This window comes from Amycolatopsis alba DSM 44262 (assembly GCF_000384215.1).
Lineage (GTDB): Bacteria > Actinomycetota > Actinomycetes > Mycobacteriales > Pseudonocardiaceae > Amycolatopsis > Amycolatopsis alba.
The window spans coordinates 3368927-3480739 of the sequence record NZ_KB913032.1 but is presented as its reverse complement, the minus strand read 5'-3'; the positions used below and the strand labels follow the sequence as shown (position 1 = coordinate 3480739).

Annotated in this window: 108 protein-coding genes and 1 pseudogene (2 of these 109 only partly in view); 58 read left to right on the top strand and 51 right to left on the bottom strand. The window is 68.4% G+C overall.

Translation table 11 applies throughout. The annotated features are described in order from the left end of the window. The 4 genes from AMYAL_RS0116465 to AMYAL_RS0116450 form a co-directional block, all read left to right on the top strand. On the top strand, positions 1-1462 hold the 3' portion of the coding sequence (locus AMYAL_RS0116465; protein WP_020632402.1) for an FtsX-like permease family protein. The gene continues 1073 nt to the left of window position 1, outside the view; the window shows 1462 of its 2535 coding nt (coding positions 1074-2535); its start codon lies off the left edge, out of view; its stop codon occupies positions 1460-1462. A 46-nt stretch (positions 1463-1508) separates the two neighbouring features. Then, entirely contained in the window at positions 1509-2072 is a 564-nt protein-coding gene (pyrE, locus tag AMYAL_RS0116460; protein ID WP_020632401.1) for an orotate phosphoribosyltransferase, read from the top strand. 120 nt (positions 2073-2192) lie between these two features. Further along, positions 2193-2585 (top strand): DUF2784 domain-containing protein, encoded by a 393-nt coding sequence (locus tag AMYAL_RS0116455; protein WP_020632400.1) that lies wholly within the window; start codon positions 2193-2195, stop codon positions 2583-2585. A gap of 14 nt (positions 2586-2599) precedes the next feature. Further along, positions 2600-3253 (top strand): TrmH family RNA methyltransferase, encoded by a 654-nt coding sequence (locus tag AMYAL_RS0116450; protein WP_020632399.1) that lies wholly within the window; start codon positions 2600-2602, stop codon positions 3251-3253. Here the strand turns inward: AMYAL_RS0116450 and AMYAL_RS0116445 are convergent, their stop codons facing one another. Next, positions 3254-5389: a molybdopterin oxidoreductase family protein gene (locus AMYAL_RS0116445; RefSeq protein WP_020632398.1), complete on the bottom strand. Its 2136-nt coding sequence runs from the start codon at positions 5387-5389 to the stop codon at positions 3254-3256. A gap of 73 nt (positions 5390-5462) precedes the next feature. On the opposite strand from AMYAL_RS0116445, the gene AMYAL_RS0116440 reads away from it, so the two are divergent. Next, a complete protein-coding gene (locus tag AMYAL_RS0116440; RefSeq protein ID WP_020632397.1) occupies positions 5463-6485 on the top strand; it encodes a glycoside hydrolase family 76 protein in 1023 nt (340 codons plus the stop codon). Between the two features lie 82 nt (positions 6486-6567). On the opposite strand, the gene AMYAL_RS0116435 is transcribed toward AMYAL_RS0116440, so the two are convergent. The 3 genes from AMYAL_RS0116435 to AMYAL_RS0116425 all read right to left on the bottom strand — a co-directional run bounded on the left by AMYAL_RS0116435 (position 6568) and on the right by AMYAL_RS0116425 (position 9141). Continuing rightward, on the bottom strand, positions 6568-7101 hold the full coding sequence (locus AMYAL_RS0116435) for a GNAT family N-acetyltransferase (protein WP_020632396.1): 534 nt from the start codon (positions 7099-7101) through the stop codon (positions 6568-6570). Between the two features lie 47 nt (positions 7102-7148). Continuing rightward, positions 7149-8018 (bottom strand): LacI family DNA-binding transcriptional regulator, encoded by an 870-nt coding sequence (locus AMYAL_RS0116430; RefSeq protein ID WP_026467143.1) that lies wholly within the window; start codon positions 8016-8018, stop codon positions 7149-7151. A gap of 88 nt (positions 8019-8106) precedes the next feature. Beyond that, on the bottom strand, positions 8107-9141 hold the full coding sequence (locus AMYAL_RS0116425; RefSeq protein WP_020632394.1) for a LacI family DNA-binding transcriptional regulator: 1035 nt from the start codon (positions 9139-9141) through the stop codon (positions 8107-8109). 114 nt (positions 9142-9255) lie between these two features. Here AMYAL_RS0116425 and AMYAL_RS0116420 point away from each other — a divergent pair, with 114 nt between their 5' ends. From AMYAL_RS0116420 to AMYAL_RS0116390, 7 genes are all read left to right on the top strand, one after another. Next, complete coding sequence (locus AMYAL_RS0116420; protein ID WP_020632393.1) at positions 9256-10272, top strand: substrate-binding domain-containing protein; 1017 nt, start codon at positions 9256-9258, stop codon at positions 10270-10272. Continuing rightward, a complete protein-coding gene (locus AMYAL_RS0116415) occupies positions 10272-11261 on the top strand; it encodes an ABC transporter permease (RefSeq protein WP_020632392.1) in 990 nt (329 codons plus the stop codon). The genes AMYAL_RS0116420 and AMYAL_RS0116415 overlap by 1 nt, the downstream gene beginning before the upstream one ends. Then, entirely contained in the window at positions 11258-12064 is an 807-nt protein-coding gene (locus tag AMYAL_RS0116410; protein WP_020632391.1) for an ATP-binding cassette domain-containing protein, read from the top strand. Before AMYAL_RS0116415 ends, AMYAL_RS0116410 begins: the two co-directional genes overlap by 4 nt. Beyond that, the gene (locus AMYAL_RS0116405; RefSeq protein WP_020632390.1) at positions 12064-12939 is read left to right on the top strand and encodes a PfkB family carbohydrate kinase; all 876 of its coding nucleotides are present in this window, start codon (positions 12064-12066) and stop codon (positions 12937-12939) included. The genes AMYAL_RS0116410 and AMYAL_RS0116405 overlap by 1 nt, the downstream gene beginning before the upstream one ends. Further along, positions 12936-13583 carry a nucleoside/nucleotide kinase family protein gene (locus tag AMYAL_RS0116400; RefSeq protein WP_020632389.1) on the top strand — a complete coding sequence of 216 codons (648 nt, stop codon included), beginning with the start codon at positions 12936-12938 and terminating at the stop codon, positions 13581-13583. The genes AMYAL_RS0116405 and AMYAL_RS0116400 overlap by 4 nt, the downstream gene beginning before the upstream one ends. Then, positions 13580-14326 carry an SDR family oxidoreductase gene (locus AMYAL_RS0116395; RefSeq protein ID WP_020632388.1) on the top strand — a complete coding sequence of 249 codons (747 nt, stop codon included), beginning with the start codon at positions 13580-13582 and terminating at the stop codon, positions 14324-14326. The genes AMYAL_RS0116400 and AMYAL_RS0116395 overlap by 4 nt, the downstream gene beginning before the upstream one ends. A 185-nt stretch (positions 14327-14511) precedes the next feature. Continuing rightward, positions 14512-14925, top strand: a complete 414-nt coding sequence (locus tag AMYAL_RS0116390; RefSeq protein WP_020632387.1) for a VOC family protein — start codon at positions 14512-14514, stop codon at positions 14923-14925. Between the two features lie 161 nt (positions 14926-15086). Here AMYAL_RS0116390 and AMYAL_RS0116385 read toward each other — a convergent pair whose 3' ends face one another. The 3 genes from AMYAL_RS0116385 to AMYAL_RS0116375 all read right to left on the bottom strand — a co-directional run bounded on the left by AMYAL_RS0116385 (position 15087) and on the right by AMYAL_RS0116375 (position 18710). Continuing rightward, a complete protein-coding gene (locus AMYAL_RS0116385) occupies positions 15087-15758 on the bottom strand; it encodes a DedA family protein (RefSeq protein WP_020632386.1) in 672 nt (223 codons plus the stop codon). Positions 15759-15905: 147 nt separating this feature from the next. Further along, positions 15906-18188, bottom strand: a complete 2283-nt coding sequence (locus AMYAL_RS0116380; RefSeq protein ID WP_026467142.1) for an MFS transporter — start codon at positions 18186-18188, stop codon at positions 15906-15908. A 3-nt stretch (positions 18189-18191) separates the two neighbouring features. After that, positions 18192-18710 carry a MarR family winged helix-turn-helix transcriptional regulator gene (locus AMYAL_RS0116375; RefSeq protein WP_026467141.1) on the bottom strand — a complete coding sequence of 173 codons (519 nt, stop codon included), beginning with the start codon at positions 18708-18710 and terminating at the stop codon, positions 18192-18194. Between the two features lie 234 nt (positions 18711-18944). Here AMYAL_RS0116375 and AMYAL_RS0116370 point away from each other — a divergent pair, with 234 nt between their 5' ends. After that, positions 18945-19367 carry a PPOX class F420-dependent oxidoreductase gene (locus AMYAL_RS0116370; protein WP_020632383.1) on the top strand — a complete coding sequence of 141 codons (423 nt, stop codon included), beginning with the start codon at positions 18945-18947 and terminating at the stop codon, positions 19365-19367. Positions 19368-19371: 4 nt separating this feature from the next. On the opposite strand, the gene AMYAL_RS0116365 is transcribed toward AMYAL_RS0116370, so the two are convergent. Next, positions 19372-19899 carry a TetR/AcrR family transcriptional regulator gene (locus tag AMYAL_RS0116365; RefSeq protein WP_020632382.1) on the bottom strand — a complete coding sequence of 176 codons (528 nt, stop codon included), beginning with the start codon at positions 19897-19899 and terminating at the stop codon, positions 19372-19374. Between the two features lie 88 nt (positions 19900-19987). On the opposite strand from AMYAL_RS0116365, the gene AMYAL_RS0116360 reads away from it, so the two are divergent. Together AMYAL_RS0116360 and AMYAL_RS0116355 are read left to right on the top strand one after the other, a co-directional pair. Continuing rightward, positions 19988-21472 carry an MFS transporter gene (locus tag AMYAL_RS0116360; protein ID WP_020632381.1) on the top strand — a complete coding sequence of 495 codons (1485 nt, stop codon included), beginning with the start codon at positions 19988-19990 and terminating at the stop codon, positions 21470-21472. 20 nt (positions 21473-21492) lie between these two features. Continuing rightward, a complete protein-coding gene (locus AMYAL_RS0116355; RefSeq protein WP_020632380.1) occupies positions 21493-22881 on the top strand; it encodes an FAD-binding oxidoreductase in 1389 nt (462 codons plus the stop codon). Positions 22882-23205: 324 nt separating this feature from the next. Here the strand turns inward: AMYAL_RS0116355 and AMYAL_RS0116350 are convergent, their stop codons facing one another. The 4 genes from AMYAL_RS0116350 to AMYAL_RS0116335 form a co-directional block, all read right to left on the bottom strand. Beyond that, entirely contained in the window at positions 23206-23931 is a 726-nt protein-coding gene (locus AMYAL_RS0116350) for a DedA family protein (RefSeq protein ID WP_020632379.1), read from the bottom strand. 54 nt (positions 23932-23985) lie between these two features. Then, on the bottom strand, positions 23986-24396 hold the full coding sequence (locus tag AMYAL_RS0116345) for a hypothetical protein (protein ID WP_020632378.1): 411 nt from the start codon (positions 24394-24396) through the stop codon (positions 23986-23988). Positions 24397-24414: 18 nt separating this feature from the next. Further along, entirely contained in the window at positions 24415-25617 is a 1203-nt protein-coding gene (gene nagA / locus AMYAL_RS0116340) for an N-acetylglucosamine-6-phosphate deacetylase (RefSeq protein WP_020632377.1), read from the bottom strand. 91 nt (positions 25618-25708) lie between these two features. Then, positions 25709-26284, bottom strand: coding sequence for a SigE family RNA polymerase sigma factor (locus tag AMYAL_RS0116335; protein ID WP_005152416.1), 576 nt, complete (start codon positions 26282-26284; stop codon positions 25709-25711). Positions 26285-26448: 164 nt separating this feature from the next. On the opposite strand from AMYAL_RS0116335, the gene AMYAL_RS0116330 reads away from it, so the two are divergent. After that, positions 26449-26733: a YciI family protein gene (locus AMYAL_RS0116330; RefSeq protein WP_020632376.1), complete on the top strand. Its 285-nt coding sequence runs from the start codon at positions 26449-26451 to the stop codon at positions 26731-26733. 4 nt (positions 26734-26737) lie between these two features. Here AMYAL_RS0116330 and AMYAL_RS0116325 read toward each other — a convergent pair. The 6 genes and pseudogenes from AMYAL_RS0116325 to AMYAL_RS0116300 all read right to left on the bottom strand — a co-directional run bounded on the left by AMYAL_RS0116325 (position 26738) and on the right by AMYAL_RS0116300 (position 32507). After that, positions 26738-27732, bottom strand: a pseudogene (locus AMYAL_RS0116325) (PDR/VanB family oxidoreductase). Next, positions 27729-28595, bottom strand: a complete 867-nt coding sequence (locus tag AMYAL_RS0116320; RefSeq protein ID WP_020632374.1) for a metal-dependent hydrolase — start codon at positions 28593-28595, stop codon at positions 27729-27731. Before AMYAL_RS0116320 ends, AMYAL_RS0116325 begins: the two are co-directional and overlap by 4 nt. Then, positions 28595-30061 (bottom strand): flavin-containing monooxygenase, encoded by a 1467-nt coding sequence (locus tag AMYAL_RS0116315; protein WP_020632373.1) that lies wholly within the window; start codon positions 30059-30061, stop codon positions 28595-28597. Before AMYAL_RS0116315 ends, AMYAL_RS0116320 begins: the two co-directional genes overlap by 1 nt. An 83-nt stretch (positions 30062-30144) precedes the next feature. Beyond that, positions 30145-30618 carry a pyridoxamine 5'-phosphate oxidase family protein gene (locus AMYAL_RS0116310; protein WP_020632372.1) on the bottom strand — a complete coding sequence of 158 codons (474 nt, stop codon included), beginning with the start codon at positions 30616-30618 and terminating at the stop codon, positions 30145-30147. A gap of 4 nt (positions 30619-30622) precedes the next feature. Beyond that, entirely contained in the window at positions 30623-31513 is an 891-nt protein-coding gene (locus tag AMYAL_RS0116305) for an SDR family oxidoreductase (protein ID WP_020632371.1), read from the bottom strand. Positions 31514-31595: 82 nt separating this feature from the next. Beyond that, positions 31596-32507: an aldo/keto reductase gene (locus tag AMYAL_RS0116300; RefSeq protein WP_020632370.1), complete on the bottom strand. Its 912-nt coding sequence runs from the start codon at positions 32505-32507 to the stop codon at positions 31596-31598. A gap of 50 nt (positions 32508-32557) precedes the next feature. Here AMYAL_RS0116300 and AMYAL_RS0116295 point away from each other — a divergent pair, with 50 nt between their 5' ends. The 3 genes from AMYAL_RS0116295 to AMYAL_RS0116285 all read left to right on the top strand — a co-directional run bounded on the left by AMYAL_RS0116295 (position 32558) and on the right by AMYAL_RS0116285 (position 35978). Continuing rightward, positions 32558-33379, top strand: coding sequence for an LLM class F420-dependent oxidoreductase (locus AMYAL_RS0116295; protein ID WP_020632369.1), 822 nt, complete (start codon positions 32558-32560; stop codon positions 33377-33379). An 83-nt stretch (positions 33380-33462) separates the two neighbouring features. Beyond that, positions 33463-34494 (top strand): class II fructose-bisphosphate aldolase, encoded by a 1032-nt coding sequence (gene fbaA / locus AMYAL_RS0116290; protein WP_020632368.1) that lies wholly within the window; start codon positions 33463-33465, stop codon positions 34492-34494. Positions 34495-34772: 278 nt separating this feature from the next. Beyond that, positions 34773-35978, top strand: coding sequence for an ATP-binding protein (locus tag AMYAL_RS0116285; protein ID WP_020632367.1), 1206 nt, complete (start codon positions 34773-34775; stop codon positions 35976-35978). A gap of 3 nt (positions 35979-35981) precedes the next feature. Here AMYAL_RS0116285 and AMYAL_RS45940 read toward each other — a convergent pair whose 3' ends face one another. Further along, complete coding sequence (locus tag AMYAL_RS45940) at positions 35982-37199, bottom strand: hypothetical protein (protein ID WP_039794019.1); 1218 nt, start codon at positions 37197-37199, stop codon at positions 35982-35984. 231 nt (positions 37200-37430) lie between these two features. Between AMYAL_RS45940 and AMYAL_RS0116275 the strand changes: the two genes are divergently transcribed. Beyond that, positions 37431-37838: a DUF3151 domain-containing protein gene (locus AMYAL_RS0116275; protein WP_020632365.1), complete on the top strand. Its 408-nt coding sequence runs from the start codon at positions 37431-37433 to the stop codon at positions 37836-37838. 645 nt (positions 37839-38483) lie between these two features. On the opposite strand, the gene AMYAL_RS0116270 is transcribed toward AMYAL_RS0116275, so the two are convergent. Continuing rightward, complete coding sequence (locus AMYAL_RS0116270) at positions 38484-39710, bottom strand: lipase family protein (RefSeq protein WP_026467140.1); 1227 nt, start codon at positions 39708-39710, stop codon at positions 38484-38486. 134 nt (positions 39711-39844) lie between these two features. Between AMYAL_RS0116270 and AMYAL_RS0116265 the strand changes: the two genes are divergently transcribed. Next, positions 39845-40426: a TetR/AcrR family transcriptional regulator gene (locus AMYAL_RS0116265; protein WP_020632363.1), complete on the top strand. Its 582-nt coding sequence runs from the start codon at positions 39845-39847 to the stop codon at positions 40424-40426. Here AMYAL_RS0116265 and AMYAL_RS0116260 read toward each other — a convergent pair. The 3 genes from AMYAL_RS0116260 to AMYAL_RS0116250 all read right to left on the bottom strand — a co-directional run bounded on the left by AMYAL_RS0116260 (position 40423) and on the right by AMYAL_RS0116250 (position 44753). After that, positions 40423-41742 (bottom strand): sensor domain-containing diguanylate cyclase, encoded by a 1320-nt coding sequence (locus tag AMYAL_RS0116260; RefSeq protein ID WP_020632362.1) that lies wholly within the window; start codon positions 41740-41742, stop codon positions 40423-40425. The genes AMYAL_RS0116265 and AMYAL_RS0116260 overlap by 4 nt on opposite strands. Before the next feature lie 202 nt (positions 41743-41944). After that, positions 41945-43198: an MFS transporter gene (locus AMYAL_RS0116255; RefSeq protein WP_026467139.1), complete on the bottom strand. Its 1254-nt coding sequence runs from the start codon at positions 43196-43198 to the stop codon at positions 41945-41947. Positions 43199-43622: 424 nt separating this feature from the next. Continuing rightward, the gene (locus tag AMYAL_RS0116250; RefSeq protein WP_020632360.1) at positions 43623-44753 is read right to left on the bottom strand and encodes an LLM class flavin-dependent oxidoreductase; all 1131 of its coding nucleotides are present in this window, start codon (positions 44751-44753) and stop codon (positions 43623-43625) included. Positions 44754-44877: 124 nt separating this feature from the next. Here AMYAL_RS0116250 and AMYAL_RS0116245 point away from each other — a divergent pair, with 124 nt between their 5' ends. Beyond that, a complete protein-coding gene (locus AMYAL_RS0116245) occupies positions 44878-46782 on the top strand; it encodes an FAD/NAD(P)-binding protein (RefSeq protein ID WP_039794015.1) in 1905 nt (634 codons plus the stop codon). A gap of 25 nt (positions 46783-46807) precedes the next feature. Here AMYAL_RS0116245 and AMYAL_RS0116240 read toward each other — a convergent pair whose 3' ends face one another. From AMYAL_RS0116240 to AMYAL_RS0116205, 8 genes are all read right to left on the bottom strand, one after another. Then, positions 46808-47914 (bottom strand): glycosyltransferase, encoded by a 1107-nt coding sequence (locus AMYAL_RS0116240; protein WP_020632358.1) that lies wholly within the window; start codon positions 47912-47914, stop codon positions 46808-46810. A gap of 13 nt (positions 47915-47927) precedes the next feature. Beyond that, complete coding sequence (locus AMYAL_RS0116235) at positions 47928-48965, bottom strand: LLM class flavin-dependent oxidoreductase (RefSeq protein WP_020632357.1); 1038 nt, start codon at positions 48963-48965, stop codon at positions 47928-47930. Next, positions 48962-50539, bottom strand: coding sequence for a dipeptide ABC transporter ATP-binding protein (locus AMYAL_RS0116230; RefSeq protein WP_020632356.1), 1578 nt, complete (start codon positions 50537-50539; stop codon positions 48962-48964). Before AMYAL_RS0116230 ends, AMYAL_RS0116235 begins: the two co-directional genes overlap by 4 nt. Continuing rightward, entirely contained in the window at positions 50536-51351 is an 816-nt protein-coding gene (locus AMYAL_RS0116225; protein ID WP_020632355.1) for an ABC transporter permease, read from the bottom strand. The genes AMYAL_RS0116230 and AMYAL_RS0116225 overlap by 4 nt, the downstream gene beginning before the upstream one ends. Continuing rightward, on the bottom strand, positions 51344-52294 hold the full coding sequence (locus AMYAL_RS0116220; RefSeq protein WP_020632354.1) for an ABC transporter permease: 951 nt from the start codon (positions 52292-52294) through the stop codon (positions 51344-51346). The genes AMYAL_RS0116225 and AMYAL_RS0116220 overlap by 8 nt, the downstream gene beginning before the upstream one ends. Next, positions 52291-53898: an ABC transporter substrate-binding protein gene (locus AMYAL_RS0116215; RefSeq protein WP_020632353.1), complete on the bottom strand. Its 1608-nt coding sequence runs from the start codon at positions 53896-53898 to the stop codon at positions 52291-52293. Before AMYAL_RS0116215 ends, AMYAL_RS0116220 begins: the two co-directional genes overlap by 4 nt. A gap of 224 nt (positions 53899-54122) precedes the next feature. Further along, positions 54123-54761, bottom strand: a complete 639-nt coding sequence (locus AMYAL_RS0116210; protein WP_026467138.1) for an HNH endonuclease family protein — start codon at positions 54759-54761, stop codon at positions 54123-54125. A 185-nt stretch (positions 54762-54946) separates the two neighbouring features. Continuing rightward, positions 54947-55627: a hypothetical protein gene (locus AMYAL_RS0116205; protein WP_425332206.1), complete on the bottom strand. Its 681-nt coding sequence runs from the start codon at positions 55625-55627 to the stop codon at positions 54947-54949. A gap of 55 nt (positions 55628-55682) precedes the next feature. Here AMYAL_RS0116205 and AMYAL_RS0116200 point away from each other — a divergent pair, with 55 nt between their 5' ends. From AMYAL_RS0116200 to AMYAL_RS0116190, 3 genes are all read left to right on the top strand, one after another. Continuing rightward, on the top strand, positions 55683-56969 hold the full coding sequence (locus tag AMYAL_RS0116200; RefSeq protein WP_020632350.1) for an adenylosuccinate synthase: 1287 nt from the start codon (positions 55683-55685) through the stop codon (positions 56967-56969). 391 nt (positions 56970-57360) lie between these two features. After that, the gene (locus AMYAL_RS0116195; RefSeq protein ID WP_020632349.1) at positions 57361-58296 is read left to right on the top strand and encodes an LLM class F420-dependent oxidoreductase; all 936 of its coding nucleotides are present in this window, start codon (positions 57361-57363) and stop codon (positions 58294-58296) included. Positions 58297-58381: 85 nt separating this feature from the next. Further along, entirely contained in the window at positions 58382-59605 is a 1224-nt protein-coding gene (locus AMYAL_RS0116190) for an MFS transporter (RefSeq protein WP_026467137.1), read from the top strand. On the opposite strand, the gene AMYAL_RS0116185 is transcribed toward AMYAL_RS0116190, so the two are convergent. After that, complete coding sequence (locus tag AMYAL_RS0116185) at positions 59589-61127, bottom strand: amino acid permease (RefSeq protein ID WP_020632347.1); 1539 nt, start codon at positions 61125-61127, stop codon at positions 59589-59591. The genes AMYAL_RS0116190 and AMYAL_RS0116185 overlap by 17 nt on opposite strands. Positions 61128-61299: 172 nt before the next feature. Further along, entirely contained in the window at positions 61300-62418 is a 1119-nt protein-coding gene (locus AMYAL_RS0116180; RefSeq protein ID WP_026467136.1) for a glycerophosphodiester phosphodiesterase, read from the bottom strand. A 176-nt stretch (positions 62419-62594) separates the two neighbouring features. Between AMYAL_RS0116180 and purD the strand changes: the two genes are divergently transcribed. The 9 genes from purD (at position 62595) to AMYAL_RS0116135 (ending at position 70621) form a co-directional block, all read left to right on the top strand. Then, positions 62595-63857 carry a phosphoribosylamine--glycine ligase gene (gene purD, locus AMYAL_RS0116175; RefSeq protein WP_020632345.1) on the top strand — a complete coding sequence of 421 codons (1263 nt, stop codon included), beginning with the start codon at positions 62595-62597 and terminating at the stop codon, positions 63855-63857. Positions 63858-63992: 135 nt separating this feature from the next. After that, positions 63993-64379, top strand: coding sequence for a type VII secretion target (locus AMYAL_RS0116170; RefSeq protein ID WP_020632344.1), 387 nt, complete (start codon positions 63993-63995; stop codon positions 64377-64379). Beyond that, complete coding sequence (locus AMYAL_RS0116165; protein WP_425332205.1) at positions 64330-64971, top strand: DUF3558 domain-containing protein; 642 nt, start codon at positions 64330-64332, stop codon at positions 64969-64971. The genes AMYAL_RS0116170 and AMYAL_RS0116165 overlap by 50 nt, the downstream gene beginning before the upstream one ends. A 10-nt stretch (positions 64972-64981) precedes the next feature. Continuing rightward, positions 64982-66646 (top strand): hypothetical protein, encoded by a 1665-nt coding sequence (locus AMYAL_RS0116160; RefSeq protein ID WP_026467134.1) that lies wholly within the window; start codon positions 64982-64984, stop codon positions 66644-66646. Between the two features lie 4 nt (positions 66647-66650). Further along, on the top strand, positions 66651-67421 hold the full coding sequence (locus tag AMYAL_RS0116155; protein ID WP_020632342.1) for an ESX secretion-associated protein EspG: 771 nt from the start codon (positions 66651-66653) through the stop codon (positions 67419-67421). Between the two features lie 188 nt (positions 67422-67609). Beyond that, positions 67610-67921: a hypothetical protein gene (locus AMYAL_RS0116150; protein ID WP_026467133.1), complete on the top strand. Its 312-nt coding sequence runs from the start codon at positions 67610-67612 to the stop codon at positions 67919-67921. A gap of 44 nt (positions 67922-67965) precedes the next feature. Beyond that, positions 67966-69078 carry a transglycosylase SLT domain-containing protein gene (locus AMYAL_RS0116145; RefSeq protein ID WP_020632340.1) on the top strand — a complete coding sequence of 371 codons (1113 nt, stop codon included), beginning with the start codon at positions 67966-67968 and terminating at the stop codon, positions 69076-69078. A gap of 86 nt (positions 69079-69164) precedes the next feature. After that, the gene (locus AMYAL_RS0116140; RefSeq protein ID WP_020632339.1) at positions 69165-70346 is read left to right on the top strand and encodes a pyridoxal phosphate-dependent aminotransferase; all 1182 of its coding nucleotides are present in this window, start codon (positions 69165-69167) and stop codon (positions 70344-70346) included. A 92-nt stretch (positions 70347-70438) separates the two neighbouring features. Beyond that, positions 70439-70621: a hypothetical protein gene (locus tag AMYAL_RS0116135; RefSeq protein ID WP_005152523.1), complete on the top strand. Its 183-nt coding sequence runs from the start codon at positions 70439-70441 to the stop codon at positions 70619-70621. On the opposite strand, the gene AMYAL_RS0116130 is transcribed toward AMYAL_RS0116135, so the two are convergent. From AMYAL_RS0116130 to AMYAL_RS0116120, 3 genes are all read right to left on the bottom strand, one after another. Further along, on the bottom strand, positions 70618-71439 hold the full coding sequence (locus tag AMYAL_RS0116130) for an SAM-dependent methyltransferase (RefSeq protein ID WP_020632338.1): 822 nt from the start codon (positions 71437-71439) through the stop codon (positions 70618-70620). The genes AMYAL_RS0116135 and AMYAL_RS0116130 overlap by 4 nt on opposite strands. An 87-nt stretch (positions 71440-71526) precedes the next feature. Beyond that, positions 71527-72117: an HAD family hydrolase gene (locus AMYAL_RS0116125; RefSeq protein WP_020632337.1), complete on the bottom strand. Its 591-nt coding sequence runs from the start codon at positions 72115-72117 to the stop codon at positions 71527-71529. A gap of 2 nt (positions 72118-72119) precedes the next feature. Next, positions 72120-73136 (bottom strand): threonine aldolase family protein, encoded by a 1017-nt coding sequence (locus tag AMYAL_RS0116120; RefSeq protein ID WP_020632336.1) that lies wholly within the window; start codon positions 73134-73136, stop codon positions 72120-72122. 135 nt (positions 73137-73271) lie between these two features. On the opposite strand from AMYAL_RS0116120, the gene AMYAL_RS0116115 reads away from it, so the two are divergent. Together AMYAL_RS0116115 and AMYAL_RS0116110 are read left to right on the top strand one after the other, a co-directional pair. Then, positions 73272-73790, top strand: a complete 519-nt coding sequence (locus AMYAL_RS0116115; protein WP_020632335.1) for a SigE family RNA polymerase sigma factor — start codon at positions 73272-73274, stop codon at positions 73788-73790. Continuing rightward, a complete protein-coding gene (locus tag AMYAL_RS0116110; protein ID WP_020632334.1) occupies positions 73777-74481 on the top strand; it encodes a hypothetical protein in 705 nt (234 codons plus the stop codon). Before AMYAL_RS0116115 ends, AMYAL_RS0116110 begins: the two co-directional genes overlap by 14 nt. Here the strand turns inward: AMYAL_RS0116110 and AMYAL_RS48430 are convergent. Beyond that, the gene (locus tag AMYAL_RS48430; RefSeq protein ID WP_167336150.1) at positions 74475-74879 is read right to left on the bottom strand and encodes a nuclear transport factor 2 family protein; all 405 of its coding nucleotides are present in this window, start codon (positions 74877-74879) and stop codon (positions 74475-74477) included. The two genes, AMYAL_RS0116110 and AMYAL_RS48430, sit on opposite strands and share 7 nt — an antisense overlap. Before the next feature lie 123 nt (positions 74880-75002). Here AMYAL_RS48430 and AMYAL_RS0116100 point away from each other — a divergent pair, with 123 nt between their 5' ends. The 8 genes from AMYAL_RS0116100 (at position 75003) to AMYAL_RS0116065 (ending at position 82246) form a co-directional block, all read left to right on the top strand. Then, complete coding sequence (locus tag AMYAL_RS0116100; RefSeq protein WP_020632331.1) at positions 75003-75596, top strand: TetR/AcrR family transcriptional regulator; 594 nt, start codon at positions 75003-75005, stop codon at positions 75594-75596. A 20-nt stretch (positions 75597-75616) separates the two neighbouring features. Beyond that, a complete protein-coding gene (gene purB, locus AMYAL_RS0116095) occupies positions 75617-77047 on the top strand; it encodes an adenylosuccinate lyase (protein ID WP_020632330.1) in 1431 nt (476 codons plus the stop codon). 290 nt (positions 77048-77337) lie between these two features. Continuing rightward, entirely contained in the window at positions 77338-78165 is an 828-nt protein-coding gene (locus tag AMYAL_RS0116090; RefSeq protein ID WP_020632329.1) for a substrate-binding periplasmic protein, read from the top strand. 5 nt (positions 78166-78170) lie between these two features. Continuing rightward, on the top strand, positions 78171-78944 hold the full coding sequence (locus tag AMYAL_RS0116085) for an ABC transporter substrate-binding protein (protein ID WP_020632328.1): 774 nt from the start codon (positions 78171-78173) through the stop codon (positions 78942-78944). An 8-nt stretch (positions 78945-78952) separates the two neighbouring features. Further along, positions 78953-79735 carry an ABC transporter substrate-binding protein gene (locus AMYAL_RS0116080; protein ID WP_020632327.1) on the top strand — a complete coding sequence of 261 codons (783 nt, stop codon included), beginning with the start codon at positions 78953-78955 and terminating at the stop codon, positions 79733-79735. Beyond that, entirely contained in the window at positions 79736-80494 is a 759-nt protein-coding gene (locus tag AMYAL_RS0116075; RefSeq protein ID WP_020632326.1) for an amino acid ABC transporter permease, read from the top strand. Beyond that, entirely contained in the window at positions 80491-81231 is a 741-nt protein-coding gene (locus tag AMYAL_RS0116070) for an amino acid ABC transporter ATP-binding protein (RefSeq protein WP_020632325.1), read from the top strand. Before AMYAL_RS0116075 ends, AMYAL_RS0116070 begins: the two co-directional genes overlap by 4 nt. Before the next feature lie 127 nt (positions 81232-81358). Continuing rightward, positions 81359-82246, top strand: a complete 888-nt coding sequence (locus AMYAL_RS0116065) for an MOSC domain-containing protein (protein WP_020632324.1) — start codon at positions 81359-81361, stop codon at positions 82244-82246. Here AMYAL_RS0116065 and AMYAL_RS48425 read toward each other — a convergent pair. Then, positions 82129-82935 carry an SAM hydrolase/SAM-dependent halogenase family protein gene (locus AMYAL_RS48425; RefSeq protein ID WP_084702123.1) on the bottom strand — a complete coding sequence of 269 codons (807 nt, stop codon included), beginning with the start codon at positions 82933-82935 and terminating at the stop codon, positions 82129-82131. The two genes, AMYAL_RS0116065 and AMYAL_RS48425, sit on opposite strands and share 118 nt — an antisense overlap. Before the next feature lie 35 nt (positions 82936-82970). Between AMYAL_RS48425 and AMYAL_RS0116055 the strand changes: the two genes are divergently transcribed. The 4 genes from AMYAL_RS0116055 to AMYAL_RS0116040 all read left to right on the top strand — a co-directional run bounded on the left by AMYAL_RS0116055 (position 82971) and on the right by AMYAL_RS0116040 (position 86608). Further along, positions 82971-83852, top strand: a complete 882-nt coding sequence (locus AMYAL_RS0116055; RefSeq protein WP_020632322.1) for a phosphoribosylaminoimidazolesuccinocarboxamide synthase — start codon at positions 82971-82973, stop codon at positions 83850-83852. Positions 83853-83915: 63 nt separating this feature from the next. Beyond that, a complete protein-coding gene (locus AMYAL_RS0116050; protein WP_209447239.1) occupies positions 83916-84632 on the top strand; it encodes a DUF2334 domain-containing protein in 717 nt (238 codons plus the stop codon). A 4-nt stretch (positions 84633-84636) separates the two neighbouring features. Beyond that, entirely contained in the window at positions 84637-85380 is a 744-nt protein-coding gene (locus AMYAL_RS0116045) for a TetR/AcrR family transcriptional regulator (RefSeq protein ID WP_020632320.1), read from the top strand. A gap of 79 nt (positions 85381-85459) precedes the next feature. Then, positions 85460-86608 (top strand): DUF418 domain-containing protein, encoded by a 1149-nt coding sequence (locus tag AMYAL_RS0116040; protein WP_020632319.1) that lies wholly within the window; start codon positions 85460-85462, stop codon positions 86606-86608. Here AMYAL_RS0116040 and AMYAL_RS0116035 read toward each other — a convergent pair. Then, the gene (locus tag AMYAL_RS0116035) at positions 86605-87240 is read right to left on the bottom strand and encodes an MBL fold metallo-hydrolase (protein ID WP_020632318.1); all 636 of its coding nucleotides are present in this window, start codon (positions 87238-87240) and stop codon (positions 86605-86607) included. The genes AMYAL_RS0116040 and AMYAL_RS0116035 overlap by 4 nt on opposite strands. A 34-nt stretch (positions 87241-87274) precedes the next feature. Then, on the bottom strand, positions 87275-88219 hold the full coding sequence (locus tag AMYAL_RS0116030; RefSeq protein WP_020632317.1) for an ArsR/SmtB family transcription factor: 945 nt from the start codon (positions 88217-88219) through the stop codon (positions 87275-87277). A 62-nt stretch (positions 88220-88281) separates the two neighbouring features. On the opposite strand from AMYAL_RS0116030, the gene AMYAL_RS0116025 reads away from it, so the two are divergent. Together AMYAL_RS0116025 and AMYAL_RS0116020 are read left to right on the top strand one after the other, a co-directional pair. Continuing rightward, positions 88282-89436 (top strand): MFS transporter, encoded by a 1155-nt coding sequence (locus AMYAL_RS0116025; protein WP_051137532.1) that lies wholly within the window; start codon positions 88282-88284, stop codon positions 89434-89436. A gap of 408 nt (positions 89437-89844) precedes the next feature. Next, a complete protein-coding gene (locus AMYAL_RS0116020; protein WP_020632315.1) occupies positions 89845-91347 on the top strand; it encodes an aldehyde dehydrogenase family protein in 1503 nt (500 codons plus the stop codon). 113 nt (positions 91348-91460) lie between these two features. On the opposite strand, the gene AMYAL_RS0116015 is transcribed toward AMYAL_RS0116020, so the two are convergent. Both AMYAL_RS0116015 and AMYAL_RS0116010 read right to left on the bottom strand, forming a co-directional pair. Continuing rightward, entirely contained in the window at positions 91461-93044 is a 1584-nt protein-coding gene (locus AMYAL_RS0116015) for a GMC family oxidoreductase (protein WP_020632314.1), read from the bottom strand. A gap of 103 nt (positions 93045-93147) precedes the next feature. Further along, on the bottom strand, positions 93148-93921 hold the full coding sequence (locus AMYAL_RS0116010) for a hypothetical protein (RefSeq protein WP_020632313.1): 774 nt from the start codon (positions 93919-93921) through the stop codon (positions 93148-93150). Between the two features lie 66 nt (positions 93922-93987). Between AMYAL_RS0116010 and purS the strand changes: the two genes are divergently transcribed. Both purS and purQ read left to right on the top strand, forming a co-directional pair. After that, positions 93988-94227 carry a phosphoribosylformylglycinamidine synthase subunit PurS gene (gene purS, locus AMYAL_RS0116005; protein WP_020632312.1) on the top strand — a complete coding sequence of 80 codons (240 nt, stop codon included), beginning with the start codon at positions 93988-93990 and terminating at the stop codon, positions 94225-94227. After that, the gene (gene purQ / locus AMYAL_RS0116000) at positions 94224-94901 is read left to right on the top strand and encodes a phosphoribosylformylglycinamidine synthase subunit PurQ (protein WP_007032539.1); all 678 of its coding nucleotides are present in this window, start codon (positions 94224-94226) and stop codon (positions 94899-94901) included. The genes purS and purQ overlap by 4 nt, the downstream gene beginning before the upstream one ends. 62 nt (positions 94902-94963) lie before the next feature. Here purQ and AMYAL_RS0115995 read toward each other — a convergent pair whose 3' ends face one another. Together AMYAL_RS0115995 and AMYAL_RS0115990 are read right to left on the bottom strand one after the other, a co-directional pair. After that, on the bottom strand, positions 94964-96691 hold the full coding sequence (locus AMYAL_RS0115995) for an ABC transporter ATP-binding protein (protein ID WP_020632311.1): 1728 nt from the start codon (positions 96689-96691) through the stop codon (positions 94964-94966). A 111-nt stretch (positions 96692-96802) separates the two neighbouring features. After that, positions 96803-98428: an ABC transporter ATP-binding protein gene (locus AMYAL_RS0115990; protein ID WP_020632310.1), complete on the bottom strand. Its 1626-nt coding sequence runs from the start codon at positions 98426-98428 to the stop codon at positions 96803-96805. A gap of 119 nt (positions 98429-98547) precedes the next feature. Between AMYAL_RS0115990 and purL the strand changes: the two genes are divergently transcribed. Next, positions 98548-100833 (top strand): phosphoribosylformylglycinamidine synthase subunit PurL, encoded by a 2286-nt coding sequence (purL, locus tag AMYAL_RS45925; protein ID WP_093976481.1) that lies wholly within the window; start codon positions 98548-98550, stop codon positions 100831-100833. A gap of 509 nt (positions 100834-101342) precedes the next feature. Here purL and AMYAL_RS0115975 read toward each other — a convergent pair. The 6 genes from AMYAL_RS0115975 to AMYAL_RS0115950 form a co-directional block, all read right to left on the bottom strand. Continuing rightward, positions 101343-102197 carry a hypothetical protein gene (locus AMYAL_RS0115975; protein WP_026467131.1) on the bottom strand — a complete coding sequence of 285 codons (855 nt, stop codon included), beginning with the start codon at positions 102195-102197 and terminating at the stop codon, positions 101343-101345. Beyond that, positions 102194-103303: a pentapeptide repeat-containing protein gene (locus AMYAL_RS0115970; RefSeq protein WP_026467130.1), complete on the bottom strand. Its 1110-nt coding sequence runs from the start codon at positions 103301-103303 to the stop codon at positions 102194-102196. Before AMYAL_RS0115970 ends, AMYAL_RS0115975 begins: the two co-directional genes overlap by 4 nt. A 4-nt stretch (positions 103304-103307) precedes the next feature. Further along, positions 103308-104150: a flagellar basal body-associated FliL family protein gene (locus AMYAL_RS0115965; RefSeq protein ID WP_020632305.1), complete on the bottom strand. Its 843-nt coding sequence runs from the start codon at positions 104148-104150 to the stop codon at positions 103308-103310. A gap of 163 nt (positions 104151-104313) precedes the next feature. Then, positions 104314-105159: a lysozyme gene (locus AMYAL_RS0115960; RefSeq protein ID WP_020632304.1), complete on the bottom strand. Its 846-nt coding sequence runs from the start codon at positions 105157-105159 to the stop codon at positions 104314-104316. Positions 105160-105350: 191 nt separating this feature from the next. Next, positions 105351-106166, bottom strand: a complete 816-nt coding sequence (locus tag AMYAL_RS0115955; protein ID WP_039794006.1) for a lysozyme — start codon at positions 106164-106166, stop codon at positions 105351-105353. A 104-nt stretch (positions 106167-106270) separates the two neighbouring features. Next, on the bottom strand, positions 106271-106897 hold the full coding sequence (locus tag AMYAL_RS0115950) for a type VII secretion system-associated protein (RefSeq protein ID WP_026467129.1): 627 nt from the start codon (positions 106895-106897) through the stop codon (positions 106271-106273). 53 nt (positions 106898-106950) lie between these two features. Between AMYAL_RS0115950 and AMYAL_RS0115945 the strand changes: the two genes are divergently transcribed. After that, a complete protein-coding gene (locus tag AMYAL_RS0115945) occupies positions 106951-107331 on the top strand; it encodes a sterol carrier family protein (protein WP_020632301.1) in 381 nt (126 codons plus the stop codon). Positions 107332-107413: 82 nt separating this feature from the next. Here the strand turns inward: AMYAL_RS0115945 and AMYAL_RS0115940 are convergent, their stop codons facing one another. Beyond that, entirely contained in the window at positions 107414-108211 is a 798-nt protein-coding gene (locus AMYAL_RS0115940) for an SAM-dependent methyltransferase (RefSeq protein WP_020632300.1), read from the bottom strand. Between the two features lie 202 nt (positions 108212-108413). Between AMYAL_RS0115940 and AMYAL_RS0115935 the strand changes: the two genes are divergently transcribed. The 4 genes from AMYAL_RS0115935 to purF form a co-directional block, all read left to right on the top strand. Next, the gene (locus tag AMYAL_RS0115935; protein WP_020632299.1) at positions 108414-109292 is read left to right on the top strand and encodes a helix-turn-helix domain-containing protein; all 879 of its coding nucleotides are present in this window, start codon (positions 108414-108416) and stop codon (positions 109290-109292) included. A gap of 284 nt (positions 109293-109576) precedes the next feature. Then, positions 109577-109816, top strand: a complete 240-nt coding sequence (locus tag AMYAL_RS0115930; RefSeq protein WP_005152616.1) for a DUF397 domain-containing protein — start codon at positions 109577-109579, stop codon at positions 109814-109816. Next, complete coding sequence (locus AMYAL_RS0115925; protein ID WP_020632298.1) at positions 109800-110201, top strand: hypothetical protein; 402 nt, start codon at positions 109800-109802, stop codon at positions 110199-110201. The genes AMYAL_RS0115930 and AMYAL_RS0115925 overlap by 17 nt, the downstream gene beginning before the upstream one ends. 252 nt (positions 110202-110453) lie before the next feature. Further along, positions 110454-111813, top strand: the 5' portion of a protein-coding gene (purF, locus tag AMYAL_RS0115920; protein WP_020632297.1) for an amidophosphoribosyltransferase. The gene runs 179 nt beyond the window's last position; only the first 1360 of its 1539 coding nucleotides appear in the window; its start codon is at positions 110454-110456; the stop codon falls past the right edge of the window.

Sequence of the window (111813 nt, the reverse complement as noted above, 5' to 3'; positions counted from 1 at the left end):
CGCCGTCGTCGGCGCGGGCGCCGCGATGCTCGCGGTATTCATCGCCGCCTTCGTGGCGGGCCGCCGGGCCGGGAAGATCCGGCCGACCGAGGCGCTCGCCGAGGCAGCGGTCACCCGCCGCTGGCTGACTCCGACGCGGTTCGTGGTCGCGGCCCTCTGCTTCGGCGGCGGTACCGCGCTGGCCATCGTGACCGTCGCGGTGATGACCGGTCCGATCGCGGCCAGCACCGCCGGACCCGCGGTGATCCTCTGGGCGATCGGCGTCGCGATGATCACCCCCGGCGCCGCCAAGGTGATGGCCGCGATCCTCCAGTGGCCGATGCGCCTGCTCGGCGGCATCGACGGGCGCCTCGCCGTGCTCAACACCCGTGCCGGGATCGTCCGGGCGGCGGGCGCGGTCACCCCGATCATGCTCGCCGTCGGGATCGCGACCGCCAATATCTACTTGCAGACCACCCAGCAGGAGCTGGCGAACCAGGCCTTCACCGAGGACGTCCGCGCCGACGCGGTGATCGGTTCCGCGGCAGGCGGGCTGTCCCCGGACCTCGTCCAGCGGATCCAGGCCGTCCCCGGTGTCGCCGGAGCCTCCGAGTACGTCACCAGCAGCGTGTTCCTCGAAGCGCCGTACGACTCCTCCGACGACGGACGCCCGGCGATCGGCCTCACCGCCTCCGGCGCGAACGCGACGATCGACACCAAGGTGACCCAGGGCGACCTGAAGGCGCTGACCGGCAGGACCATCGCGCTCCCCGACGTCTACGCGAAGGACTACAACCGCGGCGTCGGTGACACGGTGAGCCTGCGGCTCGGTGACGGCACCCCGGTCGACGTCAAGGTCGTAGCGGTGACCAGCCAGCGCCGGGGGTTCGAGAGCCTGCTGCTCCCGGCCGATCTGCTGGCCCCGCACACCACCGCCGGACTCGCCCCGCAGATGCTGGTCCGCGCCGCGCCGGACGTCGATCCGGCGGCGTTCACCGAACGGCTTCGCGAGGCGACGGCCGGGCAGCCGGTGTCCGTCGGCGACCGGAGCGTGCTCATCGCGGCGCATGACAAGGACCAGGCCGTCGGCGCGTGGGTGAACTACCTGCTGGTCGGGATGATCATCGCCTACACGGTGATCGCGGTGGCCAACACGCTGGTGATGGCGACCGTGCGGCGGCGCCGCGAATTCGGCCTCCAGCGGCTCACCGGTTCGACCAGGGCACAGGTGCTGCGGATGGCCGGTTTCGAAGGCGGCCTCGTCGCACTGATCGGGATCGTGCTCGGCACCGTCGTCGCGGCGGGCTCGATCGTCCCGTTCTGCCTGGTGGCGGCCGATTCCCTGCTGCCGATGGGTTCGCCGCTGATCTACCTGTCGATCATCGGGCTCGCCGCGGCGCTCGCGCTGGTGGCGACCCTGGTCCCGGCCTGGGCGGCGACCCGCGGCCCGGCCGTCGACGCGGCGACGTCCGGCAATGACTAGAGCTACCGTCGACGGACCCGGCGGGCCGTGTGTAAGACTCTCGGCCGTGGCGTACCCCGGTTTGGATCAAGCGGCGAAACTCGAACTGGCGAGACTGGTCGGCGAGCTCGCCGTCGTACACGGCAAGGTGACGTTGTCTTCCGGCAAGGAAGCCGACTACTACATCGACCTCCGGCGGGCGACGCTGCATCACGCGGCCGCGCCGCTCATCGGGAAGCTGCTTCGCCAGCTCACCCACGACTGGAGCTACGTCGCCGCCGGTGGCCTGACCCTCGGCGCGGACCCGGTGGCCCTGGCCATGCTGCACTCCGCGGCGACCGACGGTGTCGTGCTTGACGCGTTCGTGGTCCGCAAGGGGGCCAAGGCGCACGGCATGCAGCGCCGGATCGAAGGTGTCGAGGTGCTCGGGCAGCGCGTGCTGGCCGTCGAGGACACCTCGACCACCGGCGGCAGCGTGCTCACCGCCGTCGAGGCGCTTCGCGAGGCCGGAGCGAACGTGGTCGGTGTCGCGACCGTCGTCGACAGGGACACCGGAGCGCGCGAGGCCATCGAGAAGGAAGGCCTCGAATACCGTTACATCCTGAACAAGGACGATCTCGGTCTGTCCTGATTACAACGTCCCGAAGGGGGCATCCTCCGTGTGCGAACGGAGGATGCCCCCTTTTTTCGTGAGCGTTTCTCAAGACGAAAGGGGTAACGTCGCTGGTAGGGGTGTGAGAGGGGGCTTGAGGTGGCAGGTTTCCTGGCGAACGTGACGGTCGCGGTGCATATTTTCGCGCTGCTGTTCATCGGATTCGGTGGTTTTCTCGCCTGGCGGTGGCCGAAGGTGATCTTCGTGCATGTGTTCTTCGCCGCATGGGGGGTTCTCGTCAACGTCTTCCCGTGGCCGTGCCCGCTGACGGCCGCCGAGAACTACTTCCGGCACCTGCAGGGCCTCGGCGACCTGCCCGGCGGCTTCAACGCCTACTACCTCTACGACACGGTGTTCTCACGCTCGTCGCTGCCGTTCGTCGTCGTGATCGCGATGGCGACGGTGATCATCTCCTACGTCGGCGCGTACCAGCGGTGGCGCCACCGCCACCAGGACGGGGACGCACCGGCGCACCGCGTCAGCATGGGCTGAGTGACAATCACCCGGTGACTGAGGAAGAGGCCGGCCCCACCGAATGGGTGGCACGGGAAGAGGTCGGCGTCGGTCCGTGGGAGGGCGAGTGGCCCGCGGACGAGCGCTACGACCCGGAACTCCTGGCCAATGGCGACCGCCGCAACGTCGTCGACCCGTACCGCTACTGGCGGCGCGAGGCCATCGTGTCCGATGTGGACGGCCGTCGGCACCCGTTCCACGTGGCGATCGAGAACTTCCAGCACGACCACAACATCGGCACCGTGGTCCGGACGGCGAACGCGTTCGCCGCGGCCGCCGTGCACATCGTCGGACGGCGGCGCTGGAACCGGCGCGGCGCCATGGTGACCGACCGCTACCAGCACCTTCTCCACCACGAGGACGTCAACGGCCTGCTGACCTTCGCCGCCACGGAAGGCCTCGCCGTGGTCGCCGTCGACAACACTCCTGGCTCGCAGCCCGTCGAGACCGCCGAGCTGCCGCGCGAGTGTGTCCTGCTGTTCGGCCAGGAAGGGCCGGGTCTGTCGGCCGAGGCGCAGAAGACCGCGTCGCTGGTGGTTTCGATCGCGCAGTTCGGCACGACCCGCTCGATCAACGCCGGTGTCGCCGCCGGGATCGTCATGCACGCCTGGGTCCGGCAGCACGCCGACCTCGCCACGGCCTGGTAGCTACACCGGGGCGACCTCGACCGGGATCCCGTTCAGCACGGCGTTCCCGGACGGGACGTCGAGCAGCGTCTCGTCGGCGACCAGGTTCGAGTTGACCCCGGCATGCGCCGTGGCGACCTTCGTGCGGGTGCCGTCGAGGTCGTGCCCCCAGCCGTGCGGCATGCTCACCACGCCGGGCCGGACGTCGGCCGTGACCTCCACCGGGGCTTCCAGCTTCCCGGCCCGCGACGTCACCGCCGCGAGCCCGCCGTCGGTCAGCCCGAGCCGGGACGCGTCGTCCGGGTGGACCTGGACGGTGCACCGGTTCCCGCCGCGCACCAGCGGCGTCAGGTTGTGCATCCACGAGTTGTTCGAGCTCAGATGCCGTCGCCCGATCAGCAGCAGGCCGCCGTCGGGCGCCTTGTCCAGTTCCGCGCGCAGCCGGGGGACGTCCTTCGTGATCGCGTCCGGGGCCAGTTCGACCTTGCCGCTCGCGGTGGTGAGCACCTCCGGCAGTCGTGGCTTCAGCGCGCCGAGGTCGATGCCGTGCGGGGCGGCTTCGAGGTCGGCCAGTTTCAGCCCGTACGGTCCGCCGCGCAGCATCAGGTCGATCATCCGCGCCGGTCCCGTGCGGCCTTCGGCGAGCGACAGGTCGACGCCGGTGCGCCGCGCCGTCTCGCCCGCGACCATCGTGTCGAAGGCGGCGACGTCGACGTCCGGGCCCTGGCCTGCGGCGATCCCGGCCAGCCGCAGCAGGGTGACCCACTCCTGAGGCAGGTCCGTCTCGAGCGTCTGCGGCGTCCAGTTCGCGACGTTGCGCACGGCGAGCGCGTACAACGCGACGTCGTAATGCGGCCGCTCCAGCGGTGACGGTCCGGGCAGGATGACGTCGGCGTGCCGGGTGGTCTCGTTGAGGTACACGTCGAGGGAGACCATGAAGTCCAGCTGCCGCAACGCTTCCGTGAGCCGCGCGGAGTTGGGCGTGCTCAGCGCCGGGTTGCCGCTGATGGTCACCAGCGCCCGGACCTGGCCTTCGCCGGGCGTCTCGATCTCGTCCGCGAGCGTGGCGACCGGCAGCTCGCCGAGCACCTCGGGATACCCGCGCACCCGGCTCGTCCAGCGGCCGCTGGTGAACGGCGAAGACCGCCTCGGCCGCCAGAGAGCGGGCAGCGGGAACATCACGCCGCCCTCGCGATCGAGGTTGCCGGTGAGCGTGTTGACGACGTCGACCAGCCAGCTCGCGATGGTCCCGTACGACTGCGTCGTGGTTCCCATCCGGCCGTAGACCGCGGCCTGTTCGGCGTCCGCGAGTTCGAGCGCGATACGGCGGATCTCGGCGGCGTCGATCCCGGTCGCGGGCGCGACCGCCTCCGGGGTGAACGGCTCCGCCAGCGCGCGGACCTCGTCGACACCGTTGACGTGCTCGCCGGGGCGGACCCGGTTCTCCGCGAACAGGACGTTGACCAGCGCGAACAGGAACAACGCGTCGGTACCGGGCCGGATCGCGTGGTGCTCGTCGGCGAGCTGCGCGGTCCGGGTGCGGCGCGGATCGAGGACGACGATCTTGCCGCCCCGCTTCTGGATTCCGCGCAGCCTGCCGCGGGTGTCGGCCGCGGTCATCAGGCTTCCGTTGGACACCACCGGGTTCGCGCCCAGGATCAGCAGGTGCCCGGTGCGGTCGAGGTCGGCGACCGGAACGGTCTGCGGGTCGCCGAAGAGGTAGCCGGAGGAGAAGTGCTTCGGCATCTGGTCGACGGTCGTCGCGGTGTAGAAGTTCTTGGTGCCCAAGGCTTTGAAGAACACGCGGCTGTAGAGGATCAGTGCCGCGTTGTGCACCGTCGGATTGCCGGAGTAGACGCCGACGGCGTCCTTGCCGTACTCGTCGATGACGGTCCGCAGGCGCCGGTCGATCTCGGCGAAGGCCTCGTCCCAGGTGACCTCGACGAACTCGCCGTCGCGTTTGACCAGCGGCGCGGTGAGCCTGTCCGGGTCATGGTGCAGCGCGCCGAGCGAAGCGCCCTTCGGGCAGATGTACCCCTGCGAGAAGACGTCTTCGCGGTCGCCCTGTACTCGGGTGACCAGACTCTTCTCGTCGATCGTCACCTCCAGTCCGCAGGTGGCTTCGCAGAGCGGGCAGGTCACGTGCGCCGTGGTCATGAAGCACCTCGCGGGATCGGGGATCGTCTCAACATACTGAGCGGTATGTCAGCAGGCAAGGGATGATGGCGCGATGACCGCACTCGCCGACCGGGCCGCGGCCGCCGAACGCGCGGTCCGGGACCGGCATCTGCGCGGCGTGTGGGGGCTGCCGGGGACCGTGCTCGGCCGCAGCGGCTGGCCGCCCTCGGCGAGTCAGCGCGTCCACTGGCATTGGAACTACTGGTGGCAGGCGCATCTGCTGGACACCCTCGTCGACGCGCAGCTGCGGGATCCCTCACCGGAACGACTGAAGCTGATCGACCGGTTCGTGGCGACTCTGCGGCTGCGCAACTTCGGCAAGTGGATCAACGACTACTACGACGACATCGCCTGGCTCGGCCTCGCGCTGCAGCGGGTGGGGCACCTCGGGCTGGACGTCCGCGGCGGGCTGGAAGCGATCAGTTCGCGGCTGCGCGAAGGCTGGACCGACGACGCGGGCGGCGGGATCTGGTGGCGTGTCGGCGACGACTTCAAGAACGCGCCCGCGAACGGCCCGGCGGCGATTTTCCACGCGCGCGAAGGGGCCGCGGAGCATGCCGCGGGCCTGACGCAGTGGATGACCGAGCGGCTCGTCGACCCGGAGTCCTGGCTGGTGTGGGACGGCCTGCGCGTCGGGTCCGGCGAGCTGGTCAAGCATATTTTCACGTACTGCCAAGGGGTTTATCTCGGCGCCTGCCTCGAACTGTCCGAAATGGACAGGGTGGAGCACGTGATCCACGCGGTCGCGGAGCATGTCGCGCCGAACGGCGTGATCCGGGGGCAGGGTGGCGGCGACGGCGGTCTGTTCGCCGGGATCCTGGCGCGGTACCTGGCCCTCGCGGCGCCGCTGCTGCCGAGCGGGGTGGCGCGCGACCTGGTCCTGCATTCGGCCGAAGCGTGCTGGACGGGGGCCGCCGAGACGCCGCACGGGCCGCTCTTCAGTGCCGACTGGGCGACTCCGGCGCCTTCGCTGCCTCTCGCCCCCGACGCTCCCGAACGCGACCTTTCGGTTCAGGTGAGCGCGTGGATGCTCCTCGAAGCCGCCGCCACCCTCGACCACCCCCAACGCAACTAGGTGGCCAGGCCGAAGGCGGAACTCGCGTGATCAGACACGGATCTCGCGTGCTTGAAGGCGGGACTCACTTACTGAATGCGGGTCACCAGACGTCGCCGGATCGCCAGTCGCAGGTGATCTCCCCGTCCAGATCCAGGGTGACCCCCACCGGCAGGACATGGATCGACCCGTCGTCCTCCTTCGTCGCCTCCACGCCCGAAGGCGTCATGACCGACGAAGTGCCACGCCACAGCAGCCAGCCGCGCGACGCGTAGAACTCCAGAGCCTCTTCGGACGCCGAGAGCGCCCCGAGGTCGTACGCCTTCCTCAGGACCCGCTCCAGCGCGTCCATCATCGCGGCGCCGTGCCCGCGCCGCCGGTGATCCGACCGGACGGCGACAGCCTCGACATAACCCGTCCGGAGGGCCCGCCCGTTGTGCACGAGCCGTCGCTGGACCAGTGAAGCGTGCCCGATCAGCTCGCCGCTCTCCCACACCAGCGTGTGCATGCCGCCGAGGGCGTTCTCCCAGTCATCGTCGCTGAAATCGCCGTCGAAAGCGTCGTCCAGCAGAGCGCGTGCCGCGGTGAGCACGCCTGCTTCGAGGTCGGCGGTGTGCACGGTCCACAGGTCGGTCATTCCGCCATCTTCACCCGGCGGCGGCGTTCTGACCAGCGGGTTGTGACTCAGCAGCCGCACGACCGACGGTGTATGAAGCGCGGTGCGAGCCGTACGGATTCGGGTCGTCGCTCAGGGTCGGTGATCCGGGCCAGCAGGAGTTCGACGGCCTTGCGCCCGATCTCCTCGATCGGCTGCGCCATCGTGGTCACCGCCGGGGTCACCTGTCCGGCCCACTCCATGTCGCCGTAGCCGACGATCGCGAGATCACGTCCGATCCGGATGCCGAGCCGGTGCGCCTCGTACTGGACGCCGATCATCATCGCCTCGCTCGCCACCACGAGCGCTGTCGGCGACGGCCAGCTGTCGAGCAGTTTCGCGGTCGCGGCGGCCGCCCCGCCGGGGGTCGACTGACCGCACGCGACCAGCTGCGACGTCCACCGGATACCGGAGCGGCCGAGGCCGAGCCGATATCCCAGCGCCCGTTCCTCGTAGGTCGCCATGTCCTCTTCGCCCGAGATGAAGCCGATCTTGCGGTGCCGCAGCCCGGCGAGGTGCCGCACGAGAGCGCACACGGCCTGGATGTTCTCGGAGCCGACCTGGTCGACGTCGTTGCGTCCGGCCATCCGGTCGACGAGCACGGTCGGCACGCCCATCCGGACCAGCCCGTTGATCACCGCTTCGTCGCCGGCCGCCGGGACGAGCAGGACACCGTCGACGCGGTCCGCCCGCAGCGCGCGGATGACCGCGGCTTCTTCGGAGACGCTGTCGCCGGTGTCGGCGAGGGTGATTTCGCAGCCGTGACGGCGCGCGGCCCGGCGGATGGCGCGGATGAGCTCACCCGAATACGGGTTCGCGTGCATCGCCATGGCCACCCCGAACCGGTGGGTGACAGGGGTGTCCTCCCACAGGGGTAACGCCGGGGACAATGCGGTCATCGCTCCACGCCTTCATCCGAGCTTGAATGAAGGTAACGGCTGACGGAGCGTCGCCCGGCGGCGAGACCGGAAAGTCTCCCAACAATCATCAATGTGAGTGAACGAGAGCGCATCCGCAGGACGCCCGATGCCGGAGAGTAGGCGGAATCCGCATCGTCTGGGCCTTGCGGGCGGGATCGTTGATCCGGGCGAGCAGCAGACGCACCGCCTGTGTACCGATCTCCTCGATCGGCTGCGCCATCGTGGTCAGCGGAGGATCCACGAGATCGGCCCATTCGACGTCGTCGTAGACCACCACCGGCAGGTCGATCCCGGCGCGCAGGCCGCGTTTCCGCAGTTCGTGCAGGACACCGACCATCATGGTGTCGTTGGCGACCACCAGCGCCGTCGGCGGTGACGGCAGCGCGAGCAGCGTGCTGAGTGCGAGGGCCCCGCCTGCCTGTGAGGACTGCCCGCACGCGACCAGGTCCTCTGACCAGGTCAGACCCGAGCGGCCGAGGCCGAGCCGGTAGCCGAGGATCCGCTCTTCGCTGGTGCTCAGTCCGGCGGTCCCGCTGATCATGCCGATCCGCTGATGCCCGAGCGACGCCAGATGCGCCGTCAGCGCGGACGTCGACTGGATGTTCTCCGCGCCGACCTGGTCGACGTCGGTGCGCGTGGAGAGCCTGTCGATGAGCACGGTCGGGACGTCGAGCGAGATGAGCTCCCCGATCACCGAACCGTCGCCCGGCGACGGCGTGATCAGCAGTCCGTCGACCCGGCGGGAACGCAGCGTCCGCACGGTCTCACGTTCGGTGTCGACGGCGTCGTGCGTGTCCGCCAGCAAGACCGTGTACCCGGCCAGCGCGGCTTCGCGTTCGATCGCCTGGATCAGCACGGCGAAGTACGGGTTCGCGATCAGGGAGATCGCGACGCCGATCGACCGCGTCCCGCCGGTGACCAGCGAACGGGCGATGGCGTCGCCGGTGTAGCCGGTCTGTTCGATCGCCCGGAGGACCGCCAGTTTGGTGTCCTCGGCCACCGCCCTCGTCCCGTTGACCACGTGTGAGACCGTGGTGATCGAGACTCCCGCCAGCTCGGCGATGTCGCGTTGGGTGGGGCGGGACGAGCGAGACGGCGGCATCAACGTTCCTCGGTGCAGGCAGCTGGCAAGCGTTTGCGCAAACGCTTGCGAGTGAGCATAACCCTGTCTACCTTCCGGTCCATCACGGACAGCCTTGATCGGAGGGCATCCCCCATGAGACAGCGCAGTCTCGCCGCGCTCGCCCTGGCCGCCGCACTGGCGGTGACCTCGGCCGGGTGCACCGTCGAACGCCACTGGGGTGGCGGGTCCAACGCCGGTGGCGGCGGCAAGGCCAAGGTCGGCCTGGTCACCAAGACCGACACCAATCCCTACTTCGTCGAACTGAGAGCGGCCGCCAAGGCCGCCGCCGAAGCCAACGGCGCGGACTTCAGCGCGCTCGCCGGCCAGTTCGACGGTGACAACGACGGCCAGGTCCGGGCCATCGAGAACCTCATGCAGCAGGGTGCGAACACCATCCTGATCACGCCGAGTTCCTCGACCGGTGTCCTCGACGCCATCGACCGCGCCCGCAAGGCCGGGGTGCTGGTCATCGCGCTCGACACGGCGACCGAACCGGACACCGCCGTCGACGCCACCTTCGCCACGGACAACTTCGAAGCCGGACGTCAGCAAGGCGCGTACGTGAAGGCCGTTCTGGCGGGCAAGGCGCCGAAGCTGTTCATGGTGGACGGCACCGCCGGGTCCACAGTGGACACCCAGCGGCACACCGGATTCCTCAAGGGCATCGGCTTGACTGACGCCTCGCCGGAGATCAAGGGCAAGACACCCGCGAACGGCGACCAGAGCCTGGCTCAGCAGGGCGTGGAGAACCTGTTGCAGCGCACCACCGACATCAACGCCGTCTACACGATGAACGAGCCGATGGGCCGCGGCACCTACGCCGCGCTCCAGGCCCGCGGCCTGGTGAACCAGCTGGTGATGGGCTCGATCGACGGCGGCTGCGAAGGCGTCAAGAACGTGCGCGACGGCCAGTACGCCGCCACGGTCATGCAGTTCCCGAAGAAGATGGCCGAGCAGGGCGTCCTCGCCGCCGTCGAATACGCGAAGACGGGGAAGAAGCCGAGCGGGTTCGTCAACACCGGATCCGCGGTGATCACGGACAAGCCGATCCCCGGTGTGGAGAGCCAGGACACCAAGTGGGGCCTCGAGAACTGCTGGGGGACGAAGTGATGACGACAGCGACCCTCAAAGGCAACGAGCGGCCGACGATCGGCGAGTTCTTCCTGCGCGCTCCCGCGGTCGGGCCGACGCTGGCCCTGCTCGTCGCGATCGTGGTGTTCTCGCTCTCGACGGACACCTTCCTCGATCTCGACAACCTTTCCCTTGTGGTGCAACAGTCCCTGGTGGTCGGCACGCTCGCCCTAGGGCAGACGCTGATCATCCTGACCGCGGGCATCGACCTGGCCAACGCGGCCGCGATGGTCCTTGCCACGCTGATCATGGCGAAACTCGTGGTCGGCGGTGTCTCCGGGATCTGGGCGCTGCTGCTGGGAATCGTGGCGACGGTGGTGATCGGCATGGTCACCGGTTCGCTGGTCACCCGGATCAAACTGCCGCCGTTCATCGTCACGCTCGGCCTGCTGACGGTGCTCACCGCGGCCGCGAAACTGTTCGCGAGCGGCCAGGCCCTCCCGGTCGCCGACTCACTGCTGAAGTGGCTCGGCACCCGTCGCTACCTGTTCGGCGGCATCCCGATCACCTACGGCATGACGCTCGCTTTGCTGATGTACCTGGGACTTTGGTACGCGCTCACGCGGACGCCGTGGGGCAAGCACGTCTACGCGGTCGGCAACGCGCCGGAATCCGCGCGGCTGTCCGGGATCAAGGTCAACCGGACGATCCTTTCGGTGTACATCGTCGCCGGCGTGATCGTCGGGATCGCCGCCTGGCAGGCGCTCGGCCGCGTGCCGAACGCCGACCCGAACGCCTTCCAGCTCGGCAACCTCGACTCCATCACCGCGGTGGTGCTCGGCGGCGCGAGCCTGTTCGGCGGCCGCGGTTCGGTGCTCGGCACGATGATGGGCGCGCTGGTCGTCGCGGTCCTGCGGTCCGGGCTGACCCAGCTCGGGGTGGACGCGCTCTACCAGGACGTCGCCACCGGCGCCCTGCTCATCGGCGCGGTCTGCGTCGACCGGTTCGCGAGGAGGCAGCAGTCATGACGACGCCCACGTTGTCCGCTCAGGGGCTGGTCAAACGCTACGGCCGGGTCACCGCCATCGACGGTGCCGACTTCGAGCTGTTCCCCGGCGAGGTGCTGGCCGTCGTCGGCGACAACGGCGCCGGGAAGTCGAGTCTCATCAAAGCCCTTTCAGGAGCGGTGATCCCCGACGCCGGTGAGATCAAAGTGGACGGTCAGACCGTCCACTTCAAGTCCCCTTTGGACGCTCGCCACTACGGGATCGAGACGGTGTACCAGGATCTCGCCGTCGCGCCCGCGCTCGACATCGCGTCGAACATGTTCCTGGGCCGGGAAAAGCGGCGTAAGGACCTCTTCGGGCAACTGTTCAGGAAACTGGACACCGCGAGCATGAGGGCCGACGCGCAGCGGATCCTGGACGAACTCGGCATCAACATCAAATCCATCACGCAGCCGGTGGAGACGCTCTCCGGCGGGCAACGCCAGGGGGTCGCGGTCGCGCGGGCGGCCGCGTTCGGCACCAAGGCGGTGATCATGGACGAGCCCACCGCCGCACTCGGTGTCGCTGAATCGGGCAAGGTCCTGGACCTGATCAACCGGATCCGCGAACGCGGCCTGCCGGTGGTGCTGATCAGCCACAACATGCCGCACGTGTTCGATATCGCCGACCGCATCCACGTACACCGTCTGGGCAAACGAGTCGCGGTCGTCTCGCCGAAGACGCACACTATGAACCAGGTCGTCGGCCTGCTCACAGGTGCGCTGAAGATCGGTGAGAACGGCGAAGTCGAAGAAGTCGCCTCAGCTGTCCACACTGGACTGTAGTGAAAGTACTGCTGGCGGGCCTGTGCACCGTCGACCAGGTTCAGCGCGTCGCCGAGATACCGGCGCCGGGCGAGAAGGTGCGTTCGCTGTCGATGGACGTCGCCGCCGGGGGGCCGGCGACGAACGCGGCGGTGACCGTGGCCGCGCTCGGCGCCGGGGCGACGTTGCTGACGGTCGCAGGCGCGCATCCGCTGGCGGCGCTGGCCCGCGCCGACCTCGAAGCGCACGGCGTCGACCTGGTCGACCTCGATCCCGACCGGCCCGATCCGCCCGCGATCAGCGCCATCACCGTCCGTGACTCCGACGGTGAACGCACCGTCGTCTCGCGCAACGCCCACGCCTCCTCGCATTTCGTCACCTCCTTGCGGTCCTTGCCCGCGCGACTACCGCAACCAGGTGACGAATTGCCGGGGTGTGTGCTCCTCGACGGGCACCATCCGGAGGTCGCCATGTACACGGCGCGCTGGGCGCGGGAGCGCGGGATACCGGTGGTGCTCGACGCCGGCAGCTGGAAGCCGGTCTTCCCCGAACTCCTGCCGCTGGTCGACATCGCCGCTTGCTCGTCGCTGTACCGCGGGGACGATCCGCGCGAGCACGGCGTGCCCGTGGTCATCACGACCGCGGGCCCCGAACCGGTGCGGTGGTCGACCGCGGACGGATCCGGTGCCGTCCCCGTGCCCGTCACCCAGGCGCGTGACACGCTGGGCGCGGGCGACGTCTGGCACGGAGCCTTCGCGTACGCGGTCGCCAGGGGCGAAGGGGACGTCCCCGGCTGGATCGCGTTCGCCAACGAGGTGGCCGCCGAACGGGTGCGGCATGAAGGACCGAGGTCGTGGACGGCCGCGGTCGCGAAGATGGGAGAAGGACAGTCATGACCGCCATGCCTCCGGTGTTCGAGGATCTGTTGAGCAGGGCACAGGCCCTGGCGAAGCCGGGACAGCGCAGCGTGCTCGGGATCGTCGGCGCCCCCGCGTCCGGCAAGACGACGCTGGCCTGGGGCCTGGCGAAGGCGCTGGGCACCAGGGCGGCCGTGGTCGGGATGGACGGCTTCCACCTGGCGCAGGTGGAGTTGCAGCGCCTCGGCCGGGCGGAGCGCAAAGGCGCGCCGGACACCTTCGACGCGGCCGGGTACGTGCACCTGCTGCGGCGCCTCGCCGAAGGCCGCGAGACGGTCTACGCGCCCGAGTTCCGCCGTGAGATCGAAGAGCCGATCGCCGGTGCCGTCGCGGTCACGCCGGACGTCCCGCTGGTCATCACCGAGGGGAACTACCTGCTCATGCAGGACGACCCGTGGAGCGGCGTGAAGCCGATCCTCGCCGAGTCGTGGTTCCTCGCGCCGGACGAACCCGAACGCATCGAGCGGCTCGTCTCGCGGCACCGCCGCTACGGCCGTTCGCTGGTCGAAGCGCGTCGCCGCGCCCTCGGTTCGGACCAGCGCAACGCCGATCTGATCGCGTCCACCAGCGGCCGGGCCGACCTCGTGCTCGAGAACCTCCCGCTGGTCAACTTCGCGATATGACCGGGGTTCTCATCGTCACGGGCGGCAGCAAGGGCATCGGCGCGGCGGTCTGCGAACTGGCCGCCGCCCGCGGTTACGACGTCGTCGTCAACTACGCGGGCGATGCCGAGGCCGCCGAAGACGTCGCTTCGCGTGCCCGCGAGCACGGCGTCCAGGCGATCACCCGGCGCGGGGACGTGGCGTCCGAAGACGACGTGGTGGCCCTGTTCGACGCCGCCGTCGCGCTCGGCCCGCTCGCCGGGGTGGTCGCGAACGCGGCCATCACCGGCAACACCCCCGGCCGCTTCGACGAATACGAGGTCGACGTCGTCCGCCGCGTGGTGGACGTCAACATCACGGGTGTCTTCCTGTGCGTCCGCGAGGGCATCCGCCGGATGTCCACCCGGTACGGCGGCGAGGGCGGCGCGATCGTGACCCTGTCCTCCACCGCCGCGCGGACCGGTTCACCCGGTGAATGGGTCCATTACGCGGGCACCAAGGCAGCCGTCGAAACGATGACCTACGGCGTGGCGCAGGAAGTCGCGAGAGAATCCGTCCGGGTCAACGCCGTCGCGCCGGGGATGATCCACACCGGACTGCACGCGGCGGCCGGAATGCCCGATCGCATGGACCGGATCGCCCCGACCATCCCGATGGGACGGGCGGGCGAACCGGACGAAGTGGCGGAAGCCGTGCTGTGGCTTCTTTCCCCGGCCGCCTCGTACACCACCGGGACGGTGCTGACCGTCGGCGGCGGGCGTTGACACCCGTGGCCACGAGGCGGTCACGAGGCGATATCGGGTCCGCGTGCGGTTCAGCCACTTTTTAACACTCTTTCCCGGCGGATATCACGATTCATGTGGGAAGTCGGCGGATCGCCTCGGGGCCCCAGGCGCCTGTGTCACGCTGGTGGCGCCCCCAAGCTTCTTGATCAGGACGGTCATCCCCGATGTCCAAGCTCATGTCTGTGCACCACCTGGCACTCACCGTGACCGATGTGGACCGGAGCGTGCCCTGGTATGCCCGCGTGCTCGAACTCGAGGAGTTCACGCGTCGCGAAGACCCGGAGACGGGGCTGCGGAAGGTCGTGCTGAGGTCGCCGAGCGAAGGTTTCGCGGTGGTTCTCGTCGAGCACCAGGACACCGAGCGGCCGCGGTTCGACGAACGGCGGACCGGTCTGGACCACGTGGCGTTCAAGGTCTCTTCGCGGTCGGAACTGGCGGAGTGGGAAGCGCGGCTCTCGGAGTACGGCGTCGTCTACTCGCCGTCGAAGGGATCGCGGACCCTGGAAGGCTCGTCCGTCATCGTTTTCCGTGACCCGGACGGGATCCAGCTGGAGATCTGGGCCGATCCCGAGGCTTAGGTCGTGTTCGCCACCCGATCACGCGTGTCGTCCGTCTGAGCACGAGAGGTGGCCGGCGAATCGCTGGTGGTGCCGGGGGCTGCCGGCCGGTGATGGTCGCCGATGGACGACACGCGTGATCAGACGGACGACACGCGTGTGTGAACAGACGACACGAAGGTCTAGGTCGCCGCGTTCTCTTCGACGTCGTCGGCGGGGCGCCGCATCTCCTGGCGGTAGCGGTGCACGCCGTAGGCCGTGCCCACCACGAAGAACGCGATACTGATCCACAAAGCCGCCGTCTTGACCCACGGCAGCTGGTCGAGCAGACCGGCGCCGTAGTAGCCGAGCAGCACCAGCGTCGGCACCCAGAGCAGACCGCCGAGCGCGGTCGCGAGCGCGAACCGGCGCGGATCCATGCGTGCGGTCCCCGCGATCAGCGGCGCCAGCGTGCGGATCCACGGGATCCAGCGCGCGGCGACGATGGCGAAGAAACCCCGCCGGTCCAGGAAAGCCCTTGCCCGTTCGAGATTGTGCCGGTTGAGCACCTTGCCGCCGCGTCGCGCGATCAGTTTGGTGCCCGTGCCCCGGCCGATGTAGTAGCCCACCTGGTTGCCGAGGATCGCGACGAGCAGCGCGGCGGCCGACAGCAGCCACGCGTTCAGGTCGGAGCCGTGCTGTGCGAGGACGACCCCGGCCGCGAACAGCAGGGAGTCGCCGGGCAGGAACAGCCCGATGATCAGCGCGCACTCCACGAAGATGAAGCTGAGCACGATCACCCAGACGAGCACGGGCCCGGCGGTGTCGAGCCAGCCCACGCCGATGCTCGCGGCCTCGGTGTACACCTCACTCACGACGCGAGCCTACGTGTCCTCGGCGAACCCCACTTCACCGAACGGTGTAATCGGGGTGTCCTCGGCGTTCCGGTCATGCTTTCCGCAAACGCGATGAAGGGGCCTTTCATCGCGAAGTCCGCGATGAAAGGCCCCTTCATTTCAGCCTCAGGAGTGGTCGACGAGCTCGTCGAGCGCCTGGTCGTAGCTCAGCCGGACGTCGTGTTCGGCCTGGTCACCGCCCAGCAGCTCCACCCGGCTGGTGGCGGGCGGGTAACCGCTGGCGATCACCGTGTAGGTCCCGGCGGGCAGGTCACTGACCGTGTAGTTGCCCTCCGCGTCGGTCCTCGCCACGGCGGCGACACCGCCCGAGGAGTCGAGCACGGTGATCCGCGCGTCCGGCACCACCCGCTCGCCGTCGGTGCGGGCGACCCCGCTCAGCAGGATCGTGCTGACCAGTTCGACGTCGTGGCGCAGCACCCCGGCGCCGCTCGCGGTCAGCGTCGCCGCGACCGGCCGGAACCAGCGACCGCTGGCGACGATCGTGTACCGCCCGCCCACGATGCCGGCGAAGGAGTACACGCCGTTCTCGTTCGTGTGCGTCCTGGCCACCTGGTTGCCGTTGTGGTCGATCAGGGTCAGCGCCGCACCGGAGACGTTGGTCGCGTCGTCCCGGCGGACGTGCCCGCTGATCTGCGCGGACCCCGCCCGATGGACGCCGTTGCCGTTCCCGTTGGTGAGAGCGTGCTTGCCGGGTTCGACGGGAGCGACGGGCGCGGTCACGACCGTCTTCTCGGAAGCCGTCTCGACAGGCGCGGCCGCCTCCTCTTCGAGAAGTGCTTCGCCACCTTCGAGAGCCGAAGCCGCCGAAGGAGCCGAACCGCCGAGCAGCGGGATCTCCTTCATGAACATCAGGACCAGCGTCGCCAGCAGCGCGACCCCGCCCGCCACGTAGAACACCGTGGTGATCGACTCGGTGAAGCCGATCAGGATCGGGGTCTTGATGGCCTCGGGCAGGCTCGCGATACCGCTCGTGTTCGTCTGGATGTCGCCCAGCGCGGCCGCACCCGGCCCGGTCGGCGCGTTGCCGCCGAACGCCTTGGTGATGTTGCCCGGCAGGACGTTGAACAGGATCGTCAGGAACACCGCGACACCCGCGGTACCACCGATCTGGCGGAAGAACGTCGCCGACGCGGTCGAGACGCCCATGTCGCTGCGCGGGCCCGCGTTCTGCACCGCGATGATCAGCGTCTGCATGCAGGCACCGAGGCCGAGGCCGATGATCGCGGCCGCGACCAGCGGGTGCCACAGCGCGCTGTTGTACTCGACCTGCGCGAAGAAGAACGCGCCCGCCGCGATCAGCAGCGTGCCGACCACCGGGAACACCTTGTAGCGACCGGTCTTGCTGGTGATCTGGCCCGAGATGATCGAACCGCTCATGATGCCCGCCATCAGCGGGATCATCAGCAGACCCGACTCGGTCGGCGAGAACTCCTGAACGACCTGCATGTACTGCGGGATCATCATGATCGCGCCGAACATCGCGACACCGACGATGATGCCGCCGATGATCGCGACCGTGAAGGTCGAGTTCTTGAACAGCCGCAGCGGGATCAGTGCCGCGTCCTTCATCAGCTTCTCGATGAAGATGAAGGCCACCACACCGACGGCGCCGATGACGTAGCAGATGATCGCGTTCTGCGAGCCCCAGCCCCACTTGTTGCCCTGCTCGGCGACGATCAGGAACGGCACCACGGCGACGACGAGCGCGAGCCCGCCCCACCAGTCGATCTTGTGGTCGTGCCGCTGGTGCGGCACGTTGAGCACGCGGGCGACGACGAACAGCGCGACGATCGCGATCGGCACGTTGATCAGGAAGACCCAGCGCCAGCCGGCGATGTCGTAGCCGAAGACGCTGCCGAGCTTGTCGAAGTCGGCGAAGAACCCGCCGAGCACCGGGCCGAGCACGGTGGAGATACCGAACACGGCGAGGAAGTAGCCCTGGTAGCGGGCGCGTTCCCGCGGCGGCACGATGTCGCCCATGATCGTCATCGCCAGCGACATCAGACCACCGGCGCCGAGACCCTGGATCGCGCGGAACGCGGCCAGTTCGTACATCGACGTCGCGAACGCCGAAGCGATCGAACCGACGAGGAAGATCGAAATCGCCGCGATGTAGAACGGCTTGCGCCCGTAGATGTCGGACAGCTTGCCGTAGATCGGGGTGACGATCGTCGAGGTGATCAGGTAGGCCGTGGTGATCCAGGCCTGCAGGTCGAACCCGTTGAGGTCATTCGCGATGCGGACGATCGAGGTACCCACGATCGTCTGGTCGAGCGCCGCCAGGAACATACCCGACATCAGGCCGATCAGGATCGTGACGATCTGACGGTGACTGAGCCGGGGCCCCTCTTCGTGAACTGCTGGCGGACTTTCTACTGCGGAACTCATTGTTCAGGCCCCCTTGGCCTTCGACGCCGACGCGGGATCGGCGAACTGTGGAGATGTTTTTTCGATGTCGTTGTTCAGCCGTCGGAACAGCGAGTTGAGGGTTTCCCGGTCGGAGTCGGACCAATCGCCGAGTACCTCGGCGAGCCACTGGTTCCGCTGCTTGCGGTTCTCCTCGAAGACCCGGAGTCCTTCGGCGGTCGGTGCGAGCAGGCATGCCCGGCCGTCTTCGGGGTCGGCCAGGCGCTCGACCAGCCCGTGCTGGACGAGGGAGCTCGACTGCCTGCTGATCGTCGAGATCTCGGAGTGCAGGAACTCGGCGAGTTTGCTGGTCCGCTGGGGCCCGACGTGGATGAGGCAGAAGAGGATCGCGTACGCGGCCCGCTCGATGCCGTCCGGTCCCTGCTTGGACACCTGGGACTTGGCCCGGTTGACCAGGCGCACGAGCCGCACGAGCTCGTGCCCGAGGGTGTCGGCCAGATCGAGGTCGGCTTTCGACCTGGTGCCGGGTGTCGTGGGTGTCATGATGGTCTCTCTCGCCGGTTGCTTGGTCACTGCAACTAGTTGCCTTGAGCAAGGATGTTCCTCTTGGAGGAGCTTCGCAAGGAGAAAGTGACCGGGTGTGTCTGATGACACTTTAGTTGCCGCATGCAAGCACATTTATTCGTGCATGTTTGTCCGGTTCGCCCGTCTTGGGGCGCTGAGCAGGCCTTTTGGTCGTCGTGGAACAAGCCGGACCGGTCGCGCTTTGATGAAGTCATGACCGACTCCGCGCTCTACGCGATCCTCGCCGACCGCAACTTCGGCACCCTCGCCACCATCAAGCGTGACGGCAGGCCGCAGCTGTCGACCGTCAACTACCTCTACGACGCGGACGCCGGCGCGATCCTGATCTCGATCACCGCGCCGCGCGCCAAGACCAAGAACCTCCAGCGCGACCCGCGGGCGACGCTCCACGTGTCGACCGAGAGCGGCAACGGCTACGTCGTCGTCGAGGGTCCGGCCGTGCTCACGCCGACGGCCGCTTCGCGCGATGACGCCACCGTCGAGGCGCTGGTGGACCACTACCGGCGGGCTCGCGGCGAGCATTCGGACTGGGACGAGTTCCGGGACGCCATGGTCGCCGACCAGCGGGTCCTGCTGACCATCCCGATCGAGCGCGTCTACGGGATCCAGATGTAGGTGTTCAGCCCTGGATGCGGGCCTTGATCTCGTCGATCCGGTCGAGCAGGGGGCTCGCGTCGTCCCGGCCGAGCGCCGCCCGCAGGTAGAGACCGTCGCCGACCAGGATGACCAGTTCCGCGGTCAGCTGGTCGCCGACGTGCTCGCTGATCAGGTCGTGGACCTTCTGGTTGTAGACCTGCACGACCTCGAAGACGCGCGGTTCGTTGAGCATGATCCGGATCGTCGCCATGGTCGTGCGGACCAGCGGTTTGCGCTGGGTCACGTCGGTGATGGCGGTGCGCAGGTACCAGGAGACGACGCCTTCTGGTGCCTGCCGTGCCTGTTCGATGTCCTCCTCCGACAGTCGCGCGAGCCGCTCCAGCAGGCCGTCGACCAGGGCTTCCTTGGAGCCGAAGTGGTAGAGCAGGCCGCCCTTCGAGACCCCGGCGTGCGCGGCGACGGCGTCGAGGGTGACCCCGCCGGGGCCCTGCTCGACGAGGATCTCCTCGTACGAGTCGAGGATGCGTTCCTTTGCGGTGGTCTTCGCCATATCAGTTGACTATACCGTCCGGACGGTTTAGTTTCGAACGAGGCGGTAACTGTACCGTCCAGACGGTTTAGCCAAAGGAGAGTGCGCCATGGCGGGGCGCAAGCAGTGGTGGGCGTTGGCGGTACTGGTGCTTCCGGTGCTGCTGATCAGCGTGGACATGACGGTGCTCGGGTTCGCGTTGCCGTTCCTGTCCGAAGATCTGGCGCCCACCGGTGCCGAGCAGTTGTGGATCGTCGACATCTACTCGTTCATGCTGGCGGGCCTGCTGGTCCTGATGGGCACGCTCGGCGACCGCATCGGCCGTCGCAAGCTGCTGCTCATGGGTGCGGCGGCGTTCGGCGCCGCGTCGGTGCTCGCGGCCTTCTCGACCAGCGCGTTCATGCTGATCATCGCCCGTGCGCTGCTCGGCGTCGGCGGCGCGACGCTGATGCCGTCGACGTTGTCGCTGATCCGCACCATCTTCACCGATGCCAAGCAGCGCCGGACCGCGATCGCGGTGTGGAGTGCCGGGTTCTCCGGCGGGATGGCGCTCGGGCCGGTGCTCGGCGGCTGGCTGCTGGAGCACTTCTGGTGGGGTTCGGTGTTCCTCATCAACGTCCCGGTGATGCTGGTGCTGCTGATCGCCGGACCGTTCGTGCTGCCGGAGGCGCGTGACCCGAAGCCGGGCCGCTTCGACCCGTTGTCGGCGCTGCTGTCGCTGGCCGCGATGCTGCCGGTGGTCTACGGCATCAAGCTGGTCGCCGAACACGGCTTCACGTGGAAGGCCGCGGTCAGCATCCTGATCGGTCTCCTGCTCGGCGTCGCGTTCGTCCGCAGGCAGAACCGTCTCGACGAGCCGATGCTGGATCTGAAGCTGTTCTCGAACCGGGCCTTCAGCGCGTCCGTCGTGACGAACATGCTCGGCGTGTTCGCGATGGTCGGCCTGCTGTTCCTGGTCCCGCAGTACCTGCAGCTGGTGCTCGGGCTGACGCCGGTCGTCGCCGCGTTGTGGATGCTCCCGGCGACGGTCGCCGGTATCACCGGTGCGCTTCTCGCGGCCTGGCTCGCGAAGCGGATCCGGGTCTCCGTGCTGGTCAGCGTCGGTCTCCTGGTCGCCGCGGTCGGGTTCCTGGCGCTGACACAGGTGTCCTCCGGTGGCGGGCTCGCGTACGTCGTGGTGTCGTTCACGCTGCTCGGAGGCGGTGTTGCCCTGTCGGAGACCTTGACGAACGACCTGGTCATCTCGGCCGCCCCGGCCGAGCGGGCCGGAGCCGCGTCGGCGATCTCCGAGACCGGGTTCGAACTGGGTGGCGCGCTCGGCACCGCGATCCTGGGCAGTGTCGCGACCGCGGTCTACCGGTCCGGTCTGCCGGAGGGCACGGCCGAGTCCACTCGGGACACGCTCGGCGGCGCCGTCGCGACAGCGCAGCAACTCGACCCCGTCGCGGGGCAGGCGCTCCTGGAATCGGCTCGTGAGGCCTTCACCCAGGGGATGCACGTCACCGCATGGGCGGGTGTCGCCGTGCTCGTCTATACAGGTGTACAAGCCTTCGTTCTGCTCGATCGGAAAAAAAGTTCCGCAGTGCGGATCTAATCGAGCTTACGATGAGGGGTATGAGCAACCATGCCCTGGTCACCCGGCTCCGCGAGCATCTCGGCACCGCCGCGGTGCTCACCGACACCGACGTCACGGACGCGTACTCGCGCGACATGATGCCGCTGGCCGCCAGCGGCAAACCGCTCGCGGTGGTGCTGCCGTCCGATTCGGAAGGGGTGCAGGCCGTCGTCAAGGCCTGCGCGGAGTTCGAGGTGCCGATCGTGCCCCGCGGCGCCGGCAGTGGTCTGTCCGGCGCCGCGAACGCGATCGACGGCTGTGTCGTGCTGGTGCTGACCAAACTCGATCAGATCGTCGAGATCGACGAAGGCAACCGGCTCGCCGTCGTGCAGCCCGGCGTGGTGAACCTCGACTTCCGCAACGCGGTCGAGAAACACGGCCTGTTCTATCCGCCGGATCCCTCCAGCTACGACTGGTGCACCATCGGCGGGAACCTGTCCACCAACGCCGGTGGACTGTGCTGCGTGAAGTACGGCGTCACCACGGATTCCGTGCTGGGACTGGAAGTCGTGCTCGCCGACGGCTCGCTGCTGAAGACCGGGCGCCGCACGGTGAAGGGCGTCGCGGGCTACGACCTCGCGCGGCTCTTCGTCGGCAGCGAGGGCACGCTCGGCGTGATCACGCAGGCGACAGTCGCGCTGAAACCGTTGCCACAGCTGCCTTCCACCCTCGTCGCCGCCTTCAACAGCACGGAGGCCGCGGGCGAAGCCGTCGCGCGGGTCGTGCGCGAGGGGCTGGTGCCGTCGCTGATGGAGATCATGGACGCGACGTCCATCAAGGCCGCCGAGGCCTACCTCAAGACCGACCTCGGCACGAGCGAGGACTGCAAAGCCTTGCTGCTCGCGCAATCTGACGCGGGTGGCGAGGTCGCGCGGCGGGAACTCGCGGCCCTGGAACAGATCTGCGTCGACTGCGGCGCGGATCTGGCCTACGCCACCGAGGATCTCGAAGAGGGCAAGATGCTGCTGCAGGCACGGCGGGTCGTGCTCACCGCGCTGGAGATGTACGGCGTCTGGCTGACCGACGACGTCTGCGTGCCGCGCACCCGGATCGCCGAACTGATCGCCGGTTGCGAGCGCATCAGCGAGGAGGTGGGGCTGCGGATCGCCGTCGTCGGCCACGCCGGTGACGGCAACATGCACCCGACGATCGTCTACGCGCCGGATTCCGAGGAGGAGTTCGCCCGCGCGCGGAAGGCCTTCGACGCGATTCTCGAGGTCGCCCTGTCACTGGGCGGGACGGTCACCGGCGAGCACGGCATCGGCCGGATCAAACGCGAATGGCTCGCCAAGGAGATCGGCGAAGTCGGCCTCCGCGTGCATCGCCAGATCAAGCAGGCCCTCGACCCAGGAAACCTCTTCAACCCCGGCTCGATGTTCTCCCTCTAGCCCCGCCGACGGTCACGCGTACCTCACGTGATCAAACACGGAACTCGCGTGATTGAACACGGAACTCACGTGACTGGGCGCCGTACTCGGGTGTGCGGCGTCTGATCACGCGAGTCACGTCTCTGATCACGTGTGTCCCGTCTCCGATCACGCGAGTCACGTGCCGGATCACGCGAGTGCGCCGTTTTGTCCGGAACTCGCATGATTGGGCGGACGACACGCCCGCGGCACGGAACTACACGCGTGTCGTCCGTCTGGACACGGGTGGCGTCCGTCCAGTCACGCGAGTTCGCCGTTTCGTCCGGCTCGCTGTCGCGGGGAGGGTCAGTCGCGCACGCGCGGGATCTGCTGCGTCGCGTCCATGTCCGCGGCCGGAGCGGCCGAAGCGGCGCTGCCGCCCGAGTGCTTCTTCTCGCGGCGCGCCTTGAGGTACTCGATCACGATCGGCACCACCGAGATCAGCACGATCAGGACGAAGATCGCGTCGATGTTCTTTTCGATGAACGGGATGTCGCCGAGCAGGTGCCCGAGCGCGGTGATCCCGGCGGCCCACAGGATGCCGCCGATGACGGTGTAGGTGAAGTACTTCTTCGGGTCCATCTTGCCGATGCCGGCGATCCAGGTGATGAACGTCCGCACGAACGGCACGAACCGCGCCAGCACGACCGCCTTCGGCCCGTGCTTCTCCAGGAAGGCATGTGTCTGGTCGACGTACTTCTTGTTGAAGAACTTCGAATCCGGCTTCCGGAACAGCCAGGGCCCGATCTTCCACCCGAGGCCGTAGCCGAGGAGGTTGCCGATCAGCGCGGCGAGGGTGACCAGCACGCACACCAGCCAGAGCGGGGCCTGGATCGAGCCGTTGGCGATCAGCAGGCCCGCGGTGAACAGCAGGGAGTCGCCGGGCAGCACCGGGAAGACACTGCTCTCGATGAAGATGATCACGCAGAGCACGGTGATGACCGGGACGGTCAGCCCGCTCAGCAGGATCTTCGGGTCCAGCCACTCCGGCAGGAGGCCCATCGTCGTCACGGTGTTCTGCGCCAGGATCACACCAAAACGGTACAGGGTGACGCTGAGTGCTTTGACCCGACGGGAGAGCCCGGCTCAGATCAGCGTGAGCAACCCGATGACCGAACCGGCGGCCAGTCCCAGCAGTACAGCCAGCAGCAACACCCAGTACGCGGGCAACGGGGCACTGCCGGGCGAAGGAGGCAGAGGCGGTGTCGGACGCTCTGCCAGCCTGGCTGTCTCCGCGTCCTCCAGCGCGACGCGCTCCCGTTCGAGCGAGTCGGCACCGGCGCCGGACAGCAGCCCGTACTGCGCAGGCAGCTCGTTTTCCCCGGAAGACGGCTGAGGGGTCTCCGGGGAACTCGAAGTGTCCGAATTACTCTCAGTGTCCGGTTCGACCGGTTTCTCGGTGGAAGCCTCGGAGACCCGCTCGGCCGAAGGGGCGAAGACCGCCTGAGCGCGCAGAGCGTCGGCCAGGAGTTTTTCCGGGTCCTTGGGCTCGCTCATCCGGGACTCCCTCCGCCGCTACCCGTCGGTGACCGACACACCGCCTTCGACCGCGCCACTGAGCGGGGCCGTGGCGCTCAATGTAGCCGCAGCCTCGTCCTTGACCCATTCGCCCTGGCGCAGCACCTTGGTCGGCCGCAGGTCGCGGCCGAGCACGACGACGTCGGCCGCGAGCCCGGCGCGCAGCGACCCGGTCCGGTCGGCGATGCCGAGCAGTTCGGCGGGTCGCCCGGAGGTCGCGCGGACGGCGTCGAGCAGATCGATGCCCGCGCCGCGGACCAGGTTGCGGAAGGCCGCGTCCATGGTCAGCGTGCTGCCCGCCAGTGAGCCGTTCCCGGCCAGCGTGGCGACGCCGTCCCGGACGTCGACCTCGAGGCGGCCCAGGATGTAGCTGCCGTCGGCGGCGTCGGTGGCCGACATCGCGTCGGTGATGAGCACCGTCCGGCCCTTGCCGGCGTGGTGCGCGGCCAGCCGCAGGACGGTCGGGTGCACGTGGACGAGGTCGCAGATCAGTTCGACGGTGATCCGCTCGTCGTCGAGGAGGGCGCCGATCGGGCCCGGCTCACGGTGGTGGAGGGGCCGCATGGCGTTGAAGAGGTGGGTCGCGACGGAGGCGCCCGCGTCGATCGCGGGGATGATCTGGTCTTCGACGCCGTCGGTGTGCCCGATGGCGGCGATGACGCCCGATTCGGCCAGTTGCCGGACCGCCTTGATCCCGCCGTGCAGTTCGGGGGCGAGGGTGACCATCCGGATGTCGCCGCGGCCGGCGCCGAGCAGCGCGTTGACCGTCGCCGTGTCCGGCTCGATCAGCGTCGCCGGGTCGTGCGCTCCGCAACGGGCCTTCGAGATGAAGGGTCCTTCGAGGTGAATTCCGGCAAGTTCACCCTCTTGGACCAGCTCACGCAGGGCCGCGATCTGATCCCGGAGCACCGGGATGGGATCCGAGACCAGACTGCCGAGCATGGTCGTGGTCCCGTGCCGCCGATGCGCGCGGACCGCGCGGAACAGCTCCTCGGGGTTCGCACTGGAAAACGACCCGCCTCCACCGCCATGGCAATGGGTGTCGATGAAGCCGGGAATTACCAGGCCTCCGTCGACGTCGACGCGGTCGATGTCCGGGGGTGTCCCGGAACCGACTTGGACGATCTTGCCGCCGGCGATAGCCAGCCAGCCGTCGTCGAGTACACGGTCCGGGGCGACTACCCGGCCGCCCACGATCACGAAATCTCCGGCGCCTCTCACGCCCCCCAGCATATATTGGTCTGGACCAAGCATGGCGGCACAACCCAGCGGTCGAGATGAAAGCCGAGCATCAGTTCGGTGACTGCATGGCTTTCTGCAGTGCTTCGAGTGCCCGGCTGGCGGTTGACTTCACGGTACCTTTCGAAATACCGGCGGCCTCGGAAATCTCGGCCTCACTCAGCCCACCGTAGTAACGGAGCACGAGAACTTCGCGCTGACGAGGCGGCAGTTTGGACAAAGCGCCCACAACGGCCTGATGTTCACTCGACAGCATGGCGAGGCTTTCGGCCGAACGCGCGTTGACGGCGTGCGGCGCCACGTACTCGCGCGCGGTCTTGCGGCGGCGCAGCACACTGCGTGATCCGTTGACCACGGCGGTGCGCAGGTAGCCGACGGCCGCGGCGGCGTCGCGAAGTTTTCCCCAGTTGCGGTGCAACCCGGTGAACGCCTCCTGGACGACGTCCTCGGCCGTGGCCGGTTCGTCCACGAGCAGGATGGCCAGCCGGACGAGCCGCATCCGGTGCTGGCGATAGAGATCTTCAAGGGTCAGCGGTGCCGCAGGCGGCGGTGGCGTGACCGGTCCGTCCATGGTGCGCAGGTGGCCGAGGGTCGCCTCGACACTGCGTTCCGCATTGCCCTCGAACATGTACCCCTACCTGTTCATTTACCCCTTTGAAGCACAACCTGTGCCGGACGCTCGGTCAGCGTATCGGGTGGGACGGGACTGCTGCCTGATCGGATGCTGAGAACGCCTTTCCGGTTCGGATAACGTCTACCGACGACCCGTTCGCAGCGATCTTGGAGATGTCGATGGCCTGGTTCCTGGTGGAGATCCGGTACGTGCAGGAAAAACTGGAGGACGTGCGTCCCCGGCACCGGAAATTCCTCTCCGACCTGGCGGAACAGGGTGTCGTCGCGCTCGGTGGCCCGCTGGGCGACGGCTCCGGCGGCATCTCGCTCTACCAGGCGGCAGACGAGGCGGCGCTGCAGGAGATCATCGACCAGGACCCGTACCACCTCGAAGGTGTTGTAGCGGAGCGGACCGTCCGCGAGTTCAAGCCGGTGATCGGCGCCTGGCTGCCGCAGGAAGCCTGACGGCTCAGAGGTCGAGGGTGACCGGCCCGCGGTCGACGCAGACCCGGACGCGGTCGCCGGTCACCGTCGGCAGCTCACACGTACCGCAGAACCCCTGACGGCACGAATAAGCGATCCCTGGCACGGTTTCGCGCAGGATGTCGAGCGTCGTGCGGTCGGCGGGCACGTCCAGCGTCCGGCCGCTGCGGGCCAGTTCGACACGGAACGGCTTGCCGCCGACGATCGGCGGCGTCGAGAACCGCTCGAAGAAGACCGGCCCCGAACCGCGCAGCGCGGCGTCCGTCCGGACGCCCACGATCATCGGAACCGGGCCACAGCAGTAAATCGGGGCACTCTTTTGTGCCCCTTCGAGCAGTTCCGTGCCCGAAGCGGGAATCCCGTAGTCCGTGTCCGGACGGATCCAGACACGGTCCCCGAAGCCGGACAATTCATCCAGAAACGGCATCGAAGCCTCGTCGCGACCGGTGTAGACCAGTCGCCAGTCCGCGCCAGCGGCGGCCGCCTGCCGCACCATCGGCAGGATCGGCGTGATCCCGATGCCGCCCGCGACGAACAGGTACGTGGGGCTCGCGACGAACGGGAACGCGTTGCGCGGGCCGCGCGCGGTGATCCTCGCGCCCTTCTTCAAGGCGTGCACCGCTGTCGATCCCTCGCCGAGCAACCGGACGCCGACGCGGTAGGCCGAGCGGTCGTCCGGGTCGCCGCACAGGGAGTACTGACGGACCAGTCCCGGTCGCGGCGAGAGGTCGACGTGCGCGCCGGGCCGCCACCGTGGCAGCGGCTCGCCGCGCTCGTGCACCAGCTTGAGACTGACGACGCCTTCGGCCTCGACGCGGAGATCGTCGACGACCAGCGGGAGATCGCGGTCGACGGCGGCCGTCGACGGCCGCTCACGCCGCTGAGCCTGCGGTACAGCGCGACGACACCGGTCAGCGACGCCATCGCGCGGTCGGTCCGCCCGCTGCCGTCGAGCCGCAGCGGGCGCGTCGGCGGCGTCACCGCGGTTCGTCGGCGGCCAAGGCGGCCGGGGAGCTCGCGAGGTACGCGACGGCCTGATCGGTGTTGCCGGTTTCGGTGGGGTGATAGGACTTCCGGAAGTACGGCAGGAGTTCGTGCCGCAGCTGCTTTCCCGAAGGCAGCAGCCCGAGCTTCGCCACGCGCAGATAGGTCCGGAACCTCGTCTTGCCCGGCCGCGTCGGGTCGTTCTTCATCAGGAACCTGGTACCCCGCAGGAAGACCCACGCGAGCACCGGGGTCACGACGAGCATGCTGCGCACGCGGCGGCCGTAGCGGCCGTCGAGGTGCATGAACAGATCGAAGGCCACCGAACGGTGCTCGACCTCTTCGGCGCCGTGCCAGCGCAGGAGATCCAGCATCGTCGGATTGGCGCCTGCCTTGTCGAGCGCTTCGGCGTCGAGGATCCACTGTCCGAGGAACGCGGTGTAGTGCTCGATCGCGGCGATGACGGCGAGCCGTTCGATCAGCCATTCCTCGCGTCGTTTCGCGGAGAGTTCGCGATCGCCGAGCAGGCGGCGGAACATCCACTCCATCTGCGCGATGTACGGCCGCACGCGGACGCCCGCCGCTTCGAGGTGCTCGGCGGCGCCGTCGTGCGCCTCGGCGTGCATGGCCTCCTGGCCGATGAAGCCGAGGACGTCCTCCTTGAGCCGCTCGTCGCGGATCAGCGGGACGGCCTGCTTGAACACCTCGACGAACCAGCGCTCGCCCTCCGGCAGCGCCAGGTGCAGCACGTTGATCGTGTGCGTGGCCTGCGGTTCGCCGGGGATCCAGTGCATCGGCAGCGACGCCCAGTCGAACTTGACGTCGCGCGCGTGCAGGACGATCTGCTCGTGGTCTGTCATCACGACCTCCCGCTGAGCTCGTAGTCGCTCGGGTCGACCTTGCGGGTCTCGAGCCAGTAGCGCCAGGTGAAGCCCGGCCAGATCGTGCGGTTGACGCCCTTCGCGTCGAGGTACCAGCTCTTGCAGCCGCCCTGGGTCCACACGCCCTTGACGAGCTTGTCCTGGATCTCGCGCTGGAACTTCTCCTGGACGCCGGTGCGGACGTCGAGCGCGGCGGCGCCACGCGAATCGGCGAGCTTGATCGCGTCGACGACGTACCGTGCCTGCGATTCGATCATGAACACCACGGAGTTGTGGCCCAGCGCGGTGTTCGGGCCGAGGAGGAAGAACAGGTTGGGGAAGCCGGAGACGGTGATGCCCTTGTGCGTGTGCATCCCCTCGGCGGCCCACTCCTTGGCGAGGTCGCGGCCGTCGATCCCGGTGATGTCCAGGTACTCCAACGCGTCCGTGACCTTGAAGCCGGTGCCGTAGACGATCGCGTCGACCTCGTGCTCGACGCCGTTCCCGTCGACGACGCTGTGCGCCTTGACCTCGCGCACGCCGTCGGTGTTGACGTCCACATTGGACCGGTCGAGCGCCGGGTAGTAGTCGTTGGAGATCAGCACCCGCTTGCAGCCCATGGTGTAGTCCGGGGTGACCTTCTTGCGCAGCTCGGGATCCTTCACGCCCTTGCCGATATGGCGTTTCGCGATCACCTCGCCGGCCTTCATGATCGCGGGATGGCCGTTGAAGCCGATGGCGCGCACTTCGAGGAACCAGTACAGCGCGTTGCGGTAAAGCCGCTGCACACCGGGAATCCGGCGGAACGCCGTCTTGGCCCAGCCCGGCATGGCGTGGTCGGGCTTCGGCATGATCCACGGCGGCGTGCGCTGGAACAGCGTCAGCTCGTCGACGTCGGGGGCGATCTTCGGGACGAACTGGACCGCGCTGGCGCCGGTGCCGACCACGGCGACCTTCTTGCCGCGCAGGTCGTACTCGTGGTTCCACTGCGCGGAATGCCAGGTCTGGCCCTTGAACTTCTCGATCCCCGGCAGCTTGGGGACCTGCGGGATGTGCAGGCCACCGACGCCCGAGACGACGAACTGGGCTTCGAGGTCACCCGACTTCGTGTGCACGCGCCAGAGCCGCGCGGTGTCGTCCCAGTCGGCGCCGGTGAGTTCGACGCCGAACCGGATCTTGCGCCGCAGCCGGTACTTGTCGGTGACGTCCTTCAGGTACTGGAAGATCTCCGGGGCGGGCGAGAACGACCGCGACCAGTCCGGGTTCTGCTCGTAGGAGAACGAGTACATGTGGGACTGCACGTCGCAGGCGCAGCCGGGGTACGAGTTGTCGCGCCACGTACCGCCGACTTCGTCCGCCTTCTCCAGGATCACGTAGTCGGTGATCCCGGCCTTTTCGAGCTGGATGGCCTGGCCGAGCCCGGAGAATCCGGTGCCCACGATCACGACCTTGAATCGCTCGGTCATCTTTCTACGCCCTCCGCGTCGAGGCTTTCCTGCGCGGATGACGTTACCTGAAGTAACAGTTACTTTCTAGTACGACTTACTCATCAGTATGTTCCGCCGAGCTTCGTGTGGTCCCAGCTCACGATCTTGGTCGGGGTGAAAATCAGCCCGATTCGCTTCGGGGCCTGCTTGCCGATGAAGCCGGTGAGCTGGTCGGGCACCGGGTCGCCCGGCTTCGCGCCCGCGTACCGCTGCATGAGGTTGATACCCATCTGGGTGACCACGGCCGTATCGGTGATGACCTCGACGTCGGCTTCGAGGGAGATTCCGCGGAGCTTGTCGTAGCTTTCGCCGTCCTCGATCAGCACCGTGGCGTGCGGGTCGCGCTCCAGGTTCTTCGCCTTCTGGGACGAGCCGTAGGTCCAGGTCGCGATGCCCGTCCCGTGCGGGTAGTACCAGAGCGGCGCGAGATGCGGGCGGCCGTTCGGCCCGATCGTCGCGACGTTGATGACCTTCTGCTCGTCGAGGTACGCGGCGAGTTCGTCGGCTGTCATGCGGATCTGGTCGCGACGCGACATGCGGTCAGCCCTTCTTCGTGGCGGCCCGGCCTGCCTGACCGGTTATCGAAGATTCGTACGCGCCGCGCTCCTTGATGTCCACGAGTGCGGCCGCGTCGGCCTTCTTGATCCGGCCCTTCGCGCCGATCTCGATGATCGGCGGCAGGAACGCGCGGATGAGCTTGAGGCCGCCGACCCAGCGCGGCACGTGCACGGTGCGGGCGCGTTTGTTGACCCCGGCCTGGAGGTGGTCGAGCGCGACGGACAGCGGGTAGGTCTTGCCGAGCAGGCCGGGCATGCCGGTGCGGAGCTTGCCGAAGACCGGGTGCTTGTCGGCGCTCTCGACTAGGTCGGTGCGGATCCAGGTGGGGTGCGCGACGCCGACCTTCACGCCAAGGTGGGCGACTTCGGCGCGGAAGCTGTTGCAGAACGCCTCGACGCCCGCCTTCGCGGCGGCGTAGTTGGCCATGCCGGGCGCGTGGGTGATCGCCGCCAGCGAGGAGATCGCGAGCAGGTAGCCCTTGCGGTCGAGGACATGCGGGAGGGTGACGCGGAAGGTACGCCAGACGCCGAGGAGGTCGACCTCGATGACCTTCTCGAAGGCGGCCGGATCCACCGACCGGACGAAACCGGAGGTCGCGATGCCGGCGTTCGCGATCACGATGTCGATCCCGCCGAAGTGCTCGACGACACCGGCGGTGGCCCGTTCGAGGTCGTCCCAGCTGGTGACGTCGGCTTCCCAGGCGTGGGCGTTCGCGCCGATCTTGTCGGCGACGGCCTGCTGTTCCTTGGCCTCGATGCCGACCAGGGCGACCTTCGCGCCTTGTGCGGCCAGGCGTTCGGCGAGTCCCGCGCCGATGCCCCTCGCGGCGCCGGTGATCAGGACGACCTTGCCGTTCACGCTGTTCTTGGCCACGTTGCCTCCTCGTCCGAGCCCTAAGGCTTTCGGACGTTACCTCAACCTACCCGGAGTAAGCTACCCACAAGTAGGTCGAGCGTCAGCGCGAGGCGGTGGTGAGGGCGTCGAGCTCGTCGGCGGTGAGCGAGAGGTCGGCGGCGGGCAGGAGATCGTTCAGCTGCTCGACCGAACGGGCGCTCGCGATGGGCGCGGTGACCGTCGGCTGCGCGAAGAGCCACGCGAGGGAAACGGCCGCGACGGAGACGCCGCGGCCGTCCGCGATCCCGTCGAGCGCCGAGAGGACCCGTTCGCCACGTTCGTCCAAATAGGACGAAGCACGGGCGGCGCGCGGGCTGTCGCCGAGGTCGTCCTTGGAGCGGTACTTTCCGGCGAGGAAACCCTTGGCCAGCGAGAAATACGGGAGGATGGTCAGGCCTTCGCGCTCGACCGTCGGCGCCAGGTCGCGTTCGTAGTCCCGCTCGACGAGGTTGTAGTGCGGCTGCAGCGCGGCGAACTTCGCGAGTCCCTCACGGTCCGAAATGGACAGTGCCTCGCCCAGTCGTTCCGCGGAGTAGTTCGACGCCGCGATGTAGCGGACCTTGCCCGCGCGCACGAGCGCGTCGAAGGCCCGCAGCGTCTCCTCGATCGGGGTCTCCGGATCGTCGATGTGCGCGTAGTAGAGGTCGATGTGGTCGACTTGGAGCCGACGCAACGAGTCCTCGGCCGCCGCCGCGATGTTCGCCGCGGACAGCCCCCTCCGCTGCTCCCACATACCGGTCTTGGTCGCGATGACGACGTCGTCGCGGCGCCCGCGCTTGGTCAGCCAGTCGCCGATGATCGTTTCGGAGCCCCCGCCCGAGTAGAGGTCGGCGCTGTCGATGAAGTTGCCGCCCGCCGCCGTGTAGGCGTCGAGGACGGCGAAGGACTGCTGCTCGTCCGCGGTCCAGCCGAAGACGTTCCCGCCGAGGTTGATCCCCTGGACGTCCAGGTCGGTGTTCCCGAGTTTCGTCATGCTTCGAACATAGGGGAAGACATCGGCGGGGGCTGGTGTTGGCTCGGAGCATGGGAATCGAACTCGGCAGGATCGGCATCTGGCAGCACGAAAGCGTGTTCACCCCGGAACTCGCGCGTGAGCTGGAGGAACTCGGCTACGGTGCCATCTGGCTCGGCGGCTCACCGGACGGCGACCTCGCGAAGGCGGAGGAACTGCTCGACGCGACGAAGACGATCAAGGTCGCCACCGGCATCGTCAACATCTGGAAGGACGACGCGGCGACGGTCGCCGAGTCGTACAAACGCGTCGAGGCGAAGCACCCTGGCCGCTTCCTGCTCGGCATCGGCGCCGGGCACCGCGAGCACACCGCGGAGTTCAAGAAGCCGTACACCGCGCTGGTGGAGTACCTCGACGCGCTCGACGAGGCCGGAGTGCCCGTCGAAGGCCGCGCGCTCGCCGCTCTCGGCCCGAAGGTGATCAAACTCGCAGGAGACCGCACAGCGGGAGCCCACCCGTACCTGATGACGCCCGAGCACACGCGCCAGGCGCGCGAGATCCTCGGCGACGGACCGCTGCTCGCGCCCGAACAGAAGGTCGTCCTCGAGGCCGACCCGGTGAAGGCCCGCGAGATCGGACGGCGCGGTGCCGGGTTCTACCTCAGCCTCGTCAACTACACGAACTCCCTGCGGAAACTCGGTTTCACCGACGAGGACCTGACAGGCCAGGGCAGTGACAAGCTGATCGACGCGCTGGCCGTGCACGGCGACGCCGAGACGGTCGCCCGCGGGGTCACCGCGCACCTCGAAGCCGGGGCGGACCACGTGAACATCCAGGTACTGAACCAGGACCCCCTGCCGGTCTACCGCGCGCTCGCCGCCGTCCTGCTCTGACGCGACGGCTGTAGGCACCTCCCGGCCGACCTCGTACGATTCGGCCGAGAGGTGCACCAGCCTGCTTCGAGGAGGAGTAAACGATGCCCATCGCCACCCCCGAGGTCTACGCGGAGATGCTCGACCGGGCGAAGGCGAACGAATTCGCCTACCCGGCCATCAACGTGACCTCGTCGGAGACCCTGAACGCCGCCATCCGCGGGTTCGCCGAGGCGGAGAGCGACGGGATCATCCAGTTCTCCACCGGCGGCGCCGAGTTCGCGTCCGGCCAGAAGGTCAAGGACATGGTGACCGGTTCGGTCGCGCTCGCCGAGTTCGCCCAGGTCGTCGCCGCCAAATACGACGTCAACGTCGCGCTGCACACCGACCACTGCCCCAAGGACAAGCTCGACGGCTTCGTCCGCCCGCTGATCGAGATCTCCGCGGAGCGGGTCAAGAACGGTCAGCACCCGCTGTTCCAGAGCCACATGTGGGACGGCTCCGCGATCGACCTCGACGAGAACCTCGAGATCGCGCAGGAGCTGCTCGCCAAGGCCGCGGCCGCGAACATCATCCTCGAGGTCGAGATCGGCGTCGTCGGTGGCGAGGAAGACGGCGTCGAGGCCGAGATCAACGAGAAGCTGTACACCGCCGAGGGCGACTTCCTGAAGACGATCGACGCACTCGGTTCCGGCGAGAACGGCCGCTACCTGCTGGCCGCGACCTTCGGCAACGTGCACGGCGTCTACAAGCCCGGCAACGTGAAGCTGCGCCCGGACGTGCTCAAGGGCGGCCAGGAGGCGGCGTCGAAGAAGCTTGGCCTCGCACCCGGTTCGAAGCCGTTCGAGCTGGTCTTCCACGGCGGTTCGGGCTCGCTGCCCGAGGAGATCCGCGAGGCGGTGTCCTACGGCGTCGTGAAGATGAACGTCGACACGGACACGCAGTACGCCTTCACGCGGCCGATCGCGGACCACTTCTTCAAGAACTACGACGGCGTCCTGAAGATCGACGGCGAGGTCGGCAACAAGAAGGTCTACGACCCGCGTAGCTACCTGAAGGCCGCCGAAGCGGGCATGGCCGCGCGCATCGTCGAGGCCGCTCAGTCGCTGGGTTCGGCGGGCAACAAGCTCTCCTGACCAGGGAACGCACCAAGTACGTGAAGGCCCCCTTCCTTGCGCCTGACGCAAGGAAGGGGGCCTTCACGTAGGTGGAACGTGGTCCCGGTCGGCAGTTTCAAGATCAGCAAAATGTCGGTTACTTGTGCTGTGGAATGTCGGTTCATCCGTTCGTGAAATGTCGGCTAGCGGTACTGTGAGATGTACACGACCCTGGCATTTCGAGGAGATATGGCCGAATCGGACCGGTACGGGCCTGTTACGCCGTCGCGGAGGAGTATCTGGCGAACTTCCGCGTCGTGATCCTCAACGGTCCTCGCCAGGCAGGCAAGACGACCATGCTCAGGCATCTGCACCGGCGCCACGGCGGGACCTCCTTCAACCTGGATGACGAGCAGCTTCTGCAGGCGGCCATCGAGGATCCCGTCGGGTTCGCCGGTACCGGTCCGGAGCCCAGGCTCATCGACGAGGTGCAACGGGCAGGGGATCCGCTGATCAGGGCGATCAAGGCGGAAGTCGACGCGGAAAGCGGGCCAGGACGCTACGTCCTGGCCGGGTCCACCCGGTTTCTGGCGACGCCCAGTCTTTCGGAGTCCTTGGCCGGCCGGGGCGTCGTCGTCGATGTTTGGCCGTTCTCGCAAGGGGAGTTCGAGGGGCGGTTCGAGCGGTTCATCGATGTCGCTTTCGACGAACCCGGCCGTTTGCTCGGCCTCGGTCCCGCGAACGTCGATCGCGCGGACTACTTCGCGCGTATCTGCCGTGGCGGTTTTCCCGAACCCGCGCTTCTCGGCAGCTTGCGTGCGCGCAAAGCCTGGTTCCGTGCCTACGTGCAGGCCATCGCGGAGCGCGACATCCGGGAGATGTCCAGGGTCAACGAACCCAGCGCCATGACGGCTTTGCTGGCCTACCTGGCCTCCATCACAGCGCAAGAGCACAACAGCGTGAACACCTCGACCAGGACAGGCCTTCATCGCACCACGGTGAACAAGTACGTTGAACTGCTCGAAGCGGTGTTCCTGGTCCACCGGCTCCCGGCGTGGTCACGAAACCTGACGTCCCGTGCGGTGAAACACGCCAAGCTCCACGTCACCGACACCGGACTGGCCGCTTCCTTGCTGGGCGTGTCCCCCGAATCCCTGGCGAAGCCCGTGGCGCCGACCCGTGGCCCCCTTGTCGAGACCTTCATCGTCAACGAACTCGCCAAGCAAGCCACGTGGAGCGAAGCAGAGGTCCGGCTGCACCACTGGCGAGTGAGCGGAGGCGCGGAGGTCGACGTGGTCCTGGAACGGGACGACGGGCAGGTCGTCGGCGTCGAATCGAAGGCGCGAGACACGGTGACCGCGGCGGACTTCCGCGGGCTCGCCCAGTTAAGGGACCTTCTCGGCGATCAGTTCACGCAGGGAATCGTCTTGCATACAGGAAAGCAGGGCGCCGTCAGCTTCGGTGATCGGCTGACGGCGCTCCCGCTCGCTTCGTTGTGGCAGGCCGGGCACGATCCGGCCTGAGCCTCAGGCGGCCGGCAGTTCCGTACGCCCCCGGCGCTTCTCCAGCAGCGAGTTCACCGCCCGCGTCCCCGGCCCGGCGGCGGCCCACAGCGCGCCGACTCCGACCAGGCAGACCGCGGCCGTCCAGTAGGCCACCGGCGGCGCCGATTCCGTATGCGCGTCGCCGAGGATCCACGGCCGGAACTGCGACTGCACCCACAGCATCCCGTAGCCGAACGACGTCACCAGCAGCGTGCCGGCGCCCGCCGTCAGCAGCGGATGATCCCGGCCGATCCGGAACGCCAGGTCGACGGCGAGACCGACGGCGAGCAGGTAGAACGGCACGACCGAGATCGGGAAGCCCATCCCGAGCAGCAGCGGCCACATCACCAGCCGGTAGCCGAGGTAGACGGCGGCGACCGTCGTGCCCGCCCAGCGGAAGCCGGTCGTCTGCCGCGCCAGCGCGAAGATCAGCGCCATCACGCCGATGCCCCACAGCGGGTAGACCCAGTCGGCGATCGGCATCGTGAAGTACTCGACGGCCACCCGGTCGACCGGATGCCCGATCTGGTTGGCGGCGAAGTTCAGCAGCTCGGGTTCGGCCTCCGGCGTGCCGCGTTCCCAGGCGCGCAGGCCGAGGATGCCGTACTCCTGCTGACCGTTCGGGAAGAACGTGTTCTCCAGGAAGAACGCCCACAGTCCGATCAGGACGCCGGTGCGCAGCCTGCCGGGCTTGGCGTACTTCAGCCAGCCCATGATCACGCCCGCCTGCATGATGCCCGTTCCGATGTAGAGCATCATGTGCGACGGGCTCCACGCGGTCAGGTCGAGACCGTTGACGCGGTGGTTGATGACGTCCAGCGGCGCCGCGATGAGGAACACCACGAGCCCGAGCTGCATCAGCCGCAGCGAACGCCTGTCGGCGCCGAGCCCGGTGTAAGAGTGGATCGCCACCAGCACCATGATGATCACCGTGCCGACGGTGTTGATCAAATGCGGCGGGGCGAGGTCGTCGCGCAGCCACATGAAATGCCACGACATGTCCCAGGACGAGCCCACCAGTTTGAAGGCGAACGCCGCCAGCCACATCGAGTAGCAGAACTTCAGCACCCAGTCCGGCGTCGCCTGTCCCGGCGCCCCGCGGTGCCAATGGAGCTTGAAGAACAGCCTCGTCTTCGCGATCGGGCTGCGGGGGATGACACCCGGCGAAAGGTCCCCGGTCACTTCTGTCGCCTTTGTCATGCGGGACATCTTCCCTGCTCCAGATCACGAGCGGGGCATTTGGGGTCGAAAATCGGGGTTCACCCGTAGGGGTGGTGGATTTGCGGTCGGCGTGCGAAGCAGGGCAAGGTGTGCCGCCATGATGCCGAAACGTCTTGTCGCTGCGGTACTCGTCGCCGCTCTGGTGCTGGCCGGTGGGGGCATTCTCGGGAGCCTGTTCTTCTGATCACACGGCACGGGGAGAATGGCCGTATGACGAACCTCCTCGGCCCCCAGCCGACGCATCTTCCCGAGCACACCGCCGCGCAGGCGGCGCTGGACGCCGGGACCGACCCGGCCGCCGTCGCCGCCGAGCACCCCGACTACAGCGAGGCGTGGGCCGCCCTCGCCGAGAAGGCGCTCGACGCGGGTGAGACCGTCGCCGCGTACGCGTACGCCCGCACCGGCTACCACCGCGGCCTCGACCAGCTCCGCCGCGCGGGCTGGAAGGGACACGGCCCGGTGCCGTGGGCGCACCGCCCGAACCAGGGGTTCCTGCGTGCCCTCGCTGTCCTCGGCAAGGCCGCCGGCAAGATCGGCGAGACCGAGGAGTACGACCGCTGCCGGACCTTCCTGAGCGACTCGGATCCCGCCGCCGCGGAAGCCACCGGCCTCAAGTGACCTCGTGAGTGGTAAGGACGGTTCTGGCCGTCCTTGCCACTCATGACCCCAAGGCGAGACTGGCTGTCTCACGTGACTGCCCGGACGACACGCGTGATTGAACGGACGACTCGCGAGTCGTCCCGCCGGACACACGTGTCGTCCATCCCGTCACGCGTGTCGTCCTGCTGGACACACGACACCGCCATCCGCGCACCACGGCAGGTACCTAAGACGCCCTTGGTCCTAGCCGTCCTGACCGCTCACGACCGCCGAGAGACTGCGCGGCCCGGACACAGGCCGCGTGTCGCGAAAGCCACTTTCGGGACGTCTGATGTCCCGAAAGTGGCTTTCGCGACACGATCACCGGGTAGCGACCAGGGCACACAGGTCACAGGGCAGGCGCCTCAGGCGTGACTCGCGTGATCCGACTCTGATCACGCATGACCGCCCACCTCACCCGAACACGACACCGCCACCCGCGCACCACAAGTAGGTACCTGAACCCCCTTGGCTCTCACCGGCCTGACCACTTACGAGACCCGCGATCCCCTGGGATCTGGTGCGATCTGGCGGGGAGGTCGCGTTGCGAAAGCCACTTTCGCAACGTTGAAGGTTGCGAAAGTGGCTTTCGCAACACGACCAGCGGGGCGCGTGCTACGACCCCTAGAACAGACCGCAGTTCCCCACGGCGGGCAGCCCCGCGAAGCGCCCCTCAAGCCAGGCGAAAGCCTCCGGGAAAGCCCGAACGGCCCCGCCTACGTGCGTAGGAACCAGCGAAGTCGAGAACTGCACCTTCGCGCCCTTCGCGCACCACGAGCGCGCCATCGTCCGTCCCTGCTCGTAGGGCACGATGTCGTCGAGTGCACTGTGGACGACCAGCGTCGGTGCGCCCGGCTTCCGTGCCCCGATGAGCTGCTCGCCGACTCGCGTCTTGTACGGCTCCTCGGCGAGGTACGCGGTCAGTGGCCTGCCGTCCTTCGTCAGGTTCTTCGACTGGGTGAACGCGTGCGCGAAGATCGCGTCCACAGTGCACTCCTGCTTGACCTTCTCGAACGCTTCGACGCCCTTCGCGTTCAGTACCGCCGGGATGTTCAGCTCCGGGTACGCGGCGTCCATGCTCACCAGCGTGAAGCCGAGGAACCCGAAGGCGTAGTGCCCGTCGATGTTCTTGCCAACCTCGGACAGGTCGGCCGGGACGGCGCCCGCGTACGAGCCTTTCAGCTTGAGTTCGGGCGCGTACGACGGTTGCAGTTCGGCCGCCGCCGCCGAAGCCCCGCCGCCCTGCGAGTAGCCCGCTGTCGCGACAGGACCGTTGTCCGGCAGGTTCGCTTCGGACAGACGCTGCGCCGCGCGGATCGAGTCGAGGACGGCGTTGCCTTCCGCCGCGCGGTTGACGTACGTGTGGACGCCGGGGGTGCCGAGGCCTTCGTAGTCGGTGACGACGACGCCGTAGCCGCGAAGCAGCAGCCCGGCGATGAAGGGCCCTTCGTACTCCATACCCGCCGAGAGCGCCTTCGACGGCGCGCACTGGTCGCCGACGCCTTGTGTCCCGGCCGCGTAGCCGATGACCGGCCGTTCGCCCGCGCCGGTCCACGCCTTCTTCGGGGTGAGGACGGTGCCGGTCACGGCATTCGCTTTGCCGTGGGTGTCGGTGCTGCGGTACATGATCCGCTGGACGTCCGCGTCGGCCTTGATGAGTTTCACGGGATCGACGTAGAACGTGGACGGTTCGTGCCGGATGATGTCGCCGGGAGCACCCGCGGGCAGTGGCGACGGGGGATCGTAGAAGGACGGGGCGGCGAAGGCCTGCTGTGCCCCGAAGGTCAGCAGGGCCGCGATGGCGACCGCTGAGACGGCGGCGGCCATCCCGCGCCGGGATCCTGGACGCATGCTTGCTCCTCGTTGAGCAGAAACATTTTCGACAGGGGTGTCGAAAAAGAGAGTCAGTGAGGTGGCGCACGATGTCAAGTCCGGCGCCGAGAGGGAGGCCCCGCAAGCTCCCGATCGGCGAGCAGCGCGCGCGGGTGCTGGCTTCGGCGGCCGGCGTCTTCGCGGTGCACGGCGCGCAGGCCGCGACGATCGAGCAGATCGCCCGGCGCGCGGGAGTGTCCCGCCAGGCCGTCTACGAGCAGTTCGGCGACCGCGCGACGCTGTTCACCCAGGTCGTGGCGGATATCGAGGAGCGGGCCTTCGAGGCGATCGGCGCGCCCGCCCTCGACCTTTCGCAGCCCGAACTCCGGTCGTGGGCGCGCGCCAACTACGCCAACATGTTCGCCTTCGTCGCGGCGAATCCCGACGCGTTCCCCGTGTTGCGCGAGGCGGAACGCCTGGGCGATCCGGCCGTCACCCGGCTTCGGGCACGGCTGGCGGGGGTCTACACCGAGGCGAGCAGGCAGCGCTGGGCCCGCCACGGCGTCGACTCAGGCCGCGCGGACAAGGCTCTGGTCACGCTGTTCTTCGCGATGACAGAGGCACTCGTCCAGGCGAGCTGGGACGGTGAGCCGCCCGACGCGGACGCGCTCATCGACCTGCTCACCGAATTCACCGTCGGCGGCGTGGTCCGGCTTCGGACCGCGGCCGCCGATGTCATGGAGAGGCTGCGCTAGGCCGCGACGGCCTCCAGTGATTTTCCGGCTTCTTCGGTGACCGCCGCCAGGTCCGGTGAAGACACGACCCGGTTGCGGCCGTTGCGCTTGGCCGCGTAGACGGAAGCGTCGGCCGAGGCCATCACGTCGTCGATCGTCCGGCCGTCGAGCGGGAAGGTCGCGACGCCGACCGACGCCGTCCGCCCCTCGATGACCACGGAGTTGCCCTCGTTGTCCTGGGTCTTGATGACCATTTCGCTGATCCGCTGCCGGATCCGCTCGGCGACCGCGACAGACTCCTGCTTCGACGACGAGGTCAGGAGCACGACGAACTCTTCACCGCCGAAGCGGCCGGCGAGGTCCTGCGCCCGCGTTTCGGCCTTGACGAGCGCCGCGACGCCCTTGAGCACGTCGTCGCCCGCCAGGTGGCCGTAGGTGTCGTTGATGCTCTTGAAGTGGTCGAGGTCGATCATCAGCACGCCGAACTGGCCGTGCTCGCGCTCGGCGCGGGCGATCTCGCGGACGGCGCCCTGCTGCCAGGTCGTGGCGTTGAGCAGCTGGGTCTTCTGGTCGGTCGTCGCGAGCTCTTCCAGCTGCTTGATCAGCACCGAACGCTGGAGCAGGTAGAGCGGCAGGAAGACGAGCAGCACGAGCACCGGCTGATGCGGCACCACGGTGAGCACGAGCGCGCCGATGCAGACCGTGGAGGCTTCGAGGATGTTGTCGTCCCAAGAGCCGAGGAGCGTTTGGACAGTCGCCTGCTTGGGCGCCGCGAAGTACAGGCCGGTGCCGGTGAAGACGGCGTTCATCAGGAAGAAGGCGAGGCTCGCGGCGCAGATCGACGTCACCGACGCCAGGTCGGCGCCGACGGCCTGCACGGCCGCCCACGCGGCGAACGCGGTCAGCGTCATCGATGTGGCGTTCGCCACAGTCCTATGGGGATTGACCGTGCGAAGTCCCGCCCAGCTGCGGTATCCGAGGTGCAGGTAGATCACTGTCACGAGAAGCGCGGTCAGCTGCGGCGGAAGCAGAATCGCACCCGGCAGCACCCAGACCGAGGTCATGTTGATGTGCGGGGTGACGCTCATGCTGCGGCGCTGCCGCTCGATCCGGCGGGTCGCCTCGGTGTGCGCGATGGCGAGCCCGGCGAGCAGGAAACAAAGCAGGACCTGCGAAGACGTGATGGCGATGGATGCTGCGAAGACCCCCGTCAGTGCCAGCATCGTCGCCACGGACAGCCCGGTGTAGGCGATCCAGTTCTTGGGCCTCTTCCACAGCTCCCACGTCGCTACCGTGAGAGCCGAACGATGTCCAGCGCGTTCCTCCGATGTGATCATCTTTCCCCCTGACTCTTGCGTCATTCTCCGAAACCCCCTACTTACGGACAGCTTCTACCGACTTGCGGGCTGTCGACAAGCTCCCTAGGTGTGTACTTTTCTCTGAGAGGTCGAGGGAAAGGTGCCAGCGATGGCCGGTAGGGATCAGTGAACTGGGGCGCGCGCCGTCAGGCCGCGCTGTCGGGCCGGCGCGTGGAACACCTCAATGTTCTGCGCGTGCGGCGTCTTTTTCCTGCCATCGTTCCGGGTCACCGCTGAGAGTCCGCCACCAGCTCAACGCCAGCGGGATGGTCAGCAGCAAGCCCGCAAGCCCGAAGACGCCGACCGTCGACTGCGGGCCCACCTGATCGGCCAGGATGCCGCCGATCAGCGGACTCACGCCCATCGTCGTGGTCAGCCCGGTGTTCGACAGGCCCATGACCTGCGCCCGGCTCTCGTCCGGCACGGCCAGCGTCAGTGACGCCGTCGCCTGCATCAGCGCCACCGTGCCGAAACCGCCGCAGACCACGAACAACACGATCGACGACAGCGGACCGGGCTGCAGGAAGCAGAACAGCAGCGGGATCGCGGTCAGCGCGGAAAGCGGCCCGATCAGTTTCGGTCTGACGTGTGCCGGTACCCAGCGCGAGTAGATGAACGCGCCGATCACGCTGCCGATCGGGTCGGCGGCCAGCAGCAGGCCGATGACTTCGGGGCCGCCGCCCGAGGAGGCGACGTAGGGCGCCGCGATGCCCTCGTACACCGGCAACAGGCCCATCAGCCAGGTGAACAGCAGCAGCGAGCGCAGGCCGGAGCTGGCGAAGACGATCTTCCCGCCCGAGCCGATCGAAGCGAAGAACGACTTGCGTTTCTCGCCTGCCGCCGCGGCCGGGCGCGAAGCCAGGCCGAACCGGACGAACAGGGCCGAGATCAGGAAGGTGACCGCGTCCAGCGCCAGCGCGATATGGGGTTCGAGCGCGGTCAGCAGGAACCCGCCGCCGGCGAATCCGGCCAGCTGTGCCGATTGGACGGTCATGCTGCGGATCGCCATGCCGACGACGAACCGGTCGCCTTCGAGGATCTGCGGCAGCAGGGCCAGCTGGGCGGCCTTGAACGGCGGATTCAGCAGCGAGACGGCGCCGACGAGGACGCACAGCACCCAGAACGGCAGTACCGGGACCGCGACCAGCGCGATCAGCGCGGCCCGCAGCAGGTCCACGACCACCATCACGGTGCGCCGGGGGAAGCGGTCCGCGAAACCGGTGAGGAAGATGCCGCCGAGCAGAGACGGGGCGTAGGTCAGCGCGTAGGTGAGCCCGGTCAGGGTCGCGGAGCGGGTTTCGGTGAAGACGAGGACCGAGAGGGCGACCCTGGCGAGCTGGTCGCCGAAGATCGAGAACAGCTCGGCGAACCAGAGCGAACGGAACTCGGCTACGCCGAACACTTCTCGGTAAGTGACCCGTCCGGCCGAAGCCATGTTGCCCCCAATAGGGTCCTTATTACGCGACAAACTCGTGACCGAGAGTAACGCGGTCACGAGCTCGTCACGAAGCGTCATTCGTTCACGTAAGTGTCTCCTGACTGTTGGTGATTGGCTAGGTTCTTTCGCCGGGTTTCTGGAGTCGGAGATCTTTTTCGCGAAAGGGCCGCCGCCCGTTGCGATGTACCGCTGATCGGAATCTGTATGCGGACCTGCGACTTTCTGCTGTTTCGGATGTTTCGCCGGTAAAGGCCGCATGCGGCTCACGCGGCGCGGTCGGGACTCCCGCTTCGGGGCTGGTGGCCACGCGAGCCTTCGCCGCTCGTGCGCGGAGCGTGTCCGAAGCTTGCTTTGACTCCGCTGAGCGAGCGTCGCGGCGCTCGCGCGATACGCCGAATGGATGACCGGTGGAGTGAGCGGCTCAGCCGTCGACGGCGAGCACTTCCCTGGCCGAAGAGGCCTTCGCAGCGTCGCGTTTGGCGACCTCTTCGCGCACGATCGGGATGACGTACCGGCCGAAGTCGATCGTGTCGCCGAGCATGTCGTACCCGCGCGCCGAGAGGATGTCGACGCCGAGGTCGTAGTAGTCGAGTAGGGCCTGCGCGACGGTTTCGGGCGTGCCGACCAGCGCGGTGGAGTTCCCGGCGCCGCCGGTCGCGGCCGCGGTCGGGGTCCACAGTGCCCGGTCGAACCGCTCGCCCTCGGCGGCGACCGCGAGGAGCCGCTGCGAGCCGGTGTTCTCCGGGCTCGTGAGCGAATGCCGCCTGGTCAGCTGCCTGCCCCCGCTCGTCCGGGACTTGATGGTGTCGACCGTGCGATGCGCCTTCTCCCAGGCGAGTTCTTCGGTCGGCGCGATGATCGGGCGGAAAGCGACCTGGATTCGCGGGACGTCGGTCCGGCCCGCCGCCTTCGCCGCGGCCTTGACGGCCTCGATCTGCTCGGCCGTCTGCGCGAGGGGCTCGCCCCACAGGCAGAAGATGTCCGCTTCGGCCCCGCCGGCCGCGTACGCCGCTGGAGACGAGCCTCCGAAGGAGACGCCAGGGCGGGGTTGCTGCACCGGACGGACATCAAGGACGAAGTCTGCGAAACGGTAGTGCTCGCCTTCGTGGTCGAAGGGCTCCTCGGACGTCCACGCCTGCTTCACGATCTGGATGTACTCGCGCGTACGTGAGTAGCGCTCGTCCTTCGTGAGGTAGTCGCCTTCACGCTGCTGCTCGTGGTCGCTGCCTCCGGTGATGAAGTGGACCGTGAGCTTTCCGTCGGAGAGCTGGTCCAGCGTGGCGAACGTCTTCGCCGCGTAGGTCGGATACGAGACGTTCGGCCGATGCGCCAACAGGATCTGGAGCTTGTCGAGCTTCGCCGCGACGAAAGCGGCCGCCTGCGCCGGGTCCGGACCGCTGGAACCGTACGCGAACAGCACCCGGTCCCAGCCGAATTCTTCGTGCGCCCGCGCGAGGCGCAGCGTGTAGTCCTTGTCGAAGGCGCCACCCGATCGCGGATGGGTCTCCGAACCGTCGTTGGTGCCTCCGATACCCAGGAATTCGACCGGCATCGTCCGTCCCTCTCGTCCGTGTCCCCCTTCCACGACGAGTACGCGCAGGTTCCTCGGCGTGGCAACGAGTTCCGCTCCTTGAGAACCCGCACGCTCCCCGGAATCCCGGCGTAGCTTCGGCTTCGTGAGTACCGCAGACCTTCCCTACGTGCTCGCGGTGGTCGGCGCGGGGCCGCGTGGGGTGGGCGTGCTCGAGCGGCTCGGCGCCAACGCCGCCGAGCTGCTTCGCGGGCGGCGGCTGGTCGTGCATCTGGTCGATCCGTTTCCGGCGGGCCCCGGACGGGTCTGGCGGTACGAGCAGTCGCCGCTGCTGCGGATGAACTCCATGCCCGAGGACGTCACGGTCTTCACCGACGACACCGTGCTGATCGACGGCCCGATCCGGCCGGGACCGTCGTTGATCGAGTGGGCGCGGCAGGTCCGCGAGGGCGAGCTCGGCGCCGAGGTCGACGACAGCCTGCGCGCCGAACTCGAGGCGCTGCAAAGCGATCACTTCCCGACGCGACGGTTGCAGAGCGCGTACCTCGTCTGGTTCCACCGCAAGGTGCTCGCCGAACTCCCCGCCGGGATCGAGGTCGTCGAGCACCGGACCCGCGCGGTGCGGCTCGAAGACGGTGAGCGGCAGTCTCTCTGGCTGGAGGACCGCGCGGAACCACTCGAAGCGGACGCGGTCCTGTTCACCGTCGGGCATCTCGACGCCGAACCCGACGACCGCGAGACAGAGCTAGCGCGCTTCGCCGCCCGTCACGACCTCGCCTATTACCCCGCCGGCTACACCGCCGACGTCGACTATTCGGCGATCGCGCCCGGTGAAACCGTGCTGGTGCGCGGATTCGGCCTCGCGTTCGTCGATCTGATGCTGCTGCTGACCGAAGGCCGCGGCGGCCGTTTCGAAGAACAGGCGTGCGGCGGGCTGAAGTATCACCCGAGCGGCGCCGAGCCCTTGCTGCACATCGGTTCGCGTCGCGGGGTGCCGTATCACGCGAAGATCGGCTACCGCCTGAGCGGGAAACCGTTGCAGCTGCCCAGGTTCTTCGACGCCTACGCCATCGAGAAGCTCTGCGCCGTGCCAGGGCGGATCGACTTCCGCCGCGACGTCTGGCCGCTGATCGCGAAGGAACTCGCCTGGGCTTACTACAGCGAGCTGTTCACCGCCCACCCCGAACGGGTGCGGATGGACTACGCCGTCTTCGCCGACGCCTTCGCGGACACCCCGCCCGGCGAACTCGACGCACTCGTGGCGCGGGCGGTCCCGGCGCCGGACGACCGGCTCGACCTCGACCGGCTCGACCGGCCGATGGCGGGCGCCGAGTTCGGCACCGCCGAGGAGTACGGCAAGGAACTGCGCGAGTACGTCGAGGCGGACTTGAACCGTCGCGCGGACGGCGAGTACAGCGCGGATCTGGGCGCGTTCATGGCACTGTTGTCCGTGATGGGCCAGCTTCCCGCGCTGGTGCAGACCGGACGGCTCGACGCGGCGTCTCAACTGTCCGATCTGGACGGCTGGTTTCTCGGCTTCTTCTCGTACTTCGCCAGCGGGCCGCCGCCGCGACGGCTGGAGGAACTGCTCGCGCTCCAGGAGGCCGGTCTCGTTTCCTTCCTGGGCGCCGAAATGCGGGTGTCGGCCGATGAAGAACGCCGGTCGTTCGTCGCTTCCGGGGCGAGTTTCCCCGGTGAGACCGAGGCGCGGACCCTCGTCGAGGCCCGGTTGCCCGAGCCGAGTATCGCCAGGGCGTCTGACGTCCTTTTGCGACAGTTGCGCGACAGTGGCGCGCTGGGCGAGGAGGCCGTGCTCGACACCGTCACCGGCGACAGGCTGCTCGCGGGCCGCATCCACACCCGCGTCTCCGACGGCCGGATGCTCGACGGCGAAGGCCGTCCCCATCCGCGCCGGTTCGCCCTCGGCCCGCACACTTCCGCGCGGTCCGCCGGGGCGTTCACCCGGCCGCGGACCAACGCGATTTCCTTCAGGCAGAACGACATCGTGGCGCGCGAGATCTTGAAGCTCGTGAGCGGCGAGGACGGTTAGAACCAGCCTTGCCACTCACGCGGATTCAGACCGCGGCGAACTCCGCCAGCCTCCGGACGACCTCGGACGGCGCGGGCATGGCGGCGATCTCGTGCCGCGCCCTGGCGGCGACCTCGCGCACGCGCGGGTCTTCGAGCAGGAGCGCCGCCGTTTCCTCGACGGCGTCCGCGGTGACCCGATCCCCGAGCAGCGCCCGCCCGGCGACGGCCGTTTCCAGCATCGCTGCGTTGACGAACTGGTCCGCGCCCTGCGGCAGCACCAGTTGCGGCAAACCGGCCGAAAGCGCGCCGAGCACGGTCCCGGTTCCGCCGTGGTGCACCACGAGGTCGGCGCGCGGAAGAAGCTCGGACTGTGGCACGAAACCGGTGATGTGGACGTTCGGCGGCACCTCGCCGAGTTCGGCGGGGTCGCCGGGGCCGCGTGCGACCAGGACGTCCACCGGCAGCCGGGAAAGCCCGTCGATCGCCGCGCGCAGCGGGCCGGTGGCGCCGAAGACGACGGTGCCCAGCGTCAGGTAGACGAGCGGCCGGTCGCGTCCGTCGAGCCACGACGGCAGCGTGCCCGGTTCGTTCCACGGCACCGGCCGGAGCCGGAAGACCGTCGGTAGCCCGGTCAGTTCCGGGTCGCGGAAGCTGTCCGGCCACACGTCGATCCCGGCGTCGCCCAGCATCAGGTTGGCGGGCGGGTTCCCGTCCCACAGCGGCGCGAGCCTGTCCGCGGCGACGGCCATCAGTTCGGCGGGCATCGAACGGCCGATCACGTGGGACACCACCGGGATCCCGGCCCGCCGGGCGGCCGTCGCCGCGCCGACGTCGCTCATTTCGTAGACGACCAGATCCGGCCGGAGCACCGGGAGCAGCGGCGTCAGATCGGCGATGGTGGCGCGCGGCAGGATTTCGGCGAACGTGGTGAGGATGACCTGCACCGGGTCGCCGCCACCGGCTTCGTCCGCGGCCTCCTGAATCGAGGCCCCGACCTTGTGCGCGTCGAAACCGAGCGCGCGGACCTTGTCCAAGAACGTCTCGCCGGTCCCGAAGAGCACCTCGTGCCCGGCGTCGCGGGCGGCGATCGCGAGCGGCATCAACGGGTACAGGTGGCCGTACGCCGGGCGGCAGGTGAAGAGGATCCGCACTCCTCCGAAGGTACTAGCTTTCCCACACCCGAGAGGGCAGTTCTTTCCGCACGATCGGGATGACGTCGGAGGCGAAGAGCTCCAGGACGTCCCGTGCCTCCCCGGCGGTCAGCCCGTCGACGGAGACCGCCTGGACCTCGTGCCCGAAGGACGCGTGGTAGTCGCCGATCTTGTCGATCACCTGTTCCGGGCTCCCGACCAGCGCGGAACCGTTTGCGATCTTGTCCTCCAGCGAGGTGAACTCCGACTTGTTGTGCTGGTACGCGGGCGTCTTCGTCAGCGCTTCGAAATACGGCCGGTAGCCGTCCAGCGCCTCCTGCGAGGTCCTGGCGACGTACAGCCCGCCGGCGCCCGAACCGACGAGCGCGTCCGCCGGGTCGTGGCCGTATTCGGCCCACCGCCGCCGGTAGTGGTCGATCAGATCGGCGTACTTCTTCTTGGGGTGGAAGCCGTTCGCGGTGAACAGCGGGTCGCCGAACTTCGCCGCCAGCTCGGTCGACTCGGTGCTCGACGCGCTCCCGTGCCAGATCCGCGGCCGGGCGTGGAACGGGCGTGGCTGTGTCGTGATGCCGGTCAGCGGAGTGCGGAATTCACCTTCCCAGGTCACGCCTTCTTCCAGGTAGAGACGGCGCAGCAGGGCGAACTTCTCCGCCTGGTACTCCCACTGGCGGTCCTCTTCGAGGCCGAAAAGCGGGAAATGCCGGGGATCGTTGCCCTTCCCGATCATGAGTTCCAGCCGTCCGCCGGAAAGCTGGTCGAGCGTCGCGTAGTCCTCGGCGACGCGGACCGGGTCGAGCACGCTGATCACGGTCAGCGTGGTCAGCAGCCGGACGCGGTGCGTGCGTTCCGCGACCGCCGCGAGGATCACCGGCGGCGCCGACGAGAGGAACGGTTCGCCGTGCCGCTCGCCGACGCCGTACGCGTCGAAGCCCAGTTCCTCGGCGAAGATCGCTTCGTCGATGATCCGCCGCAGGCGTTCGTGCTGGGTCGGTGTCACCCCGGTCACCGGGTCGGGGTGATTGGCGACGAGGGAGAAAAGCCCGAATTTCATCGTGCCTCCAACGGTTTCCGGCCGGGGATCGCGGCGAGGAGTTCCCGTGTGTAGTCCGCGCGCGGTCGTTCCAGCACGTCCTGTGCCGGGCCGAGTTCGACCAGTTCGCCGCCGCGCAGCACGCCGACGGTGTCCGCGATCTGCCGGACCACGGCGAGGTCGTGCGAGATGAACAGATACGTCAGGCCGAGTTCGTCCTGGAGGTCGGCGAGCAGCCGCAGGATCTGCGCCTGCACCGAGACGTCCAGCGCGGACACGGGTTCGTCGGCGACGATCAGCTCCGGGCGCAGGGCGAGCGCCCGCGCGATGGCCGCCCGCTGCCGTTGCCCGCCGGACAGTTCGGCCGGTTTGCGCTTCAGCGCCGAAGAAGGCAGGGCGACCTGATCGATCAGTTCCGCCGCCCGCGCCCGGCGTTCCGCCTTCGTACCGACGCCGAACGCCCGCAGGGGCTCGGAAACGACGTCCTCGATGCTGAACTTCGGGTTCAGCGACGCGTACGGGTTCTGGTACACCAGCTGGAACCGGCGCCGCAGCCGCCGCAGTTCCTCGCCGCGCAGGGACGTGATGTCCTGGCCGTCGAACTCGACGACGCCGTCCGTCGCGGTTTCCAGGCGCAGGATCATCCGCGCGGTGGTCGACTTTCCCGAACCGGATTCGCCGACCAGCGCGAGCGTCCGCCCGCGCGCGATGTCGAAGGAAACCCCGTCGACGGCACGGACCGCGCCGAAGGTCTTGCCGAGGTCGCGGACCGAGACCAGGACGTCGGACGACGGCGGTTTCGGCTCCCGCAGCGGGCTGTCGGAAAGACTGGGCGCGGCGGCGAGCAGATCCCGCGTGTACTTCCGCGACGGCGCCGAGAGGATTTCGCCGGTGGTTCCCTCCTCGACCACCTTCCCCTCGGACAGCACCACGATCCGCGACGCCCGGTCGGACGCGACGCCGAGGTCGTGAGTGATCAAGAGGACGGCGGTGCCCGCTTCTGCGGCGAGTTCTTCGAGGTGGTCGAGGATCTGCCGTTGCACGGTGACGTCGAGCGCGCTGGTCGGTTCGTCCGCGATGATGAGTTTCGGCCGTCCGGCCAGCGCGGCGGCGATCAGCGCGCGCTGACGCAGTCCGCCGGACAGCTCGTGCGGATACTGCCGCGCCCGTGCCTCCGGATCGGCGATCCCGGCCTTGCGCAGCAGTTTCACCGCCTCCGCGCCGGCCGTGCGCTTGTCCGCGAGGCCGTGGATCAGCAGCACCTCGGCGACCTGGTCACCGATCCGGTGCACGGGGTTGAGCGACACCGTCGGATCCTGGGGGACCAGGGCGATCTCGCGGCCGCGCACCGAACGCCAGCCGCGGTCGGACAGTTTCGCCAGGTCACGGCCATCGAAGGTGATCTCGCCGCGGTCGATCCGCCCGCCCCGCGGCAGCAGCCCGATCGCCGCGTGCGCCGCCGTGCTCTTGCCGGAGCCGGACTCGCCGACCACCGCGACAATCTGTCCCTTGTGGACAGAAAGGTCGACGCCGTCCACGGCGGGTACGTTCCGGTAGGAAACCGCGAGATCACGGATGGTCAGCAGTGCGCTCATCGCTCGTCTCCTTCGATCGCCCGTGACAGCCGGTTCGCGGACAGCACCACGGCCGCGACGGTGAGTCCGGGGAAGGTCGTCATCCACCAGGCGGTGGCGAGGAAGCCGCGCCCGCCCGCCACGAGCGAGCCCCACTCCGGCGTCGGCGGGGTGGCGCCGTAGCCGAGGAAGCTCAGCGCGGAAACCTCCAGCACCGCCGTGCCGAAGGTGAGCGTCGCGAGCGCGAGCACCGGGCCGAGCGCGTTGGGCAGGACATGCCGCCCGAGCACCCCGGTCCAGCGCACGCCGCCCGCGCGAGCGGCCTCGACGAACACGCCGCTGCGGACGCGCAGGACTTCGGCGCGCATCAGCCGGGCGAACTGCGCGAGATTCGCGACACCGACCGCGATCGCGATGTTGGTCGTCCCGAAGCCGAGCGCGGTGACGAGCGCGAGCGAAAGCAGGATGGACGGGATCGCCAGCAGGACGTCGACGCAGCGCATGATCGCCGAATCGAGGGCGCCGCCCCGGAATCCGGCGAGCAGGCCGAGCGCGGAACCGGCCACGAGCGCGACGAGCACGGCGATCACGGTCGCCTGCAACGAGAGCGCGGCGCCGTGGACCACCCGCGCGAAGATGTCGCGTCCGGTTTCGTCGGTACCGAACAGATGCGCGAGCGATGGGCCCTGCATCTTTTCGGCGGGGACACCGGCGAGCGGGTCCTGACCGGTGAACAGCTCCGGGACGACCGCGGAGAGCAAGGCGAAGGCGAGGACCGCGATCGCGAGGATCAGCCCCGGCCGCCGCCGGGTGCGCACGAGAACGTCAGGCATCGGCCGTCTCCCGGTATCGGATCCGCGGGTCCAGCAGCGGGCACACGAGGTCGACGAGCAGGTTGATGACGACGAACACCAGCGCGGCGAGCACGATCACCGCCTGCACCACCGGGATGTCCTGCGCGGTGACCGCCGACGACGTCACGCGGCCGAGGCCGTCACGGGAGAACACCGTCTCGGTGATCACGGAACCGGCGATCAGGTTTCCCGCGACCACGCCCGCGATGGTCAGTGTCGGCACCGCGGCGTTGCGCAGAAGGTGTCCGAAATGGACTCTCAACCGGCTCGCCCCCTTCGCCAGCGCGATCTCCGAGTACGGCTCGGCGAGCTGAGTGCGGAGGCTCTTCGCCAGCACCTGCCCGATGATCGCGCCGGTCGGGATGGCGAGGGTGATCGCGGGCAGGATCAGCGACTCGAAGCCGTTCGAGCCCAGCGCGGGCAGCAGCCTGAGCTGGAAGGAGAAGAACTGGATGAGGACGAGCCCGACCCAGAACGGCGGCAGCGAGATCCCCAGCGGTGGCAATGCCAGCAGCGCGTTGCCCAGCCAGCGATGCCGGGTGCAGGTCCCGGCGATCGCGACCCCGCCGCCGAACAGGATCGCGAGCACCAGGGCGAATCCGGTGACCGCGAGCGTCGGCGGCAGGGCCGAGACCACCATGCCCGTGGCGTCGTCCCCGGTGGAGATCGAGCGGCCGAAGTCGCCCTGCAGCGCGGCGACCAGCCGTTTCCCGTACTGCAGCGGCAACGGGTCGTCGAGGCCGTACTCCGCCCTGGCCAAGGCCAGTTGCTCCGGCGTCACCGAAAGCCCGGCTTCGCCCCCGCCGAGTTTCGCGCTGACAGCGTCGCCCGGCAGGAGATAGAGGATCGCGAACGACACGGTGAACGCCGCCCACAGGACGAAGACCGCTTGCAGCAACCGGCGGAGCAGATACCGGGTCACGACCCGGACACCCAGGTGTCGAACAGCTGCAGCCTGGACGACGCTTCGAAACCGACGCCGTGCGCGTTCGGCCCGTGCGCCAGCACCTGGGTCAGCTCGAACACCGGCGCCGAATAGCCGTGCTCGATGATCGCGCGCTGCGCTTCGGCCGCCGCGGGCTTGCGCTTCGCCGGGTCCACAGTGGACGCCTGCGCGTCGAGCGGCGCGTCGACGGGGTTGACGGCGGGCAGCCTGCTGCGGTTGCTCGCCTTGGTGGAGAAGAGGCTCCGCAGGATGTCCGGATCCGCGCGGGTGGTGTTGTACCAGAGGTATTCGTAGTCGCCGCTCTGCGTGATCTGCACGGTCTCGGCGGTGGTCCGCTGGTCGATCCGGAGATCGAAGCCGATCTTGCGCAACTGCTGCTGCACGAGTTCGAGCACGCTCTTGTTCTGGTTGAACACCAGGGAGAAAGCGACCTTAGCGCTCAGCCTTTGACCGTTCTTCGTGCGGATTCCGTCGGGACCTGGCACCCAGCCCGCGCTCTCCAGCAGCGACGTCGCCCCGGCCGGGTCGTAGGCCAGCAACGGGGAAAGGTCGGCGTGGAACGGGGTCGCCGAGCCGAGAACGCTGGTGGCGGGCTTGTAGTTCGGCGTCAGCACGGTGTTCGTGACCTCGGGCCGGTTGATGCCCTTGACCACCGCCTGGCGGACCTTCTCGTCGGTGAGCACGCCCCTGGTGACATTGGCGTGCAGGTTGAACACGATGCCGGGATTCGGGCGGGTGGGCTCGGTGAAACCGTTGCCGGTGAACTGCGGTTCGTCGACCGGCTGGACGTCGGTGATGGCGTCGAGCTGGGCGGAAGCGAGACTTCCGGTGCGCACACCGGGTTCCGGCACGATCTTGTACGCGATCTTGTCGAGGTACGCTTCGCCCTGGTGCTTGAACAGCGACGAGCCCCAGTGGTAGCCCTTGCGTTTGGCGAGGACGATTTCCTGGTTCTGCTTCAGGCTTTCGAAGACGAACGGGCCCGAGCCGAGCAGGCCGTCACCCTGGCACCGCTGATCGGCGGCCTTCCGGTACGCGGCGGGCGCGAGGACACCGAGCGACATCGTCGAGCTGGCCTGCAGGAACTGGGCGCTGGGCACGGAAAAGTCGATCCTGACCGTCTTCGGGTCGACGACCGTCGTGCCCTTGTACACGGCCAGGTAACCGGCGCCGAGCTGGGCTTTCGGGCCGAGGGCCTTGATCCCGTCGAAGCTCGTTTTGACCGCGGCGGCGTCGACAGGGCTGCCGTCGGAGAACGTCGCCCCGTCGCGCAGGTGGAAGGTGAACGCGGTCGAATCCGCGTTGCTCTCCCATTTTTCGGCCAGCCATGGCTTGATCTCGCCGGTGGACGGGTCCTGGTCGGTCAGGGAGTCGACCAGCTGGCGGCCGACGTTGAGCGAAGCGTTGGTGCCGACCTGCTGCGGGTCGATGCAGTCCGGGCTCGACGAGATCCCCAGGCGCAGCGTGCCCCCTGGTTTGGGCGGTCCGGCGTCGGCGCCCGTCGCACCGCCCGCGGACGAGCAGGCGGTGAGGACGAGTGCCGTGAGCGCGAGTAAAGAAGTGGCGGCGGTACGGGACACCGGGTGGCCTCCAGCGAGGGGACGGGGCGCTTGTTTTGGATAGCACTGCTGCTTGCGCTGACCCGATTCACGCTAATCACGGCCTTGAGCCCCGCCCACATGCTGAGCCCGGCTCCCACCCCGCGAAACATCCCACGATTCCGCTTGACAGCCCCGAAAGTACGTGAAGGCCTCCTTCCCTACCTTGAGAGTAGGGAAGGAGGCCTTCACGGACAGGCCAGGTTTCAGCAGCGGTTGAGCATGTCCGTCAGGGCGGTCTTCTCGGCCGACTTGATGGTGAGCTTGTACTTGGCCTTCACCGTGGTCCACATCTTCGCGTAGGTGCACCAGTAGCCGGTGGACGGCGGCTTCCAGGCGTCCGGCGACTTGTCGCCCTTCTCCTGGTTGACGTTGTCGGTGACGGCGATCAGCTGCGGCGCGCTGAGGTCGTTCGCGAACGCCTGCCGCTGCGCGGTGGTCCACGAAGACGCCCCGGTGCGCCACGCGGCGGACAGCGGGACGACGTGGTCGATGTCCAGATCGGACGCGGCGGTCCAGGTGGCGTCGTCGTACGGGCTGAACCATTTGCCGGAGACCGCGGCGCAACTGCTGTCCTGCTGGACGTTCGTACCGTCCCGCTTGAGCACGACCTCGCGCGTGTTGCAGCTGTTGCCCTGGTCGGCCCAGTGCGGGAACTTGTCGCGGCTGTAGCCGCTCGACGAACCGTCCGGTTTGACGGTGAGCGCGGCGAGCTGGCTCTTCGCGGTCGCGGTCGACGGGATGCCAGGGGGCGTCGCTTCGGCGACGCCCACGACGCCTGCCGAGACGATCGCCGAGACGGCGAGGACGGTGAAGGAGCGACGAACAGCAAGCGCAGTTGGCATATTGCTGCCTCCGTGTCAGGTTTGGGGACCTGGTCACCATGAGGCACGGATATGACCCACGCAACACCATCGGATGACACTCTGCTGGCTCTTCGTGAACGGAGGGTGTCACGAGCAGGTCGGACGCGGTGTACGCCGCCGAAAAAGTTTCGGAAAGTCCAGCTGATGGTTCTGGGCCGAACGGACTACACGAGGCCGCGGACCAGCCGGAGGTCCTCGGTGTGCCGGTACCAGGTCCACCGGTTCATCGCGCGCGGATGGACGACGCCGTCGCTGCTCGGCCGGGTCGGGATGCAGCCGAGCTGGAACGCCCGCGCGTACTGCGTCGTCGGCCGTTTGAAGAGCGTCCCCTTGGTCACCCTGACCATCAGCCCCGGCCCGCTCGTGTCCGGCTCGACCTCGATCGAGCGCGCGGGCCCGCGCAGGACGGTGTGCTCGTCGCAGTAGGCGACCCCGCGGAGCATGCCGAGCACGCCCCGGCCCACCAGCACGCCGCCGGTGTCGTCCCGGATCAGCGGTACCGGGTCGACTTCGCCGCGCAAGGCGAGCGCGAGGGCCCGCAGCGGCTCTGTCGGCAGGCTCCAGATGCGGGCGACGTCGGAGTCCGGCGAGGAGGGCACGAACCCGAGCGACACGCCCGAGAGCTGTTCTTTTCGTAACAGCCGGAGCGCGACCGCCGCGAGGTCCGCGTCGGTGCCCGCGACCACCAGGTGATCGTGTTCCCCCAGCAAGGGGTCGATATCCGCCTTGCCGGGACGGCTCGGGACACGCACCATCTCGACGTCGTCGATCTCCGGGAGGGTGGGCTCGCCCGCCGGACAGACCACCACTATTCCGCGCACCCGAAGGCCCTCCGTTACGCTCATGCACCGGCATTTACCAGCGCCAAAACCACAAGTCGCCGAACACCTGGAGTGTCACATGCCGGCCATCGTGCTGATCGGGGCCCAATGGGGGGACGAGGGCAAGGGCAAGGCCACCGACCTGCTCGGCGACCGCGTCCAGTGGATCGTGCGTTACCAAGGCGGTAACAACGCGGGCCACACCGTAGTCCTTCCCGACGGGCAGAACTTCGCCCTCCACCTCATCCCGTCCGGGATCCTCACGCCGGGCGTCACCAACGTCATCGGCAACGGCGTCGTCATCGACCCCGCCGTGCTGCTCGACGAGCTCGCCGGACTGGAAGAACGCGACGTCGACACCAGCAAACTGCTGATCTCCGCCGACGCGCATTTGATCATGCCGTACCACGTGGCGATCGATAAGGTCACCGAGCGTTACCTCGGCAGCCGCAAGATCGGCACCACCGGCCGCGGCATCGGCCCCTGCTACCAGGACAAGATCGCCCGCGTCGGCGTCCGCGTGCAGGACCTGCTCGACGAGAAGATCTTCCGGCAGAAGGTCGAATCGGCCCTGGAGTTCAAGAACCAGGTGCTGGTCAAGGTCTACAACCGCAAGGCACTCGACGCCGACCAGGTCGCCGACGAGGTGCTGGCCGCCGGCGAGAAGTTCGCGCACCGCATCGCCGACACGCGCCTGCAGCTCAACCAGGCCCTCGAACGCGGCGAGACCGTGCTGCTCGAAGGCTCGCAGGGCACCCTGCTCGACGTCGACCACGGCACCTATCCGTTCGTGACGTCGTCGAACCCGACGTCCGGCGGCGCGAGCGCGGGTTCGGGCATCGGCCCCGGCAAGATCACCACCGTGCTGGGCATCCTGAAGGCCTACACGACCCGCGTCGGCTCCGGCCCGTTCCCGACCGAGCTGGACGACGAGTCCGGCGAGTACCTGCGCAAGCAGGGCGGCGAGTTCGGCGTCACCACCGGCCGCTCGCGGCGCACCGGCTGGTTCGACGCGGTCATCGCGCGCTACGCGGTGCGGGTCAACGGCATCACCGACTACTTCCTCACCAAGCTGGACGTGCTGTCCGGCCTGGAGAAGGTGCCGGTGTGCGTCGGCTACGAGGTCGACGGGTCCCGGACGTACGACATGCCGATGACGCAGACCGACGTGCACCACGCGCTGCCGATCTACGAAGAGCTGCCGGGCTGGTTCGAGGACATCTCGGGCTGCCGCACCTTCGAGGAGCTGCCTGCGAACGCGCGGGCGTACGTGGAGCGGCTCGAAGAGCTTTCGGGCGCGCGGATCTCGGCGATCGGCGTCGGTCCCGGCCGGGAGCAGACGATCGTGCGGCACGAGTTCGTTTGATGCCCCCGTGAGTGGCCAGGGCGGCTACGCCTGACCTGCACGAAGGGCGATGGTCGCCGGGGTCGACGGTGAAGGAATCAGGACGTTGAACGTCCTGATTCCTTCACCGTCACGGGCCTGCTCCGGTCTCGGATCTTGATCAACGGAGGATCCGGGACACTCACCGTCCCCAATTCTCCGTTGCTCAAGGTCGTGCCGGTGATGTCCTGGGGGCAGAGACCGAGCGTGGAGGATTCCGGACGTTCAACGTCCCGAATCCTCCACTCACGACCGCCGCCCCGGCGCGCCCGCATTCAGCCGACCGAACGCGACGAGCACCTCGCGACCCGCGGGTGTGATCCCAGCCGGTGAACGGCGAAATATCCTTTCGACAGCGCGGTTAGCGTTGAACATGACCATCGGAGTGGCACTCCCCTCAGGCGACACCGCGAACGCCGTCAACATCGTCGACGAGCTCATCACCCAGACCCGGCAGGCCGCGGACGCGGGCCTGACCTCAGCCTGGTTCTCCCAGCAGATGGAGCACGACGCGATCACCGTCGCCGCCCTCGCCGGCCGCGCGGTCCCCGGCATCACGGTCGGGACCGGCGTCGTCCCGATCTACCCCCGGCATCCGCTGCTGATCACCGGCCTCGCCCAGACCGCGCAGGCCGCCACCGGCGGCCGGTTCGCCCTCGGCCTCGGAACCGGCGCGAAGAACTGGCTCGAACCGGCGTACGGCATCGAGTACCCGTCGCCGATCAAGCACCTTCGCGAGTACCTCACGATCCTCCGTGAGGTACTCGGCGGCGGCGAGGTCGACTTCCACGGCGAGACGGTCAGGGCACACGCCAAGGGCTTCGCGGCTTCACTCACCGTGGCGGGCTCCTCGGACATCCCGCTGATCATCGCCGCGATGGGACGGCAGGCGCTGCGCGTCACCGGCGAACTCGCCGACGGCACGATCCCGTTCCTGGCCGGGCCGAAAGCCCTTTCCGAGCTGATCGTCCCGGAGATCACCAAGGCCGCCGCCGGCCGTCCGGCGCCGCGGATCATCGCGATGGTCCCGGTCGTCGTGACCGACGACCCCGACGCCATCCGCGCGACGGTCGACAAGCAGTACGCCTTCTTCCGCGACATCCCCTCCTATCGCGCGGTCTTCGACGCCCAGGGCGTGGATTCCGCGGGTGAGCTGGTGATCGCGGGGGACGAGGAGACCGTCGCCGCCGAGATCCAGCGGTACTTCGACGCCGGGGCGACCGAGGTCATCGCCACCCAGAGCGGCATCCGGAACAGCGAAGAGCGGCTCCGCACCTGGCATGTCCTGGGAGGCCTCGTGAAGCGCTAGCCGACATCCATGGGGCCAGTGGCCTTGCTCACAGCGTTCGGATTGTGCATACTCGTGCGCATAGCGAACACAGCTGGAGGTCCCCATGTCCCCTGCCGCGGCCCGTTCGTGGGTGGTACCGCTCGCCTGGACGGCGGTACTGCTCGACGGATTCGACCTGGTCGTCCTGGGTACGGTGCTGCCCGCGCTGCTCCGTGACCACGTCTGGGGCCTGGCACCCGGCACGGCGTCGGTGATCTCGACGTTCGGCCTGATCGGCATGACGATCGGCGCGCTGGCGATCGGCACGATCACCGACCTCATCGGCCGTCGGAAGGCGCTGATCATCGCGGTCACCGCCTTCTCGGTGTTCACCGCGCTCTGCGCGATCTCGCCGTCGGCGTTCGTCTTCGGCCTGCTGCGCTTCCTGGCGGGGCTGGGTCTCGGCGGCTGCCTCCCGACGGCGATCGCGCTGGTCACCGAGTACGCACGCAAGGGAAAGGGTGGCAGCGCGACCACCACGGTGATGACCGGCTACCACGTCGGCGCGGTGCTCACCGCCCTGCTCGGCATTTGGCTGATCCAGCCGCTCGGCTGGCGCGCGATGTTCGTCGCGGGCGCGCTGCCCGCGCTCGTCCTGGTGCCGCTGATGATCAAGTACCTGCCCGAATCCGAGTCCTTCGAGCGGGCACGGGAGAAGCAGGAGAAGTCGGCGGCGGACGTCGTCGGCGGGCTGTTCCGCGGCGGGCTCCTGCGGGCCACCATCGCGTTCTGGGTGACGTCGTTCATGGGGCTGCTGCTGGTCTACGGGCTCAACACCTGGCTGCCGGAGATCATGCGCCAGGCCGGGTACCCGCTCGGCGCGGCGCTCGGACTGCTGCTCACGCTGAACCTCGGCGGCGTCGTCGGTCTCCTGATCGCGGGCCGGGTGGCGGACAAGGCAGGTGTGCGGCCGGCGGTGATCTTCTGGTTCCTCGGCGCGGCGGTGTTCCTGGCCCTGCTGAGCGTGAAACTGCCCGCCGTCGGCCTGTACGCGGCCGTGTTCCTCACCGGCGGGTTCGTGTTCAGCGCGCAGGTGCTCGTGTACGCCTACATCGGCAAGACGTACCCGGACTGGCAACGCGCCACCGGAATCGGCTGGTCGGCGGGCGTCGGCCGGGTCGGCGCGATCTGCGGCCCGATCCTCGGCGGCGCGCTGCTGAGCGCCGGGATCGCGTACCCGTGGGGTTTCTACGCGTTCGCCGGGGTCGGGGCGCTGGGCGCGGCCGCGGTGGCCGGAGTCCGCGTCGGCCGCGCCCGGCAGGACAGCACCGCTACCCCAGTTCCTTGAGTTCCTTTTCCACGGCGGCGAGCTCTGCCTCGGAACCCTGCACCTTCGGGCCGGTGAACCACTTGCGGGCCGAGGCGAACCACCACACCGCCGCACCACCGAGTACGACGAGGAAGGCGATAGGCGTGTAGTTGAAACTGTCGATGGTGATCGGTGATCCCTGCGGGAGCATGAACAGCACGAAGATGAAGCACACCCACACGGTCGCGATGGTCCCGACGAGCTTGCCCCAGCGGCCGAGGTTCCATGGCCCTGGCTCGAAGTCGTCGCCCTTGCGCACCCGCAGGAACACCGGGATCACGTAGGCCACGTACAGGCCGACGACCGCGATCGAGGTCACGGCCGTGTAGGCGGTCTGGCTCCACAGGTACGGCAAGGCGAGCAGGAGCGCGCCGCCCGCGGCCAGCCAGACCGCGTTGGTCGGCGTCTGGGTGCGCTTGTTGATGCGGTGCCAGAACCCCGAACCAGGGATCGCGCCGTCACGGGCGAAGGCGTAGATCATCCGCGAGTTCGCGGTCACCGACGCCATCCCGCAGAACAGCTGCGCGCCGATGCAGATCAGCAAGAGGAACTTGCCGGTCGTCGCGCCGGTCGCGTCGATGAAGATCTGCGCGGGCGGCACCCCGGTCGCGGAGTCCACGGCGCCGTCGTAGTCCTGGATGGCGAAGGTGAGGCCGATCAGCAGGATCCACCCGGCGACCAGGGAGACGAGGATCGAATTGATGATGCCGCGCGGCCCGGCCTTCGCCGCGTTCTTGGTCTCTTCGGTCATATGCGCCGAGGCGTCGTAGCCGGTCAACGTGTACTGCGCGACCAAAAGCCCCAGCAAGAACACGTAGACCGGTGAAGCCCAGCCCGTCTTGTTCACGAACTCGCCGAAGACGAAAGAGGCGTCCTGGTGCTTGGCGGGCACGACGATCAGCACCCCGACGATGACCAGCACGCCGAGCAGATGCCACCACACGCTGATGCTGTTCAGCAGCGCCACGATCTTGACGCCGAAGGTGTTCAGCAGGCCGTGGATCACCAGGATGATCCCCAGCAGCAGGATCGTGTGGCCCGGCGTCGCCTCGAAACCGAACTGCAGGTCGAGGAAGGCGTTGAGGAACAGCGCCGCGCCGAAGTCGATGCCCGCGGTGACGGCGATCTGTCCGATGAGGTTGAACCAGCCGGTGAACCACGACCAGGCCGCGCCGTTGCGCGGGGCGAGTTTCGCGGCCCAGTAGTAGAGACCGCCCGCGGTCGGATAGCTGGAGCAGACCTCGGCCATGCCCAGCCCGACCAGGATGACGAACAGGCCGACCAGCGGCCAGCCCCAGATCATCGCGGCCGGTCCGCCGGTCTTCATGCCGAACCCGTAGAGGGTCAGGCAGCCGGAGAGGATCGAGATGATCGTGAAGGAGACGGCGAAGTTGGAGAAGGTCGACATCGTGCGCCGGAGTTCCTGCGCGTAGCCGAGCTGGTGGAGCCGGGCACTGTCTTCATCAGCGGGTTCTGCGGCCTGCTTGGCTGAGACATCCATCGGGCACCCACCTAAAAGGTATGCGGACAGACCATTGAGATCCGCCGAAATTAGGCCCGCCCACCTGCGGATGTCAAGGTCTTGTCAAGAAGCCCGCCCACTGGATGCAAAAGAACGGTCCGTCCCGGCGAAACTCGCGAGGAACGGACCGTTCGTGGTGCGGCCGGGCGCGTCAGCGTCCGCGGAAGGCCTTCACGGCCTCCAGCGCGGTGTCCGGCTGGTCCGAGAAGTAGCCGTCGACACCCGCCTTGAGGAACGCCTCCTGCTCGGCGAACGCGTCGCCGTACTCGGCGAGGTTCGCCGACGAGCGCAGGTTCTGCGGGAGGAAGTTGTTCTCGTTGCGGAACGTGTACGGCCCGACCTTCAGCCCGGCCTTGTGCGCGTCGGCCACGAGAGCGGTCGGCTTGCCCAGCGCCCCGTTCACCACCGGGATGACCTGCGCCTTCTCCGGGCCCAGGTAGTCCGCGTACTTCGAGATCTCCTTCAGGCCCACAGGCGTGACGAGGTCCGCGTACGTCCGCGGGTCGCCCTTCGCGACGAAGTCGGCCGGGGCACCGGTCGCCGAGGTCAGCTGAAGCAGCGGCACCCGCACCTGACGCGAGAGCGCGATCAGGTTCGACACCTCGAACGACTGGATGATCACCGGCGCCTTCGGGTGGTTGAGCCCGTTGCGCTTGAGCAGCTCGACCAGCTTCGGCTCGGTCGGGTTCTTGATCGAGGAGAAGTAGGTCGAGTGCTTGACCTCCGGGTACGTCCCCAGCTCACGGCGCAGTTCACGGCCCAGCCTGCGCGTCAGGTCGAGCACCTCCTGGTAGGTGGCGATCTGGTAGCGGCCGTCGTAGATCTTGTTGTTCGGCCGCAGCTGCGGGATCCGCTCGGTCGCGCGCAGGGTCTTCAGCTCGGCGAGGGTGAAGTCCTCGGTGAACCAGCCGGTGAACGACGTGCCGTCGATGACCTTCGTCGCCTTCCGGTTCGCGAACTCGGGGTGCTTCGCGACGTCGGTGGTGCCGCCGATCTCGTTCTCGTGCCGGGCGACCAGCTGGCCGTCCTTGGTGGGCACCAGGTCGACGTCGACCCAGTCGACGCCTTGGCGGTAGGCGAGCTCATACGAGGCGAGCGTGTGCTCCGGGCGGTAGCCCGGCGCGCCGCGGTGTCCGACGATCACCGGCCCATCGTGGCCCTTCGCCTGCGCCGACACATCTCGGGCACCCGGCTCGGTGGCGCTCGCCAGGCCTGTGACGCTGAGTACGGCGAGTCCGGACAGGGCGAGCACGCCCAGGCGCTTTCGCATGGTGGATGACCTCTTTCGCTTGAACTCGGGGTACCGCGCCACCCTTGACGCAGGAGGCGTCCGGACGGCGAAGACGGACCGGCGGAACGCTGACCGCCGGGTGAACGCCGGATGGAACCACCCGCTCGAGGACGGCGACGTGTTCGAGTATCACCGGCACGGTTACCCTGTGCTTCGTGCGCGTACTGGTAATCGGGTCCGGCGCCCGTGAGCATGCACTTGTCCTCGCGGTCGCGGAAGACCCTTCCGTCACCGCGCTGGCCTGTGCGCCGGGCAACGCCGGCACCTCTTCGGTGGCCGAGCAGCTCGGCGTGGACGCGGCCGACCCCGAATCGGTCTCCGCCCTCGCCAAGCAGTGGCAGGCGGACCTGGTGGTGGTCGGTCCCGAGGTCCCGCTGGTGGCAGGCGTCGCCGACGCGGTCCGGAAGGCGGGCATCGCCTGCTTCGGCCCGTCCGCGTCCGCGGCCAGGATCGAGGGCTCGAAAGCCTTCGCGAAGGACGTCATGGCGGCCGCGAACGTGCCGACAGCGCACTGCGAGGTCGTCGACAACCCGGCCCGCCTCGACGCCGCGCTCGCCCGCTTCGGCCCCACCTGGGTGGTCAAGGACGACGGTCTCGCGGCAGGCAAGGGCGTCGTGGTCACCACGGACGTCGACGTCGCGCGCAAGCACGCCCTGATGCTGCTCGACGGTGGTCACCCGGTGCTCCTGGAGTCCTTCCTCGACGGCCCCGAGGCCTCTCTCTTCTGCTTCGTCGACGGCCGCACGGTCGTCCCGCTGCTGCCCGCGCAGGACTTCAAGCGCGTCGGCGACGGCGACGCGGGTCCGAACACCGGCGGCATGGGGGCGTACGCGCCGTTGCCGTGGGCGCCGAAGGACCTGGTCGACGACGTCGTCGAGCGGATCGTCCAGCCCGTGGTCGACGAGCTCGACAAGCGCGGCGCCACCTTCTCCGGCCTGCTCTACGCCGGGCTCGCGCTGACCACCGAGGGCCCGCAGGTCATCGAGTTCAACTGCCGCTTCGGCGACCCGGAGACCCAGGTCGTCCTGGCGCTGCTGCGCAGCCCGCTCGGCAAGGTCCTGCACGCGACGGCGACCGGCAAGCTCGCCGACCTCCCGCCGCTGGACTGGGACTCCGGTGCGGCGGTCACCGTCGTGCTCGCCGCGGACGGCTACCCCGGCAAGCCCAGGACCGGCGACGTCATCACCGGAGGCGAGATCGAAGGCGTGCTTCACGCCGGCACCCGCCGCCGTGAAGACGGTGCTGTGGTCTCTTCCGGCGGCCGCGTGCTGTCGGTCGTCGGCACCGGCAAGAACCTGAAGGCCGCCCGCAAGGACGCCTACGCGACGGTCGAGAAGGTCCACCTGGCAGGCTCGCACCACCGCACCGACATCGCCCTCCTCGCCGCCAAGGGAGAGATCGCCACCCCGGTGTCGTGAATTCGAGCGGAACCGTTCGGGCCGCCGGTGCGTCAAACCCGGTATTTCCTGTCGAAGCTCAGGCGCTCGATACATCGGCGTTGGTAGCCTCGACGGGGCGAACGGTCACCGTGCGTGTTTCCAAAGGGGTGGGGAATGGCAGCATCGGGCAAGATCCAGGACCTCACGTCGGCGGTCCCGACGCCGCCGTCGGTGGCGGACATCAGAGTGGATCCGTCGAAGCTGCTCGAAGTCGCGAAGATCGTCGAAGAACAGGTCGACGCGCTTCAGGACAAGCTTCTGACGCGGCTCGACCAGCTGCGCATCGACACTCCGGCCAACGACACCGTGAGCGTGCACTCGACCAGTGTCTGGAACGAGCTCGTGGCCGACGGCGATCAGTCGTACGCCGCGCAGGTCAAGGCATACGTGGCCGGTCTGCGGGGGCTGGTCAACCAGCTCCGCACGGCGGCCAAGGAGTACAAGACCAGTGATGCGGACAAGGCCGCCGCGTTCGGGGACCGTGGTGTACACCGGGCGTAAGACCCGTGTGCTGGTGTCCGGCGGCGTGCTCACGCTCGCGCTGGCCGGATGCGCCACGGACACGGGCGGGCAGGCCTTCCCCAACGAACCGGCGCTGGCTTCGGCGACGCAGGGCGCCAAAGCGTCCGCGCTGCCGGCCAGGCCGGCCGAGTTGAGCCTGCAGGGCGTCGATCCGTGCGCCTTGCTCGGTGCGCCGCAGCTCGACCAGCTCAAGATCAACAGCAAGCCGCGCGCGGCCGCGGAACCGATCGACGGACCGACCTGTGTCTTCGACGCCAACGCCGCGCAGCCCTTCCACACCTATTACGTCCGCACGGTCACCGCGGACGTCGAAGAGTGGCTCACCGGCAAGCGCCGCAAGAACAGCATGACGACGGAACCGAAGGCGGTCGGCGGATTCCCCGCCGTCACGAACTACCGCGACGCCGGGAAACCGGGCGATTGCGAAACGCTCGTCGGTGTCGCGAAAGGGCAGACGCTGGCGGTACGGGCCGTCTCCGTCACCGCCGGCGCGTTCACCATGCCGCAACTGTGCGAGATGTCCGCGCAGACGGCCGATTTGGCTTTGCAGACCTTGAAAGCACGCAACTAGGGAGGGCGCCGTGAACGTTTCCGACCTCGCGGGCAGGCTCCGCGATCTTCGGTTCGACGGCTACACCGACACCGGGATCGCGACCGAGATCGAGTGCTTCCGCAGCGGCGACGGCACCGGCAGCATCGGCATCGCCGTCGAGGCGCTGAAGTCCGTCGCGGGCGCGCTCGCCGACACCGACAAGACGCTGCGTGACGAGCTGGGCAAGCTCGGCGTGGAATGGCAGAGCGAGGCGGGTGGCGCCGCCGGTCAGGTGTTCACCGAGCAGGCGGGCTTCTCCCAGGACGCGAACTCGAAGGTCTCGCACTCCGCGGAGATGATCTTCGCCCAGGGTGAGGCCTTCAACCGGACGTTGCACAAGCTCCCGGATCCCGAAACGGTCCGGAAGGGCGCGGGCGGGCTGACCCTCGGCGACGTCGTGCTGAGCCTCATCGGGTTCGAGACCGACCACGCCAAGAGTGTCAGCGCCGCGAACAACGCGCGTGCGCAGGCGCAGGAGGCGTTGAACGACTACGCCAAGACCAGCGGCGAGAACCTGCTGACGACCGACACACTGGCCGATCCGCAGGCGATGAACCTGACCCAGACCACGACCGCCGCCGGCGCGGGCGGTGGCCCCGGCCCGCTCAATCTCGCGGGCACGGCCACCGACCTGACCCCGGACGGCAGCGTGCGGCCCGCGTCGGCCGCCGTCGAGTCGAAGTACGTGCCGCCGGTCGTGCAGCCCGTGAGCGCCAAGTCGCCGTCCTTCGACGCGCCGACCCCGGCCTACGGCGTCGCCATGGGCGGCGGTGTGGCCAGGAAGACCGGTGCGTCGGCCCCGCACGGCGGTGCCACGGTTCCGGCGGCTTCCGCGCCGACCACGCCGTCCGGTACCTCGCGGCCCGTGCCCGCGCCGGGCAGCGGCTGGGTGACGCCGAACCGGCCCGCCCCGCAGCCCGAGCCGGGCAGGCCGTCGTACCCGGTCACCGGTTCGCCCAGCTCCCCGCCGTTCATCCCGCCGGGCGCGCCGAACCTGCCGCCCGGTGCCACGAACATCCCGCCGGGCCAGTCCACCGGAAGCTTGCCGCCGAACAGCACCACGTCCCCGCAGCCCGTCGGCAAGTCGTTCGGCCCCGGTGCCGAAAGCGCCTTCGGCAAGGGCCCCGGCTCCAGCTCGGGCCCCGGTGTCTTCACCGGCGTCGGCGGCGGCACCGGTGGCGGCGACCAGGCACTCGGCAAGGGCCGCTCGGTCGGTACCGGACCGCAGGCGCCTCTCGCCGCCGGCAACGAGTCCGGACGCGGCTTCCCCGCCGTCCCGAAGATCACCGGCCCGGCCGCGGGCGACGTCGGCGCGGGCGCGGCCGCGCTCGGCGCCGGTGTCGCGGGCGGTGCGCTGAGCGGCGACAAGGAACGCGACCGCCGTCCCCGGCAGGAAGGCGGCGGCGTCAAACCGACCCGTCAGCTTCCGATCGGCGAGCTTCCCGAAGAGGAGGCCATGCGGCGCTCGGAGAAGATCGGCGCGAAGCAGCCGAAGACCGAGTCGAAGTTCATGGAGCGCGCGGCGACACAGGACGTCGACGAGGACGCGGAGCACATCAGGCGTTACGGCGTCGATGACAAGGACCTGTTCACCGACGAGCGCATGGTGTCGCCCGACGTGATCGGTGACCACGGCAACTCCGAAGCGCGCTGAACCTGTGCCGAACGACAACGGCAGCCTGGTGCTGTCCGCACTCGAGTTCGAAATGCTCTGGGAAGCCGAACGGCTGCCCCGCCGCCATGTCGCACTCGACGTGCCGAGCCCCGGAACGACCCATACGGAGCGGGCGGCTTTGATCGAAGAGGCCTGGGAATCCCTGCGCGCGCGAGGTCTCGCGCGGGGACACCAGGCGTCGGGCGAACTGGTCGATATGCTGAACCTGTTCGCGCACCCCAGGGTCGCGATCGACGTCTGGGTGTGGACCGACCGGGAGATCAAGGGGCAGGCGGTCAGCGTCGGCAACCAGGCGATCCTCGGCGTGATCGACTCCGGCCAGGTGTGGCTGATCCCCGCCCGCGAAAGCTCCCTTGCCGAAGCCGCCGTCTCGGTCGCGGGCGACCTCGGCCCCGGCGTCGGCCAGTCGATCAGCATCCCGCACGACCTTCTCCGCGAGGCCGACGCCGCCTCGCGCGGCGACGCGAAAATGCTGGTCACCGCCCTGGAAGACCTGGACGTGCCGCTGTGGCAGGCCCAGGAGGTCGCGGGCATGCTGCTCGGCCAGGAGGCTCGTGGCCAGTTCGGCATCGAACGCGCGGGCCGCGACGGCCGTCCCCGCCGCGCGGACAACGTGGTCGCCTTCTACGACACGGACGCGGGGCGGTACCTGTTCCAGGTCGCGCGGAACCGGGACGGCCGGGACTGGGCGACCATCACCCCGGCGGACAACCAGCTGCTGGCGACGCGGATCCGGGAAGTCGCCGACTTCTGAGTGCGCCCGGCTTAATAAGGTTCACCCTGATTCGACCGTTTCGCGAAGTCGATATCGGCGGGGTGAGAGTTGGCGTGGATGCGCACATCGTCCGCTGCCGAGGTCTTAAAGTATGCGCGGGAACCGTCCTGATCGGCCGCGCGTCTGATCAGGCGGATACGAGTTTTCCGTGAAGGGGATGACGAACCGTGCCTGTGTACGACCCGGATTCGATGGGGATCGCCGCCGGTCAGGTGGAGAAGCTCAAGGACGAGTTCGAGAAGACCAAAAAAGGCGTCACCGGGATGGATGACGAGAAGGAAAGTCCCTTCGGCGGAGTGGACGAGCACGGCGACGCGCACGGCGCGGTCGGCAAGTTCAAACAGGGAGTCCACAACGAATTCGATTCGGCCGGTCAGCTGATGGAGGCCACCGCCTTCGTGCTGCGAAAGGCGGCAGGGCTGATCAAGGAGACCGAAGCGGTCCACGTGGACAACCTGAAGGTCCACGGGGACCTGTGACGATTCGGCAGGCCTGGGGGCCGCAGACCAAGGGGGCTTGAGCAGTGGGTTTGAACGGTGTCGGCGCCGGTACGCCGGATGGCTGGGATGAACTGGTCAAGAAGGCCGATCAGGTCGCCAAGGTGAACCTCGACGCCATTCACAACGCTTCGGTCCAGTTCAAGAAGGCCGCCGACAATGCGGGCGACCACAGCGCGGCGTTGTCGAGCTCGACCGAAGCGTTGAACGGTGGCGTCTGGGTCGGGCCCGCCGCCGACGAATTCTTCACGTACGTCAAATCGATCACCACGGCCGGGAAGAACGTCGAAGACCAGCTGGGCAAGGTCGTGGACGACCTCGACCGTGTCCACACCGACCTCGGCAACATCAAGACGCAGGTCGCGAGCGTCTACCAGGAAGCCGAAGCGGCGGTCAACAAGCGGAACACCCAGGCTGAGACGGACAAGAACGCGGCGACTCAGGCCGCCGCGCAGGCCGAGAAGGAGCACAAGCCGGCGCCGAGCCCTTCGGCCGCCGAGATCATCCAGAAGGCCAAGACCGACATCAACAGCATCTCCAAGGATGCCGACGCACGGGTCAAGGGCCTGCTCGACCAGGCCAACCAGATGATCCAGAAGTCCCAAGCGCTGATGAAGAAGGACATCCAGAACGGCTACTCCAAGGTCCCGCTGCCCGGCAAGGACGGCACCGTCCCCAAGCGCACCGGCGGTCTCCACGCCGGCGGTGGAGGAGGCGGCGGCGGTGGCGGTGGGGGCGGCGGCCTCGGGCCGAGTGGCGGCCCGCCGTCGACGACGCCGCCGGGCAACGTCCAGCAGTGGATCCAGGAAGCCATCAAGATCCTTCAGGCCGCCGGTATCCCGGTGACGGACGCGGACATCCAGAAGATCTGGACGATCATCGAGAAGGAGTCCGGCGGCAATCCCAACGCCATCAACAACTGGGATTCCAACGCGGCCAAGGGGACTCCGTCCAAGGGGCTGATGCAGTGCATCGACCCGACCTTCAACGCGCACAAGCTGCCGGGGCACGACAACATCTACAACCCGGTCGACAACATCATCGCGGGCGTGCGGTACACGTTCTCGCGGTACGGCGGGTTCGAAGGGCACCCCGGCCTGAAGTCCATGGCCGGTGGCGGCGGATATCAGGGCTACTAGCAGTACGTCCCGAGCGCCACGTTCGAGACGGTGAGCGTCCCAGGCGTGGCGCTCGGGACACGCTCATCGCGAGTTAATCTCACCCCATGTCCTTCCCCGGTCCCGCCGCGCGTTCCGACGTCCCGCCATTCCACGTCATGGACGTCCTTTCGGCCGCGCAGGCACGGCAGCGCAGCCACGGCGATCTGGTCCCGCTGCTCGCGGGGCAGCCGTCCGCGCCCGCGCCGCAGCCGGTGCTCGAAGCCGCCCAGCGGGCGCTGAAGGAGCATCACCTCGGCTACACCGAGCAACTCGGCATCCCCGAGCTGCGCGAGGCCGTCGCGGCGCATTACAACCGCACGTACCCGGTCGACGTGAGCCCGCAGGACGTCATCGTGACGACCGGTTCGTCCGGCGGTTTCCTGCTCTCGTTCCTCAGCGCCTTCGAGGCTGGCGACCGGGTCGCGATGGCCCGCCCCGGCTACCCGGCCTACCGCAACCTGCTGAAGGTGCTCGGCTGCGAGGTCGTCGAGTTCGCGACCGGTCCCGAGACGAACTTCCAGCCGACCGTCGCGCTGCTCGACGAGCTGGGTCCGATCAAGGGACTCATCGTGGCCAGCCCGAGCAATCCCACCGGCACCGTGCTGCCGCCGGGTGAACTCGCCGCGATCAGCGGCTGGTGCTCCTCACGCGGTGTGCAGCTGATCAGCGACGAGATCTACCACGGTGTCTCCTACGACGGCGGACTCGACTGCGCCTGGCAGTACGGCGACGAGGCGCTCGTCCTCGGCTCGTTCTCCAAGTACTTCGCGATGACCGGCTGGCGTCTTGGCTGGATGCTCGCGCCGCAGCGGCTGCACCGGGCGATCGACGTCCTGACCGGTAACTTCACCATCTGCCCGCCCGCGGTCTCCCAGCACGCCGCGATCGCCGCGTTCACCGACGAGTCGTACGCGGAGGCCGACGGTCACGTCGAGCACTACCGCGCCAACCGCGACGTGCTCTTCGCCGGGCTCAAGGGCATCGGGATCGACAAACTCGCACCGGCCGAAGGCGCCTTCTATGCCTACGCCGACGTCTCGGCGTACACGACCGACAGCCTCAGCTGGTGCCAACGGCTCCTCGCCGAGACCGGCGTCGCGATCGCTCCCGGCATCGACTTCGACCCGGTCGACGGCGGCAGGTTCGTGCGGTTCTCCTTCGCGGGTTCGCGCGAGGACATCGACGAAGGGGTCCGCAGGGTCGGTGCCTGGCTCGCCGGGTCAGGGGGAACCCGGAATTCACCCTGAACGTTGGACAGAATGAAGGCGCTCGCGAGTTCCGCCTGACAACCTGGACTCACCAGGCCCGCTCGGGCAGGGTGAGGCAATCGGAGGATGCCATGTTCTGGAAGATCGTCGGCGGGCTGATTCTGGCTTGGGTGGCCTTCATGGTGCTCGGGTCCGTGCTCGGTTTCCTCGTGAAGGCCGTCTTTTGGATCGCCGTCATCGGCGGCGCGGTCTTCCTCGGCACGGCCGCGTATGGCGCCATCAAGGGCAAGGGCACCCCGAAGCAGCTCCGTTAAGGTTTGCGCGCCACCCCGCCGAGCGACGTGAAGTTCACGGGCGAAAGCGGGGTGAAGCGCGGCCCGTCCGGCCACCACAGATGCGGATAGGTCAGCCCTGGCTCCATGAGTTCGAGTCCCTCGAACAGTGACTCGATCTCCTCACGCGTGCGGTACTGCGTATCCAGTCCCGTGCCGTTGAAGCGCTTCTCGAGTGACGTCGCGATGTCGGCCGCTTCGGAGCCGTCGGCGGGGTTGTGCTGGTGCAGCAGCGCGACGAACGAGCCGGGCGCCAGCGCGTCGACATAGGCGCGGACGACCTTGCGCGCCTCGTCGAGGTCCTGGATGTGGTGGACGATCGCGCACAGGATCAGCCCGGCGGGCCGGTCGAAGTCCAGCCGGTGGGTGCGGGAGAGTTCCTCGATGACCTCGGTCGGCCTGCTCAGGTCGGCACCCGCCATATGCGCGAAGTCGTTCGCCGCGAGTATCGCGCGGCCGTGCGCCTGGACCACCGGATCGTGGTCGACGTAGACCACCCGAGCCTCGGGGTTGTACCGCTGCGCGACCTGGTGCGTGTTGTCCACGGTCGGGAAGCCGGAGCCGAGGTCGAGGAACTGGTCGATGCCTTCCCGGTCGGTCAGGTAGCGCACCGTCCGGACCAGCCAGTGCCGGACCTCCTTGGCCATGACCTGTGATTCCGGCGCCAGCTCCAGGATTTGACGCAGCACCACCCGGTCGGCCTCGTAGTTGTCTTGTCCGCCCATGAGCGCGTCGAAGACCCGCGCGATACTCGGCCGGTCGAAATCGACTGGCACGAAGGGGCGCTGGTCCGCTGACATGGGCACCTACCGGAGGAATCGGTTTGGACGAGTCCAGCGTAGGTCATCGGATTCACCGCGCGTAAGCGGATGAACGGCCTGGGTGAATTATTCCTCCGAAGAGCCGAAGGAAGATTGCGCCGTTGTCACACCGACCCAGCGTTCGGCCTTCATCCCGACCGCCCGCGCACCGTCCACATTGGACTGACGGTCGTCGAAGAACAGGCAGTCGGCCGGTTCGGCACCGAGTTCGGCGAGCAGGATCCGGTAGATCTTCGGGTCGGGTTTCATACAGCCCAGATCGCCCGAGAAGAGCTTCACGCGGAAGAGGTCCGCCCATTCCTGCTCGCGCACCCAACGGCCGAAGGTCGACGACGCGTTCGAGAGCAGCGCGAGCGCCGCGCCCGCCTCGTGCAGCCCTTCCAGCAGTTCGAGCACGTCCGGTTCGACGTGGGTCCAGCCCGCGACGTCGATGCGGGTCAGTTCGTCGGCGAAGGCCTTGTCGACCGGCACGTCCAGCGCGCGGCCGACGCTCTGCCAGTACTCGAGGTCCGAGCCGCCGGAGTCGTACCGGTCCCGTTCGGCCCAGTAGTGCGGCTCGAAGTCGGCGAGCGGGAGGTCGAAGGCCTTGGCGAGGGTCGGCAGCGCGTCGGTGTGCGCGCAGATGACGTCGCCGTAGTCGAAGACGATCCAGTTCATGTTCAGCCCCCGGTCTTGACGCGGTGAAGGGTTTCTTCGACGTCGGCCGCCGAAAGGTCCCGGTGCAGCACGAAGCGGATCCGGCCTGCCGACGGCAGCACCTGGATCCCGAGCCCGGCCAGCCAGGCCAGCCTGCCTTCGAGGTCAGGAGCGGTGACCTGCACGATGTTGGTCTCGGGCACGTTGACCTCCCAACCGTGCTCGGCGAACCCGGCCGCGAGCCGTGTCGCGTTCTCGTGCGTCTCGGCCAGATCGCCGATGCGGTCCAGCGCGACCAAGCCTGCCGCGGCCAGCACGCCGCCCTGGCGGACGCCGCCGCCGAGCATCTGGCGCATGCGCCTCGCCTTCTCGACGAACTCCTCGCTGCCCGCCACGACCGAGCCGACAGGCGCGCCGAGCCCCTTGGAGAAGCAGGCGGAAACGGTGTCGACGCCGACCGTGAGCGCCGAGGGCGGGAGCCCCAGCGCGACCGCCGCGTGCCAGAGGCGGGCGCCGTCGAGGTGCACGGTCAGCCCGGCCTCCTTCGCCACCGCGACCAGCCGGGCGTGCTCGTGGGGCGGGGTGATCGCGCCGCCCGCCGAGTTGTGCGTGTTCTCCAGGCACAACAGCGGGGTCCGCAGCGCGTAGTACGGCCCGCGCGGGACGCCGATCGCGGCCGAAAGCGTTTCCGGTGTCGGCCGCCCAGGTCCGGCGTCGTGTTCGAGTGGCTCGGGCATGCCGCCCGCGAGCCAGGCGGCGGACCCGAGTTCGTCGGTGATCACGTGCGCGCCGCGCGGCGCGAGGAACCGGTCTCCGCGCTGCAGATGGAGGCACAGCGCGATCAGGTTCGCCATGGTCCCGGTCGGCGTCCAGAGCGCGGCGGGCATGCCGAGGAGTTCCGCGGCGCGCTTTTCGAGCGCGCCGATGGTCGGATCGCCGTCGAGGACGTTGTCGCCGACCTCGGCGTCCGCCATGGCCTGGCGCATGACGTCGTCCGGTCGGGTCACGGTGTCGGAGCGGAAATCGATCGTCGAGGTCACGGTACGATCACATCACATCGTCGGCCTCGCCATGAACCTCCTCCCCGGCTGGTCCGCCGCGCCCGCTCATGCAACCGTGGACGCCCCCGGTTCCGTCCTACCCACCGACGAGGCAAGAGCGGAGACAAAAACCGCGTGAACCAGCGCGACGAACAAGAGTTCGCGGAGTACTTCGCCGCGAAGCGGGACTCCGTGCGCAGGACCGCGTACATGCTTTGCGGTGACTGGCATCGTGCGGACGACCTCGCGCAGACGGCGTTCGTCGCGCTGCACCGGAGGTGGAAGAAGATCAGAGAACGGGCGGCGACCGACGCCTACGTGCGGAAGACGCTGGTCAGGGCGGCCATCGACGAGTCGAGGCGGCCGTGGCGGCGGGAGTGGCAGACCGAAGAGCTGCCCGAACCGCCGCAGGACGGCTTCGACCTCGGCGAACAGGTCGTCACCAGGGAAGACCTGCTGGCCGCGTTGCGGGAAGTGCCCCCGAAACAGCGGGCCGTGCTGGTGCTCCGGTTCTTCGAGGGGCTGGACGTCGGTGCGGCGGCGAAGGTGCTCGGCTGCAGCGAAGGGAACGTGAAGAGCCAGACCGCGCGCGGGCTGGCGAACCTCAGGCAGGTCATGGAGAAGGAGGAGGTGGCACGGGATGGACGAGAATGACTTGAAGGCGTTGTTCCGTGACGCCCCCGGCGACGCGCCGTCGCCGTCCTTCGACACCGCCGACGTCGTCCGTGCCTCCAAACGCGCCACCGCTCGACGCCGAAACGGTATCGCGGTGGCCTGTAGTGCGGTGGTTTTGGTCTTGGCCGGAGTGGGCATGTTCGGCGTGCTCGGCGGAACCGAGCTCCAGATGGGGGCCTCGGGCAAATCCGACAGCGAAGCCGCTTCCGCGGGGCAACCCGGAGCGGCGTCCGCACGTCCTCTTGACAGCGGGGACCCCTCGAACTTCTCGAATCCGCCGCCTCAGCAGGGGGGCGGCGGACCAGAGAAGACCGGCCAGATGACGGCCGAAGGCACCTTCGGGTGCGACCAGGTGGACCGGGAGCTCGCCACCGCCCTCGCTGGCGAGCTCCCGGTCCCCGTGGATGTCGCCAAGTCGACGCCCGGCGACATCTGTACGACGGGGGCCAGGTCCGCGGGGTTCCAGGTGCCGGGCGGCTCGGTCGCCGTCGCGGTCCTCCCGGCGGCCGCGGTCGCCCCGCCGATGCCCGCCGGAGCGGCCGAGGCGCGGCGGACCACCGCCAAGGGGTCGCTGGTGATCGTGGTGAGCCTCGGCGACGGTTCGGGCAGGCCCGCGTTCTCCGAGTCCGACGTCGACAGGTTCGTCGCCGTGCTCGCCGCCCGCTACTGAGCCTGGTCCGCGCCGCTGGGCGGGATGAGCCGGTCCAGCGGCATGAAGCCGTCACGCCAGACGATCCGCAGCTCCATGTCGCGGAATCGCCGGCCTTCGCCGGTCCGGACCGCCTCGCCGGTGATCACGCTGCCCGCCGTGAAATGGGATCCGAGGGACAGTTCGTCGCGCAGCTCCGGTGCCCAGACGTGGACGGCCGTCATGGTGGCGCGCAGCCGCGCGACGTCGCCTTCGACCTCGACGAGGTGGCCGCTGATGGAGTGATGCGTGGCCTGGAACTTGAGTTTTCTCCTCGGGTTACTTGCGAAGGGGGATTTCCCTGACGCTGCCGCCGAAATCGGTGTCCCCGAGGACGATCCGCGGTGCGCGGCCCTGGCGCGTTTCGCGGTGGAGGCCACGGCGCTCGCCCAGCGGTCCGATGACCCGGAACGCACCGTCGAAGCCGCGTTCGACCTCTTGGAAAACGGCTGGCACGCCGGGAAGTAGGGCTGCTCCCGGCGCGCCTGGCAAAATAGCCCGCCATGACCGCCGCAGCGACAACGCCGAAGGGTGAGCGACGCCGTGCCGAGCTCATCGACGCCGCCGCGTCACTGCTGGCCGAGGGCGGTTTCGACGCCGTGCGGCATCGTGCGGTCGCCGAACGCGCGGGGCTTCCGCTGGCTTCGACGACGTACTACTTCGACTCGCTCGAAGAGCTCGTCACGGCCGCCGTCGAGCACCACGCGAACCAGGAGCTGGAGACCGGGCGGCACCGCCTCGACGAGCTGGCGACCCGCAACCGCGGTGTCGAGGCCACCGTCGACCTGGTGCTGGACATGCTCCTCGGCCCGCTCCGCCCGGATCGCGAGGCCGACGCCGAAGCGGTCCTTCTGCGCTACGAGCGTCTCGTCGGGACAGGACGTCGTCCGTACCTTCGGCCCCTGATGCGGACGCTGTCCGCGCAGCTGTACGAACTGCTCCACGAGATCTTCGCGCGCTCCGGCACCCCGGTGGACGCCGCCGAGCTCGAGCGGCTGGTCGCCCTGGTCGACGGCGCCGTGGTCAACGCGCTGATCGAGGTCGATCCGGAGCCGAGGGCCGCCGCCGCCCGGATGCTGCAGGCCGCCCTCGCCTAGCGCCCGGTTAGTCTGGCCGCGTGACGGACAAGCCCCGCATCCCCAACGTGCTCGCCGGCCGCTACGCCTCGCCTGAGCTGGTCGAACTCTGGTCCCCGGAACGCAAGGTCGTGCTGGAGCGTGAGTTCTGGCTCGTCGTGCTCCGGGCGCAGGCCGACCTCGGCGTCGAGGTGCCGGACGGTGTCGTCGCCGACTACGAACGCGTGCTGGAGCAGGTCGACCTCGACTCGATCGCCGCGCGCGAGCGGGTCACGCGGCATGACGTGAAGGCCCGGATCGAGGAGTTCAACGCGCTCGCCGGACATGAGCACGTCCACAAGGGCATGACGTCGCGGGACCTCACCGAGAACGTCGAGCAGCTGCAGGTGCGGCGCTCGCTGGAGCTGGTCCGCAGCCGCGTCGGCGCGGTTCTGGCCCGGCTCGCCTCGATCGCGGTCGAGCACTCCGACACCGTGATGGCCGGCCGCTCGCACAACGTCGCCGCGCAGGCGACGACGCTCGGCAAGCGGTTCGCCACCGCCGCCGACGAACTGCTGGTCGCGTTCGACCGGCTCGAAAACCTGATCGCCCGGTATCCGCTGCGTGGCATCAAGGGCCCGGTCGGCACCGCGCAGGACATGCTCGACCTGCTCGGCGACGAGTCCACTTTGGACGAACTGGAGTCACGGGTCGCGACCCACCTCGGGTTCGAGAACGTGTTCACCAGCGTCGGCCAGGTGTACCCGCGTTCGCTCGACTTCGACGTGCTGTCCACCGTCGTCCAGCTCGCGGCCGCCCCGTCGAGCCTGGCGAAGACGATCCGCCTGATGGCGGGCCACGAACTGGTCACCGAGGGCTTCAAACCCGGCCAGGTCGGCTCGTCGGCCATGCCGCACAAGATGAACACGCGTTCGTGCGAGCGGGTCAACGGGCTCGCCGTCGTGCTGCGCGGCTACCTGTCGATGATCGGCGAGCTCGCCGGCGACCAGTGGAACGAAGGCGACGTGTCCGACTCCGTCGTCCGCCGGGTCGCGCTGCCCGACGCGTTCTTCGCGCTCGACGGCCTGCTGGAGACCTTCCTCACGGTGCTGGCCGAGTTCGGCGCCTTCCCCGCGGTCATCGGGCGTGAGCTCGATCGCTATCTGCCGTTCCTCGCGACCACCAAGGTGCTCATGGCCTCGGTCCGCGCGGGCGTCGGGCGTGAAACCGCTCACGAGGCCATCAAGGAGAACGCCGTCGGCGTCGCGCTCGCGATGCGGGAGCAGGGGCTGGCGGAGAACGACCTCCTCGACCGGCTCGCCGCCGACGAGCGCATCCCGCTCGACCGCGGTGAGCTGGACAAACTCCTCGCCGACCGGATCTCGTTCACCGGTGTCGCGCCGCGCCAGGTGGCCGCGATCGCGTCACGCGTCTCGGACATCCTGGAGCGTTTCCCGGAGGCCGCCGGCTACTCGCCCGCACCGATTCTCTGACCACGGCTGCGGTGACCAAGGTCTCTTGATCCCTTGAAGTCGCGCGTTTCGGCCGTCAGGCCCTGGGATCACGATGGCAGGGCGCCCTTCAAAGGCCGCTTGACCTGCGAAATCACCAGCGGGCGCCCTGGCAGCGTGATCTCAGTCGCGCGATATCACAGAGTGAGACGAGATTACTCGATCGGGCGAAATGTCTAATCTCGATCGCTGAACCCGGAGCGCCAGGCCGCCCATGAGGCGGCCTGGCGTGTTTGTATCGCGCCTTGGCGCCGAAACCCACGGAAGAAGCGATGAGATCCACGCTGTCGAAAATCGTCGCCGTCGTCACGGCCGGAGCGGCCACGCTCGCCCTCGCCGCCTGCGGCTCGGGTGACACCGCCGCGAGCGGTCAGAAGCTGCGGGTCGGCACCCTGACCGACGCGCCGCCGTCCATCTACCTGGAGAACGGCAACTTCACCGGGTACGACAACGAGCTGCTCCGCGACATCGCGAAGCGCGAGGGCTTCGAGGTCGAGTTCGTCGGCACCGAGTTCGCCGGTCTGCTGGCCGCCGTCGCCACGAACAAGTTCGACATCGGCAGCTCCACGATCTCCACCACCGAGGCCCGCAAGAAGACCGTCGCGTTCAGCAACGGCTACAGCACCGGGTTCACCTCGATCATCACGAAGAAGGGCGCGGGCCTCAAGGACGTCGGCGCCTACAATGGCAAGCGGCTCGGCGTCGTGCAGGCGTCGGTGCAGGACGACTTCGCGAGCGGCAAGGTGGCGGGCGCCAACGTCGTCCGGTTCCCCGACTACAACGCCGGTTTCGCGCAGCTGAAGGCAGGCAGCCTCGACGGCTGGGTCGTGCCGAAGGACATCGGGCAGAAGTACATCGACCAGAACCCGGACTTGCAGCTGGAGTTCGGCTACACGGTCGAGACCAAGGACACGCCGTCCGCGTTCGCCGTCCGCAAGGACAACAAGGACCTGCTGAAGAAGCTCAACGACGGCCTCGCGAAGGCCGTGGCGGACGGCACCGTCGCCCGCCTGCACGCTCAGTTCTTCAAGACCGAGCCGCTGCCCAAGGAACTCGAACAGGGCGGCCCCGGCCTGCCCGTGCAGAACACGGGGGTCTGACCACCATGAAGAAAACTCTGCTCGCCGCGCTGGCCGCCGGTCTCGTCGCCGTGCTCGCCGCTTGCGGCGGTGGCGAATCCGCCACCGAGAAGACCCTGCGTGTCGGCACCCTGAGCGACGCCCCGCCGAACATCTACGTCGAGAACGGCAACTTCACCGGCTTCGACAACGAGCTGCTGAAGGCCATCGCCGCCAAGCAGAACCTGAAGCTGGAGTTCGTTTCGACGGAGTTCTCCTCGCTGCTCGGCCAGGTCTCCAGCAACCAGTTCGACATCGGCAGCTCGGCCATCGCGCAGACCGAAGAGCGCAAGAAGAACGTCGACTTCTCCAACCCGTACAACTTCGAAGTGATGAGCATCCAGACCAAGGACGGCTCGCCGATCGCCGACGAGAAGGCCTTGTCGGGCAAGCGGGTCGCGGTCATCCAGGCGACCGTCGGCGACAAGTGGCTCACCTCGACCGTGCCCGACGCGCAGGCCGTGCGCTTCCCCGGATACGCCCCGGCGCTGGCCGCGCTCAAGAGCGGCGCCGTCGACGCCTACATCCTCGACCAGGCGATCGCCGAGACGAACGTCAAGGAGAGCACCGACACGAAGCTCAAGGTCGTCAAGTCCTTCACCACCGACGTGCCCCACGGCTTCGCGGTGAAGAAGGGCAACACCGAACTCCAGACGAAGATCAACGATGGCCTGAAGCAGGTCATCGCCGACGGCACCTGGGTCAAGCTGCACGAGAAGTTCCTGCCGACCGCACCGGTGCCGGACCAATTCAAGGCGTGAGGATCACGATGAAGAAGTCACTCGCCGCCGCCCTCGGCGCTGCCCTGCTGGCTGTGCTGGCGGCGTGCGGCGGCGGTGAGGACGCCGGCGCGGGCACACTGCGCGTCGGCACCCTCAGCGACTCGAAACCCAACGCGTATCAGGAAAACGGCGTGTTCACCGGGTTCGACAACGAGCTGCTGAAGGCCATCGCCGCGAACCAGAACCTGAAACTCGAGTTCGTCTCCACCGAGTTCGCGACGCTGCTGAGCCAGGTCGCCACCGGCAGGTTCGACATCGGCAGCTCCGCGATCTCCCAGACCGACGAGCGCCGCAAGACCGTCGACTTCTCCGTGCCGTACAACTACCAGTCGCTCGGCATCGAGGCCCGCGAGGGCACCGGCATCACCGACGAGAACTCCTTGGCGGGCAAGCGGATCGGGGTCGTGCAGGGCACGGTGTCGGACAGCTGGCTGGTGGCCAACGCGCCCACCGCGCAGGCCGTGCGGTTCCCGCAGGACGCCGCCACGCTCGCCGCGCTCAAGACCGGCGCGATCGACGGCGCGATCTTCGACCAGGCGACCGCCGAGGACTACGCGGCGAAGAACCCGGACGCGAAACTCAAGGTGGTCAAGGCGATCACCACGACCATCCCGCACGGTTTCGCGGTCAAGAAGGGCAACGCCGAGCTGGCTGGCAAGATCAACGCCGGGCTCAAGGCGGTCATCGCCGACGGGACCTGGGAAAGGGTGCACCAGCGCTTCGAGCCGAACGCGCCGGTGCCCGCGGAATTCAAGGCCGGGAAGCGGTAAGTGAACGACTTCTTCAACACCTTCCTGAAGTGGGAGTACATCTGGGAGGTCTTCCCCGACCTCCTCGGGACGGGCCTGCTGAACACGCTGATCCTGTCGGCGTTCTCGGCGCTGATCGGCACCGTGCTCGGCATGCTGCTGGCCACGATGGGACTGTCCAGCAAGGCGTGGCTTCGCTGGCCTGCCAGGGTGTACACCGACATCTTCCGCGGCCTGCCCGCGATCCTGACCATCCTGGTGATCGGCCAGGGCGGTGGCATCCTCATCCCGTCGCTGTCGCGGAATCCTTATCCGCTGGGCATCCTGGCGCTGAGCCTGATCGCCGCCGCGTACATCGGCGAGATCTTCCGCGCCGGTATCCAGAGCGTCGAAAAAGGACAGATGGAGGCCAGCCGCGCGCTGGGCATGAGCTACACCAAGGCGATGGCGCTCGTCGTCATCCCGCAGGGGGTGCGGCGGGTGCTGCCCGCGCTGGTGAACCAGTTCATCGCGCTGGTCAAGGACTCGAGCCTGGTGTACTTCCTCGGCTTCCTCGCCGAGCAGCGCGACCTGTTCCGCATCGGGCAGGACCTCGCGGCCAACACCGGGAACCTGTCGCCGCTGGTCGCGGCCGGGGTCGTCTACCTGGTGATCACCGTCCCGCTGACGCATCTGGTGAACTTCATCGACAAGAAGCTGCGCACCGGCAAGAAGGTCCAGGCCGACGACGACGGCGGCGACTTGGAAGTGCTGAACGCCGGAAAGGTGCCGATGTCATGACCGCCGCTGTCCGTTCTTCCAGTGTCGAACTCCGCGACATCCACGTCTCCTTCGGCACCCTCGAAGTGCTCAAGGGCGTGAACCTCAAGGTCGAAAAGGGCCGCACGACCTGCATCGTCGGCCCGTCCGGTTCGGGCAAGTCGACGCTGCTGCGCTGCGTGAACCGGTTGCAGGAACCCGACTCGGGAGACCTGCTGCTCGGCGGTGAGAGCGTCATCTCCGCCGACCCGGACGCGCTGCGCCAGCGGGTCGGGATGGTGTTCCAGCACTTCAACCTGTTCGGGCACCGCAGCGTGCTGGACAACATCACCCTGCCGCTGCGCAGCGTGCGGAAACTCGGCAAGGAGGAGGCGGCGGAGATCGCGCACGCCCGCCTCGCCGAGGTCGGCCTCGCCGACAAGGCGCCGTACCGGCCGAGCGCGCTTTCCGGCGGGCAGCAGCAGCGGGTCGCGATCGCGCGGGCGCTCGCGATGGAGCCCGAGGTCATGCTGTTCGACGAGGCGACCAGCGCGCTGGACCCGGAGCTGGTCAAGGGCGTGCTCAACCTCATGGCGGGGCTGGCCGAGCGCGGTTTGACGCTGCTCGTGGTCACCCACGAGATGGGTTTCGCGCGCAGCGTGGCCGACGAGGTCGCGTTCATGGACGCCGGGAAGATCGTCGAGCATGACGCTCCGGAAGCGATCTTCGACGCTCCGCAGAGCGAGCGGCTTCAGCGCTTCCTGTCCCAGGTGCTCTGACCGGGCATGTTGCGAAAGCCACTTTCACAACGTTGATGGTTGCGAAAGTGGCTTTCGCAACACAGGCCCCGGATGTCCGCCTGGCGATTACGCGTGTCTGGACGGACGACACGCGTAATCTGCGGTCATGGCGAGAGTCGCGAAGCTGGTCTATTACCCGGTCAAGGGCTGCGCGGGGACGTCGGTCGACACGGCCGACGTCACCCCGGCCGGCCTGAGGTTCGACCGTGCCTGGATGGTCGTGTCCCCGGAGGGCGAGTTCCGCAGCCAGCGCAAACATCCGGTGATGGCCGCGATCGGGGCCGAAGTGACCGACGACGGCGCCCGCCTGCGCCTCACCGCTCCCGGCGTCGAGGATCTCCTGGTCGAGACCGTGCCGGACGGGCCGCGGCATCCCGCGGCGACGTTCACCTGGCAGGGCAAGGGCATCCATCAGGGCGACGAGGCCGCCGAGTGGTTTTCCGACGTCCTCGGCCTGCCGTCGGTGTTCGTCGGCCTCGCGCCGGAGCACGAGCGCGTCACCAACGGCGAGATCCCCGGTACCGCGGCCTTCGCCGACGCGCACGCGATCCTGCTCACCTCCGAGTCCTCTTTGGACGGTCTGAACGAACGCATCGCTTCGCGCGGCGCCGAAGCCGTGCCGATGGACCGCTTCCGGCCCAACATCGTCGTCGCGGGCTGGCCGGAGCCGCATCGCGAGGACGACGTCCGCGCGCTCACCGTCGGCGGCCTGGAGCTGGGTTACGCGAAGGTCTGCATCCGCTGCACGGTGCCGATGGTCGATCAGGAGACCGGCAAGAAGGCGGGTCCCGAGCCGATCCGGTCGCTCGCCGACTACCGGCGCGAACCCGAGGGCGGGGTCTCGTTCGGGATCAAGATGGCGGTGACCGGGCCGGGTCAGCTGACCGTCGGTGACGACGTGATCGTGCACTCCTGGGCGGGTCCCAGCCCGAGCACGGCGGAGGCCGAACCGCCGTTCACGGCGACCGCGAGCTTGCCCGCGGAATCGGTGTAGAGCACGTTCCAGCCCGGCGGCACCGTGCCGAAGGTGTCGCCGACCAGCGCTTTCACCAGGACGTGCTCGCTGCTGACCGAGACCGTGCCGGACAGTCCCGCCAGTTCGAGGTCGGCGGGGCTCGCGGCCAGCTGGACGTTGCCGAAGTGGTCGACCGTGAGCACTTCGGCCACCAGCTTGCCGGGGAACACCGCGACGAACGGGTCCGGCAGGCGCACGAGGTCGTCGACCCGCGGCCCGAATTCCTCGGGGGCGACGCCGAGCGCGAGATGCGCCGCCGCGGGGGCGAAGACGTCGCGGCCGTGGAACGTCGACGACGTCACCGGAAGGCGGTACTCCGGGGCCGCCAGTTCGTACGCCGCTATCACCCCGGTGAGTGTTTCGGCCGCGGGAATGAGGAGTCCGTTGTCCGGGCCGACGAGCGTTCCGCGTTCCGTGACCACCACGACGCCGCGCCGCGCCGTGCCGACGCCGGGGTCGACGACGGCGAGATGGACGCCATCCGGCAGATACGGCACGGTCTGGGCGAGCACCTCGGCGCCGGTCCTGACCTGCTGCGGAGGGATCCCGTGGGTCACGTCGATCACCCGGACGGACGGCGCGATCCGCGCGATCACCCCGTGGCACGCGGCCACGAATCCGTCGCACAGCCCGTAGTCGGTCGTGAACGAAACGCAGTGGATCGGCATGATCAGCCATCATCCTTGATCGCTAGGGTGCAGCCGTGACGACGCTCGAATACCCGAAGATCGCCGCCGGCAAGGTCCGTGAGCTCTACGCCGTCGATGACGAGCATCTGCTGCTCGTCACTTCGGACAGGATCTCGGCCTACGACGTCATCTTCAACACCCCCATCCCGGACAAGGGTCGGGTGCTCACCGCGATGAGCGTGTTCTGGTTCTCCCAACTCTCCGATGTCCTCCCCAACCACCTGGTCTCCTACGACGACGAACGCATCCCCGCCGAGGTACGCGGCCGCGCGCTGCTGGTGCGGAAGCTGGCGATGCTGCCGTTCGAAGCCGTCGCCCGCGGCTATCTCACCGGCACCGGCCTCGCCGACTACCGCGCGACCGGCACCGTCTGCGGTGTCGAACTTCCCCCCGGCCTGACCGAGTCCGCCAAGCTCCCCGAGCCGATCTTCACCCCCGCGACCAAGGCCGATCACGGGTCGCACGACGAGAACATCGCGTTCTCAGACGTCGTCGGGCAGCTCGGCCGTGAACGCGCCGAAGAAGTCCGCGAGGCGACACTGGCGGTGTATCGCCGCGGCGCGGAATTCGCCGCCGAACGCGGCATCCTGCTCGCGGACACGAAACTCGAATTCGGCATCGACCCGGACGGGAACCTCGTGCTCGCCGACGAAGTCCTGACCCCGGATTCGTCGCGCTACTGGCCGGCGGCCGGGCGCACCCCGGACAGCCCGCTCCCGTCGTTCGACAAGCAGCCGCTGCGCGACTGGCTGACCGGTCCCGCGTCGGGCTGGCACCGGCTGGAGAGACCCGAGCCGCCACCGCTGCCCGACGAGATCGTCACCGCCACCAGGGCGAGGTACATCGACGCCTACGAACGCATCACCGGCTGTTCGCTCGATGACTGGCCCAGCTGATTCGCCCGGCTGACCTGCGGTGTTCACTCCGCCGTCAGTCCGGCGCAAGGCCGGTCTGTCCCAATGAGGACCGTGGACGCACGTTTGCTGGTTTCCCTGTCCGGCGTGACCACCCGGACGTTGCACCGCTGTGCCGACCTCGCGGCCGAGCTCGACAGGCGCAAGGTCCCGTTGTCCGTGCTCTACGCCGCCCGCACCGGCGAGGGCCCGGTGACCGAGTGGGTCCGGACCCGCCGCGCACATGGCGATTCCGTCCTCCTGCACGGTTACGACCACCGGATCACTCCCACGCACCGCGCCGTCCACCTGGGCAAACGCGCGGAGTTCGCGGCTCTCCCCGCGCATGAGGCGCGGCTGCGGCTGATCGCGGCGAAGGCGGCGCTCGACGCCAACGGCATGGCCGTCGACGGGTTCGCGCCGCCGCGCTGGATCGCGTCGGAGGGCACCGTGCAGGCCCTGCGCGAGCACGGGTTCAGGCTGTGCGCGGACCTGGTCTCGGTGCGGGACCTGGTGTCCGGTGAGGTCCGGCGCGCCAGGGTGCAGGAGTTCGGCGGCCCGTCGCACCGGACGGAGACCGTCCGGTGTTTCGCGCTGGTGCTGGCCGCCGCCAGGGCCGCGCGCCGCGGCGGGCTTGTCCGGCTCGGCATCGACGCCGCGGACCTCGCCCGGCCGGGGCTGCGGCAGGCGTTCCTCGACGCCGTCGACGTCTCGCTGGAGAACCGCGCTTTCGGGACCACCTACGGCTCGCTCTCGCGGCCGCGGTCGCTGCAACTAGATTGACGGGATGACCGACGACGCCGACCGGAGCGACGCACAGGCGACGTTGCTGCGGCTCTGGCGTCGTTCGGAACGCCCGACGCGCGGCAGGCCGTCGGTGCTCGACATCGACAGCGTCGTGGCGGCCGCGGTGGCCCTCGCCGATCGCGAAGGCGTCGCGAACGTGACACTGGCGAACGTGGCGAAGGACCTGGGCGTCACGAAGATGTCGCTGTACCGCCACATCGGCTCGAAGGCGGAACTGCTGGAGCTGATGGCCGATTTCGCCATCGGTGACCCGCCGCGGGTGGAGTCCACCGGTGACTGGCGGGCCGAACTGACCATCTTGGCCGAGGCCAACCGCGCGGTGCTGATGAGCCATCCGTGGCTGGTCGAGCTGCCGTTGTCCGGTCCGCCCGCCGGTCCGCACGGGGTCGCCTGGATGGACGCGATCCTGCGCACGCTGCGCGACACCGGTCTCGACTGGGGCACCAGGGGCGGGGTGCTCGTGCTGATCAGCGGCTATGTCCGCCTCGCGTGCGCGCAGGCCATCCAGCTCGCCGAGGGCAGGAAGGACAGCGGGCTGAGCCAGGCGCAGGCCGAACAGGCCTATGGCAAGGGGCTCGCCGAGCTGATCGACCCCGAGCGTTTCCCCGACGCGGCGGGCTTCCTGACCTCCCTGGGCGCTCCCGACCAGGCCGAAGATCCCGATTTCGGCTTCGGCCTCAACGTCGTCCTCGACGGCGTCGCCGCCCTCATCGACGCGAACTGACAGCCGCCCTCTCCGCATTTAGTATCCGCCGGACATTAATTAGTGTACGTTGGATACTAAGGATGATCGAGGGGGAATCATGAAGTCGTTGCCGACCAGTGAGCGAGTGCTCGCACCGGATCTGGCCAGGGGTTTCGCACTGTTGCTCGTCGCGCTGGCGCATACCGCGAGCATCTTCCTCGGCAACTCGCCGGGGGTCGATCAGACGCCGCAGGGCCTGGAACGGCCGTACTTCGTGGGGCTGTTCGTCTTCGTGCACGCGTGCGCGTTGCCGCTGTTCGGCATGATGCTCGGTTACGGGATGGTGCAGTTCGCGGATCGCCAGCTGGCGCTAGGCGAGTCGTGGCCCCGGACGCGGGGCGTCCTGCTCCGGAGGCACGCGTGGTTGCTGGTCTTCGGCGCCGTCGACGGGGTGCTGTTCTTCTCCGGTGACGTGCTCGGCGCGTATGGCGTCATCGGTGTCGTGTTCACCCTGCTGCTCCTGCGGCGCAGCAAGGGTTTCTACCGGCTTCCGGCCTTTTACCTGGTTTTCGCCCTTTGCTACCTCTCCGTGCTGATGTACCTGGTGCTCAGCGGGAACTCCGGCGACGCGCCCGTCCCGTCACCCGAGGACAAGTCCTCCCTGGCGCCGACGTACGGCGACGCCCTGGGAGAACGCCTGGTGGAATGGCCGTCGATCACGATGGTCCTGCTGCCGTCGATCCTCTTCGTCTGGGTGGGCGCCTGGGCCGCGAAGAAGCGCTTCTTGGAGGAGCCGAACCGGAAGATCCTCCTCGTCGGCGTGTTCGGCGGCTTCGGCGTCGCGATCGCGGGCGCCCTGCCGATGGGTCTCTTCGCCGGCGACTACCTCGGGTTCGACACCGACACCGCCGGGTTCGCCAAGCTGCTGTACGAGGGTGCGGGCGTGTTCGGCGCGATCGGCTACCTCAGCCTGTTCGGCCTCATCGGCATGGCTGTCGGCAAACGACGTCGCGGCGTGGTCGTCACCGCGATCTCCGCCCTCGGGCAGCGCACGCTGAGCGCGTACCTGTTCCAGTCGGTGGCGTGGCTGATCCTGGCGCCCCCGTTCATGCTGGGCCTCGGCGGCCAGGAGAAAGACCCGACGTTCGTGGCGGCCGCCTGCGGACTCGGCGTGTGGCTGCTCTCGGTCGTCGTCGCGTACTGGATGCACCGGAAGGGCTACCGCGGCCCGGCGGAGATCCTGGTGCGGAAACTCGCCTATCGCTAAAGCTTGACCGGCTCCCCGACATCGAGCACCTTCACCTCGGTGCCTTCCGGAGCGAGGTTGGCGAACAGGCCGTAGTGCATCTGCGGCCGCGCGAGGACGGCTTCGTGGATCGGGACGGCGAGGCGCGGCGACACGGCGCGCAGGTAGTCGACCGCTTCGCCGGCCTTGAGCCACGGGGCGCCAGTGGGCAGGCCGAGGACGTCGATCTTCTGTTCCGGCACGAAGAACGAGTCACCGGGGTGGTAGAACGCGCCGTGATCGACGATGTACCCGACGTTCGGGATCGCCGGGATGTCCTCGTGGATCACGGCGTGCTCACCGCCGACGACGTTGACGCCGCTGGACCCGATGCCGAAGGAGTCGCCGGGGCTCGCGATCTGGAACTCGGCGCCGATCTTCCGCACGGTGTCGGCCGAGCCCGGATCGACGATCAGCTGCGCGCCGGGGTTCGCTTCCAGCAGCGCGGGCAGCCGTTCGACGTCGAGGTGGTCGAAGTGCTGGTGGGTGATCAGGATGGCGTCCAGTTCACGCTCGCCCTCGAAACCAGCCGAGAAGGTGCCGGGGTCGATCAGGATCCGCGCGCCCTCGGTCTCCAGAAGTGTGCAAGCGTGTCCAAAGTGGACAATACGCATCAGTGTTCTCCTTCGCGGTAGGTCATTTTCCAGCCTATGCCCGGAGCAGGGCGTCGCCAAGTTCGGTGCGCAGGTAACGCACCTCGCGGCCGCGTCGCCGCGTGTCGAGCAGGCCCGCCGCGCGCATCGCGGTCAAATGCCGCGAGACCGTCGGCGCGGAGAAGCCGAGCCTGCGTGCCAGCTCGGTGGTGCTCGCGGGCTCGTTGAGCGTCGTGAGCAGTGAGGCCTTCGTCCGGCCGAGCACCCCGGCGAGCGCGTCGGCCGGGCGTTCGGGATCCGACCAGAGTTCGGCGACGCCGCGGGCCGGATAGAGCAGCGAAGGCTGCCACGGCTTCATCGTGATCACCCCGACCGACGGCCACGCGAAGACGCCGGGGATCAGCAGGAGCCCGCGCCGGTCGAGGCGGAAGCGGCCGCGTTCCTTCATCTCGATCACCAGGACGTCGTCGACGAGCCGCACCCGCGGGTGGATGTCCTCCAGTACCAGCGCGATGCCGCCGGCGGCCAGCCGCCGTGAACGTTCCTCGATGTCGGCGACGAGGAAACGGCGCATCCGCGGCCAGTGCGGTTCGACCAGTTCGGTCCAGGCGATCTCCATCTGAGCCGCCAGCAGATTCCTCGCCTCGGCCGGGTCCGCCGGGAGCCCGCTCAGCTCTGCATCCACTTTGGACAGTTCGCGGGCGACCTGGTCCGGCGGTGTCCGGCGGATTTCGGCGAGCTGGGCGGACGCGGTGGTCTCCGGCCCGCTCGGCGGCGGGCTGAGGAAGTCGGTGATGTAGTGCCGCGCGCTCATCACCTTGGCGAAGCCGTCGATGGGCAGGTCCGGCAGTTTCGCGGCGGCCTCGCGCAGCCACGGCAGATGACTCGGATGCCCGCGCCGTCCGAGCAGGGTCTGCATCGCGCCCATGGTCTCGTCGAGCGGGGAGATGCCGAAGCGGACCCGGTTGGCGCTCTCGGCGGTCAGGACCAGCTCGATCATCGGATTAGGCTATGGGCTAATCAATGGTTCCCGCCATCCCTCGTTCGGCAGGGTCTCCTGACATGACCTTGCTGCGTAATTCCGGGTATTGGCGCTGGTCGGCGGGGGTACAGCTGAACCGGCTGCCCGCGACGATGGCACCGCTGGCCTTCACCGTGCTGACCACCGCGACGACCGGTTCGTACCGGCTCGGCGGAATCATGATGGCCGTCTTCGTCGGTGCCGAGATGGCAGGCGCCGTGCCGACCGGGCGGCTGCTCGACCGCGTCGGACCGGCACGGGGTCTCGTCGTGCTGTTGCCGCTGGTCGCCGCCGGACTGTTCCTGCTGGCCGCCGTCGCTTCCGCCGGTGCCCCGGATCTGGTGCTGCTCGCGTTGGCGATCCCGCCGGGCCTGGTCGCGGGCGGGCTCAACGGTGGTTTCCGGACGCTGCTCGCCGCAACGGTGACCGAAGACGAGCTGCCCCGTGCCGTTTCGGTCGACGCGATGATCCTCGAAGGCGTCATCGTCGGCGGCCCGCTGCTGGTGGCGCTCCTGGCGACGTCCGGCCCGGCCGTCCCGGTCCTCGCGATGGCCGTCGTCGCCCTGCTCGCGGCCCTGCTCGTACCGCGGCGGACCGGCACCCGCGATCCACAAAGGACGGTCGAGCGGCAGTCGATCCCGGTCGCGGCCTGTGTTCCCTGGCTGGCGGGTTTGTTCACCGTCGGCCTGCTGCTGTCGGCCATCGAGGTCGGCCTGCTGCCGCTCGTGCAGCGCCTCGGCGCACCCGATTCGGCGACGGCGATCGTCATCGTCGTGCTGTGCGCCGCCAGCGTCACCGGGAGCGCGCTGTACGCGGCGCGGGGGAAAGTCGGCGATCCGCGGCTGTTCCTGGCGGGCTTCGTCCTCGGCGGGGTCGTGGTTTCGGCCGGATCCGGCTGGGCCGGGCTGCTCGGCGGGGTCACGCTGATCGGGCTCTGCACCGGCCCGCTGATGGCCGTTTCGTCGGTCAACCTGCAGAAACTGCTGCCGGAACGCCGCCGGTCGGAGGGCTTCTCGCTCGCTTTCACCGTGCAGGCTTCGGGGTTCGGGCTGGGCTCGCTGGCGATCGGGGTGCTGCCGGTGTGGCTGTGCCCGCTTCTCGGAGTGGGGGCGGCGATGGTGGCGGGGGCTTTGCAGCTCCGCACGACTGTCACAACGGGCGACGTGCCTGGTGTTCCCGCAGGACAGGAGTCATGATCGGGACCCGGCCGCGAGCGTGTCGCCTGTCAGGTCACGCGTGTCGTCCGACCAGTCGTGCGAAAGTGCCGGGCCCACGTCTCGCCGCACCCCCGGTGTCGCGAAAGCCACTTTCAAGACATCAGACGTCCTGAAAGTGGCTTTCGCGACACGCTCCAGCCAGCCCGTACATCGCGCGGTCACCCAGCCGAACCCGCCGCGGTCACGACGCGTTTGCCTTTCGGCTCAATACGATCTCGGCGAAGTGGCCCGCAAAGCCGCGCAGGAGTTCCTGAGTGCTGGAGGTGCTTCGGAGTCCTTGCGGCTCTCGTCTCCTGTGTAATGCTGGTGGCCCGCCCCAGGCGAGCTATTGGCACGCCGTCAGTAACGTCGTAGCCTGGGCTTTGAGCCGAGACACGGGAGAAGTCGATGACCGCAGTCCAGCCGAAGCCGACCGCGCACAGTGTGGGGGAGACCTTCGATTCCCTCAGCCCGGCGACCGACGAGGTCGTGGGCACCTACCCCATGAACACCAGGGAGGACGTGCGCGCCGCCGTCGCGCGGGCGAGGGACGCCGCCGAATGGTGGGCCGGGCTCGGTTACGACGGTCGCGCGGAGCGGTTGCGCCGGTGGAAGGGCGTCATCACCCGCAGGCTGCCGCAGCTGTGCCAGGTCGTCCGGGACGAGACCGGCAAGCCGATCGCCGACGCGCAGCTGGAGAGCGTCCTCGCCATCGAGCACATCGCGTGGGCGGGCAAGAACGCACGCAAGATCCTCGGCAAGCAGCGCCGCGCGGCCGGGCTGATGATGTCGAACCAGGCGGCGACGGTCGAGTACCAGCCGCTCGGCGTCGTGGGCGTGATCGGCCCATGGAACTACCCCGTGTTCACCCCGCTCGGCTCCATCGCCTACGCCCTCGCCGCCGGCAACACCGTCGTCTTCAAACCGAGCGAGTACACGCCCGGCGTCGGGAAATGGCTGGTCGACGCGTTCAACGAGGTCGTCCCGGAGTGGCCGGTGCTCCAGCTGATCACCGGTTTCGGCGAGACCGGCGCGGCACTCGTCGAGGCGAACGTCGACAAGATCGCCTTCACCGGTTCGACCGGAACGGGCAAGAAGATCATGGCCGCGGCCGCCGAGACGCTGACGCCGGTGATCATCGAGGCAGGCGGCAAGGACGCGGTCCTGGTCGACGCGGACGCCGACCTCGAGGCCGCCGCCGACGCGACCGTCTGGGGCGCGTTCTCCAACTCGGGCCAGACCTGCATCGGCGTCGAGCGCGTGTACGTCCACGAGCGGGTGCACGACGAGTTCGTCGCGAAGGTCGTCGAGAAGTCGAAGGACGTGCGGGCCGGTTCCGACGAGGCCGCGCAGTACGGCCCCGTGACGATGCCTTCGCAGCTCGCGGTGATCAAGCGGCACATCGCGGACGCCATCGAACGCGGCGGCAAGGCGCTGGTCGGCGGCGTCGACGCGGTCGGCGACCGCTACGTCCAGCCGACAGTGCTCGTCGACGTGCCCGAAGACTCCGAGGCGGTCAAGGAGGAGACGTTCGGCCCGACCGTCACCATCGCCAAGGTCCGCGACATGGACGAGGCCGTCGAGAAGGCCAACGACACGAAGTACGGCCTGGGTTCGACGGTGTTCTCGAAGTCGCGCGGCCTCGAACTGGCCGCCCGCCTGCGCACCGGCATGACGTCGATCAACGCGCCGCTTTCCTTCGCCGGTATCGCTTCGCTGCCCTTCGGCGGCGTCGGCGATTCGGGCTTCGGCCGGATCCACGGCCCGGAAGGCCTGCGCGAGTTCGCCCGCCCGAAGGCCGTCGCGCGCCAGCGCTTCACCGCGCCGATCGTGCTGACCTCGTTCTCCCGCAAGGAAAAGACCGACGCGCTGGTGGCGAAGCTGATCACCGTCCTGCACGGCAAGCGCTGACCCCGAACCCGTGACTCGCGTGATCAGAGCCGTAACTCGCGTGCTTGAAGACGGAACTCGTGAGTCCCGTCTCCAAGCACGTGAGTTCCGCCTTCAAGCACGCGAGTTCGGCGTTAACGCACGCCCCGGATGAGATCCGCGGCCTTTTCGGCCACCATGATCGTCGGCGCGTTCGTGTTCCCGCGCGGCACCACGGGCATCACCGACGCGTCCACCACCCGCAGCCCGTCCACCCCGCGCACCTTCAGCGACGGGTCGACGACGGCGTTCTCGCCCGTTCCCATCGAGCAGGTCCCCACCGGGTGGTACAGCGTCTGCGTCTTCTCGCGCACGTAGTCGGCCAGTTCGGAATCGGTCAGGTCGTGGCGCTCCGGCAGGAACGGTTTGTCCAGGTACTTCGCCAGCGGACCGGACTTCCCGATCTCCACCAGGGTCCGCATCCCGGCGAGCATCTTCTCCATGTCCACGGACTCCGCGTAGTACGCCGGGTCGATTTCGGGCTTCCACAACGGATTCCCCGACTTCAGCCGCAGCCGTCCGCGGCTCGCGACGTCGACCAGCGTCGCCGCGGACGTGAAACCCGGCATTGTCGGTTCGCGCATTCCGTTGTCGTAGAACAACGTCGGCGCGACGTGGATCTGCATGTCCGGCGGCAAGACGCCGTCCGCGGCGGGGAAGAACGCGCCGGCCTCACCGATGTTCGACGCCAGCGGGCCGCGTTTGGTGAGCTGGTAGCGCACCAGCCCGCCCGGTGTCGCCGCGTCCACCAGATCGGTGGTGCCGCGGGTCGACCAGATGATCCCGCAGGCCGGATGGTCGTGCAGGTTGTCGCCGACGCCGGGAAGCGCGGCCACGACGTCGATCCCGTGCTCGCGCAGGTGTTCCGCCGGGCCGACCCCGGACAGCATCAGCAGCTGCGGCGAGTTCACCGCGCCGCCGCTCAGCAGGACTTCGGCCGACGCGCGGACCGTCGTCTCGACCCCTTTGTCCAAATAGGACACGCCGACCGCGCGGGTGCCTTCGAAGACCACGCGCGTGGCCTGCGCGTGGGTCCGCACGGTGAGGTTCGGCCGCGTCAGAGCGGGCCGCAGGTACGCGTCGGCCGTCGACCAGCGGCGGCCCTTCTTGCACGTCACCTGGTAGACGCCGACGCCTTCCTGCGACTCGCCGTTGAAGTCGTCGGTGCGCTTGAGGCCCCAGGCGACGGCGGAATCCACCCAGGCGTGCGAAAGCTCGTGGGTGAAGCGACGGTCCTCGACGTGCAGTGGCCCGTCGGTACCGTGCAGCGGCCCGCCGAGCCGCTGGTTCGCCTCCGCCCGTTTGAAGTACGGCAGGACGTCGTCGAAACCCCAGCCCTCGGCGCCGTGCCCGTCGCGCCAGCCGTCGTAGTCGGCGCGGTTGCCGCGGATGTAGATCATCGCGTTGATCGAGGAACAGCCGCCGAGCGTCTTCCCGCGCGGCCAGTACAGGGTGTTGCCGGTGTGCTTCTGCTCGACCGTCTCGTAGTTCCAGTCGTACTTCGTCTTGAACAGACCGGGGAACGCGGCGGGGATGTGGATCTCGTCGGCGTCGTCCTCGCCGCCGGCTTCGAGCAGGAGCACCCGTGCCGACGGATCCTCGCTCAGCCGGTTCGCCAGCACGCATCCCGCGCTGCCCGCGCCGACGATGACGTAGTCGAAGGAGTCCTGATCGGACACGGTGCCTCCTGCTGCTCGCCCCGGTGTTGGCGCCCCGCCAATGGGCTCATCTTGGCCCACCGCCGCGCTCCGAGCATCCCCCAGACGAAGGACCGCTGCGAGCTCAGTCGGAGTCGGGTGAAAAAGAAGCCACGCAGGGGCCGCCGTCGGCCTTGTCCTCGGTCTCCACCCGGCCCGGCGCCTGGATGCCGTCGATCCGGCCGTCGAGGTGCAGGATCGTCTGCTCGGCGGTGGTCAGCACGTCGGTCTTCGCGACGGTGTACCGCGCCTCGCCGTGGATGATCTGCTGCACGCCGTCGCGGGTCGTGTCCGGCACCTTTTCGCACAGCACGGACAGCGCCGCCGGGATGTCGCGCGCGTTGATCGCATCGACGAACTTGGTCCCCGCCTCTTCCCCCGTCTTGACGTCGGGGCGCGGCGACGGTCGCGTTTCGACGCTCGGGAGCGGCTCGGGCTCGCTCCCGACCTTGGCGTCGCGCACGCACCAGCCGCCTTCGCCGGGGATCATCGCGATCCCGACGGTCTGACCCCCGGTGGTGAACGCGGCCGAGTACTCCTGCGCCGCACGTTGGTGCGCGGGCGTGCTCAGTTGTGCGCCATCGGAGACGCCCATGGTCTGCTCGAACGCGTAGGACCGCTTCGAGCGGATCGCGCACCAGAGCTGACTCGCGCTGTCTTCGGCGACGCCGTTCACGAACGACTGGCTGAGCTGCTCAGGTGTCGCGCGCGAGGTGGTGTCGGCTTTGGACTTGAAGAACCCCGGCGTCACGAAACCGGTGAACGCGACACCGCCCGCGATCAGGACCACGACCAGCGTCAGCGTGATCCAGAGCCAGGTCTTCGGCTTCTTCGGCGGCGCGTACTGCCCGTAGGTCATGCCGCAACCGTAGTGAAGTAGGCTCGGGCGGTACCCACGACCTGCGTGAATAAGGAGCAGCCTGCCGTGGCCCGAGTCGTCGTCGACGTCATGCCCAAGCCCGAAATCCTCGACCCGCAGGGCCAAGCCGCGCTCGGCGCGGCCGGTCGTCTCGGCTTCACCGGGATCACCGGGATCCGTCAGGGCAAGCACTTCGAGATCGAGGTCGACGACTCCGTCGACGACGCGACGCTCGAAAAGATCGCCGAAGGTTTCCTCGCGAACCCCGTCATCGAGCAGTGGACCATCACGCGGGTGGACGCGTGAGCGCCCGTATCGGGGTCATCACCTTCCCCGGCACGCTCGACGACGGTGACGCGGCCCGCGCGGTCCGCTACGCCGACGCCGAAGCCGTCCCGCTGTGGCACGCCGACGAGGACCTCAAGGGCGTCGACGCCGTCGTCGTCCCCGGTGGCTTCTCCTACGGCGACTACCTGCGCGCCGGCGTCATCGCCCGGTTCGCGCCGGTGATGTCCTCGGTGATCGAGGCCGCCCACAAGGGCATGCCGGTGCTGGGTATCTGCAACGGCTTCCAGATCCTGTGCGAGGCCGGGCTGCTGCCGGGCGCGATGATCCGCAACGCGGGCCTGCACTTCATCTGCCGTGACCAGTGGCTGCGTGTCGAGAACAACGACACCGCGTGGACCACCCGGTACGACAAAGACGCCGAGATCCTCATCCCGATGAAGAACATCGACGGCTGCTTCGTCGCCGAGCAGGCCACCCTCGACGAGCTGGAGGGTGAGGGTCGCGTCGTGTTCCGCTACGTCGGCGGCAACCCGAACGGCTCGCGCAACGACATCGCCGGGATCCGCAGCGAGAACGGCCGCGTCGTCGGGCTCATGCCGCATCCGGAGCACGCCATCGACGCCCTGACCGGGCCTTCCGATGACGGCCTCGGCATGTTCTACAGCGCCGTGGACGCCCTCGTCTCCGCCTGAACGCACGCAATGAACGGTCCTTTCCTTGCAAATTTGGCAAGGAAAGGACCGTTCATTGCGCTTCAGGACGCAGCGGCCACCAGGGCCGAGTAAGGCCCACCGGCCGCCAGCAGCTCCGAGTGCGAACCCAGCTCGGTCACCCGCCCGCCCTCGATGACGGCGACCCGGTCCGCCGCGGCCGCGGTGTGCAGCCGGTGCGCGATCGCGATCACCGTCCGCCCTTCGAGCACCGCGCTCAGCGACCGCTCCAGTTCCCGCGCCGAACCCGTGTCCAGCAGTGACGTCGCCTCGTCCAGCACCAGCGTGTGCGGGTCGGCCAGCACGACCCGCGCCAGCGCCAGCTGCTGCGCCATCGCCGCCGGGACGGCGACCGCCCCGGCCCCGACCTTCGTGTCCAGGCCGTCCGGCAGGCTCGCGACCCACTCCGAAGCACCGACCGAGGCCAGCGCGTCGAGGAGCTTTTCGTCGGTCCAGTCCCCGGCGGGCAGCGTGAGGTTGTCCCGCAGCGTCCCCGCGAACACGTGCTGTTCCTGGGTCAGCAGGAGAACCTCGCCGCGCAGGACGTCGTCCGGCAGCGTCGACACCTCGGCGCCGCCGATCCGCACCGAACCTGACGTCGGCGCGGACATCCCGGCCAGCAGCCGTCCCAGCGTCGACTTGCCCGCACCGGACGGCCCGACGATCGCCAGCCGCTCCCCGGCGGGCACCCGCAGGTCGATCCCGTGCAGCACTTCGCGCTCCGCGTTGTAGCCGAAGCGCACGTCGCGGACCTCGATGTCCTGGCCGCGCGGAGCCTCCGGAGCCGAAGCCTCCGACGAAGGCGGCCGTACGCCCAGCAGCCGTCGCAGCGACGCCCCGGCGACCTGCATGTCCGCGAGCCAGAACAGTGCCTCGTTCAGCGGACCCGTCATGACCTGCGAATACAGCAGCATCGCGGTGATCGTGCCGAGCCCTTCCCAGTCGTTCGAGTAGGCGAGCAGGCCCAGCCCGAGCATCACCGGCACCGGCAGCACGTAGCTGATCTCCAGCGACGGGATCCACCGCATCTGCAGCGCCCGGATCTTGCGTTCGCCCAGCATCGCCTCGTCGAGACCGTCGTGCCCGGTCTTCACCCGGCGGCCGGTCAGGTTGAGCGCCTCCGCCGTCCGCGCGCCCTCCGCGGTCTCGTGCGTGGTGGACTGCAACTCGGCCCACTTGTCGAGCATCCGTCGCATCACGTCCGGCACCCGCCGCTGGTACCAGATGTTCACCGGCACCAGCAGCGGCAGCGCGACCAGCAGGCCCAGCGCCAGGAACGGCGACGTGACCACCATCGCCACCACCGTGAACACCACCGTGACGGCGGCGATCAGGATCTCCGGCGCGCCGAACCGCACCGCGTGGTCGATCCGGCTGACGTCGGTGGTCGCCCGGCTCAACAGGTCACCGGTACCCGCCGCCTCGACCGTCCCGAGCGGCAGGTTCAGCGCGTTCCCGACGAACTTCTCGCGGTTGTCCGCCAGGATCCGCTCGCCGAACACCCGCGCGCGCAGCCGCGCCAGCCCCTTGAACCAGGCCTGCGCGCCCAGCACGATCACGAACGCGACCGCGAGCCACGTGATCGTGGCGGTCGTCGTGCCTTCGACGACCTCGTCGACCAGCGCGCCCAGCAATTGCGGCCCGGCCAGCCCGATCGCGGTCGCGACGCAGAACAGCCCGAGCATCACGGAGAACTCGCGCTTGTTGTCGCGCGCGGTCTCCCTTATCCATCGTCGAACGTCTTTCTTGTCTGCCAAAGGCAGCTTTTTCATGCTGTCATTTCCTTACCCCCGAGGTGGTCGTCGCGAACCCGCCGGAGGGCCTCCGGCCCGCCAACGGATTCGCGAGGCCTTCGGCCAGAGGCGGGCGCGGCTACTCCGTCTTCAGGCGACCACTTTCGTACTCACGACCACATCCGCCACATGTGTCCACAAAGGACTCTGACTGAACACGACGGTGGTCTTGCCGCGCCGCAGTTTCGCGACGCGTTCGGTTATGCGGGCTTCGGTATGCGCGTCGACGGCCGAGGTCGGCTCGTCGAGCAGCAGGACGTCGGCGTCGGTCGCCAGCGCGCGGGCCAGGTTCAGCCGCTGCCGCTGACCACCGGAAACCTCACGTCCGCGTTCGCCGATCACCTCGTCGACGCCGTGGGGCAGCGCGTCCACGATGTCCTCGGCGTCCGCCGCGTACAGCGCTTCGGTGATCTCGACATCGCCAGGCTCGGCGGGGGCGACCTGCTCGCGCAGCACCCCGGAGAACCAGATGTCCTGGTTGTGCGCGTAGACCACCCGCCGCCGCAGCTCGCCGAGCGAGACCCGGTCCACCGGGACGCCGCCGACGAGGGCAGGTTCACCCGGATCGGTGAACCGCGCCATCCGCGAAGCCACCGCCTCGGCATCAGCTCCGACGTCGATGACGGTCAGCTTCCCGGCCTCGGCCTTGATCCCGGACGTTTCGTCGACCAGGTCCAGCGGGCCTTCCGGCAGCGGCACCGGGTTCTCCGGTTCGGCGAGCGTGCGTTCGGTGGACAGCAGTTTGCACACCTTCCGCGCCGAAACCAGCGCGGCGCTCAGCACCCCCGCGAACTCGGTCGCCGTCGTCACCGGGATCACCAGGAACACCGAGACGCCGTAGAACGTGATCAGCTCGCCGACGCCGATGGTGCCGTTCATCGCCAGCTGCGCGCCCAGCCAGGTGATGACCACCGTGACCAGGCCCGGCAGCGCGACCTCCGCCGCCGAAAGCCATGCCTCGCTGCGCCCGACCTGGACACCGGCCGCCCGGACCCGCTGGCTGGAGCGGCGGAAGCGGTCGAGGAACTGCTTCTCGCCGCCGACGCCGCGAAGGATCCGCAGGCCAGAGACGATGTCCGCGGCCAGCGCGTTGACGTCGGTCTTCTCCTCGCGCTGCTTCGTCTGGCGCTTCTCCAGCGGCTTCAGCAGCGGCCCGATGCCCACCACCGCCAGCGGGACACCGACCAGCGCGACCACGCCGAGCAGCGGGGACGTCGTCAGCAGCGCCGTCGCGCACACGATGAACGCGATCAGCGAACCGAAGGCCCGTCCGAGCACCTCGAAGGAATCACCGATCGGGTTGATGTCGCTGGTGGTGATCGCGACCACGTCACCGGTGGTGGTCGTGTCCCGCAGGTTCGCGCCCAGCTTCGCGGCGTGCTCGGTGGCGAGCCGCTGGGTGACCCCGGCGCCGTGGATCCAGCAGCCGTAGGACGCGAAGTGCTGCACCGTGCCCGCGAGCGTCTGCGCGATCCCGAGCCCGGCGGCCGCGAGCCCCCACAGCCAGACGGAGTCGCCGTCGCCGCGGCCGATCGCGTCGATGCCCCGGCCGATCGCGACCGGCAGCAGGGCGATCGGCAGCGACCACAGCGCCCCGCTGATCGCCGACACGACGAGCAGCCCAGGGCGCGCGAGCATCATCGCGGCGAGGTATCGCCAGGCGGTCGGCTTGGCGGGCAGCCGCAGTCGCGGAAGGGGATATGTGGCGGAAAGCACGATTATCGACGGTAAGCGGATCACCGTCTCCGGCGCGACCGATTTATCCGTGGGCGACCGCGAGGTGAACATTCCCCTGACCTACTCTTAGGGCCGTGGCGAACCTTGATGTGGACACCGTGACCAGCACCGACGTCGACACCACCGCACGCGCCGAGGCGACTCCCGAGCAGACCCAGCCGTACGTCGAACTCGGCCTCGCCGACGACGAGTACGCCCGGATCCGCGAGATCCTCGGCCGCCGTCCGACCGACGCCGAACTGGCGATGTATTCGGTGATGTGGAGCGAGCACTGCTCGTACAAGTCGTCGAAGAAGCACCTGCGCTACTTCGGCGAGACCGCCACTCCCGAGATGAAGGAGAAGATGCTCGCCGGTATCGGCGAGAACGCCGGCGTCGTCGACATCGGCGAAGGCTGGGCGGTCACCTTCAAGGTCGAGAGCCACAACCACCCGTCCTACGTGGAGCCGTACCAGGGCGCCGCGACCGGCGTCGGCGGCATCGTGCGCGACATCATGGCGATGGGCGCGCGCCCGCTCGCGGTGGCGGACGCGCTGCGCTTCGGCCCGGCCGACGCGGCCGACACCCGCCGCGTGCTGCCCGGTGTGGTCGCCGGTGTCGGCGGCTACGGCAACTGCCTCGGCCTGCCGAACATCGGCGGCGAGCTCGTGTTCGACCAGAGCTACTCCGGCAACCCGCTGGTCAACGCCCTGTGTGTCGGCGCGATGCGCGTCGAGGACCTGCACCTTGCCTTCGCCTCCGGCAAGGGCAACAAGATCATCCTGTTCGGCGCTCGCACCGGCCTCGACGGCATCGGCGGCGTGTCCGTGCTCGCGAGCGACACGTTCTCCGGGGACGAATCCTCGGGTGGTCGCAAGAAGCTGCCCAGCGTCCAGGTCGGCGACCCGTTCACCGAGAAGGTGCTCATCGAGTGCTGTCTCGAACTGTTCGCGCAGAAGCTCGTCGTCGGCATCCAGGACCTCGGCGGCGCCGGGCTCTCCTGCGCGACGTCGGAGCTCGCGGCGGCCGGTGACGGCGGCATGCACATCTACCTCGACCGGGTTCCCCTGCGCGCCACCGGGATGACCCCGGCGGAGGTGCTCTCCAGCGAGTCGCAGGAACGCATGTGCGCGGTCGTCTCGCCGGAGAACGTCGAGGCCTTCATGAAGGTCTGCGAGAAGTGGGACGTCATCGCCACCGACATCGGCGAGGTCACCGACGGCGAGCACCTGGTCATCACCTGGGACGACGAGATCGTCGTCGACGTCCCGGCGCACACCGTGGCGCACCAGGGCCCGGTGTACGACCGCCCGATCCAGCGACCGTCCACACAGGACGCCCTGCAGGCCGACACCTCGGCGAAGCTGCCGCGTCCGTCCACTTCGGACGAACTGCGCGCCGACGTGCTCAAGCTGATCTCGTCGCCGAACCAGGCGTCGAAGGAATGGGTGACCTCCCAGTACGACCGTTACGTGCGCGGCAACACCGTGTCCGCGCAGCCGTCGGACTCCGGTGTCATCCGGATCGACGAGTCGACCGGCCGCGGCGTCGCCGTCTCGACCGACTGCAACAGCAAGTTCGTCTTCCTCGACCCGTACGAGGGCGCGAAGCTCGCGCTGGCCGAGGCGTACCGCAACGTCGCCACCAGCGGCGCGAAGCCGGTCGCGGTGTCGGACTGCCTGAACTTCGGCGCGCCGACCGACCCCGGCGTGATGTGGCAGTTCGAGCAGGCCGTGCACGGTCTGGCCGACGGCTGCGTCGAACTCGGCATCCCGGTCACCGGCGGCAACGTCAGCTTCTTCAACCAGACCGGTGACGTGGCGATCCTGCCGACCCCGGTGGTCGGCGTGCTCGGCGTGATCGACGACGTCACCCGCCGCATCCCGACCGGGATCGGCGCCGAGGCCGGGGAAACCCTGCTGCTGCTCGGCGAGACCCACGACGAGCTGGACGGTTCCGCCTGGGCGCGCGAACTGCACGGCCACCTCGGCGGCCGCCCGCCCAAGGTCGACCTCGCCCGCGAGAAGCTGCTCGCCGACATCCTCATCGCCGGTTCCCGCGACGGCATGATCTCTGCCGCGCACGACATCTCCGACGGTGGCCTGATCCAGACGCTCGTCGAGACCGTCCTCATCGGACAGTGCGGTGCCCGTGTCTTCCTCGACTCGGAGCAGGACCCGTTCGTGCAGCTGTTCTCCGAGTCCGCGGGCCGGGTGCTGGTCGCCGTGCCGCGCACCGAGGAACTGCGGTTCACCGAGATGCTGACCGCGCGCGGCCTGCCGTGGCGCAAGACCGGTGTGGTGGACCCGGAGTCGGGCTCGCTCGAACTCCAGGACATCACCGAGTTCACGCTGGACGAGCTCCGCGAGACCTGGGAGAAGACCCTCCCGGCGCTGTTCGACTAAAGGCTCTCGTGAGTGGCAAGGACGGTTAGAGCCAAAGGCGCCTAGGTACCTGCGGTCACGCGTGTCGTCCGTCTGATCACACGTGTCGTCCACCCGGTCACGCGAACGTACCGAGCTTGGTCACCGTGGTCGTGAGTGGCGTTTCGGGTTAGGGCCAAGGGTGTCTTAGGTGCCTACTGGTTCGTGGCTGCGGTTGATCGCGGGGTCCGCCGGGTGGCGTCCAGCTGGACACGCGTGTCGTCCCTTCCATCACGCGAGTCCGCAGCCGCGGGTGTCGCGAAAGCCACTTTCGCGACGCCTGATGTCCCGAAAGTGGCTTTCGCGACACTGCCCGGCCTCACTAGACGCGGGGTCGGCCGGGCGGGGACGTGAACGAGCCAGAGATGCACGGGTGTCCTGAAGGCCCCCTTTGAGACGTTGAACGTCTCAAAGGGGGCCTTCAGGACACCGCGACAACCGTCCTAGCGATGGTCGTGAGTGGTAAGGACCGCCAGAACCCGAAACGCCACTCACGAGCCAGGCAGCACCGAACCCTCCGCGAACTTCGCACCCTCCACCGACGGCGGCTCCGCAAAGGTCGCGACACTGAAGTCGACAGCGGTCTCGACGACCGTATTGTCCAGCGACACCTTCCGCTCGAAACTCGCCCGTGTGAGCACGAACTCGCCGTGGATCGTCGCGTTCTCCAGCAGGAACTTCCCGGAGAGCTGGGCGTCGGTGAGGTCGAGATACGTCAGCACCTCGCAGCGATCCGCGCCGAACCAGCCGACCCGCCTGCCGAGCAGCCCCAGCTTGTCGAGCCGGGCGTCGCTGAGGTTGAGCGAAAGCGTCGGCCCGGTGGTCCCGGCATGGGGAAGGATGTCGCGGATCAGCCGTTCGGCCGCGCGCCGGACCAGCCGCTCGCGTTCCGCGGCCGCCTTGTCCTCGTCACTCCACTCGATCTTCTTGCCCGCCGCCAAATCGAACTTCGGATGGTCGAACGGCCGCCGCAGGTAGGCGCACAACACGTCGAGCACCGTCTGCCGGTACTCCGGCCGCGTCCTGGCCAGCCCCGCGAGCGAATGCATCGCCCCGACCCGGACCTGGTCGGCGTCGTTGCCCAGCAGTTCGATCGACTTGGCGAAGCGTTCGTCGGAGATCCGGCTGCGCTCGATCTCGTGCCGGTCCTCCTCGGTGCGCCGCCGCCGGTCGTTGAGCCAGAGCCCGTAGAGCGCGGCGATCGCGCCGCCGGCGAGGGCACCGGTCTTGAGTGCTTCGACCCGGCTCGTCGCGCGATCCGCGAGCAGCCAGGCGGTGACCCCGACGAGCACCGCGATCGAGGACGCCAACGTCCACACCAACGGTGACCTGAGCAGTCGTCTCATCGGTCCTTCACCGTGAGCCGGGCCCGGCCGTCGGGCAAGGAGTCGACGGACCAGCCCGCCGGGAGTTCGTGATCCCTCGACGCTTCGACCATCGTGTTGTACAGCGACACCGTGCCGGGCGGTTCACCGAAACCCAGATCCGCGAAGCTCTCGAACCGCGCGCGATGCAGATCCAGCGTCTTCCCGAATTTCGCGTCGGCGAACACGGCGTTCTTCACGAAAACGCTGTCCTTGAAGGAGGTCTCGCCCCCGAAGGTCGTGCCGCGGAACTCGGCGTCCTCGGAGAATCGCACCCCGCTGAACCACGCCCGCTGCTCGAACTTGGCTTCACTGCACCGGAAGAAGCCGATCCGTTTCTTCTCGCTCGCTCCCGCGCCGGTCAGGTACACCGGTCCGCGGAACACGCAGCCGGACAGGTTGGTGCTGCTGTACAGCCCGGCGTACCGGAGCAGCAGCTTGCCGACTTTCCGTTCCGACAGGTCGAAATACTCGAGCACCGCCCCGGTCAGGTCGAGGTCGTACGCGGGTGTGTCCGCGGAATCCGCCGCCGGGAGCAGTTCCCCGATGAGGCGCTGCGCGGTCTGCCGCACCTGGAGTTCCTGGTCCTGCTCCGGGGTCGCCTTCAGGGTCGGGTCGTCCCTGGGCGGTTTCGCGGTTTCGTCGTACCGCGGATGCTCGAACGGCCGCCTCAGGTACGAGCACAGGATGTCCAGCACGGTCTGCCGGTACACCGCCCGACCGCGGGCCAGCCCGGCCAGCGCGTGCAGGGCCCCCACCCGCACCTGGTCGGCGTCGTGCCCGAGCAGTTCGACGGCCTTCGCGAACCTCTCGTCCGAGATCCGGTCCCGGTCCTGGTCGGCCCGCCGCAGTTCGAGTTCCTGCCGCTGCCGTTCGACCTCCTGCCGCCGCTCCTCGACCCGGCGCCGCCTGTCGTTGAGCCACAACGCGTACAGCGCGACAATGGCACCCCCGGCGATGCCGCCGGTCTTCAACGCCTCGCTGCGGCTGGTCGCCGGATCGGTCAGCAACCAGCCGCCCACAGCGAGCAGCAGCACGAGGGAGACGAAGAACGTCCAGAGCAATGGGGAGCGGAGCAACCGCTTCATCCGCTCAGAATACGAAGAAGTTGCGGACGCAGAAGGACTTGTCCGGGTTGTCGTCCGAGGAGATCCCCGACCCGCTCACCTTCTTGCCCTTGACCGTGCCCTCGATGTCGCCGGTGATGAAACCGTCGCCGATGCCGGCGGTCGAGGTGACCTCCAGCTGCGAAGGCGCCGGAGCCATGATGTCGATCGAGTCGCCCATGGTCGCCTTCATGTCGGCGCAGACCAGCGAGAGCGCGCCCTCCTTGTCGCCGGCGCTCACCTTCGCGAGGAAGTCTTTGAGGTTCTGGACGCCCTTCGGGTTGCCTTCGGAGCCCGTGCCACCGCTTTCGGTGCTCTTCGGGCTGCTCTTGGGCGCGCTCGACTTCGGGCTGCTCTTCGGCGCCGAGGTCGGTGCCTTCTCGGACGACGACGCGGGCGGCGGCGCGGCCGTGTTGTTGCCTTCGTCCTTGCTGAGCAGGAAGCCCGGCGCGAGGAAACCGGTGACACCGAAGGCGATCAGCACGACCAGGCCGATCACGATCCCGATGATCAGTCCGGTCTTGCTCTTCTTCGGCGGCGCGGGCGGGCCGCCGTAACCCTGCGGGTAGCCGGGGTTGTTGGGGTCCCAGCCCTGCTGCTGAGCGTTCGGGTCCCAGCCTTGCTGCGGCTGCTGCTGGTATTGCTGAGTCTGGTCCCAGCCCTGCTGCGGCGGCTGCTGCTGGTACTGCTGGGTCTGATCCCAGCCCTGCTGCGGCTGCTGTCCGTACTGCTGCGGCTGACCGTACTGCTGGGTCTGGTCCCAGCCACCGGGCTGCTGTCCCTGGGGGTCCTGCCCATAGGGCTGGCCTGGCTGGGGTGGGTAGGTCATCGGTCTCGCCTTCCGTGCTGGGGCCTGAGGCTTCAGATCAGACGACCGGCGGTCAGCGCTGGTTCCGGATCCGCCCGTGCCAGGGGTTTCAGTGGGAAGGTACCTTGCGTCGAAAGCGGCTCCCGGCCGAGGCTGGGAGCCGCTTCTTCACGAAATGCGCAGCTCAGCCGTTGGCCAGTGCCTGCAAGCGGTCATAAGCCCCGTTGAAGGTGTTCTGGTCGAGCGGGCTGGAGGTGTACTGCCACACGGTGTAGAAGCCCCAGCCGTTGGGAAGAGCCCCCACGGTGGACGCGTACCGCGCCACCCACAGCGGAACCGTGCCACCGAAGTTCTGCGACGTGCCGACACAGGTGTTCCACCAGTTCGTCGAGGTGTAGATGACGGGCCAGCGGCCGGTGCGTGCCTGGTAGCGGTCGTGGAACGCCCGGATCCATGCCCCCATGGACGCCTGGCTCAGGCCGTAGCAGGTGGCGCCGTACGGGTTGTACTCCATGTCCAGCGCACCGGGCAGGGTCTTGCCGTCCTTGGACCAGCCCCCGCCGTTGTTGATGAAGAAGTCCGCCTGCGCCGCGCCGCCGGAGACGTTGGGCAGGGCGAAGTGGTACGCGCCGCGGATGAAGCCCTGGCCGTAGGAGCCGTTGTACTGCTGGGCGAAATACGGGTTCTTGTAGCTCGTGCCTTCGGTGGCTTTCGTCCACACGAAGCGTTTGCCCTGACCCCACCAGTTGGCCCAGTCGACATTGCCCTGGTAGCTGGCGACGTCCATGCCCGCGACAGTCGCGAGAACCCCGGCTTCAGGCTGCGGCCGGGCCGCTTTCTCCTTGGAGTCCGGGGTGGAGGTGTCACCTTCCACCCGCCGGATCTGCGATCCGATGGTGTGGTCGTTCTGCTGGAGATCCTGTTCGATCGACATGATCTCGGGGGACGGGGCGGCCGACGCCTGGACCGTGCTGCTGAGCAGGAGCAGCGCGGAACCGACGGCGATGGCGACTCTTCGGGAAGTGCGCATACGACAATCCCTTCACGGATAACCCTCGCTGAGGACGGCTAACTTGCAGGTGGTAGCCGTCCGGGCACGATTGTTGACGACGGGTGCCGGGTTTGTCACTAACTTCCGTGAAATTGGTACTACGCGTGGGTGATTTTCATTTCCATCTTGGGGGTGCTTTGTGATCTTGTAACCCCCAGGCGGGGGATCCGTCAGCCGATAGACAGCGCGCGTACGCGATCTTCCGTGCCGTTGAACCAGTTCTGGTCACCGGGCAGGCTGCCCTTGTTCGAGAACTGCCAGATGGTCTGGGTCTTCCAGCTCGCGGGCAGCTCGCCGATCTCCGTGTTGTAGCGCGCGATCCAGAGCGGATTCGCCCAGAAGTTGTTGCTGTTGCCGGTACAGCGCTTCCACCAGCTCGTCGACGTGTAGATCGCCGGATGCCGCCCGGTCCGCCACAGATAGGTCTCGGCGAACGACGCCATCCACGCCACCATCTGCGCGGCCGTCTTGCCGTAACAGGTTTCGCCGTACGGGTTGTACTCGACGTCGAGCGCGCCCGGCAGCGTCTTGCCGTCGTTGGACCAGCCGCCGCCGTGATCGACGAAGTAGTGCGCCTGCGCGGCGCCGTCCGAGATGTCGGGGCGGGCGAAGTGATACGCGCCGCGGATCATGCCGACGTCGTAGGAACCGTTGTACTGCTGGGGAAACCGGGGATTGACGAAGCCGGTGCCCTCGGTCGCCTTCACGTAGACGAATTTCGCGCCGGTCCTCGCCGCGCCGGGCCAGTCGACGTCACCCTGATGGCCACTGACGTCGTGGCCGAGCGTCTGCGCTTCGCCGCCGTACAGCGGCCCGACCGGCACACCGACGCCTTCGTAAAGCGCGATCTGTGAACCGGCGTAGTGCTCCTCGGCCCCGTCGTATCTGGGCCCGCCTTCCCGTGCGACGGCGGGGGTCTGCGCGAGCAGCAAGACCCCCGCCGCGAGGACGGCCCCCCAGCCTTTCGAACACACTCTGCGACTCATCACGTCGCCACGATCCCTCGGGAAAAGAGAATCAGCGACTCGAACATCACCCGAAAGAGTTGCTTTTGCCCTGAATAAATTGGGCCGAGTGGGTTAATCGAGCCCTAACGGCGCTCGTCCGAAAGGGCCTTGTCGAGGTGCTCCGAGGGGATGATCGCGGTGAGCCGATCGTGGGGATTGAGGGTCACGGGGTGCCCGGCGAGCAGCGGGACCATGTCCCGGCCCAGCACCGCGCGGGCGTGCGGCCATTCACGCGGGACCAGCGACTTGGCCGTGTACGCGGGCACGAGCACCTGGCCGTCGACGTTGTGGAAGCCGATCACCGTGCGCTGCACCGGCGAAAGGGCGTAGACGAACAGCGTCGAGTCGAGGAAGACCCGCGGCAGGTCGGCGGCCGGACGGTGGTTCGTGCGCACCAGCTGGAGCAGCTGCTCGAGGTCGTTACGCGGCTCCGGGAAGCCGAGCGCCTTCGGCGAGGGCCGGTAGCGGTCGTTGGGGTGGAAGTCCTCGACGATCTCGCCCCCGCCGTTCACCGGGTACGCGCCGACGACCGCCCAGGACGGCACCGGGCCGTCGGGGTCGAAGGCCTCGTCGATGACATAAAGCCAGCTGTTGGGGTTGGCCTTGGCGTTGGCGCGCATCTCTTCGGTGATCTTCGGCTTGCCCGGTTTCCGCTTGCCCGCCGGGCTCGACGCCAACCGATCCGCCTCGTCCCGCTGCGCCATCGCCATCCCCACGTTCCGGGTGCCTGAAGGTTTGTTCGCGCTCACTCTACTGTTCTCCCATGGCCTCTTCGCGTTCGGTCGACCCCGCTGAGTTACGTGCCGCGATCACGGCGATCTCCCCTTGGTTGAGCGGATCCGGCCCGGATCCGGCGCGGCCCGAACTGGCCGCGGCGGTCCGGCTGAGCCTGCGGACGCTGGCCTCGGACGCGCCGGGGAAGAGTGTCGAAGTGCGGGTGCCGCCGTTCGCGGCTGTGCAGTGTGTCGAAGGATTGCGCCATACGCGCGGGACGCCGCCGAACGTCGTCGAAACGGATCCGCGCACGTGGCTGGAACTGGCGACCGGGCTGCTCGGCTGGGCCGACGCGGTCGAGACGGGACGGGTCACCGCCTCGGGGACGCGCGCCGATCTGGCCCACTGGCTGCCGCTGGTCCGCCTGTGACCCCGCTCCGGCAGGCAATGAACGGTCCGTTCCTTGCAGATTTCGCAAGGAACGGACCGTTCATCGCAGCAGCTGGGCGGTCTTACGCCTTGCGGCCGATGCCACCGGAGATGGTCCGCTGAGCCGCGTTGAGCTCCTTGATCCGCGGGCCGTCCGGCCACCAGTCGACGCACAGCTTGACGCCGGGCTCGACCATTTCGAGGTCGTGGAACAGCGCCTCGATCTCGGCCTTGGTGCGGAAGGTGCCCGAGCCCATCGGGCTGTGGATGAAGAAGTCCTCCATCTTGCGGGCGACCTCGGACAGCTCGTCCTCCGGGTCGGAGAAGTGCGAAATCGCCACGTACGAACCCGACGGCAGCGCGTCGATGTATTTCTTCATGATCTTGGCGGGCTGGTCCTTGGGCCCACTGTAGTGGTGCAGTGTCCCGAGCTGCAGCAACGCGATCGGCTGCGTGAAGTCGATGTGCCGGAGGATGTCCGGGTTCTCCAGGATCCGCTCCGGCTCGAAGATGTCGTCCGAGACGAAGTGGGTGTTCTCGTTCTCCTCGAGCAGGGCGCGCCCGTGCGCGAGGACGACCGGGTCGTTGTCGACGTAGACGACCTTGATCTCCGGGTTGATCCGCTGGACCACCTGATGCGTGTTCTCGGCCGTCGGCAGGCCGGATCCCAGGTCGAGGAACTGGGTGATGCCCGTCTGGCTGGCGATGAACCGGCACGCGCGGATCAGGAAGCCGCGGTTCTCGGTGGCCAGGTCCTGAGCCTCCGGGGCCGCCTGCTGGACCTTGTGCAGGACCTCCCGGTCGATCTCGTAGTTGTCCTTGCCGAGCAGGAAGGCGTCGTACACCCGTGCGATGCTGGCCCGCGTCGGGTCGACACCCACTGGCACTCGTTCCGTCCGCGTCGGGGCGTCGGGCATCTTTAACCTCACAAAACTGTGTCGGAAGTCTCGGGCTCTACGTAGAGTAGAACCACGTACGCGACGGGTAAACCGAGCCATCCCTGTCGTGTCGAGGTCCAAACGTGTACTTTCAGTAACCGGCTTGTCCCCTGGCGAGTGTTGTCGTACGAAAGGTCCCCGGTCGATGAACGCGGTCACCCCGTCCGGCGGTGAGCAGTCCCTGGGTCCCACCGCACGGCGGATGATCCTCGGGTCTCAGCTCCGGCGGATGCGTGAGGACGCGGGCATCACGCGCCAGGAGGCCGGCTACAGCATCCGGGGTTCCGAATCGAAGATCAGCCGTCTCGAACTCGGCCGCGTCGGGTTCAAGGAACGCGACGTCGCCGATCTGCTGACCATGTACGGGATGACCGATCCCGGTGAGCGGCAGCAGTTCCTCGACATGGTCAAGGAGTCGAACGAGCCGGGTTGGTGGCGCCGCTACGGCGACCTGATGCCGAGCTGGTTCAACGACCTCGTCGGGCTCGAAGAGGCCGCGGCCCGGATCCAGGTCTGGGAGCCGCTGTACGTCACGGGCCTGCTGCAGACCGAGGACTACGCGCGGGCGATCATGAGCCACGGCCGCAAGGACATGGTCAACGAGCAGATCGACCGCCGGGTCGTGCTGCGGATGCGGCGGCAGAAGATGCTGTCCCGGCCGGACGCGCCGCGGTTGTGGCTGGTGCTCGACGAGTCGGTGCTCCACCGGCCGATCGGCGACCGCGAGGTGCTCAAGGGTCAGATCGACTACCTGCTGGAGATGATCCAGCAGCCGAACATCTCGGTCCAGGTCCTCCCGTTCGACCGGAGCGGTTACTCCGCCGACAGCGCGTTCTCGCTGCTCAGGTTCGCGGAAGAGGAACTGCCGAACATCGCCTACACCGAGTACCTGACCGGCGCGCACTACATCGACAAGCGCGACGAGATCGAGCGGTACAGCCGGGCGCTGGACATGCTCGCGGTCGACGCGGAGACGCCGGACCGCAGCCGCCAGATGCTCATGAAGCGCCGCGCGGAAATCTGAGCCGCTCACCGTTGTGGGGTTGTCCACCGCCCCGGTGACTCACGAGGTTTTCTTGCGTGACCCCGAAAACGCGGCCACGTGTAGTGGTTGTTCACCCGATGGTGGCTGTGATCGTCACGCGTTAGTGGTACGAAGGATGACTTGAGTCATCACTGCACGCGAATTCTGCAGAAACTTCTGCACGTGCATTTACCGTTGCAGTCACACGTGCTAACTTTGGGATCACAGGCAAATGCACATGCAGATGCATCGCCCGAAGTTTTCTGTCGGGGAAGGTGGGGACCATGGCTGAACAGTTCGACAACGGCATCCCGGCCGATCGGCTTACCGGCGCGCAATGGCGCAAAGCCAGCTACAGCAACGCGATCGGCAACTGCGTCGAGGTGGCGCCGCTCGCGTCCGGCGAGATCGCGATGCGCAACTCGCGTTTCCCGACCGGGCCTGCGTTGATCTACACCCAGGCCGAGATGGCCGCGTTCCTCGCGGGCGCCAAGGACGGCGAATTCGATGACGTTCTCGGGTGACACCATCACCGCGGAAATCACCGACATCGAAAGCGGTCTGCAGGAACTGATCAACCGCGGGTATCAGTTCGTGCACCCGTGCGACGCGAACGGCGAGGTCATCGCCGTGGTCGGCGTGCGGGTCCACGACAACGTGGTCGACGTGGTCCGGCTCAACGCCGAGGACGATGTCATCGCGACCCGTATGCCCGGCACCGAGGAAGACATCCTCGAACCCGAGGTCCGGCTGTGGCAGACAGCCGGTGACGCGGCGACGGTGCTGACGGCACTGCTCGCGCTTCCGGACGAACGGACCCCCGGCTCGCTGCTCCTCCCGGAGACCGTGTCCAAGGGCTGCTGGGTCCCAGGCCGCGGCGGCACGTCCAAGTGGCTCGCCGCGAGCTAGTTGCCCTCAAGCACAGTCGACCGCCTCTGTCGAGGGGGAGCGGTCGGCTGGTCGGGGGTCGTGAGTGCCGGGCCTTGACACCTGCCCGTCACTCACGGTCATAGGGAACCCTGCCGACGTCGATCGCGGCTGCGGGTTCACTCAGTGTGACAGCTCAAAGCGTGTCCAGTGCCACGTCGCGCGGCGCGTTGATCTACGCCCCACCGTTTACACTGGTGGCGGCCTGCCCTCTTTCTCCCTGGGAGCACCTCGGTGGTTTCCGACCCGTCCCTCGCCGGACAGCCCGTGACCGACCAGCCCGATCCGGAACCCCGCGAGGAATGCGGTGTCTTCGGTGTCTGGGCGCCCGGAGAAGAGGTCGCGAAGCTGACCTACTACGGGCTCTACGCACTTCAGCACCGCGGCCAGGAAGCGGCCGGCATCTCGGTCTCCGACGGTTCGCAGATCGTCGTCTTCAAGGATCTCGGCCTGGTCAGCCAGGTGTTCGACGAGCAGGTCCTGCAGTCGCTGCAGGGACATATCGCCGTCGGGCACTGCCGCTACTCGACCACCGGCGCGACCATCTGGGAGAACGCGCAGCCGATCTTCCGCACCACCGCCACCGGCAGCGGACTGTCCTTCGCACACAACGGCAACCTCGTCAACACCGCCGAGCTCCGCGATCGCACTGTCGAAGCCGGGCTCAAGCCGCACGCGGGCCTGACAGGTTCGTCCAGCGACTCCGACCTGGTGTGCGGGCTGCTCGCGGCCAACGCCGCGGACAAGGGCATCGAAGCCGCCGCGCTGGAACTGCTGCCCACCCTCAAGGGCGCGTTCTGCCTGGTCTTCGCCGACGAGTCCACCTTGTACGCCGCGCGCGACCCGCACGGGGTGCACCCGCTGGTGCTCGGCAGGCTCGAACGCGGCTGGGTGGTCGCGAGCGAGACGGCCGCGCTGGACATCTGCGGCGCGTCGTTCGTCCGCGAGGTCGAGCCCGGTGAGCTCATCGCGATCGACGCGGAGGGCCTGCGCTCCTCGCGGTTCGCGAACCCCGAGCCCAAGGGCTGTGTCTTCGAGTACGTGTACCTCGCGCGCCCCGACACCTCGATCGCCGGCCGCAGCGTGCACGCGACCCGTGTCGAGATCGGCCGCAAGCTCGCCGCCGAGCATCCGGCCGACGCCGACCTGGTCATGCCGGTGCCCGAATCCGGCACCCCGGCCGCCATCGGCTACGCGCAGGGCTCCGGCATCCCCTACGGCACCGGCCTGGTGAAGAACGCCTATGTCGGCCGCACCTTCATCCAGCCGTCGCAGACCATCCGCCAGCTGGGCATCCGGCTGAAGCTGAACCCGCTGCGCGACGTCATCCGCGGCAAGCGGCTCGTCGTGGTCGACGACTCCATCGTCCGCGGCAACACCCAGCGCGCGCTCGTCCGCATGCTGCGGGAGGCGGGTGCGCTCGAGGTGCACGTCCGGATCGCGTCGCCGCCCGTCCGCTGGCCGTGTTTCTACGGGATCGACTTCGCGTCCCGCGCCGAACTGGTGGCCAACGGCGTCGACCTCGACGGCATCCGCCGCTCCATCGGAGCGGACACCTTGGGCTACGTCTCACTGGACGGGCTGGTCGCGGCTT

What these genes read in the sequence shown, in the direction of transcription:
- AMYAL_RS0116050 (WP_209447239.1), top strand. Translation starts at nt 83,916, where the DNA reads ATGAGGACCGTGGACGCACGTTTGCTGGTTTCCCTGTCCGGCGTGACC.
- AMYAL_RS0116380 (WP_026467142.1), bottom strand. Translation starts at nt 18,188, where the DNA reads ATGAGTTCCGCAGTAGAAAGTCCGCCAGCAGTTCACGAAGAGGGGCCC.
- AMYAL_RS0116355 (WP_020632380.1), top strand. Translation starts at nt 21,493, where the DNA reads ATGAGCAACCATGCCCTGGTCACCCGGCTCCGCGAGCATCTCGGCACC.
- AMYAL_RS0116315 (WP_020632373.1), bottom strand. Translation starts at nt 30,061, where the DNA reads ATGACCGAGCGATTCAAGGTCGTGATCGTGGGCACCGGATTCTCCGGG.
- AMYAL_RS0116225 (WP_020632355.1), bottom strand. Translation starts at nt 51,351, where the DNA reads ATGCCTGACGTTCTCGTGCGCACCCGGCGGCGGCCGGGGCTGATCCTC.
- fbaA (WP_020632368.1), top strand. Translation starts at nt 33,463, where the DNA reads ATGCCCATCGCCACCCCCGAGGTCTACGCGGAGATGCTCGACCGGGCG.
- AMYAL_RS0116135 (WP_005152523.1), top strand. Translation starts at nt 70,439, where the DNA reads ATGTTCTGGAAGATCGTCGGCGGGCTGATTCTGGCTTGGGTGGCCTTC.
- AMYAL_RS0116295 (WP_020632369.1), top strand. Translation starts at nt 32,558, where the DNA reads ATGGGAATCGAACTCGGCAGGATCGGCATCTGGCAGCACGAAAGCGTG.
- AMYAL_RS0115935 (WP_020632299.1), top strand. Translation starts at nt 108,414, where the DNA reads ATGAACGCGGTCACCCCGTCCGGCGGTGAGCAGTCCCTGGGTCCCACC.
- AMYAL_RS0116420 (WP_020632393.1), top strand. Translation starts at nt 9,256, where the DNA reads ATGAGACAGCGCAGTCTCGCCGCGCTCGCCCTGGCCGCCGCACTGGCG.
- AMYAL_RS0116310 (WP_020632372.1), bottom strand. Translation starts at nt 30,618, where the DNA reads ATGTCGCGTCGCGACCAGATCCGCATGACAGCCGACGAACTCGCCGCG.
- AMYAL_RS0115975 (WP_026467131.1), bottom strand. Translation starts at nt 102,197, where the DNA reads ATGAGACGACTGCTCAGGTCACCGTTGGTGTGGACGTTGGCGTCCTCG.
- AMYAL_RS0116140 (WP_020632339.1), top strand. Translation starts at nt 69,165, where the DNA reads ATGTCCTTCCCCGGTCCCGCCGCGCGTTCCGACGTCCCGCCATTCCAC.
- AMYAL_RS0116410 (WP_020632391.1), top strand. Translation starts at nt 11,258, where the DNA reads ATGACGACGCCCACGTTGTCCGCTCAGGGGCTGGTCAAACGCTACGGC.
- AMYAL_RS0116390 (WP_020632387.1), top strand. Translation starts at nt 14,512, where the DNA reads ATGTCCAAGCTCATGTCTGTGCACCACCTGGCACTCACCGTGACCGAT.
- AMYAL_RS0115995 (WP_020632311.1), bottom strand. Translation starts at nt 96,691, where the DNA reads ATGAAAAAGCTGCCTTTGGCAGACAAGAAAGACGTTCGACGATGGATA.
- AMYAL_RS0116425 (WP_020632394.1), bottom strand. Translation starts at nt 9,141, where the DNA reads ATGCCGCCGTCTCGCTCGTCCCGCCCCACCCAACGCGACATCGCCGAG.
- AMYAL_RS0116080 (WP_020632327.1), top strand. Translation starts at nt 78,953, where the DNA reads ATGAAGAAGTCACTCGCCGCCGCCCTCGGCGCTGCCCTGCTGGCTGTG.
- AMYAL_RS0116230 (WP_020632356.1), bottom strand. Translation starts at nt 50,539, where the DNA reads ATGAGCGCACTGCTGACCATCCGTGATCTCGCGGTTTCCTACCGGAAC.
- AMYAL_RS0116170 (WP_020632344.1), top strand. Translation starts at nt 63,993, where the DNA reads ATGGCAGCATCGGGCAAGATCCAGGACCTCACGTCGGCGGTCCCGACG.
- AMYAL_RS0116365 (WP_020632382.1), bottom strand. Translation starts at nt 19,899, where the DNA reads ATGGCGAAGACCACCGCAAAGGAACGCATCCTCGACTCGTACGAGGAG.
- AMYAL_RS0116195 (WP_020632349.1), top strand. Translation starts at nt 57,361, where the DNA reads ATGACCATCGGAGTGGCACTCCCCTCAGGCGACACCGCGAACGCCGTC.
- AMYAL_RS0116185 (WP_020632347.1), bottom strand. Translation starts at nt 61,127, where the DNA reads ATGGATGTCTCAGCCAAGCAGGCCGCAGAACCCGCTGATGAAGACAGT.
- AMYAL_RS0116435 (WP_020632396.1), bottom strand. Translation starts at nt 7,101, where the DNA reads ATGACCGACCTGTGGACCGTGCACACCGCCGACCTCGAAGCAGGCGTG.
- AMYAL_RS0116445 (WP_020632398.1), bottom strand. Translation starts at nt 5,389, where the DNA reads ATGACCACGGCGCACGTGACCTGCCCGCTCTGCGAAGCCACCTGCGGA.
- AMYAL_RS0116030 (WP_020632317.1), bottom strand. Translation starts at nt 88,219, where the DNA reads ATGATCGAGCTGGTCCTGACCGCCGAGAGCGCCAACCGGGTCCGCTTC.
- AMYAL_RS0116345 (WP_020632378.1), bottom strand. Translation starts at nt 24,396, where the DNA reads ATGAGCGAGCCCAAGGACCCGGAAAAACTCCTGGCCGACGCTCTGCGC.
- AMYAL_RS0115965 (WP_020632305.1), bottom strand. Translation starts at nt 104,150, where the DNA reads ATGACCTACCCACCCCAGCCAGGCCAGCCCTATGGGCAGGACCCCCAG.
- AMYAL_RS0116235 (WP_020632357.1), bottom strand. Translation starts at nt 48,965, where the DNA reads ATGAAATTCGGGCTTTTCTCCCTCGTCGCCAATCACCCCGACCCGGTG.
- AMYAL_RS0116190 (WP_026467137.1), top strand. Translation starts at nt 58,382, where the DNA reads ATGTCCCCTGCCGCGGCCCGTTCGTGGGTGGTACCGCTCGCCTGGACG.
- AMYAL_RS0115970 (WP_026467130.1), bottom strand. Translation starts at nt 103,303, where the DNA reads ATGAAGCGGTTGCTCCGCTCCCCATTGCTCTGGACGTTCTTCGTCTCC.
- AMYAL_RS0116165 (WP_425332205.1), top strand. Translation starts at nt 64,330, where the DNA reads ATGCGGACAAGGCCGCCGCGTTCGGGGACCGTGGTGTACACCGGGCGT.
- AMYAL_RS0115930 (WP_005152616.1), top strand. Translation starts at nt 109,577, where the DNA reads ATGGCTGAACAGTTCGACAACGGCATCCCGGCCGATCGGCTTACCGGC.
- AMYAL_RS0115925 (WP_020632298.1), top strand. Translation starts at nt 109,800, where the DNA reads ATGACGTTCTCGGGTGACACCATCACCGCGGAAATCACCGACATCGAA.
- AMYAL_RS0116320 (WP_020632374.1), bottom strand. Translation starts at nt 28,595, where the DNA reads ATGACAGACCACGAGCAGATCGTCCTGCACGCGCGCGACGTCAAGTTC.
- AMYAL_RS0116300 (WP_020632370.1), bottom strand. Translation starts at nt 32,507, where the DNA reads ATGACGAAACTCGGGAACACCGACCTGGACGTCCAGGGGATCAACCTC.
- AMYAL_RS0116130 (WP_020632338.1), bottom strand. Translation starts at nt 71,439, where the DNA reads ATGTCAGCGGACCAGCGCCCCTTCGTGCCAGTCGATTTCGACCGGCCG.
- AMYAL_RS0115960 (WP_020632304.1), bottom strand. Translation starts at nt 105,159, where the DNA reads ATGCGCACTTCCCGAAGAGTCGCCATCGCCGTCGGTTCCGCGCTGCTC.
- AMYAL_RS0115950 (WP_026467129.1), bottom strand. Translation starts at nt 106,897, where the DNA reads ATGGCGATGGCGCAGCGGGACGAGGCGGATCGGTTGGCGTCGAGCCCG.
- AMYAL_RS0116085 (WP_020632328.1), top strand. Translation starts at nt 78,171, where the DNA reads ATGAAGAAAACTCTGCTCGCCGCGCTGGCCGCCGGTCTCGTCGCCGTG.
- AMYAL_RS0116180 (WP_026467136.1), bottom strand. Translation starts at nt 62,418, where the DNA reads ATGCGAAAGCGCCTGGGCGTGCTCGCCCTGTCCGGACTCGCCGTACTC.
- AMYAL_RS0116200 (WP_020632350.1), top strand. Translation starts at nt 55,683, where the DNA reads ATGCCGGCCATCGTGCTGATCGGGGCCCAATGGGGGGACGAGGGCAAG.
- AMYAL_RS0116415 (WP_020632392.1), top strand. Translation starts at nt 10,272, where the DNA reads ATGACGACAGCGACCCTCAAAGGCAACGAGCGGCCGACGATCGGCGAG.
- AMYAL_RS0116440 (WP_020632397.1), top strand. Translation starts at nt 5,463, where the DNA reads ATGACCGCACTCGCCGACCGGGCCGCGGCCGCCGAACGCGCGGTCCGG.
- AMYAL_RS0116040 (WP_020632319.1), top strand. Translation starts at nt 85,460, where the DNA reads ATGAAGTCGTTGCCGACCAGTGAGCGAGTGCTCGCACCGGATCTGGCC.
- AMYAL_RS0116045 (WP_020632320.1), top strand. Translation starts at nt 84,637, where the DNA reads ATGACCGACGACGCCGACCGGAGCGACGCACAGGCGACGTTGCTGCGG.
- AMYAL_RS0115955 (WP_039794006.1), bottom strand. Translation starts at nt 106,166, where the DNA reads ATGAGTCGCAGAGTGTGTTCGAAAGGCTGGGGGGCCGTCCTCGCGGCG.
- AMYAL_RS0116260 (WP_020632362.1), bottom strand. Translation starts at nt 41,742, where the DNA reads ATGATCACATCGGAGGAACGCGCTGGACATCGTTCGGCTCTCACGGTA.
- AMYAL_RS0116375 (WP_026467141.1), bottom strand. Translation starts at nt 18,710, where the DNA reads ATGACACCCACGACACCCGGCACCAGGTCGAAAGCCGACCTCGATCTG.
- AMYAL_RS0116395 (WP_020632388.1), top strand. Translation starts at nt 13,580, where the DNA reads ATGACCGGGGTTCTCATCGTCACGGGCGGCAGCAAGGGCATCGGCGCG.
- AMYAL_RS48425 (WP_084702123.1), bottom strand. Translation starts at nt 82,935, where the DNA reads ATGCCGATCCACTGCGTTTCGTTCACGACCGACTACGGGCTGTGCGAC.
- AMYAL_RS0116100 (WP_020632331.1), top strand. Translation starts at nt 75,003, where the DNA reads ATGACCGCCGCAGCGACAACGCCGAAGGGTGAGCGACGCCGTGCCGAG.
- AMYAL_RS0116275 (WP_020632365.1), top strand. Translation starts at nt 37,431, where the DNA reads ATGACGAACCTCCTCGGCCCCCAGCCGACGCATCTTCCCGAGCACACC.
- AMYAL_RS0116090 (WP_020632329.1), top strand. Translation starts at nt 77,338, where the DNA reads ATGAGATCCACGCTGTCGAAAATCGTCGCCGTCGTCACGGCCGGAGCG.
- AMYAL_RS0116205 (WP_425332206.1), bottom strand. Translation starts at nt 55,627, where the DNA reads ATGAGCGTAACGGAGGGCCTTCGGGTGCGCGGAATAGTGGTGGTCTGT.
- AMYAL_RS0116330 (WP_020632376.1), top strand. Translation starts at nt 26,449, where the DNA reads ATGGCCTGGTTCCTGGTGGAGATCCGGTACGTGCAGGAAAAACTGGAG.
- AMYAL_RS0116400 (WP_020632389.1), top strand. Translation starts at nt 12,936, where the DNA reads ATGACCGCCATGCCTCCGGTGTTCGAGGATCTGTTGAGCAGGGCACAG.
- AMYAL_RS0116020 (WP_020632315.1), top strand. Translation starts at nt 89,845, where the DNA reads ATGACCGCAGTCCAGCCGAAGCCGACCGCGCACAGTGTGGGGGAGACC.
- AMYAL_RS0116370 (WP_020632383.1), top strand. Translation starts at nt 18,945, where the DNA reads ATGACCGACTCCGCGCTCTACGCGATCCTCGCCGACCGCAACTTCGGC.
- AMYAL_RS0116110 (WP_020632334.1), top strand. Translation starts at nt 73,777, where the DNA reads ATGGACGAGAATGACTTGAAGGCGTTGTTCCGTGACGCCCCCGGCGAC.
- AMYAL_RS0116025 (WP_051137532.1), top strand. Translation starts at nt 88,282, where the DNA reads ATGACCTTGCTGCGTAATTCCGGGTATTGGCGCTGGTCGGCGGGGGTA.
- AMYAL_RS0116035 (WP_020632318.1), bottom strand. Translation starts at nt 87,240, where the DNA reads ATGCGTATTGTCCACTTTGGACACGCTTGCACACTTCTGGAGACCGAG.
- AMYAL_RS0116210 (WP_026467138.1), bottom strand. Translation starts at nt 54,761, where the DNA reads ATGCCAACTGCGCTTGCTGTTCGTCGCTCCTTCACCGTCCTCGCCGTC.
- AMYAL_RS0116070 (WP_020632325.1), top strand. Translation starts at nt 80,491, where the DNA reads ATGACCGCCGCTGTCCGTTCTTCCAGTGTCGAACTCCGCGACATCCAC.
- AMYAL_RS0116250 (WP_020632360.1), bottom strand. Translation starts at nt 44,753, where the DNA reads ATGCCGGTCGAATTCCTGGGTATCGGAGGCACCAACGACGGTTCGGAG.
- AMYAL_RS0116360 (WP_020632381.1), top strand. Translation starts at nt 19,988, where the DNA reads ATGGCGGGGCGCAAGCAGTGGTGGGCGTTGGCGGTACTGGTGCTTCCG.
- AMYAL_RS0116065 (WP_020632324.1), top strand. Translation starts at nt 81,359, where the DNA reads ATGGCGAGAGTCGCGAAGCTGGTCTATTACCCGGTCAAGGGCTGCGCG.
- AMYAL_RS0116010 (WP_020632313.1), bottom strand. Translation starts at nt 93,921, where the DNA reads ATGACCTACGGGCAGTACGCGCCGCCGAAGAAGCCGAAGACCTGGCTC.
- AMYAL_RS0116125 (WP_020632337.1), bottom strand. Translation starts at nt 72,117, where the DNA reads ATGAACTGGATCGTCTTCGACTACGGCGACGTCATCTGCGCGCACACC.
- AMYAL_RS0116335 (WP_005152416.1), bottom strand. Translation starts at nt 26,284, where the DNA reads ATGTTCGAGGGCAATGCGGAACGCAGTGTCGAGGCGACCCTCGGCCAC.
- AMYAL_RS0116270 (WP_026467140.1), bottom strand. Translation starts at nt 39,710, where the DNA reads ATGCGTCCAGGATCCCGGCGCGGGATGGCCGCCGCCGTCTCAGCGGTC.
- AMYAL_RS0116430 (WP_026467143.1), bottom strand. Translation starts at nt 8,018, where the DNA reads ATGACCGCATTGTCCCCGGCGTTACCCCTGTGGGAGGACACCCCTGTC.
- AMYAL_RS45940 (WP_039794019.1), bottom strand. Translation starts at nt 37,199, where the DNA reads ATGACAAAGGCGACAGAAGTGACCGGGGACCTTTCGCCGGGTGTCATC.
- AMYAL_RS0115945 (WP_020632301.1), top strand. Translation starts at nt 106,951, where the DNA reads ATGGCCTCTTCGCGTTCGGTCGACCCCGCTGAGTTACGTGCCGCGATC.
- AMYAL_RS0116255 (WP_026467139.1), bottom strand. Translation starts at nt 43,198, where the DNA reads ATGGCTTCGGCCGGACGGGTCACTTACCGAGAAGTGTTCGGCGTAGCC.